Annotated in this window: 92 protein-coding genes and 1 pseudogene; 41 read left to right on the top strand and 52 right to left on the bottom strand. The window is 68.1% G+C overall.

Annotated elements, in window-relative coordinates; genetic code table 11:
• Window positions 1–165: 165 nt before the first annotated feature.
• Window positions 166–1449 carry a GNAT family N-acetyltransferase gene (locus E3O42_RS13275; protein ID WP_134454474.1) on the top strand — a complete coding sequence of 428 codons (1284 nt, stop codon included), beginning with the start codon at window positions 166–168 and terminating at the stop codon, window positions 1447–1449.
• A gap of 55 nt (window positions 1450–1504) precedes the next feature.
• Here E3O42_RS13275 and E3O42_RS13280 read toward each other — a convergent pair whose 3' ends face one another.
• The 6 genes from E3O42_RS13280 to E3O42_RS13305 form a co-directional block, all read right to left on the bottom strand.
• Window positions 1505–2038: an NUDIX domain-containing protein gene (locus tag E3O42_RS13280; RefSeq protein WP_134454399.1), complete on the bottom strand. Its 534-nt coding sequence runs from the start codon at window positions 2036–2038 to the stop codon at window positions 1505–1507.
• Window positions 2039–2210: 172 nt separating this feature from the next.
• A complete protein-coding gene (locus E3O42_RS13285; protein ID WP_134454400.1) occupies window positions 2211–3173 on the bottom strand; it encodes an aldose epimerase family protein in 963 nt (320 codons plus the stop codon).
• Entirely contained in the window at window positions 3173–4210 is a 1038-nt protein-coding gene (locus E3O42_RS13290; RefSeq protein ID WP_198414140.1) for an ABC transporter permease, read from the bottom strand. Before E3O42_RS13290 ends, E3O42_RS13285 begins: the two co-directional genes overlap by 1 nt.
• Before the next feature lie 26 nt (window positions 4211–4236).
• Window positions 4237–5808 carry a sugar ABC transporter ATP-binding protein gene (locus tag E3O42_RS13295; RefSeq protein ID WP_198414142.1) on the bottom strand — a complete coding sequence of 524 codons (1572 nt, stop codon included), beginning with the start codon at window positions 5806–5808 and terminating at the stop codon, window positions 4237–4239.
• Window positions 5809–5948: 140 nt separating this feature from the next.
• The gene (locus E3O42_RS13300) at window positions 5949–6992 is read right to left on the bottom strand and encodes a substrate-binding domain-containing protein (RefSeq protein ID WP_198414143.1); all 1044 of its coding nucleotides are present in this window, start codon (window positions 6990–6992) and stop codon (window positions 5949–5951) included.
• 35 nt (window positions 6993–7027) lie between these two features.
• The gene (locus E3O42_RS13305; protein WP_134454402.1) at window positions 7028–10459 is read right to left on the bottom strand and encodes a DUF5107 domain-containing protein; all 3432 of its coding nucleotides are present in this window, start codon (window positions 10457–10459) and stop codon (window positions 7028–7030) included.
• Window positions 10460–10549: 90 nt separating this feature from the next.
• Between E3O42_RS13305 and E3O42_RS13310 the strand changes: the two genes are divergently transcribed.
• The 4 genes from E3O42_RS13310 (at window position 10550) to E3O42_RS13325 (ending at window position 13658) form a co-directional block, all read left to right on the top strand.
• A complete protein-coding gene (locus E3O42_RS13310; RefSeq protein ID WP_134454403.1) occupies window positions 10550–11416 on the top strand; it encodes an AraC family transcriptional regulator in 867 nt (288 codons plus the stop codon).
• Between the two features lie 44 nt (window positions 11417–11460).
• A complete protein-coding gene (locus E3O42_RS13315; protein ID WP_134454404.1) occupies window positions 11461–11799 on the top strand; it encodes a PfkB family carbohydrate kinase in 339 nt (112 codons plus the stop codon).
• A gap of 198 nt (window positions 11800–11997) precedes the next feature.
• On the top strand, window positions 11998–12807 hold the full coding sequence (locus E3O42_RS13320; protein WP_166787997.1) for a carbonic anhydrase: 810 nt from the start codon (window positions 11998–12000) through the stop codon (window positions 12805–12807).
• Window positions 12804–13658, top strand: coding sequence for an endonuclease/exonuclease/phosphatase family protein (locus E3O42_RS13325; RefSeq protein WP_134454406.1), 855 nt, complete (start codon window positions 12804–12806; stop codon window positions 13656–13658). Before E3O42_RS13320 ends, E3O42_RS13325 begins: the two co-directional genes overlap by 4 nt.
• Before the next feature lie 40 nt (window positions 13659–13698).
• Here the strand turns inward: E3O42_RS13325 and E3O42_RS13330 are convergent, their stop codons facing one another.
• Window positions 13699–14514, bottom strand: a complete 816-nt coding sequence (locus tag E3O42_RS13330) for a bacteriorhodopsin-like (protein WP_134454407.1) — start codon at window positions 14512–14514, stop codon at window positions 13699–13701.
• Between the two features lie 157 nt (window positions 14515–14671).
• On the opposite strand from E3O42_RS13330, the gene E3O42_RS13335 reads away from it, so the two are divergent.
• The 3 genes from E3O42_RS13335 (at window position 14672) to E3O42_RS13345 (ending at window position 16463) form a co-directional block, all read left to right on the top strand.
• A complete protein-coding gene (locus tag E3O42_RS13335; protein ID WP_166787998.1) occupies window positions 14672–15130 on the top strand; it encodes a MarR family winged helix-turn-helix transcriptional regulator in 459 nt (152 codons plus the stop codon).
• A 110-nt stretch (window positions 15131–15240) separates the two neighbouring features.
• On the top strand, window positions 15241–15999 hold the full coding sequence (locus tag E3O42_RS13340; protein ID WP_134454409.1) for a hypothetical protein: 759 nt from the start codon (window positions 15241–15243) through the stop codon (window positions 15997–15999).
• 41 nt (window positions 16000–16040) lie between these two features.
• Entirely contained in the window at window positions 16041–16463 is a 423-nt protein-coding gene (locus E3O42_RS13345) for a DoxX family protein (protein WP_134454410.1), read from the top strand.
• Between the two features lie 36 nt (window positions 16464–16499).
• Here E3O42_RS13345 and E3O42_RS13350 read toward each other — a convergent pair whose 3' ends face one another.
• The gene (locus E3O42_RS13350; RefSeq protein ID WP_134454411.1) at window positions 16500–16847 is read right to left on the bottom strand and encodes a winged helix-turn-helix transcriptional regulator; all 348 of its coding nucleotides are present in this window, start codon (window positions 16845–16847) and stop codon (window positions 16500–16502) included.
• Between the two features lie 124 nt (window positions 16848–16971).
• Here E3O42_RS13350 and E3O42_RS13355 point away from each other — a divergent pair, with 124 nt between their 5' ends.
• The 4 genes from E3O42_RS13355 (at window position 16972) to E3O42_RS13375 (ending at window position 19628) form a co-directional block, all read left to right on the top strand.
• Window positions 16972–17640, top strand: a complete 669-nt coding sequence (locus E3O42_RS13355; RefSeq protein WP_134454412.1) for an NADPH-dependent F420 reductase — start codon at window positions 16972–16974, stop codon at window positions 17638–17640.
• A gap of 102 nt (window positions 17641–17742) precedes the next feature.
• A complete protein-coding gene (locus E3O42_RS13360; RefSeq protein WP_134454413.1) occupies window positions 17743–18786 on the top strand; it encodes an LLM class flavin-dependent oxidoreductase in 1044 nt (347 codons plus the stop codon).
• Window positions 18787–19161: 375 nt separating this feature from the next.
• Entirely contained in the window at window positions 19162–19374 is a 213-nt protein-coding gene (locus E3O42_RS13370) for a hypothetical protein (RefSeq protein WP_134454414.1), read from the top strand.
• A gap of 68 nt (window positions 19375–19442) precedes the next feature.
• Complete coding sequence (locus tag E3O42_RS13375; protein ID WP_134454415.1) at window positions 19443–19628, top strand: hypothetical protein; 186 nt, start codon at window positions 19443–19445, stop codon at window positions 19626–19628.
• Here the strand turns inward: E3O42_RS13375 and E3O42_RS13380 are convergent.
• Together E3O42_RS13380 and E3O42_RS13385 are read right to left on the bottom strand one after the other, a co-directional pair.
• A complete protein-coding gene (locus E3O42_RS13380) occupies window positions 19606–20385 on the bottom strand; it encodes a DUF6544 family protein (protein ID WP_134454416.1) in 780 nt (259 codons plus the stop codon). The genes E3O42_RS13375 and E3O42_RS13380 overlap by 23 nt on opposite strands.
• Before the next feature lie 26 nt (window positions 20386–20411).
• The gene (locus E3O42_RS13385) at window positions 20412–21086 is read right to left on the bottom strand and encodes a TetR/AcrR family transcriptional regulator (RefSeq protein WP_134454417.1); all 675 of its coding nucleotides are present in this window, start codon (window positions 21084–21086) and stop codon (window positions 20412–20414) included.
• Window positions 21087–21208: 122 nt separating this feature from the next.
• On the opposite strand from E3O42_RS13385, the gene E3O42_RS13390 reads away from it, so the two are divergent.
• From E3O42_RS13390 to E3O42_RS13400, 3 genes are read left to right on the top strand one after another with little or no spacing between them, the layout of a single operon-like run.
• Entirely contained in the window at window positions 21209–21790 is a 582-nt protein-coding gene (locus E3O42_RS13390) for a PadR family transcriptional regulator (protein ID WP_134454418.1), read from the top strand.
• Entirely contained in the window at window positions 21787–22281 is a 495-nt protein-coding gene (locus tag E3O42_RS13395) for a hypothetical protein (RefSeq protein ID WP_134454419.1), read from the top strand. Before E3O42_RS13390 ends, E3O42_RS13395 begins: the two co-directional genes overlap by 4 nt.
• The gene (locus E3O42_RS13400) at window positions 22278–22655 is read left to right on the top strand and encodes a hypothetical protein (protein WP_241984828.1); all 378 of its coding nucleotides are present in this window, start codon (window positions 22278–22280) and stop codon (window positions 22653–22655) included. Before E3O42_RS13395 ends, E3O42_RS13400 begins: the two co-directional genes overlap by 4 nt.
• A 73-nt stretch (window positions 22656–22728) precedes the next feature.
• Here the strand turns inward: E3O42_RS13400 and E3O42_RS13405 are convergent, their stop codons facing one another.
• From E3O42_RS13405 to E3O42_RS13420, 4 genes are read right to left on the bottom strand one after another with little or no spacing between them, the layout of a single operon-like run.
• Window positions 22729–24093, bottom strand: coding sequence for an ABC transporter substrate-binding protein (locus tag E3O42_RS13405; protein ID WP_134454421.1), 1365 nt, complete (start codon window positions 24091–24093; stop codon window positions 22729–22731).
• A gap of 44 nt (window positions 24094–24137) precedes the next feature.
• A complete protein-coding gene (locus E3O42_RS13410; protein ID WP_134454422.1) occupies window positions 24138–25094 on the bottom strand; it encodes a carbohydrate ABC transporter permease in 957 nt (318 codons plus the stop codon).
• A 7-nt stretch (window positions 25095–25101) separates the two neighbouring features.
• A complete protein-coding gene (locus E3O42_RS13415; RefSeq protein ID WP_134454423.1) occupies window positions 25102–26046 on the bottom strand; it encodes a carbohydrate ABC transporter permease in 945 nt (314 codons plus the stop codon).
• A gap of 5 nt (window positions 26047–26051) precedes the next feature.
• Complete coding sequence (locus E3O42_RS13420) at window positions 26052–28226, bottom strand: alpha-galactosidase (protein WP_134454424.1); 2175 nt, start codon at window positions 28224–28226, stop codon at window positions 26052–26054.
• A 211-nt stretch (window positions 28227–28437) separates the two neighbouring features.
• Here E3O42_RS13420 and E3O42_RS13425 point away from each other — a divergent pair, with 211 nt between their 5' ends.
• The gene (locus tag E3O42_RS13425) at window positions 28438–29619 is read left to right on the top strand and encodes an ROK family transcriptional regulator (protein ID WP_134454425.1); all 1182 of its coding nucleotides are present in this window, start codon (window positions 28438–28440) and stop codon (window positions 29617–29619) included.
• Here the strand turns inward: E3O42_RS13425 and E3O42_RS13430 are convergent.
• Together E3O42_RS13430 and E3O42_RS13435 are read right to left on the bottom strand one after the other, a co-directional pair.
• Window positions 29562–31025, bottom strand: a complete 1464-nt coding sequence (locus E3O42_RS13430; protein WP_241984836.1) for a four-carbon acid sugar kinase family protein — start codon at window positions 31023–31025, stop codon at window positions 29562–29564. The two genes, E3O42_RS13425 and E3O42_RS13430, sit on opposite strands and share 58 nt — an antisense overlap.
• Entirely contained in the window at window positions 31025–32041 is a 1017-nt protein-coding gene (locus tag E3O42_RS13435; RefSeq protein WP_134454427.1) for a 4-hydroxythreonine-4-phosphate dehydrogenase PdxA, read from the bottom strand. Before E3O42_RS13435 ends, E3O42_RS13430 begins: the two co-directional genes overlap by 1 nt.
• Before the next feature lie 318 nt (window positions 32042–32359).
• On the opposite strand from E3O42_RS13435, the gene E3O42_RS18070 reads away from it, so the two are divergent.
• Together E3O42_RS18070 and E3O42_RS13445 are read left to right on the top strand one after the other, a co-directional pair.
• Window positions 32360–33442, top strand: coding sequence for an acyltransferase family protein (locus E3O42_RS18070; RefSeq protein WP_338144953.1), 1083 nt, complete (start codon window positions 32360–32362; stop codon window positions 33440–33442).
• A gap of 276 nt (window positions 33443–33718) precedes the next feature.
• Window positions 33719–34534, top strand: coding sequence for an MBL fold metallo-hydrolase (locus tag E3O42_RS13445; RefSeq protein ID WP_134454428.1), 816 nt, complete (start codon window positions 33719–33721; stop codon window positions 34532–34534).
• An 87-nt stretch (window positions 34535–34621) separates the two neighbouring features.
• On the opposite strand, the gene E3O42_RS13450 is transcribed toward E3O42_RS13445, so the two are convergent.
• From E3O42_RS13450 to E3O42_RS13460, 3 genes are all read right to left on the bottom strand, one after another.
• Window positions 34622–34942, bottom strand: a complete 321-nt coding sequence (locus E3O42_RS13450; RefSeq protein WP_134454429.1) for a DUF7882 family protein — start codon at window positions 34940–34942, stop codon at window positions 34622–34624.
• A 120-nt stretch (window positions 34943–35062) separates the two neighbouring features.
• Entirely contained in the window at window positions 35063–35443 is a 381-nt protein-coding gene (locus E3O42_RS13455; RefSeq protein ID WP_134454430.1) for a hypothetical protein, read from the bottom strand.
• A 55-nt stretch (window positions 35444–35498) separates the two neighbouring features.
• On the bottom strand, window positions 35499–36368 hold the full coding sequence (locus E3O42_RS13460; protein WP_134454431.1) for a hypothetical protein: 870 nt from the start codon (window positions 36366–36368) through the stop codon (window positions 35499–35501).
• 465 nt (window positions 36369–36833) lie between these two features.
• On the opposite strand from E3O42_RS13460, the gene E3O42_RS13465 reads away from it, so the two are divergent.
• Window positions 36834–37316 carry an SRPBCC domain-containing protein gene (locus E3O42_RS13465; RefSeq protein WP_134454432.1) on the top strand — a complete coding sequence of 161 codons (483 nt, stop codon included), beginning with the start codon at window positions 36834–36836 and terminating at the stop codon, window positions 37314–37316.
• A gap of 35 nt (window positions 37317–37351) precedes the next feature.
• On the top strand, window positions 37352–37834 hold the full coding sequence (locus E3O42_RS13470; protein WP_134454433.1) for an SRPBCC family protein: 483 nt from the start codon (window positions 37352–37354) through the stop codon (window positions 37832–37834).
• Here E3O42_RS13470 and E3O42_RS13475 read toward each other — a convergent pair.
• The gene (locus tag E3O42_RS13475) at window positions 37831–38073 is read right to left on the bottom strand and encodes a three-helix bundle dimerization domain-containing protein (RefSeq protein WP_134454434.1); all 243 of its coding nucleotides are present in this window, start codon (window positions 38071–38073) and stop codon (window positions 37831–37833) included. The genes E3O42_RS13470 and E3O42_RS13475 overlap by 4 nt on opposite strands.
• Window positions 38070–38486: a DUF4406 domain-containing protein gene (locus tag E3O42_RS13480; RefSeq protein WP_241984829.1), complete on the bottom strand. Its 417-nt coding sequence runs from the start codon at window positions 38484–38486 to the stop codon at window positions 38070–38072. Before E3O42_RS13480 ends, E3O42_RS13475 begins: the two co-directional genes overlap by 4 nt.
• A 56-nt stretch (window positions 38487–38542) precedes the next feature.
• On the opposite strand from E3O42_RS13480, the gene E3O42_RS13485 reads away from it, so the two are divergent.
• On the top strand, window positions 38543–39304 hold the full coding sequence (locus E3O42_RS13485; protein WP_134454435.1) for a DeoR/GlpR family DNA-binding transcription regulator: 762 nt from the start codon (window positions 38543–38545) through the stop codon (window positions 39302–39304).
• A gap of 136 nt (window positions 39305–39440) precedes the next feature.
• On the opposite strand, the gene E3O42_RS13490 is transcribed toward E3O42_RS13485, so the two are convergent.
• Entirely contained in the window at window positions 39441–41741 is a 2301-nt protein-coding gene (locus E3O42_RS13490) for an MMPL family transporter (protein WP_134454436.1), read from the bottom strand.
• Between the two features lie 183 nt (window positions 41742–41924).
• Between E3O42_RS13490 and E3O42_RS13495 the strand changes: the two genes are divergently transcribed.
• The gene (locus E3O42_RS13495; RefSeq protein WP_134454437.1) at window positions 41925–42305 is read left to right on the top strand and encodes a DUF5655 domain-containing protein; all 381 of its coding nucleotides are present in this window, start codon (window positions 41925–41927) and stop codon (window positions 42303–42305) included.
• A gap of 110 nt (window positions 42306–42415) precedes the next feature.
• Here E3O42_RS13495 and E3O42_RS13500 read toward each other — a convergent pair whose 3' ends face one another.
• The 3 genes from E3O42_RS13500 to E3O42_RS13510 all read right to left on the bottom strand — a co-directional run bounded on the left by E3O42_RS13500 (window position 42416) and on the right by E3O42_RS13510 (window position 44891).
• The gene (locus E3O42_RS13500) at window positions 42416–43654 is read right to left on the bottom strand and encodes an LCP family protein (protein ID WP_241984830.1); all 1239 of its coding nucleotides are present in this window, start codon (window positions 43652–43654) and stop codon (window positions 42416–42418) included.
• Window positions 43655–43780: 126 nt separating this feature from the next.
• Complete coding sequence (locus E3O42_RS13505) at window positions 43781–44236, bottom strand: SRPBCC family protein (protein ID WP_134454439.1); 456 nt, start codon at window positions 44234–44236, stop codon at window positions 43781–43783.
• 160 nt (window positions 44237–44396) lie between these two features.
• A complete protein-coding gene (locus E3O42_RS13510) occupies window positions 44397–44891 on the bottom strand; it encodes a Dps family protein (RefSeq protein WP_134454440.1) in 495 nt (164 codons plus the stop codon).
• 363 nt (window positions 44892–45254) lie between these two features.
• Between E3O42_RS13510 and E3O42_RS13515 the strand changes: the two genes are divergently transcribed.
• Window positions 45255–45764, top strand: a complete 510-nt coding sequence (locus E3O42_RS13515) for a septum formation family protein (RefSeq protein WP_134454441.1) — start codon at window positions 45255–45257, stop codon at window positions 45762–45764.
• 281 nt (window positions 45765–46045) lie between these two features.
• Here the strand turns inward: E3O42_RS13515 and E3O42_RS13520 are convergent, their stop codons facing one another.
• Together E3O42_RS13520 and E3O42_RS13525 are read right to left on the bottom strand one after the other, a co-directional pair.
• Window positions 46046–54394 (bottom strand): DUF11 domain-containing protein, encoded by an 8349-nt coding sequence (locus E3O42_RS13520; protein WP_134454442.1) that lies wholly within the window; start codon window positions 54392–54394, stop codon window positions 46046–46048.
• A gap of 211 nt (window positions 54395–54605) precedes the next feature.
• Window positions 54606–54983, bottom strand: a pseudogene (locus E3O42_RS13525) (GNAT family N-acetyltransferase); the annotation flags it as partial.
• A gap of 181 nt (window positions 54984–55164) precedes the next feature.
• Between E3O42_RS13525 and E3O42_RS13530 the strand changes: the two are divergent.
• Genes E3O42_RS13530 through E3O42_RS13540 form a run of 3 tightly spaced genes read left to right on the top strand, consistent with a single transcriptional unit; the run spans window position 55165 to window position 58852 of the window.
• Window positions 55165–55617 carry a potassium-transporting ATPase subunit C gene (locus E3O42_RS13530; RefSeq protein WP_134454479.1) on the top strand — a complete coding sequence of 151 codons (453 nt, stop codon included), beginning with the start codon at window positions 55165–55167 and terminating at the stop codon, window positions 55615–55617.
• A gap of 8 nt (window positions 55618–55625) precedes the next feature.
• Window positions 55626–58154, top strand: a complete 2529-nt coding sequence (locus E3O42_RS13535) for a DUF4118 domain-containing protein (protein WP_134454443.1) — start codon at window positions 55626–55628, stop codon at window positions 58152–58154.
• Window positions 58151–58852, top strand: a complete 702-nt coding sequence (locus E3O42_RS13540) for a response regulator (protein ID WP_134454444.1) — start codon at window positions 58151–58153, stop codon at window positions 58850–58852. The genes E3O42_RS13535 and E3O42_RS13540 overlap by 4 nt, the downstream gene beginning before the upstream one ends.
• A 98-nt stretch (window positions 58853–58950) precedes the next feature.
• On the opposite strand, the gene pepE is transcribed toward E3O42_RS13540, so the two are convergent.
• A complete protein-coding gene (gene pepE, locus E3O42_RS13545) occupies window positions 58951–59718 on the bottom strand; it encodes a dipeptidase PepE (protein ID WP_134454445.1) in 768 nt (255 codons plus the stop codon).
• A gap of 201 nt (window positions 59719–59919) precedes the next feature.
• Here pepE and E3O42_RS13550 point away from each other — a divergent pair, with 201 nt between their 5' ends.
• Window positions 59920–60810: a D-hexose-6-phosphate mutarotase gene (locus E3O42_RS13550; protein ID WP_166788000.1), complete on the top strand. Its 891-nt coding sequence runs from the start codon at window positions 59920–59922 to the stop codon at window positions 60808–60810.
• A 26-nt stretch (window positions 60811–60836) separates the two neighbouring features.
• Here E3O42_RS13550 and E3O42_RS13555 read toward each other — a convergent pair whose 3' ends face one another.
• Complete coding sequence (locus tag E3O42_RS13555; protein ID WP_198414145.1) at window positions 60837–61154, bottom strand: hypothetical protein; 318 nt, start codon at window positions 61152–61154, stop codon at window positions 60837–60839.
• 174 nt (window positions 61155–61328) lie between these two features.
• Between E3O42_RS13555 and E3O42_RS13560 the strand changes: the two genes are divergently transcribed.
• Window positions 61329–62462: an SDR family oxidoreductase gene (locus E3O42_RS13560; protein ID WP_134454447.1), complete on the top strand. Its 1134-nt coding sequence runs from the start codon at window positions 61329–61331 to the stop codon at window positions 62460–62462.
• Between the two features lie 28 nt (window positions 62463–62490).
• Here E3O42_RS13560 and E3O42_RS13565 read toward each other — a convergent pair whose 3' ends face one another.
• Entirely contained in the window at window positions 62491–62793 is a 303-nt protein-coding gene (locus tag E3O42_RS13565) for a helix-turn-helix domain-containing protein (RefSeq protein WP_134454448.1), read from the bottom strand.
• Window positions 62794–62856: 63 nt separating this feature from the next.
• On the opposite strand from E3O42_RS13565, the gene map reads away from it, so the two are divergent.
• Window positions 62857–63639, top strand: a complete 783-nt coding sequence (gene map, locus E3O42_RS13570; RefSeq protein ID WP_134454449.1) for a type I methionyl aminopeptidase — start codon at window positions 62857–62859, stop codon at window positions 63637–63639.
• A gap of 388 nt (window positions 63640–64027) precedes the next feature.
• Here map and E3O42_RS13575 read toward each other — a convergent pair whose 3' ends face one another.
• Together E3O42_RS13575 and E3O42_RS13580 are read right to left on the bottom strand one after the other, a co-directional pair.
• Window positions 64028–65326: an ABC transporter permease gene (locus E3O42_RS13575; protein WP_134454450.1), complete on the bottom strand. Its 1299-nt coding sequence runs from the start codon at window positions 65324–65326 to the stop codon at window positions 64028–64030.
• Entirely contained in the window at window positions 65323–66060 is a 738-nt protein-coding gene (locus E3O42_RS13580) for an ABC transporter ATP-binding protein (protein ID WP_134454451.1), read from the bottom strand. Before E3O42_RS13580 ends, E3O42_RS13575 begins: the two co-directional genes overlap by 4 nt.
• A gap of 305 nt (window positions 66061–66365) precedes the next feature.
• On the opposite strand from E3O42_RS13580, the gene E3O42_RS13585 reads away from it, so the two are divergent.
• Window positions 66366–67715 (top strand): sensor histidine kinase, encoded by a 1350-nt coding sequence (locus E3O42_RS13585; protein WP_134454452.1) that lies wholly within the window; start codon window positions 66366–66368, stop codon window positions 67713–67715.
• Window positions 67712–68383 (top strand): response regulator transcription factor, encoded by a 672-nt coding sequence (locus E3O42_RS13590; protein WP_134454453.1) that lies wholly within the window; start codon window positions 67712–67714, stop codon window positions 68381–68383. Before E3O42_RS13585 ends, E3O42_RS13590 begins: the two co-directional genes overlap by 4 nt.
• Window positions 68384–68430: 47 nt before the next feature.
• On the opposite strand, the gene E3O42_RS13595 is transcribed toward E3O42_RS13590, so the two are convergent.
• Window positions 68431–69003, bottom strand: coding sequence for a YdeI/OmpD-associated family protein (locus E3O42_RS13595; protein ID WP_134454454.1), 573 nt, complete (start codon window positions 69001–69003; stop codon window positions 68431–68433).
• 175 nt (window positions 69004–69178) lie between these two features.
• Here E3O42_RS13595 and E3O42_RS13600 point away from each other — a divergent pair, with 175 nt between their 5' ends.
• Window positions 69179–69601 carry a four-helix bundle copper-binding protein gene (locus tag E3O42_RS13600; RefSeq protein ID WP_134454455.1) on the top strand — a complete coding sequence of 141 codons (423 nt, stop codon included), beginning with the start codon at window positions 69179–69181 and terminating at the stop codon, window positions 69599–69601.
• A 60-nt stretch (window positions 69602–69661) separates the two neighbouring features.
• Here E3O42_RS13600 and E3O42_RS18075 read toward each other — a convergent pair whose 3' ends face one another.
• Together E3O42_RS18075 and E3O42_RS13610 are read right to left on the bottom strand one after the other, a co-directional pair.
• Window positions 69662–70075, bottom strand: coding sequence for a hypothetical protein (locus E3O42_RS18075; RefSeq protein ID WP_166788001.1), 414 nt, complete (start codon window positions 70073–70075; stop codon window positions 69662–69664).
• Window positions 70076–70164: 89 nt separating this feature from the next.
• Window positions 70165–71031: an arsenic resistance protein gene (locus E3O42_RS13610; protein WP_134454456.1), complete on the bottom strand. Its 867-nt coding sequence runs from the start codon at window positions 71029–71031 to the stop codon at window positions 70165–70167.
• Window positions 71032–71115: 84 nt separating this feature from the next.
• On the opposite strand from E3O42_RS13610, the gene E3O42_RS18080 reads away from it, so the two are divergent.
• Together E3O42_RS18080 and E3O42_RS13615 are read left to right on the top strand one after the other, a co-directional pair.
• Window positions 71116–71274: a hypothetical protein gene (locus E3O42_RS18080; protein ID WP_166788002.1), complete on the top strand. Its 159-nt coding sequence runs from the start codon at window positions 71116–71118 to the stop codon at window positions 71272–71274.
• Between the two features lie 75 nt (window positions 71275–71349).
• A complete protein-coding gene (locus E3O42_RS13615) occupies window positions 71350–72771 on the top strand; it encodes a GH1 family beta-glucosidase (protein ID WP_134454457.1) in 1422 nt (473 codons plus the stop codon).
• Between the two features lie 41 nt (window positions 72772–72812).
• Here E3O42_RS13615 and E3O42_RS13620 read toward each other — a convergent pair whose 3' ends face one another.
• Both E3O42_RS13620 and E3O42_RS13625 read right to left on the bottom strand, forming a co-directional pair.
• Window positions 72813–73418, bottom strand: coding sequence for an Asp23/Gls24 family envelope stress response protein (locus E3O42_RS13620; protein ID WP_166788003.1), 606 nt, complete (start codon window positions 73416–73418; stop codon window positions 72813–72815).
• Window positions 73415–73987 carry an RNA polymerase sigma factor gene (locus E3O42_RS13625; RefSeq protein WP_241984831.1) on the bottom strand — a complete coding sequence of 191 codons (573 nt, stop codon included), beginning with the start codon at window positions 73985–73987 and terminating at the stop codon, window positions 73415–73417. Before E3O42_RS13625 ends, E3O42_RS13620 begins: the two co-directional genes overlap by 4 nt.
• 206 nt (window positions 73988–74193) lie before the next feature.
• On the opposite strand from E3O42_RS13625, the gene E3O42_RS13630 reads away from it, so the two are divergent.
• From E3O42_RS13630 to E3O42_RS13645, 4 genes are all read left to right on the top strand, one after another.
• On the top strand, window positions 74194–74616 hold the full coding sequence (locus E3O42_RS13630) for an Asp23/Gls24 family envelope stress response protein (RefSeq protein WP_174844270.1): 423 nt from the start codon (window positions 74194–74196) through the stop codon (window positions 74614–74616).
• Window positions 74613–74969, top strand: a complete 357-nt coding sequence (locus E3O42_RS13635) for a hypothetical protein (RefSeq protein WP_134454460.1) — start codon at window positions 74613–74615, stop codon at window positions 74967–74969. The genes E3O42_RS13630 and E3O42_RS13635 overlap by 4 nt, the downstream gene beginning before the upstream one ends.
• Before the next feature lie 61 nt (window positions 74970–75030).
• Window positions 75031–75492 carry a hypothetical protein gene (locus tag E3O42_RS13640; protein WP_134454461.1) on the top strand — a complete coding sequence of 154 codons (462 nt, stop codon included), beginning with the start codon at window positions 75031–75033 and terminating at the stop codon, window positions 75490–75492.
• A gap of 58 nt (window positions 75493–75550) precedes the next feature.
• Window positions 75551–75724, top strand: a complete 174-nt coding sequence (locus tag E3O42_RS13645) for a CsbD family protein (protein WP_134454462.1) — start codon at window positions 75551–75553, stop codon at window positions 75722–75724.
• Between the two features lie 11 nt (window positions 75725–75735).
• On the opposite strand, the gene E3O42_RS13650 is transcribed toward E3O42_RS13645, so the two are convergent.
• The 3 genes from E3O42_RS13650 to E3O42_RS18770 all read right to left on the bottom strand — a co-directional run bounded on the left by E3O42_RS13650 (window position 75736) and on the right by E3O42_RS18770 (window position 79065).
• On the bottom strand, window positions 75736–76968 hold the full coding sequence (locus tag E3O42_RS13650) for a serine hydrolase domain-containing protein (RefSeq protein WP_166788004.1): 1233 nt from the start codon (window positions 76966–76968) through the stop codon (window positions 75736–75738).
• Window positions 76969–77321: 353 nt separating this feature from the next.
• Window positions 77322–78635 (bottom strand): ATP-dependent DNA helicase, encoded by a 1314-nt coding sequence (locus tag E3O42_RS13655; RefSeq protein WP_241984832.1) that lies wholly within the window; start codon window positions 78633–78635, stop codon window positions 77322–77324.
• Between the two features lie 151 nt (window positions 78636–78786).
• Window positions 78787–79065, bottom strand: a complete 279-nt coding sequence (locus E3O42_RS18770; RefSeq protein ID WP_255455111.1) for a Gmad2 immunoglobulin-like domain-containing protein — start codon at window positions 79063–79065, stop codon at window positions 78787–78789.
• A gap of 145 nt (window positions 79066–79210) precedes the next feature.
• Between E3O42_RS18770 and E3O42_RS13665 the strand changes: the two genes are divergently transcribed.
• Entirely contained in the window at window positions 79211–80281 is a 1071-nt protein-coding gene (locus E3O42_RS13665) for a hypothetical protein (protein ID WP_134454465.1), read from the top strand.
• Between the two features lie 31 nt (window positions 80282–80312).
• On the opposite strand, the gene E3O42_RS13670 is transcribed toward E3O42_RS13665, so the two are convergent.
• From E3O42_RS13670 to E3O42_RS13720, 11 genes are all read right to left on the bottom strand, one after another.
• Window positions 80313–82289, bottom strand: a complete 1977-nt coding sequence (locus tag E3O42_RS13670; RefSeq protein WP_174844271.1) for a bifunctional copper resistance protein CopD/cytochrome c oxidase assembly protein — start codon at window positions 82287–82289, stop codon at window positions 80313–80315.
• A gap of 157 nt (window positions 82290–82446) precedes the next feature.
• Complete coding sequence (locus tag E3O42_RS13675; RefSeq protein WP_066598601.1) at window positions 82447–82734, bottom strand: HU family DNA-binding protein; 288 nt, start codon at window positions 82732–82734, stop codon at window positions 82447–82449.
• Between the two features lie 327 nt (window positions 82735–83061).
• Window positions 83062–83367 carry a 30S ribosomal protein S14 gene (gene rpsN / locus E3O42_RS13680; protein ID WP_104164519.1) on the bottom strand — a complete coding sequence of 102 codons (306 nt, stop codon included), beginning with the start codon at window positions 83365–83367 and terminating at the stop codon, window positions 83062–83064.
• 2 nt (window positions 83368–83369) lie between these two features.
• Window positions 83370–83537: a 50S ribosomal protein L33 gene (gene rpmG, locus E3O42_RS13685; RefSeq protein ID WP_066598602.1), complete on the bottom strand. Its 168-nt coding sequence runs from the start codon at window positions 83535–83537 to the stop codon at window positions 83370–83372.
• A complete protein-coding gene (rpmB, locus tag E3O42_RS13690; RefSeq protein ID WP_066598603.1) occupies window positions 83537–83773 on the bottom strand; it encodes a 50S ribosomal protein L28 in 237 nt (78 codons plus the stop codon). Before rpmB ends, rpmG begins: the two co-directional genes overlap by 1 nt.
• A gap of 176 nt (window positions 83774–83949) precedes the next feature.
• Window positions 83950–84357, bottom strand: coding sequence for a Fur family transcriptional regulator (locus tag E3O42_RS13695; protein ID WP_134454466.1), 408 nt, complete (start codon window positions 84355–84357; stop codon window positions 83950–83952).
• Window positions 84354–85190, bottom strand: a complete 837-nt coding sequence (locus E3O42_RS13700) for a metal ABC transporter permease (protein WP_134454467.1) — start codon at window positions 85188–85190, stop codon at window positions 84354–84356. Before E3O42_RS13700 ends, E3O42_RS13695 begins: the two co-directional genes overlap by 4 nt.
• On the bottom strand, window positions 85190–86056 hold the full coding sequence (locus E3O42_RS13705) for a metal ABC transporter permease (protein ID WP_241984833.1): 867 nt from the start codon (window positions 86054–86056) through the stop codon (window positions 85190–85192). The genes E3O42_RS13700 and E3O42_RS13705 overlap by 1 nt, the downstream gene beginning before the upstream one ends.
• Before the next feature lie 48 nt (window positions 86057–86104).
• Window positions 86105–86896: a metal ABC transporter ATP-binding protein gene (locus E3O42_RS13710; protein WP_241984834.1), complete on the bottom strand. Its 792-nt coding sequence runs from the start codon at window positions 86894–86896 to the stop codon at window positions 86105–86107.
• Window positions 86897–86903: 7 nt separating this feature from the next.
• Window positions 86904–87935, bottom strand: a complete 1032-nt coding sequence (locus tag E3O42_RS13715) for a metal ABC transporter substrate-binding protein (protein ID WP_134454469.1) — start codon at window positions 87933–87935, stop codon at window positions 86904–86906.
• 51 nt (window positions 87936–87986) lie between these two features.
• Entirely contained in the window at window positions 87987–88706 is a 720-nt protein-coding gene (locus E3O42_RS13720; RefSeq protein ID WP_134454470.1) for an AAA family ATPase, read from the bottom strand.
• 131 nt (window positions 88707–88837) lie between these two features.
• On the opposite strand from E3O42_RS13720, the gene E3O42_RS13725 reads away from it, so the two are divergent.
• Together E3O42_RS13725 and E3O42_RS13730 are read left to right on the top strand one after the other, a co-directional pair.
• The gene (locus tag E3O42_RS13725) at window positions 88838–89491 is read left to right on the top strand and encodes a GNAT family N-acetyltransferase (RefSeq protein ID WP_134454471.1); all 654 of its coding nucleotides are present in this window, start codon (window positions 88838–88840) and stop codon (window positions 89489–89491) included.
• A gap of 7 nt (window positions 89492–89498) precedes the next feature.
• On the top strand, window positions 89499–90284 hold the full coding sequence (locus E3O42_RS13730; RefSeq protein WP_134454472.1) for a putative protein N(5)-glutamine methyltransferase: 786 nt from the start codon (window positions 89499–89501) through the stop codon (window positions 90282–90284).
• A 55-nt stretch (window positions 90285–90339) separates the two neighbouring features.
• Here E3O42_RS13730 and E3O42_RS13735 read toward each other — a convergent pair.
• Window positions 90340–91307: dihydrolipoamide acetyltransferase family protein (locus E3O42_RS13735; protein WP_134454473.1), on the bottom strand; the 968-nt coding region annotated here is incomplete at its 5' end.

Below are 91307 nucleotides of genomic sequence, written 5' to 3' on the forward strand. Positions count from 1 at the left end.
ACCGTGGGACCGAAAACCCGGAAGCGGTTAGCCGCCGACACCCACCTGATGCCTCGGCATCGGCCGACCCGGCATCCGACACCACCGGTACCCGACAACCCGCCGTTCTAAGCGCTTACCCAGTGGTCCGAGAAGGCAATCCGTAAACTCGGATTCATGTCCCCGATGAGCGCAGAATACGAGATCCGTCGGTTTGAACCGGCAGCCCCCGGCGAGTCCGGATACCCGGAAGCGACGGCCTGGGACAACGCGGTGACGTTCGGGTTCCATGAGGAGCGCCGCACCGATGAGCGGGTGCGCGAGTCCATCGCCATGAGCCGCGAAGACGGCGCCGTGTTCACCGGGGCGTACCAAACCGGCCAGCCGGCGCCGCATTCCCTGGCCAGCGAAATTCCAGTGGCCACCTTCGGCTCACGGCCGAGCACGCTCAACATCGGCTTCGGCAGGTTGTTGGATGCGCATCTGATCACCGGCGTGACAGTGCGCACCTCGCACCGGCGTCGCGGGCTGTTGCGCCGGATGATGACCGAAGACCTCGCCCTGGCACAGGGCAAGGGCATCGCGATCGCCGCCCTCACGGCGTCGGAGGCGTCGATCTATGGTCGATTCGGTTTCGGGGTGGCCACCTCGGAGCAGAGCATCACCGTGGATACCAGTGCCAAGTTCCAGCTGGACCACCTGCCGGTGGGAACCGTGGAGGTCGCCGACCCCAAGGTGCTCCTCGAGCTGGCGCCGCAGGTCTTTGCTCGGCTGCACGGCGAACAACCGGGGTCCATCGGCCGGCAGGAGTTCTACCGCCAGCTGGCCGCCGGGGCGACGAGTCGCGAGGGCGGCCCAGACTCCAAGGTGAAGGTGGCTCTGCACTATGCACCGGACGGCACGGTCGACGGATACGTCTCGTACAGATTCGGCGGCTGGGACAAGACGCCCGCGACGATGGAGATCGTGGACCTCGTGGCCGCCACCCCGGCGGCGTACCTGGAGCTCTGGCAGTACCTGGCGGCCATCGACCTCGTCGAGCGCATCACCTGGAACGAGTCACCGGTGGACAACCCGCTCACCTGGGCCCTGACCGATCCGCGTTGCGTGGCGGCGTCGAACCCGCGGGACATGCTCTGGTTGCGCATCCTCGATGTGCGCCAGGCACTCGAAACGCGCCATTTCGCCGCCGACGGCACCGTCGTCCTGAGGGTCACCGACGGTCTGGGTCTCACCGCGGGAACCTTCTCGCTCGAGGTGCGCGACGGCGCGGCGCGGGTCACCGCATCCGCAGCGGCGCCCGACCTGGAACTAGACATCGCCGCGCTCTCCTCCATCTACCTGGGCGCGGTGAACCCCGTGTCGCTGGCGGCGGCGAACAGGGTGCACGAACACACCCCGGGTGCAGCGTTCTTGGCCGCCAGGCTCTTCGCCGTCGAGCGGCCCGCCCACTGCCTGACGCACTTCTAGCCGGATGCCGCAGCGGGCGCCCGGAGATCGGGCGTTCGCTCGGATGCGGGGCGGGTCAGGCCTGCCGGTCGAGCAGCACGTAGGCGTAGGCCGCGATGGTCGCCGCATCCACAATTTCGCCCTCCCGGATCATGCGCCGGAAGTCGTCTTCGCTGAACCACCGGTGCACCATGTCCTGCTCGGTGATCTCGCGCTCCGGTGGCCCGGGCGTGAGATCGGTAGCCAGATACAGATCGCAGCCCTGACTGCTGTGACCGTAGGCGCTGTAGAAATTCGCCAGGTGCCGCACTTCGCCGGCGCGCATCCCGGTCTCTTCCTGCAGCTCGGCGCGGGCCAGGTCCTCCTGGCTGCCGTCGTTCTCACCGGGCCAGGAGCCTTGAGGGAACTCCCAGGCCCGGCGCCCCACGGCGTACCGGAACTGCTCGACCAGCCAGAACCCGGCGTCGACATACGGCACCACGATGGCGAAGTCAGGCTTGTCGATGACGCCGTAGATGCCCGTCGAGCCGTCCGGACGGCGTACGACGTCCTCGCGCACGGTCATCCAGGCATTGCGGTACACCTCGCGGGTTGAAATGGCTTCGATCATGGCGTGTATTCTCCTTGCTCCTTCACCGACGCTAACAGTCCCGCCATTCGAAGCGAACCGGTAAAGGTCCTGCGGGATAACTAAACCTGCCGGTCAAGTAGCACATAGGTGTCCGCGGCGAGCGTCGCTGCATCCACGATTGCGCCCTCCCGGATCATGCGCCGGGAGTCCTCTACGCTGAACCACCGGTGCACCATGTCTTGCTCGGTGACTTCTCGCTCCGGCGGACCGGGCGTGAGATCGGTGGCCAGATACAGATCGCAGCCCTGGCTGTTGTGGCCGTATGCGGTGTAGAAGTCATGGTGCCCATTCTCCCGCAGAGGCTGGCACGGTCTCGATCGACCCATGCCGTCAGCTTCACCCACCACCGAAAAGGGCGGCCGGGCTCCAGCATGCGGATGCGCCCCTCGGCCACGGCTCGGGCGGCCGAGTCCCCGAACGCCGTCGACGGTTCGATCGCCACAACGGGCGTTTCAGTGAATTCTCCGCCGTCCCAGTAGAGGCCGAGATAGGGCAGCAGTGCGGGGTCCCATTCCAGGGTGAGGGTGTCGCCGTTGGCGTGCACGACGGCGGCGCTCGACCGGGCGCCGTCGGTAAATGCCTTGATCGCGGCGTCGCCCACGGCGCCCGGCCAGTCGCGGGGTCTGCCCCGGTGGGGGTATTCCTCGATGAGCCGTGGCTCCGGCGCGGCCGCCACGAGGCGGGTGTCGGCGTCGGCAACGAAGAGCGGATGCGCGCACCAGGCCAGCGGCACCGGCCCCGCGGCATCCGTGCTCGCCGTGTAGGTCAGCCGGATGCCGGTGTCGGTGGCCTCGATCCGCCGGGTGAGGCTGATCTGCAGGCTGGGGAGCCCCACGCTGGTCTGCACGTGCTGAGCGTCAGCCGAGTCGAGGGTCCAGGCGGCCTGCCAGCCGTCGCCGTGATCGGCCAGCGCCGTGCCGTCGGCCAGGGTGCAGGCGGCGACGGTAGGAACGACCTCGTCCCATCCGCCACTGCCGGGCTGCACGAACACCCCCGGCGACCGGGGGCCGCTGGGGGCGAGCCACTCCCGGCCGCCGGCGGTGAGGCTGGTAATGCGGGCCCCGTCGGCGACGTCGAACTGAACGGTGATGCCGCCGCCGCTGACCGAAGACATCAGCCGGGTAGGCCGATGCGGCGCTCGCCCGAACGCAGCTGCTGGATGACCACGGCCACGATGAGCAGGGCGCCCTTGGCCACGTTCTGCCAGAACGAGTTGACACCGAGGAGCGTCATGCCGTTGGTGAGGATTCCGAGCAGGATCACGGCCAGGATGGTGCCGGCGATGGTGCCCTTGCCGCCCTTCAGGGCCGCTCCACCGAGCGCGGCTGCGGTGATGGCCTCGAGCTCGAGGCCCTCCGATCCCGAGACCGGCTGCCCCGACCCGGTGCGGGCGGTGATGAGCACCCCGGCGATGGCCGCAACGGCCCCCGTGGCTACGTAGACACCGATGATGTACCGGTTGATGTTGATGCCGGCCAGGCGGGAGGCGATGTCGTTGCCGCCGACGGCGTAGATGTTGCGGCCGACGCTCGTGTACCGCAGCAGAACGTGGGCGAGCACGGCGATGATGACGAGCACCCAAATCAGGGTGGGCACGCCGAGGAGGGTACCGCGGGCGAGGAAAACGAAGAAGCCGTCGGCGCCGGTGTAGCCCTGGGCCCGGCCGTCGGAGATGAGTTGCGCCACACCCTTGTAGGCGGCGAGGGTGGCCAGGGTCGCGATCACCGGGTTGACCCGGCCGAACACGATGATGCAGCCGTTGAGTAGTCCGCAGAGCATCCCGATGCCCACCGCCCCGACCACGCCGAGGAACGGCCCGGTGGCGGTGAAGATCATGGCCGACGACACCGACGTAAGGCCCGCGATCGAACCCACCGAGATGTCGAGGGCACCCATGATGATCACGATGGTCTGCACCACCGCAAGGAGGCCGGAGATCGCGATGGCGGTACCGATTACCCGCAGGTTGCCGACTGTGAAGAACAGCGGGTTCTGGCTGCCGATGACGGCCACGACGAGCGCGATGGCCATGAGCAGGGAGATGTTCTGCACTCCCACGACCTCCAGCACCCGCCGGAAAACGCCCGGTCGGGCGCCGGTCTCGATGGGAGGCTGCGACCGCAGTGTCGCGGTGGACTGTGTTGTGGGCACCGGAGTGCTCCTTTCCAGAGGGCGGCTCATGAGGGAGAGATGGTGAGATCGGGATCGGCGGCAGATTCGTCCATGGCGAGCGCCAGGATCTGCTCTTCGGTGACGTGGTCGCGTGCGAGTTCGCCGGTGATGCGGCCGCCGGCCATGACGTAGATGCGATCGGAGAGGCCGATCACCTCGGGCAGCTCGCTGGATACCACGAGCACGGCCACACCGGCCTGGGCGAGTTCGTCGATGATCGCGTAGATCTCCGACTTGGCGCCCACGTCCACCCCGCGGGTGGGTTCGTCGAGCACGAGCAGACGCGGATGCGTGGCGAGCCAACGCGCCAGCACCACCTTCTGTTGGTTGCCGCCCGAGAGGTTGCCCACCAGCTGTTCGCTGGAGGGAGTGCGGATGCCAAGCCGCGCGACGTACTCGGCGGCGAGCGCCTTCTCGTCTGCCGCGCGTACGAAGATCCAGCGGCTCAGGCTGCGCAACCTGGCGAGCGCCACGTTGTCGCGCACCGACCGCTTGAGCAGCAGGGCCTCGGCCTTGCGCTCCTCGGGGGCGAAGCCGATGCCGGCAGCGATCGCATCCGCCGGGGCCCGGAAGCTCACGGCGGTGCCACCCATCAGCAGCTCACCGCTGTCGATGCGGAGGTCGCCGACGATGGTCTTCATCAATTCGCTGCGGCCAGCGCCGACCAGTCCGGAGACGCCGACGACCTCGCCGGCTTTCACCTCAAGGTGGATATCGGTGACGTGCGCATTGCTGACACCGCGGAGTTCCAGCACGGTTGCGCCGGGAATCACTGGGTCGCGGTGGAAGAACTGGGACAGGTCGCGACCCACCATCATCCGCACCAGGTCGTCGTGGTTGGTGTCTGCGGTGGTCTTGGTGCCCACGAACTTGCCGTCGCGCAGCACGGTGATGTTGTCGGAGAGTTGGAAGATCTCGTGCATGCGGTGCGAGACGTAACCGATGGCCACGCCCTCATCGCGCAACTGGCGGATGAGTTTGAACAGGATCACGACCTCTTCGTCGCCGAGTGAGGAGGTTGGTTCGTCGAAGCAGATCACCGAGGGGTTGTCCACCAGGGCGCGCATGATCTCCACGATCTGGCGTTGCGCGGGCGAGAGGGCGCTGCCCAGGGTCTCCGGTCGGATCACCTTCTCGAAGCCGTAGCGACGCAGGTCGGTGTCGGCGCGGGCGAGCAGGGCCGCCCGGTTGAACATCAGGCCCTGCCGGCCGATCGCACCCACGTAGATGTTCTCGGCCACCGAGACGTGCAGCAGCACCTCGGGCTCCTGGGCGATCACACGGAGGCCCGCCAGCCGGGACTGCCGGGGATCGGTGAAGCGCACCTCGGTTCCGGCCGAGGTGAGCGTGCCGGCATCCGGCTGCAGGTCGCCGGTGAGGATCTTGAGCAGCGTGGACTTGCCGGCGCCGTTCTCGCCCATCAGCGCGGTGACCTCGCCGGCGCGCAGCTCGAGTTGCACGCCCTGCAACGCGCGCACCGGGCCGAAGCTCTTCTCGATGCCCGCGGCGCTGAGCATCACGGTGCCGGGCGGCGCCGGGTCGGTGCCGGATGCCGTCGGTGCAGGTGTCTTAACCATGGCTGGATGTGCCTTTCGGGTAGCCGGGTGGCTGAGGTGCGGGGACAGCAGGGGTGAAACGAGGGTGAAGCGGGGAGCACCGGGGCGGGGGCGACAAATCGTCCCCGCCCCGGTTACTCGATCGAGCGGAGCAGGTCGGCCTAGGTGCAGACCACGCCCTTCTCTTCCCAGTTGTCGGCGTTCACGATCTCGGTGTTGGCAATAGACACGGGCGGTAGTGCGGTGCCGTCGCGCAGCAGGCCCACCATCGAGTTGATGGCGGCCTTGCCCACCTCAGCGCCGGAGATGAACAGCGACGCCTTGTTGCCGGTGTCCTGGCCAGCGGCCCAGTCCTTGCAGGTGAGGTACGCGCCCAGGCCCACGCCGATGATGTCGGCCGGGGCCACACCGGAGTTCTGCAGCGCGGTCACGACGCCGGTCTCGCTCTCGTCGTTGCAGCCCCAGACGACCCAGTGCTTGACGCCGGCGTTGGCGGTGATGATGGCGCCGGCCTTATTCTGCGCATCCGTGGCGGAGTTGTCGGTGCCGATGTCAACGATGGCGGGCACCTCGGGCACGGCTTCACCGAATGCTGCGGTGGCACCTTCGACGCGCTGGGTGCACGCCGTGAGGTCCTGCTTGTAGGCGGAGATGATGCGGGTGTCGGCGGCATTCCAGCCGGCCTCCGTGTAGAGGCGGGCGGCCTCGCCACCGACGAGTTCACCCATCGAGGTGCCATCGAAGCCGGAGAACGGGGCCTCGGCGCCGCTGGCATCGGCGATGATGTCGTCCGACGCCATCAGCGGGATGCCGGCGGCCTTGGCGGCCTCGATCACCTGCGGGCCGATCTGCTGGTCGGGCACCACGATGACGATTCCGTCCACCTTCTGAGCGATCACGGAGTCGAGCTCGCTGATGGCCTTGTTCGAGTCGGTGCCGAGGTTCACCACCTTGATGTCCACCTCTCCAAGCTCGGCTGCGGCGGCCTTGGCGCCGTCGGCCTGGTCCACGAAGTACTGCTGGTCGCCCTGCTTCTGCAGGTACGCGATGGTGAGCTTGCCGCTCTTGGGACCGGCCGCGGCTGGTCCCTCGGTGGTCTCCATGCCCGACGAACAGGCGCTGAGCCCCACGATTGCTATCACCAGGACGGCGAGAGCGCCCATGCGGCGGCGCTGCCGGGTTGAGCTCCTACTGATTACGTTCATGCTGTGTTCCTTCTTCCCTAGGTTGCTCATCAGCGTCACTGCCGGTGAGGGGCGGCCGCCGAAGCGGCCGAAGCGGTTGAACTCGCGGTGAGTTCGCCCAATTTGCTGCGCAGGGTGTGCACGTAGGTGTCGTGCACGCTCTGGGGGTCGTCGTGGAAGAGCAGCATCGCTGGCAGCGATGTCGCGAAGTAGTCGACGCGGGCGGGCGTCGCCGCGAGTTCGACGAGGTAGTCGTCGAATTCGTCAATGAGCGTAGCGGCCGCAACATGGTCGCCGAGCCGGCGCAGAGCACGAATTGAGAACAGTGTCTTTTTGCTGAACCGGCGGTTGCTCATGTCGATGAAGTCACCGGTGGCGTGCGCGGCGGCGGTCCAGGCCGCGCTGGCGCCTTCGTCGTCGCCGGCCGCGAGCAGTGCTTCGCCGAGCAGCCAATACAAATCGGCCGAGTTGGCCAGCGGATGCCGCGCCTCGCCGAGCGATTCCGGCGGTGTGATCGCCGCGTGCATGTGCTCCAGCGCGGCGGCCGGATTACCGGAGTCGAGAGCGTGCTCAGCCAGGGCGGTGCAGGCGTTCTGCCAGGCGAGGAGCACCTGGCCTTCGCCGCCCTCCCAGGGCTGGAACACCCGGCCGAGCATGAGCGCGCGGGCCTCGTTGGAGCGGTCGACCGCGGTGAGCAGGCCGGCGTGCACCACGGTGAGGTCGTCGCGGCGGCCGGCGAGCTGCCGGTGCGCCTCGAGCCGGTCGAGCCGCTCGGTAGGGGTCGCGCCGGTGCGGGCGAGCAGCTGGTCGTATTCGTAGAGCAGCTTGGCGTCCTGCGGGGCGTGTCCCACGGCGGCTGCAAAGTGCTCGAGGGCAGCGGCCGGGTCGCGCTGCACGTTGTAGGCGGCGATTCCGAGGTTGCGGTGCACGAGCGCGGCGGTCGCAGCGTCCGGGGCGTGCGCGGCGGCGGCTTGCCACACGGTGATGGCGTCTGTGTAGCGCTTCTTGTCGTAGTACCAGGAGCCTAGGAGTGCGGCGGCGCGGGCGTCGGTGCCGTCGGCGCGCAGAGCGGCCTCGAGCGCGGCAACGTCGGCGAGCCGGGAGGGCAGGCAGTGCCGGGCGTCGGAGGTTCGGGCGTCCGTCCGGGCGGATGTGGCCTCGGTGGGCCGGCCGGCCGCGTCGAGCAGCTGGGCGCGGTGGTAGTGCGCGAGCGGGGCTACTTGCACCTGGCCGAGGGCGGTGTTGGTGGAGGCGGCGGCCGCGGCGGCCAGCAGTTCTAGGGCCGTGTGGGTGTGCCCGGTTTCGGCGTATTCGAGGGCCACGTCGAGCACAGTGGGGGCGTCGGTGCTCAGCTCGAGTCCGGCGAGGTGCCGGGTCCACTGGTCGAGCGGGTCGCGGGCCCGCTGCTCGGCGAGCACGGTGTCGGCAAGCGCAGTATCGGCCTCGGCGACGGCACCGCTGCCACGCAGGGTGAGGGCGAGCAGCGCGTTGGCCTGCAGGTGTTCGGGGTTGTGGCGCAGCAGTTCGAGCAGAGCGTCGCGGCTGGCGGCGAGGTCGCCCGCGCGAGCGTGCAGCCGGGCCAGGGCGTGGCCGGCGGGCACCCGCCAGGCGTCGTTCCAGGTGGCCTTGGCCAGGAAGCCCAGCGCCTCGGCGTCGCGGCCCTGGTGCACGAGGGAGATACCCAGCCGGTAGTGCGCCTCGCCGTCGGCGGGGTTGGGCACCCGGGCGAGCAGCCGGTCGATGGCGGTGCGCAGGTGCGTCTCGGCGTCGGTGTGCCGGCCGGCGCGCTCCCGCCGGGCGGCCAGGGCCACGTTGCAACGCACGTCGCGGGGGTCGCGGCGCAGGGCCTCCTCCCAGTACGGCTCGGGCGCGCGGGTGGCGTGCCGGTACTGGTCGAGGTACTGCCCGGTGTAGAAGAGTTCGTCGATCGACGCGATGGTGACGGGGTCGGCCGGTTCGGTGGCCGGGGCGGGGACCTCGGCGTCCTCGGTGGGGTCTCTTGGGGTCCAGGTGACGAGCACGGTGTCGCCGTCGCGCACGGTGAGGGTGAGTTCGCTGGCACGGTAGCCGCCGTCGAGGCTCAGCCCGTGCCGGTAGGCCTGGCTGGGGGCGAGATCGGCGGCGGCGGTGAACACGACGCGGCCGGCGGCATCCGTCAGCTCGATGGTGGCGTCGGCGATCACCCGGGTGGCGGCCACGCCGATCACCACGGTGGTGGCCGCGTCTGCCTCGTCACTGTCGTCGGCGGTGACGTCGAGGCGCACGGCGGCGTCGCGGGAGGCCTGGTGGGCGGCGCCGATGCGGGTGATCGGGTACCAGAACTGGCTGAAGGTCTTGGTCTCGCCGGGGGCGATGAAGCTGAAGTCGGGCTGGTTGTCGGTGAAGGCGCCGGCCATCAGCTCCACGTAGGGGCCGTCGCCATCGGTGAGGTTGCGGTCCCAGGCCCAGCCGAATTCGGCGTTTCCCCAGGTCCACTGCTTCTTGCCCGGCGCCACGGTGTGGTCGGCCCAGTAGACGAAGCCGGCCTCGAGGCCGTGGTCGTAGCCGCCGAAGAAGTCGTCCTGGGTGGCTACGACCATATAAGAGGTGGGCACCGGAATGTTGCGGTACCAGTCGAGCCGGTCGCCGTCGGGGCGGTCGGCGGTGACCTGGGCGGGGTAGTCGACGCCGTAGTAGTGGCCGTCGACGGCGGGGAAGGTGGCCACGGCACGCTTGGCATGGTCGGCGACGAACTCCACGTCGGTGGGGAAGAAGGACTGGTAGTCGTCGTTCACGGCAGCGGCCACGTTGGCCCACCAGAGGAAGGTCTGGGTGGCGTCGGTGCGGTTGTAAAGGCGCACCCGGGCTTCGACCACCGAACTGTCGGGGCGCAGGCGGATGCCGTGCATGCCCTTCATGCGATTCATCGGGTCGTGGTCGCTGCACCACACCGTGATGGCGCCGTCGGCTTCGCGTTCGATCTCCCAGTCGGTGGGTAGGAACGTGCCGGGCCGGTGGTGTTGCGGCCAGTTGAATTCGACGCCGCCCGAGATCCACGGGCCGGCCAGGCCCACCAGGGCGGGCTTGATCACGTTATTGCGGTAGAAGAAGTCGTAGTCGGCCACTTTGTCGTAGCCGATGTGGATGCGGCCGCCGAGTTGCGGCAGGATCACCAGGCGCACCCATTCGTTCTCGAGGTGGATAGCGTCCCAGGCGAAGGGCCGCTTCTCCTGCTCGATGCGTTCGTGGAACGGCAGCGGGTAGACCTTGCCCGAGGAGCCCTGGTAGACCCGGTTCTCCAGGAAGGCCGGGTAGTCCTCCGGTTCCACCGGGAGGTAGGTATCGATGATCAGGGACTCGGACCAGGCCGCGACCTTGTCACCGGCGAACTCGGCCGGAACGGGCGGCAGCTCAATCGTCGACTCCCCATCGGTGACCGTGGTCTCGCCATTGATAGGCGGAATCACGCGGTCAGGCGTAGAGGGGAAGTCGTTCTCGGCGTTGAGCATGCTGCAACATTATGAGGTGCTTTCGCGGATGCGTAGGAGATTTCTCCGAGCTTTCTGGACGAAACGCTGATTTGCCGCCACACTGGGCGGATGACAATCGCCGACGGTTTCCCGGGCCAGCGCATGCTCGTGCTCCCCCGCCCGCGGGTGCGGGAGGCGCTGCAGCAGCCCGGCACGTCCCACCTGGTGGTGACCGACTGCGGCTACTTTCCCGAGGCGCACTCGCACGGCCGGGTGCGCACCACCCCGATCTCGCAGGCGGTGATCATCGTCTGCGCCAAGGGAGGCGGATGGTGCGAAACCCCGGCCGGCCAGTTCCCGGTCACCGCCGGCCAAGTGATCATCCTGCCGCCGGGGCATCCGCACTCGTACGGCTCGAACGAAGACACCCCGTGGACGCTGTGGTGGCTGCACGTAACCGGCCGCGACCTGCCCGAGTTCCTCACCGCCGCCGGCATGACCCCTGACGCTCCGATTCGCACCCCGTCAGACGTCTACCGCGTGGTGGCGCTGATCGCCGAGGTACTGCAGTCGATGGAGCGCGACACCACCACCGCCAGCCTGCTCGCCGCCGCCGGCGCCGCCTGGCACCTGATGGCCCTGCTCGCCTCCGACCGCTCCACCGGCGACGGCCGCTACGCCGCCATCGACCGGGCCGCCGAATACCTGCGCACCCACATCGACGACCACGTGAGCGTCGCCGAGCTCGCCGCCATGTCGCGCCTGAGCGGCTCCCACTTCGCCGCCCTCTTCAAGAGCCGCATCGGCTACCCCGCACTGCAATACCAAACCCAACTACGGATGGCGCGGGCCCGCGAACTCCTGGACACCACCGACCAGTCCATAGCCGCGGTCGCCGCCGCCACCGGCTACCCCGACAGCTTCTACTTCGCCCGCCAGTTCAAGAAGGTGCACGGGGTGACGCCGTTCGGGTACCGGGGGCAGCGGAAGGGCTAGTGGATACGGCTCTCCGGCCCGTGGCACACCGATGGGCTGCGGAAATGACAGACATCGGGTCGATCGCGACGGTGCTCGAGCCGGGCGCGTCCGACGTGGCGCGCCTGGTCGAGGCCCGCCGCGCGACGGCCACCATCACCTTCGATCCGAACACCCGGCCGACAGTGGTCGACACCGTCGGCGCCGGCGACACCGTCATGGGCGCTCTCCTCGACGTGCTGATCGACGCGGACCTGATCGGGGCCGACCGCCGCCAGGCACTGCGCGACGTGCCGCTTGGCGTACTGGAGAGCATCATGCGGCGGAGCGCCGACGCGGCCGCCGTCACGGCCGCCCGCTCCGGGGCCGACCCGCCCACCCGTGCGGAGCTCGCCGCGGTGTAATTCGCGTCGCGCCCGCTATAGCGGGAAGGCTGGGCCATATCCGGTGCGACGACTCAATACTGTAGGTCGTAAGGCCCTACGCCAGCGGCAATGGGCGTTGCGCGTCGAGAGGATGATTCGTAGCTGGCGGCTCTTTGACGAGAGCGGTCACGCCACATGTTCGGTGTGGCGGATTTCTCTACAGTTCCAGGAGTTCCCATGTCCGCACGATCCTTGCTCATCGCCTCGGCCCTCACGGCGGCCGCCGTCACGCTGGCCGGCTGCGCACAACCCGCGCCGGCGCCCACCGAGCCGCCGGTGGCGGAGCCGGCGCACTGGTCGTACGACGGGGAGAGCGGCCCGGAGTCATGGGCCGGATTGGACTCTGACTTCCAGGCCTGCGAGGCCGGAACGAAGCAGTCCCCGATCGACCTGCCGGCGACCGTTCCCGCGCCGAGCACGAGCATCCAGTTGAGCGCCGACGAAGCGGACGGCGACGTCTTCGACACCGGGCATGCCGTGGAGTTCGAGTCCGACGGAGAGGGCGAGACCCTGACGTTCAACGGCGATGAGTACAGCCTGCAGCAGCTGCACGCCCACGTGCCGTCCGAGCACACCGTCGCGGGCCAGCCCGCCGCGGCCGAGCTGCATCTCGTGCATGCGGATGCGAACGGCAACCTGCTGGTGCTCGGCATCCTCGTGACCGAGGGGGCGGCATCCGACGCGTTGACGCCGTTCATCGAAGCAGCCACCCACCTGGCCGACGAGGAGGATGTCAAGCTGGACGTCGCCGCCATACTGCCGGCGTCGCTGGAGAACTACGAGTACTCGGGCAGCCTGACCACCCCGCCGTGCACCGAGGACGTGCAGTGGGTGGTGATGGGCACGCCGGTTTCGATGTCGGCTGAGCAGATCGGCACGCTGGACGCCGCGCACAGCCACAACGCCCGGCCCACGCAGCCGCTCGGCGCCCGCGCTGTGGTTGGAGGGGCCGGGGAGGTCGAGGCACGACGTACGCTTGACCGATGACGGATGTTGCACTGATCGGCCCGGTGACCGCACCCGAGTTGCACGTCATGACCTTCAACATCCGCCGACGCTTCGCCCAGCTGTTGCCCGGCAACCCGGACCGCTGGGAGACCCGCAAGCCGCTCCTGCGGCGCATCCTGTCCACCGAACAGCCGACGCTGCTTGGCGTGCAGGAGGCGCTCGCCGACCAGGCGGAGTGGGTGGGCCAGGCCCTCGGGCCGCACTACCGCGGGGTCGGCCGCGGCCGCAACGCCGACGGGGACGACGAACGCTGCGCCATCTTCTACGACTCCCGGCGCCTCGAGCTCACCGGCTGGACCCAACGGGCGCTCTCCGACACACCTGACGTGCCCGGCTCCCGGGCCTGGGGCAATCGGGTGCGCCGGGTGCTGGTGTCGGCCGAGTTCACCGATCTCGCCACCGGCGGCCGGGTACTCGCGTTCAACACCCACCTGGACCACCATTCCTGGCGGTCCCGGCTGCGCTCGGCCGAGTACCTGTTGGAGCTGGTGCGCACGGCGCACACCGCCGAGCCGACGGCGGCGATCGTGGTGACCGGCGACTTCAACGCCGCCGCCGACTCGGCGGTGCACCGGCGGCTGACCGCCGACGGCACTCTGCGGGATGCCTGGCTCGCGGCGGCCGAGCGGCTCAGCCCGCAGTGGGGCACCTTCGGCCACTACAAGCGGCCCAAGCCCGGCGGAAAACGCATCGACTTCATCCTGGCGGGGCCCGGCGTGACCGTGCTGCGTACCGGCATTAACGCGGTGCGATTCAACGGCCTGGCCGCCTCCGACCACGAGCCGGTGCAGGCGGTGTTGCGCGCCGACGCCGGGCCCCCGGAGAGCTGAGCCCGGCTGTCGACGATGACCCTCAGCCTGCACGAGGAGTTCAGATGCGCGCCGGTTCTTCGTCGAGGGAACGCTCGGTACCGGCGAACGCTGGGTCGTCATCGAACGACTTGATGCGGGCCACCTGGAAGATGATCAGCGCGTAGACGGCCTTGGCCAGGATGTCGGCGACAGAGTAGCCGATCTGCTTGTAAACCCAGGCGTCGGAGCCTTCGATGTTGAGCAGCGGCAGCAGGTACGCGATCGGGTAGACCCCCCAGCTCAGCAGCAGCAGGAAACGCAGCTGGCTGAGAATCTTGCGCACACCCACTGGCTGCTTGTTCAGCGATTTGCTCAGCTGCACGAACAGCACATAGAGAATGTAGAGAAACGGCAGAGTGGAGAGCAGCCCGAACAGGCCGCGGATGCCGTTGTCGTCGCTGATCTCACCGGGGTAGCCGAGGATGATCATGAGCGCAGCGGCCGGAACGAGCCGCACGAGGAGACCGCGCTGCACGCTGCGTGCCAGGGCAAGTACGGCGATCAGTTCGACCAGCAACAGCGGAACCGTGAGCAGCCAGTCCACGTAGCGGTAGCCCTCGTTGAACCCCGCCCCCGCGGCCTGGGCATAGTCGCCCTGGCCACCGACGGCGTCGGTCACGAAGGCATCCTTGAACGAGTCGAAGATGCGGAAGTAGTGATACGCCGCAATACCGCACACCACGATGGCCACGGTGATCGCCTGCCGGTATCGCGGCAGGATGCGCGGCAACGCGATGAGCAGGAACACGGCAGTGAACAGCTGCGCGGCGATCACCAGCGAGAGGAAGTTGTAGACGGTGTCGTACTGGCCTGGCGAGAGGGTGTCGGGAATCATGAGCTACTCCATCGGGGTTGACGGTGCCTGATTTGCCTTATTGGCTAAGTTACTTATTCAGTAAACAACATTTTCAGCTTGTTTGGGGTGAATTGGCTACGATTGAATGCATGATGTCGAGTGGACGGGACGTGCTCCCGCGCCGGCCGGAGGAGACATGACCCAACCCGAACCACTCGCGCACGTGCTCACCGGCTTTCCGGCGGCGGCCACAGCGTTCGTGAGCGCCCTCGACGGCAACCGGCAGCGCATAGCCAAGGATGCCGGGGTGAGTCCCACCGAATTGCGTGCACTCTTCCGAGTGGGTCGATCGGTGAGCATCACCCCCAAGGAGCTGGCCGATCACCTGGGAATGACCACGGGAGCGATAACGGCGATCGCCCGCCGGCTCGTCGAGGCGGACCTGGTCTGCCGGGTGGACCATCCCGGCGACCGCCGCAGTCTCTACCTGGAGCTGACGCCGCGCGGGCACGAGGCGATGGGCGGCATCCACCGGGACTTCTCTGAGATGCTCGCCGCCTCCACCTCCAGCCTGACCGCCGAGCAGCTGACCGCCTTCACCGCGGCGCTCACATCGGTCGCGGCCGAGGTGCGCACCCGATCGACGAAGCCCTAACTCGCAGGCCGCCGCGTCGCCGCGCCCGCCGGCATCCGACGGGGTCTCCCGCCTGCTCCATACTTGGATGGATGGGCATTCGCCCACCACGATCCACGGAGATGAGACCGGTGTCAGACCCCAGCCTTCGCCTGCCCAACACGCAGTTCTGCGCGGTGCTCAACCTCGGCGTGCTGCCCCTGGTGGCGCCCCCGCTGCCTCCTCGCTTCGCCCAGCCGGTTCTGGATGCCCAGTGGCTGGAAGACGGCGCCGCGATCTACATTGGCTTCGAAGACGGGGAACTCCACTTCGACGTGCTGGAGACCGCCGTCGAACACCATTTTCATGACGCCGACGGCAGCGATACCGACATCAGCCCGTGGCCGGCCGTCGACACCGCGGGGCTGGTGGCCTGGGCCGTGCCCTTCGTCACGCACGTGAGCAATGTGCTGGAAGAACTCACCATGGACGCCGCGGAAGCGGCCGAATGGAGCGCGCTGGGCCTGACCGTCTACGCCACCAGCCCGCCCGAACCGACGCAGCTCGAGGTTGTGGACCTCGAACTCGAAGGCGAACAGCTGATGCTGCCCTGGCTGGGCGCCGGCCACGTGGGCCACGACCACATCGACGGCCCCAACCACCCGATTGCGCTGCTTTGGAACGCCCAGCACGAGGAGCCCGACGTGCCCCTGGCATCGGCCTGGACCGACCCCACCACCGGCCAGCCGGCCGTGCTCGCCCGCCCCCAGGTGGACTGGGATGCCGTAGGCCTGCCCGAGGCCGAGGTGCTGGAGTGGCTGGAGGGCCTCTACCTCAACCACCACCTGCTCGCCGACCCCGAAGAGCTCATCCTGCGTGCCGGGCTGGAGCGGATCGCCGGAATCCGCTAGCCGAGAGACCGAATTTCGCCGAACAAGAACAAGGAGAACCCATGACACAGCACCGCAGCTCGCCCGCATCCACGGCACGCACCGTGGGCCGTATTGCGCTCGGCGCGATCCTCGTCTTGGCAGGCACGAGCCACCTCACCTTTGGCCGGGACGACTTTCGCGCGCAGGTACCGGAGTTCGTGCCGCTCAAGGAGGACACCACGGTGCTGCTCTCCGGAGTGGCCGAAATCTCGCTCGGCTCCGCACTGCTGTTCGCGCCGACCAGCCTGCGCGGCAAGGTGGGGCTGCTCGCGGCCGCGTTCTTCACCGCGATCTTCCCCGGCAACATCGCCCAAGCCGTTCACCACAAGGATGCGTTCGGGCTGGATTCCGACGCCAAGCGGATCGGGCGCTTGTTCGGTCAGCCGCTGCTGATCGCCTGGGCGCTGTGGTCGACGGCGGCGCTGGTGCGGCGCACGAAGTAGCTGTTCGCACGAATCGCAGGCCCGTCTCGGGGGCAGCTAGCTTGGTGTTTTGGTTCGCTGGTGGGCGTGGCTCCAGGTGACCAGTGGGTGCAGCAGGGAAATCAGCTGGCGGCCGGACGGCGTGAGCTGGTAGCTGATCGAGACCGGGGTGGTGGGCTGCACATCGCGTTCGATCAGGCCCTCCTCCTCGAGCTCCTTGAGCCGGGCGGCGAGCACCCGGTCGGAAATGCCTTCCACCAGGGTGCGGTACTCGCTGAACCGGCGAGCGCCGCGCGCGCCGGCCATCAGGATCGCGGCGCTCCACTTGCGGCCGGCAAGTTCCACCGAGAGCTGGAACCGGCGGCACTCTTTTTCGTCGATGTGGGCGAATTCGAGATCGCTCATGACACCTCACTAACTATTTATTAGTAGCTTACCTCCTGGTGGCGGCTGCCGCGTTAAGTGTGCATAGTTGTGACTCAGCGGGCCGCACTCGGGCGCCGCAGGCACACCTGCAGAAAGGACCTCCATGGTCACTACGATCGGCATCCTCGGAGCGGGCCGCGTGGGCTCTGCCATCGCCCGCACCGCCCTCAAGGCCGGTTACGCCGTGCACATCGCCGGCTCCGGCCCGGCCGCCGACATCGAGCTGATCGTCGACATCGTCACCCGCGGCGCCGTGGCCATGACGGCAGCGGATGCGGTCGCGTCCGCCGACCTCGTGGTGCTCGCCGTGCCGCTGCACAAGTACCGCTCCGTGTCCCCGGCCACCCTTGCCGGCAAGATCGCGCTCGACACCATGAACTATTGGCAGCCGATCGACGGCGACCTGCACGAGTTCACCGCGGATACCCGCAGCAGCAGCGAGGTGGTCGGTGACTACTTCGCCGGCGCCCGCCTGGTGAAGACGCTCAACCACATCGGCTACCACGACCTGGAAACCGACGCCCGGCCCGCCGAAGCCCCCGACCGGCACGCCCTGGCGATCGCCGGCGACGCGGATGCCGCATCCGTCGTGGCCGAGGTCATCAACCGGTTCGGGTTCGACCCGGTCTACGCCGGTCCGCTGGCCAGCGGCGCCGCGTTCGAGCCAGGCTCGTCGATCTTCGGCGGCCGGCGCACCGCGGAAGAACTCACGGCCGAGCTGGGCCTGGCCGCACCGGAGACGGCCGCGCTGGAAACGGCCGAGGCCGCCTAACTGTTCCCCGTGCGGACAATTGCGTCCGGCACACCGGGTGCAATTTTCCGCTTCGGGCACAGTTGCGCAGAAACCTAGACCCACAAGACATTGGACTGAACCATGGAAATCGGCGCCTACAGCTTCGGCGACACCCCGTTGAACCCCGACGGGAGCCCGCGCGGCACCGCGGAGGGCATCCGTAACCTCTTCGACGCCATCGTCCTAGCCGACCGGGCCGGGCTGGACTACTTCGGCGTCGGCGAACACCACACCGTCAGCATGCCCGCGTCCTCCCCCGGCGCGCTGATCGCCGCGGCGGCCGCGGCAACCGACCGGATCATCCTGGGCAGCGCGGCGAGCATCATCAGCACCGACGACCCGGTGCGGGTGTTCCAGCAATTCGCCACGGCCGACGCCATCTCCGGCGGCGGCCGGATAGAGATCACCGCTGGCCGCGGATCCTCCGTCGAGACCTTCCCCCTGTTCGGCTACGACCTGCGCGACTACGACACCCTCTACGCCGAGAAGCTCGAGCTGCTGTTGAGAATCAACGACAGCCCCTCGGCGGATGTCACGTGGTCGGGCACCGTGCGGCCGGCCATCGACAACCTGGCCGTAGTGCCCCGGCCGGTCAACGGCCGGCTGCCGATCTGGCTGGCCACCGGCGGGAACGCGGCCTCGTCCGCGCGGGCCGGGCGGCTGGGCCTGCCGGTGTCGTACGGCATCATCGGGGGCGAGCCGCACCGATTCGCGCCTCTGGCCGAGCTCTACCGGCGTTCGGCCGGGCAGGCCGGCCACACCGGCGAGAACATCAAGGTGTCAGTGGCCACCCTCGGCCTGGTCGCGCCGACCAAGGCAGAAGCGCTGGAGCGCTTCCACCCGGCCTGGCACAACCTCACCGTGGAGATGGGCCGGCTGCGCGGGTGGCCGGCACCGGACCGCCGCCAGTTCGAGGCACAGTCACAGGCGCCGGGCGCCTATTACGTCGGCGACCCCGACGACGTCGCCAAACGCATCGCGCACCTGCACGGCTACCTGGGTCACATGCGTCACTTCCTACAGTCCGATGTGGGCGGGCTGCCGCACGAGCACCTGCTCGAGTCGATCGAGCTGCTGGCCACCGAGGTGAAGCCGCGGGTGGCGCGACTGCTCGCCGCCAAATAGTGTGACCGCGCGTGATGCGAACCGCTGGTGGGCACGATCAGATCGATGCCCGCGAGACGACCGGGCAGGAGATGAGCAACGGGGATTCCTGGGGGACTTCCTGGATCCCGAGCAGAACACACACTCCGGCGGCGCCCAGTTCGTAGTGCGGCAGGGCAACCGTGGAAAGCGGGGGCGAAGGTGGGCCGCGATGACCTCCTGGTTGTCGAACCCGGCGATCGCGATGTCCCGGGGGATCCTCAGGCCGCGCTCCCGCACGCCGTCCTAGAGGCACATCGCGACCCGGTCGTTGTGGCAGAGCAAGGCCGTGACCTTCAGCTCGAGCAATCGGAAATGGGGCGGCGGGCGCACAGGCGCGAGGGTACGGTGGGCCGCATGACGGATACGTCGCTAATCGGCAGGGTGAGCGCGCCCGACCTGCACGTGATGACCTACAACATCCGCCGCAGGGTGCCGACCCTGCGGCGGGGCAGCGCCGACCGGTGGGATACCCGCAAGCTGCTGCTTCAACGCCTCCTCGCGGCACCCGATCTTCTGCAACAGCCGGCGCCTGAAGATCACCGCTGCGCCGCCCGTCCGGGCCGCTAGCCGGGCGCTTCGAATGCTTCATTTCGCGCAGACGGGCCGGCTGCCCGTCTTCGCCGGCGGCAACGCGGATGTCGACATCGAGATTCGTGAAATTCGCGCTGATCGTCAGGCACGACGACAACCAACGCGAATTCGCGTACACCTCCGGGGCCGAAAAGGCCTTCGGCCGGGCCGCGGTGCTCGGTTGGACCGTGGTGAGCATCACAGAGGACTGGTCCACCGTCTTCGGTGTCAGCTCAGCGCCACCGCGGTGATGCGGGCGCGGAAGAACTCACCCTCTGGCTGCCGTGCGGTACCCCACCACCAGCCGGCGGTCAGCGTGGCCGGCAGCGTCAGACCCCCATACTGCTGCTCGGTGTGCGCGGTGCATCCGAAGGGATATCGCCCGAATGGCGCCCCGTCTGGGTTCCCCCAGCGGGACAAGAACGCGGATTGCACCTCTCCCAGCGGCCCGATGCGCAGCTCGACGGATTCCTCTTCGCCGCCGATCTGAAAGGTGCCGATGACGTGATCCGCCGAACGGCCGGCCGTCCAGATCGCCGAGCGAAAACCGGTGGGGGCGAGCACGATTTCGCTGGCCAGGCGCCCGGCGGCGCTGCGGGCCACGTCGGCGCCGACGGCGGTCACCACGGGAAAGAGCCCGAGCATCCGCCAGCGCATCTCGCCGGTGCCGGCACTGAACCGGTCGAAGCCGCGCACGGGCAGGCCGGCCACCCAGGCCGTTGCGGCCCAGATGTAGCCGGCGCCGGGAACGATGACCTGACGCGCGGAAAACCGCCGCCAGGCGCCGAGCCTGATCTCGCCGCGCATGGTCACCTGCACCGAGCCCGAGAGCGGTGTTCCCGTGGGGATGGCGTGAATCAGCCAGCGCCGCGCGGGTTCGGGCAGCTGTGCCACGAGCTCAGGAGCGAAGACGTCGGTCGAAGCGACGTCGGCCAGTTGCTTCCACGCCTCACTCGCCTGCCGGGCTTCCGCCGGTACTCGATCGGCTCGCACGGCATCGGCTCTCACGGCATCGGTTCCCACGGCATCGGCTCTCACGGCGTGGCCCCCGCGTTCGCGGTGCGATACGGGTGCCGCGGCACGCCGCTAGCCGGCGCCATCCCGTAGCGGGCGAGCACGAGTTGCACCGCGAGCCGCGGCGCGTCCGGATCGGCCGGCGCCCCGGTGATGAGCACCCGAACGTAGAGCGGGCCGGCAAGCGCGTCGAGCACGAACTCCACATCGGTGTCCGGCAGCAGTTCACCGGCGGCCATGCCGCGCTCCACGGCATCCCGCCACAGCCGTCGAGTGGGCTCGATGATCAGGGTGCGATAGCTCGTGGCGAGCTGTGGGTCGGTCTCCATCGCGGCGACGAGCCCGGGCAGCACCCGACCAAGCGGCGTGTGCGTGAGCGTCACCGACAACCGGGTGGCGTAGTCGAGAAGCTGTTCGGCGACGCTGCCGATACGCACGCCGGTCTCCCTCGGCATCTGCGTCGCCATCGCCTCGACGACGAGCTGGGACTTCTGCGCCCACCGGCGGTACACGGTGGGCTTGCTCACACCGGCCCGCCGGGCGACTCCGGCGATGGTGAAGCCGGCGTAGCCGACCTCGGCGAGCAATTCGAGGGCCGCGGCGACGATGGCTGCGTCGATGTCGGGATGCCGCGGTCGCCCGCGCTCCCGCGCGTGCCCGCGTTGCGGCCGTGCCGCCATGTCGTCCGGTGTCATAGTCAACTCCCCCCAATAACGTTACGGCCCGTAACGTTATGGCAAGTGTATCAATGTGCGGCGGACGCTCGCTTTCGGCTCGCGTATCTGATAGATATATCTATTAGATATAAGGAGTCTTTGTGGCAACGACAGACCAGACCCAAATGGCCGTCCTCGGCGGCCTCAGCATCGCGCCGATGACGGGCTACGCTCTGCGGGAACAGATCCGGGACGCCCTCGGGCATTTCTGGGCGGAGAGCTTCGGCCAGATCTACCCCGCGCTCACGGCACTCGAACGCGACGGGCTGATCCAGCGCCAGGCGGCCCTCCGTGCCGGCTCCTCCACATTCGCCATCACGCCCCGGGGCACCGAGCGGCTGCGGGAGTTGCTCGCCGAGGCGCCGGTGATGCCGAAGCCGCGAAACGGTGTGCTGCTGCGGCTGTTCTTCGGGCGCCAGGTCGGCGAGGAGGCCTGCCGGCAACTGGTGCAGGACACGCGGGCCAGGGCCGAGACCGAACTCGCCGAGATGCGCCACATCCGCGATGAGCTGCAGGCCGACACCGGCCCGGATGCGCCATACATCCTGCTCACCGTACTTGCCGGCGAGCACGCCGCGCGCGCCTCGCTCACCTGGGCGGATGAGGCGCTGGGAGTTCTCGACAGCCTTACGCCCCAGCACTCGCCCGCACCGGCTCCAGCCATCGTGAAAGATCACCCATGAACCGCACCTCGACCACACCAGCACCCCCGCACCGCCCCGCCGCCTGGCATCGGTGGCAGTGGACCTCGATCGCCGTGACGGTCGGTTTCCTGATCGTCGTGGGTTTCCAGCTCAGCCTTCTGCTCGGAGCCCCGTGGGGCGCCGCCGCCCTCGGCGGTGCGAACGCGGGCACACTGCCGGCCGAGCTGCGGGTCGTCAGCGCCGTGAGCGCGGTGATCTGGGGTGTCGCCGCCGTCATCGTGCTCGCCCGGGGTGGGTTCTCGATCCTGCGCGTGCCACCGGCGCTGAGCCGCTGGGGCACCTGGGTGCTGGTGGGGTATCTCGCGCTGGGCGTGCTCCTGAACCTGGCCTCGTCCAGCCCCTGGGAACGATTCGGCTGGGCGCCGTTCACGGCAGTGCTGTTCGGGCTGACGCTGCTCCTGGCTCTCAGCGGCCGCGAGGGTCAGCCGGCCGGGCCGACGGGGGCGCGGCCGCGAGCGAAGCGGTGGTGACCGGCGCGGCCGCCGTGTTCTGCGTGCTCATGGCGGGCCTGATCGTCTTCCAGGCCGCCCTCATCGCCGGGGCTCCGCTGGGGCACTTCGCCTGGGGCGGTCAGGACCGGGTGCTCCCGATCCGCAAACGCCTGGGCAGCGCCACCTCGATCGGCCTCTACCTGATCTTCGCGGTGCTGGTCCTGCACCGGGCGGGGCTGGCCGACGTCATCCCCTGGCCCGGGTTCGTCGCCATAACGACGTGGGTCCTGGCCGGCTACTTCCTGCTCGGGATCGTCCTGAACGCGGCCTCACGTTCGCGGCCGGAGCGGTGGACCATGGCGCCGCTCTGCGCGGTGTTGGCCGGCCTCACGGTGCTTATCGCCTTGAGCTGACTGCGCGTGGCTCGGAAATCACGAAGGCGGCGGCTGCCTGGCAAGGCAGCCGCCGCGAACTCGAGGAGTGGGTTCAGTCGTTGGCGAAGAGCTTGTTGACGTCGGTCGCGGCCTCCTTGAGCGACTCGGGCTCGGCCTCGAAGATCAGTACAGACTCCACGGCGGGTTCCATGATCGCGAGCACGTCGACCCAGTGATTGGCGATCGGCGCGAGTTCGACGGAACCGGCGGCGACGGCGTCGAAGTAGACCGAAACATCGATGCCAGCAGCGGTGAAGGCCTCACGGGCCCTTTCGCTCGAGCTGTTTAGGGCTGGGAAGACCACCGCGGCGTCGGCGACGACGTTCTGGCAAGCTTCGGTGGACATGTAACCGACCCACTTCTTCGACAGTTCAGGATTCTCGGAGGACGCCAGCACCGAGTCGGCGAGGCCGTTCAGCACGCCAACACGTTCACCGGTGGGGCCCGTGGGCAACGGAGCGATTCCGGCGTCGATGCCCTCGAAGCCGTAATAGCTGCGGGCGTTCCAGCTCCCGTCCGTGACGAGCGCGTAGCTGCCGGCCCCGAAGGCGTCCTTGATGCCAACGCCGGACGACGCGGCCTGGTAGCTGGGCATGTAGCCCTTCTCGATCAGCGAACGCCACCAGGCGATGGTGTCGATGTACTCATCGTCGGCATAGTTGAACTCGGTGCCGAACGGGTTCTTGTCGGAGTACTCCCAGCCGGCGCTGAGCGCGTACATGCTCCACTGCGTTTGACCGAACGCGCCAATTCCCGACTTCGACTTGAGGCCGAGGCCATAGACCTCCACGTTTTGAGGGTCGTAGCCGGCCTCGTCACCGCGCACGCCGTTCTTGTCGATCGACAGGTGCGCGATGGTGTCTTCCCATGTGCCTCCGTCTTCGGGGTTCCAGTCCAGATTGACCAGGCTTTCCGGGGTGAGGCCTCCCTCGGTAAGGTAGGCCGCGTTATAGATGGTGGCGACGGTGTCCCAGTCCTTGGGCATGCCGTATCGGTCACCGTCCTCGCCGACCCAGAGTTCGGGGATGCCCGCCTGGTAGTCATCGAAGTTAATGCCTTCGCTCTCCACGACGTCGTCAAGGGCAAGCAGTTGGCCAGTGCTGGCCAGCTGGGGGAAAAACGACGGGTGGTTGGTGATCACGTCAGGGGCGTTGCCTCCGACAAGACTGGTGGTGAGGGTCTGGAAGTAATCGTCGTAGCCGTACTGTTCGATCTTGATGCTGGCGCCCGGGTTGGCGGCCTCGAAGTCGGTTGCGCACTGCTGGTAGGCGGGCTGCTGGTTGGAATCCCAGAGCCAGTAGGTGATCGAGCCCGCGGCTGCCGCGTCGGCATCGCCGCCGCCGCCGCCAGAACAGGCGGTCAGAGCGAGCAGCGGCATTGCTGCGAGAAGCGCGAGTGCTCTCGTGGTCTTCTTCATTTCTTTCCCTTTCGTGGTGCAGGTGGTTGGTGTGCTGTGGAGAACTATTTGACGCCTGAATAACCGATCGAATTGATCACCCGGCGGCCGAGGAAGATGAACATGACGAGGATGGGCAGGGCCGCGATCAGGGTCGCCGCCATCAGGCCGGCCCAGTCCGGTCCGCCCTGCGGTGTCTGGGACCTGAAGACACCCAGCGCGACCGTGAGCACTCGTACCTCTTCTTCGCGGCCCACAAGCTGCGGCCAGAAGTACTCATTCCACGAGGTGATGTAAGTGAGGATGGCAAGGGTGACGATGGGCGCGGAGCCAAGCGGCAGGATTACCTGGAAGAACCGGCGCAGGGTGCCGGCGCCGTCGATGATGGCCGCCTCCTCCACCTCCCGGCTGATGCCGAGGAAGAACTGGCGCAGGAAGAAGATCGCGAACGGTGTCATCAGCAGGGTCGGCAGGATGATGCCCGCGTAGGTGTTGAGCAGGCCCAGCTCGCGAATGGTGACGAAGTTAGGGATGGTGGTAAAGATCGGCGGCACCATCAGAGCGGCGATGAAGGCGGAAAAAACGAGGTCACGGCCTCGCCACTGGAGCCGAGCGAAGGCGTATGCGGCCATTGAGCAGAACAGCACCTGGCCGATGGTGGTGACAGTCGCCACGATCAGCGAGTTTCGCAGGTAGACCCAGAAGTTGATGGATGCGCCCGAGCCGCCTTCCGCCAGAGCCTCGGCAGGGGTGGCCAAGCCGAGCACTCGCTCGTAAGCCCCGAAAGTGAAGTCCACCGGCAGCAGCGAACCGGGGTCGCTTCCTAGCGAGGTGGAGGTGGAGAAGGAGGTGCGCAGCATCCAATAGAACGGGATGAGGGTGATAAGCATGACAGCGCCGAGGGCGACCCAGGCCATCGCGCGGCCCAAAGTGAACTTCGGTGTGGTTCGACGGCGCGGGCGGGGGGCCCTGTCCAGCTCCTGTGGGGCGGTGACTGCGGGGGCGTTGATAATCGTTGTCATGGTCGGCTCATCCCAGATCGGATTTGTTGGCGCGGGTGAGGCGCAGTTGCACGAAGGTGAAAACGGCCAGCAGCACGAAGAGCGCGAGTGCCATCGCCGAGCCGTAACCGAAGTCGAACCGGTTGAAGGCCATATCGAAGATGTAGTAGTTGATCACTCGCGTGGCGTTGACCGGGCCGCCCTGGGTAGTGACCGCGATGGTGTCGAAAATTTGAAACGACCCGGTGACGGTGACGACGAGCACCATGGCCAGCACCGGCCGCAGCAGGGGCAGGGTGATGCTGCGGAACATGCGGAGCTCGGAGCCGCCGTCAATGGCGCCGGCCTCGTAGACGTCCTTGGGGATCGCCTGCAGCCCCGCGAAAATCAGCAACGCCGTGTAGCCCATGTGGCGCCAGACGTTGATGAAAGCGACCGTGGGGATGGCCCACTCGCTTTCCCCGAAGAAGGCGACCCGGTCAAGTCCGATGCCGGCGATGATTTCGTTGATGATGCCGAACTGGAAGTCGAACATGTAGAACCAGACCAGCGCGGCGATCACGTTGGCGATCAGGTATGGAAGCATAACCACTCCCCGGACCACCATCGACTGGGTGAGCCGTTGCATAAGCACCGCGATTCCCAGGGCGAGCACGGTCTGCAGACCGATGTTGATCAACACGTACCAGCTGGTCGTGCCGAGTGCGTTCCAGAACAGGGGGTCGCTCAGCAGGCGCGTATAGTTCGCCACGCCTATGAACTCGGGCGCTGTGAGCAAGTCGAAGTCGGTGAAGCTGTAATACAGTCCACTTATCGCGGGCCAGAGGTAGAACGCGATGAAGCCGACCAGCGCCGGGGCGACGAACAGCCAGGCGGCAATTGCCTCCCGGCGTTTCAGGCCGAACAGGTTCTTCTTTGTGGGGGTGCGAGCCGAGCTACGCGCGGGTCGTCGGTCGATGGCAGGTGCGGTCATCGGACTCAGCCTTCCGTGGCGGTGATTGAGGTGACGTGCACCAGGGCGAGGTGCTCGGGGGCAAGCGCCGGGGCCTGCAGGCCGACGCGGGCCAGAGCGTGCCCACTGAGCTCAATGCCGTCTACCCACCAGGCCGGGCCAGCATGGTGGTTGAAGGTGAGGATGCCGCTGCCCGGAACCAGTGGTGCTACCCGGTAGCTGCGCCTGGGGTCGAGCCCAGGCAGACGCACCATGCCGGGCGGGTTCTGAACCGAGGTAGCCATAGCCACGAAAGAGTAGAGCGCCTCGTCGCGATCGGCGGAAACCACACCGCGCAGCCAATAGGCCGGATCCGGGTGGTCGCCGCGAACCACGGTTCCGCGGTGCATCCAGGCACGCACCTTCTTATAGAGCTCAATCCACTGCGTGAGCTGCTCAACTTCGTCGGCGCTTGCCAGGGAGAGATTCTGTTCGATACCGAAGCTGCCGAAGATGGCAGTGCCCGCGCGAAAAGAAATGTCCTGCACCCGCTTGGTGGAGTGCGCGATGGCCGCGCCTACGTGGGATCCGATGAGTTCCGGTGGAACAGTGAGGCCCGTCCAGCGTTCGATCCGCTGGCGTTCAAGGGCGTCGATACAGTCGCTGGCCCAGATGCGGTCACTGCGTTCGAGCACTTCGAGGTCGGCGCGGGCGCCTCCCGAGGAGCAGGCCTCAATCTCCAACTTGGGGAAACGGGCGCGCAGGTCGTCGATCAGACGGTAGAAGGCGAGGGTTTGGTCGTGCACCCCCGCGACGCCTGAACCAGGGTGGCCGGCGTCGACCAGGTCGCGGTTGTGATCCCACTTGATGAAGTCGATGTCGTACCGAGCGATCAAGCCGCTCATGCTCTCGAGCACGTGCGCGAACGCGGCCGGGTTAGCGAGGTCGAGCACCTGCTGGAACCGCGCGGTCGGCGGCAGCCGGTGCCCGGGCGACATGATCCACTCGGGGTGCTCGCGGGCCGCGTCGGAGTCAGGGTTAATCATTTCGGGCTCGAACCACAGACCGAACTGCATGCCCAGTGACCGCACCCGCTGCACGAGCGGATCGAGGCCCTCCGGCCAGACAGTGTCATCGATGCGCCAGTCGCCGAGACCGGCCGACTTGTCGCGGCGCCCGTGGAACCAGCCGTCGTCCAGCACGAACCGTTCCACGCCGACTTCGGCGGCCCGGTCGGCGAGAGCCAGCAAGGTGTCGAGGTCCTGATCGAAGTAGACGGCCTCCCAGGTGTTCAGCACAACCGGGCGCGGTGTCGTAGGGTAAGCAACCCGGCTGCGCACGAAGGCGTGAAACCGGGTGCTGAGGTCGTCAAGCCCGCTGCCGTAGGAAGCGTATAGCCACGGGCTGGTGTAGGAGTCGCCGTCATTCAGCCGAATCTCGCCGGGCAGCAGCAGTTCGCCGCCGCCGATTACGCCGCGGCCATTCGGCATCCGCTCCGCGTAGGTACGGTGGTTCCCACTCCACGCCACCTGCACGCCCCAGACCTCGCCCGATTGGAAGCCAAACCCGTGCGAACCAACCGCGTACAACAGCGACGCATCGTGTCCGGTGCGGCCGCGGCGGCCCTCGTTCACGTGCGTGCCGAAGGTGAAGTCGTGCCGTTGCGGACTGCTTTCCCGCATGTGCCGGCCCGTGAAGTCGAGGATTTCCTGAGCGTGCATCGGAACCGGCAGCGCTAGCTGCAGGCCGTCTAGTGTGTAAACCCCTGCGCTGGTACCGGTGACGGTAGCGCGAGAGCGCAACACACCAGAATCGGAAAGCTCAATCACCAGCTCGACAACGAGGCCGGCATCGACGTCGGCCAGGGTGGCGACGAAGCGGCGGTCGGAGAAGCGGATGTCCGGTGAAGTGCCGACGGAGGCGTCGGTGAGCGCTAGCAGCGGAGTGAAGTGGGTGCCGTCACGGTGGCCGGCGATTCCCGGTGTACCGGCCCAGCCGGCGGCCTGCTCGGGAAGCACACCGAGCGGCACCGGGTTGTCGATACTGTTGGACACGATCTGCGGCTGCGACGCGCTGACGAGCTGCTCGAGGCCGGCCGTCGTTGCTCTCTCCAGAGGCGCGCCCCAGTGCACGATTCGGGGAACCCCGGAGCCTCGCGCATCGATGACGACGCTGACACCGCCCGCCAACAAATGGAACAGTCGGGTGGTCTCTGACAACATTTTGGCTTCCTTGCCTAGGGCCCAACGGGCTTCGTGCGACAACTAATATTATTACGATAGAAAACACTTGACGTCAAGTTGTTCCCGAATAAAGCTCAGTCGCCTGTATTTGAGTCGGCGCCACGGAGATGCGCTCGGCGGATTATTATTGAAGGCAAAAGCAATTTCGTAAGGCCTGGGTCTCGGCCTAAGCACAAATGGGGTGTGAATCATGAGTCTCAGAGAAGTCGCTCCAGGAACCATGGCCATCGAGTCGGCCAGGGCCGCCGCCAGAGAAGTGGTAAAGAACGGCCCGCTCTCGCGCAGCGAGGTAGCGCGTCGGCTCAACCTCTCGCCCGCCAGCCTTACCCGCCTCGCTAAACCCCTGGTCGACTCCGGCCTGTTGGTGGAAGGAGAACCGCAGGCCGACCCCGTACACGGCCGCATCGCCCGACCCCTGGATACGTCCGATAGCTTGCGGTTCCTCGGCGTGAAGGTGAACGTCGACGCCCTCTATGCGGTGGTCACCAACGCCCGCGCGGAGATCGTGGCACGTTCCAGCCGGTCCTTGGCGTCGACTCAACCGGATCATGTCATGGCGGGCATCGTGGCGATCGCCCAGTCCTTACTCGGTGACGTCGGTCACGCAGAGAGCATCGGCGTCGCGCTCGGCGGACACTCCGTCGACGGCCAAATCGTGAATGTATCGCGATCCCTCGATTGGCACGATATCGCCCTTGCCGCCACGGTGGCGGCCGAGTGCGGCATCCGCGCCGTGGTGGAGAACGACGTATTGGCCCTCACCCAGGCGCAGCACTGGTTCGGCATGGGGCGCGGGCGCAGCGACTTCGCCCTCATCACCGTGGGCGTGGGCGTGGGCTGCTCGTTGGTAATCCATGACAGCGTGGTGCGCCGCGAGCACCCAAACACCCCCACAGTCGGGCACTTTGTGATCGACCGTACGGGGCCCATCTGCGCCGACGGTCACCGGGGTTGCGCGATGGCGTACCTCTCCTCCGGCAGCATCTGCCAGACCGTTTCAATCGGCCTCGGCCGGGTCGTGGCATATGACGACGTGCTCGATCTCGCAACCGCGGGCGATCCGGTGGCCGCCCGGGTGGTTCAGGAATCAGCGACCGCCCTCGGCCGACTGATCTCGTCCGTGTCGATGCTCACCGGCATCCAAGACGTATTGCTTTCGGGCGAGGGCATCGGGCTGGCAACGTCGGCGCCGGACGCCGTCGCCGCCGGTATTGACAGCGACCGCCCTGCCTGGGCACTTCCGATCGCTACGCGCGTCGAGCCGATGGACTTCTACGAGTGGGCCAGGGGCGGTGCTGTCGTCGCGATACAGGATTACCTTGACACATATCCGATCGAATTCGCCCCGGCCCGGAACGCCGCCACCGCCTGAGTGAGCGCTTCGTCGCCGCCCACATTGCCGGGGAAGACCGCGTACGGTGTGGCCGCGACCCCGTCAAGGCTTGGGTCACCGGATTGCCAGATGGAGACCATGCCGGGCAGCAACGAGCCAAGGATGGTGGCCCTGCGCAGCCCTACGGCGGCGGTGGCGAGGTCGCTCGAGGTGATACCGCCCTTACCGATGAGGAACGCCGGCTGCGCCCGTCGGAGCACCTCACGGGTTACGGTCACCAGCGCCCCCGAAACGACGCGAGCGATGCGTAGGCTGTCGTCGCCGTCGACGCCGTCAATGCGTTCCCGGGAGGTGGACAACACGACATCCTCGTCGGCGAGGACCGTCACGGCGTAGTGCACGATGCGGGCAAGGATGGCGGCCGGGTTTGGGCTGCGCATCAGGGTCGGCACATCGATCATGATCTCGCGCACGCTGGAGTCGTGTGCCAGCAGGTCACCTAGCTGGCGGCTGCTGAGGGGAACGTGGGAGCCGACGACGACGAGGCCGTGCTTTGTCGCAGGGTGTGCCCGGGCGACCGCGGCGCCTACCTCCGTTGTGGAGAGCGGGGGCTGCGGCAGCTGGGCCAGCCTGGGGCGGAGCAGGCCGGGGCTAGTGCGGTAGAGCAGCCTCCGCCCGCGGGACTCGGCGCGCATGGCGGCCAGGGCGATGCTACGCAAATCGTTCTCATCGGCCGCGTCGATGACCAGGTGACGGCCGCCACTCACACTGGCGATCGCATCGACGAGTTCGAACGGGTCGCCGCGCACCTCATCCAGGGTGATGCGGTCGACCTCGTCTGCCCGAAGGGTGCCGTACGAGCGTTCCGCGATGAACTCGCGAAGGTCACTCGAGGAGTACCCAAAAGTCGCGTCCCCAGCGAAGCTGGAGTCGCCCGCTGGTAGCCAGGCGCCGTTTTCGAAGATCCAGTGTATGGAATCGATCGTGACACGCTGGGCGTCCGGAAAGGCCGGCACGACAAGGACGGCGTCAACACTGCCCCAGCCCACCCGCGCCAAGGTGCGGCAGGCCTCGTCGATCTCATCGACGTGGTGGCCGCGCAGTGTCGAGTCCCCGCGGCTGATAATGACGTAGAGACGGCCCGCAGCCGCCGCGTGTACCGCTTCGAGCACGCTTGCATTGCGAGCGCGGGCGTCGACCACCGAAAGACTGCGCGTGTTGGTGAGAATGCAGAAGCCAGTGCCGCCCTGCTCGAACGCCCAGCGAAGGTCGTCAGCCTCCCAGCGCGTGAGGATCGGCAGCGCGGTGACGGTTTGCGTACCTGTGGGATCGTCATCGAGCACCACTACAGTAGGCCCGGCCTCCGCTGCCTGGAGCAGTACCGTCTGGTCGACGAGCTGGGACGGTGGCGCGGTGCCGAGCGCAAATTCCAGGCCGGGCTTCATCACGCTGTCAGCGCGGTCGACGTAGCGGCGAGCGAGCGAGCGAGCAGATAGGCATTGCGGGTGGATGTCACCGTCGCGGTGCCCATTCCAACCCGGTCAAAGGCCGTTCCATGAGCGGGGGTGCAGACTGCGATGCCGATGCCGCCCTCCACTGTCACTCCACCGTCGAAGCCGATCATCTTCATCGCAATCTGGCCCTGGTCATGGTACATCGTCACAACGCCGTCGAAATCACCGTCTCGAGCGCGTAGAAAGAGGGTGTCAGCCGGGAACGGTCCGACGGCGTCGATGCCGGACGCGCGGGCCAGCGCTATGCCAGGCGCGATCTCATCGATCTCCTCGGAGCCGAACTTCCCGCCCTCGCCGCCGTGCGGATTGAGCGCGCATACGGCGATGCGCGGCTTGGGAACTCCGGATCCCACGAGGTAGGCGTTGAGCAAGCCAGTCGCGCCACGCACACGATCCGCCGTAATTTGGGCCGGGGCATCCCGGTGCGACACATGAGAGGTCACTCTGGAAGTCCACAGTCCGCTGATTGCGTTCAGCTCTGAGACCACGCCGGTGACACCGAGACGCTTTTCGAACCAGCGCAGCTCGTCGTTCTCGTGCATTCCAGCCTGGTGCAACGAGGACTTGTTCAGCGGAGCGAACACGATTGCATCCACTTCATCCCGCTCATGTGCGGCGAGCGCGAGTTCGAGATTGTTGAGCGCCCAGCGCCCGCCTCGTTCGGAGGCCACCCCAACGGGCATATCCGCGAAGTCGGCGCCGGTCTCGACGATGGTTATGTGTTCAGCCCCGTCGACCACGGCGCGGTCAGCGCCAGAGCCGGCCTGGTCGAAGGCCCTGTCGAGCTCAGCAGCGGTGGTGTAGACGACGACGGGCTGACTTGAATCGGACGCGATTTCGGTGAGCAGTCGGGCTACGAGCTCGGGGCCGATGCCCGCGGGGTCGCCGGTCGTGATAGCGACGCGCACCGAGGTCGAGCGGTCGGTGAGAAAGGAGCTGGGCGTCATTACCACGTCTTCCGTCGGGGCCGACGTTGGTCGTCGGCGATGGGTTCACTCACGGTATCATTTCCATCACGGAAAACATACCGCGTGGATGCGCCGAATTTCCCCGCGACTCGGGATTTCGCGGGGTCGGACATTTTCTTGCCGAAATAATCTCGCCAAGGTCCAGACAACTCGATGTCCGGTCGAACGACAGAGAGAATTCTCGAGGCCGATTCAAATCGACGATCTGCAGTACGGTGAACGCAAATGCAATCAGGAGCGCATCGGCGGGATTCTCAAGACCGCAGTCGAGAGGTGAAAATGACAGGTGTGGCTGTCATGACCCCGGTGGCACCCCGCCTGCAGCAGGATCGGTATCTCCTGCCCGATGTGGCGCGCGGACTGGCCATTCTGGCCATGCTCATCGCCCACGCCGGCCCCATCATGGTCGACCAGCCCGCCGCCACGGCCTTCCTGCAGGGACAGTTGAACGACATGGCCTCCCCCCTGTTCGCCACCACCATGGGCGCCGCCGCGGCGATCGTTCTCGCCAAGGCCGGCCGCAGCCCGGCCAACGTGCGAATGGTGATCGTGCAGAACGTCATCCGGGGCGCCATCCTGGTGCTGCTCGGGCTGTTCCTGGCCACCTGGGGCAGTTGGATCGCGATCGTGCTCTCGTTCCTGGGCATCGTGCTCGCGATCGGCACGCCACTGGTGCTGCTGGGCACCCGCGCGCTGATCGCCGTGCTTGCGGCGGTCCTGATTTTCGGCGCCCCGCTCAATGAGCTCATCCTGGCCGCCACCGGCCCGCTGATCACCGGGGGCGAGCGCACCCCGGCGAGCTTTCTCCTCGAGTGGCTCTTCCTCAGCCCGCACTACCGGGTGACCAACCTGCTGCCGTGGTTCCTGTTCGGAGCGCTGCTGTTCCGCATCCGTTTCGGAGGCCGCCGAGCGGGCTGGATTCTGCTGGCGATCGCCGTGCCCGCCTGGTGGCTCGGCCCGCTCTGGCGGGGCACCACCGGCGAAGAGTTCAGCCCGTCGGGCAGCTACCTCGACACCCTGCACGACGCCGGGCTGGTACTCGGGGTGCTGGGCGTGATCATCCTGCTCGCGTCACTGCGTGGGCAGCGAATCGCCTCCGTGGTGCACGCGGTGTTCCTGCCTTTCGAGGCGATCGGGTCGATCTCGCTGTCGCTGTATGTGTTCCAGGTGGCGGTGGTCGCGTGGATGGCCGACAACGGGATCAGTTTCGGCACCACCGATCCCGTCGCCTGGATCGTGCTCGTGATCGGCGTGCCGATCGTGGGGATCCTCTGGTGGCGCTTCGTGGGCAAGGGGCCGATCGAGTGGCTGATCGGCGTGCTCTCTGGCCGGTACCGGCCCCGGCGGGCCTCCCCCGTGAAAGCCAGCTCCGCGCCGTAGCCACGCACCCGCTACGGCATCACGCGGAGGCGGGTGGTCGCCCGATGGAAGGTACGAGCGCCGAGTCGAGGGACGCGTTGGGTGCCGCGGCACGCGTTAGGCATCGCGGCACGTGATGGCCACCGGGGTGTTCCTACTCCTCTGACGCCCGCGACCTGCCCCGCTGCGGACGAAGTGCCCCGGCGGAGCGGGGCAGCTCGTCCGCGGGTGGGAAACTCGGCGTCTCGGCGGCATACTGACGGCAACATCCGTCAGCCGCACCGCGGAAGGAACCTCGTGAGCTTCTGGATCTGTGCCACCTGTGGCGTCGAACACGCCGGGAACACCGGCCTCTGCGCCATCTGCGCCGATGAACGGCAGTGGGTCCCTGCCGCCGGGCAGCAGTGGGTCACGCTCCCCGGCCTGCACGCGGCAGGGTACCGGGCCGACCTCCTCGAGCTCGAACCCGACCTGTTCGGCATCGAAAGCACCCCGACGGTGGGCATCGGGCAGCAGGCCAAGCTGCTCTGCACCCCCACGGGCAGCGTGCTCTGGGACCCGATCGGCTTCGTGGACGACGACATTGCCAGCCGGGTGCTCGAACGCGGCCCGGTGCGCGCGATCGTGGCCAGCCATCCGCACATGTTCGGCGTGCAGGTGGAGTGGAGCCGGGCGCTCGGCGGCGTGCCGGTGCTGGTTGCCGAGGCCGACCTCGCCTGGGTGGCCAGGCCTGATCCTGTGATCCGCCCGTGGTCGACCGAGGTGCGCCTGCTGCCCGGCGTCACCCTGGCGCAGGTGGGCGGGCACTTTCCCGGCAGCGGCGTGCTGCACTGGGCGGCCGGAGCGGCGGGGCGCGGCGTGCTTCTCAGCGGCGACACCGTGTTCGCCAACCCCGACCGCACCTCGGTGAGCTTCATGCGCAGCTATCCCAACCGGCTGCCGCTGTCGGGCCCGGTGGTGGAGCGGATCGCCCGCTCCCTCGAGCGATTCGACTTTGATCGGCTGTACGGCAACTTCGACAACGTGATCACGGCTGCTGCCCGCGCCGTTGTGCGCCGGTCGGCCGACCGGCACTGGGGCTGGGTGCGCGGCGACTTCGACGACCTCACCTGAGGCACGCCGCGGGCGAGTCAGTAGGGGCGAGTCAGTCGGGGCGAGTCAGTCGGGGTGAGTCAGTCGGGGCGAGTCAGTCGGGGTGAGTCAGTCGGGGTGCTGCGTCCGCTCGGGCGGTTCAGGGAGAATCCGCAGGCCCGCCGGGGTGTTCGCCACCTGCACGAGCTCGTCGATCCAGGCCCGGTTGAGGGTGGGCTCACGCTTGCCGGAGAACTCGAAGTCAAGCGGCACCGCAGGGTTCAACCAGATAGAACTGTGGCCGCTGCCCGATTCCTTCGACCGCTCCCAGGAGAACGCAAAACTCTCGCCGCGGCGCAACTTGGCCACGATCACGACTTTGAGGTGCGCAAGTGTGCGGTCGTCGATCTCTACCGAGATCGCCGGCGTCCCATAGATGAACTTGCCCATCGGATTCCTCGTTTGGCTGGAGGGCCCGCACGGTCCGAGTACCGGCGCGGCCCGGTGTCTCACGACGGAGTGTAGGCCGGCGCGGCTCCGCTGGCTACGACGCGCGGCGCGAGATCGTCGTCAACGGTCGAAGTCGAGGCCGGTGCCCTGGTCGATTTCTTCGACCGCCTTGTTGAAGTCTGCGGCGCGGGCCTTGGCCTCGGCTTCGGTCTCGGCCGAGGGCTCCTCCACAGCGAGCACATTGGTGGGCGGGAAGACCGGCAGGGGAAAGAGCCCGACCTCGCCCGCGAGGGACACCTCCGCGACATCCGCCACGTTGAGTTCGGTGGCCGGGCCGAGCACGAGAGTGTGGGTGCGGGTGCTGCCGTCGGGTTCGAGCACCTTGATGTCAACCGCAACGCTCTCCTCACCCTGGGAGTGCGCGGTGACGTAGTCGAGCAAGGCCTCCGCGACGTCGTCGCCGGTGAGGATGGTGCCGCCGGCGTAGGTGATGAGCTTCATGCCACCGACGATAACCGCGCGGCGGGGTCTTGGGAATGACCCGACCCTGCGGCCGCTACCCGACGAGCGCCTGCACAGCGGCCGATCCTTCAGGCAGCACCATGTTGATTCGGGCAGCGCCCAGGCGGAGGGTGACGACGGAGGCGCCCAGGTAGGTGGGGAGCGGCTGCAGCACGATCTCATCGATCGCGGTGAACGGAACAACCGTGTGCGCGCTGGACAGATCGGGGGTGTTGCCGCGCACCAGCCATTCCTTGCGGCCGACGATGTGCAGCTCGCGCTCGGTGCGGCAGAGCACCGCTCCGTGCAGGGTCATCGGGTACATGGCGTGCACGGCCCGGGTGACCATACCGCCGCTGGGCGGAAGAACGGTTCGGCCGTGAGCGGCGAGCAGGGTTGCCCCGAGCTCGTGGCGCATCACGTCGAAATACGAGGTGACGAGGCCCACATCCTCCTTACCCAGGTCGAGCAGATCGAGGTCGGCGGGCGGGGCATCCGACTCGGGGAGCGTCACGGCGGGCGTGGGAGGCAGCGCCGCCAGCGAGAGTTCGCTCAGCACGTCGATGAGGCGGGTGATCACGTGTTCGGACGACCCGTTGTAGGGCACGGTGAGGGTTTGGCCCGTGCGCGCCAGGATGTCGATGCGGCCGTCGACAAGATCGACGGTGTCGGTGACCGCGGCGACGTCGCCGTAGCCGAGGGTGCTCTCCGTGTATCCGAGGGTACTGCCGGTGGCCCCGGCATCCGTCCGGGTCAGCACGACGAGCGCCTCCGGGGCCACGATGATCAGGTAATCGTAGAGGTCCATCGTGGGTAGCGCGTCGCGGCGGCCGATGTTGCGAGGCACCTTGAGCACGAGCCGGCTGGTGGCAAAATCCACCGGATAGTGCCGGTACAGGCCGGGGAGTTCTGTTGCGTCGTGCACCCGGTCCACCCAGGGTCCGAAGGCGTCGAATTCCGCCGATCGTGTTACATCCGTTGAGCTCACTGGCCGCTTTCCGGGACGCCGCGCCGGTGCGAGCCCCCCGCGGCCACAGGTGCCGCTGAGGATCAGGCTAGACCTTTCGCAGCCCCATCCGTAACCACGGCTTTCCGAACAGCTCGCCATCCTCACGCAGGCGAATCCGCCTTCGAGAGTGCTAGCACGACGAGGGGAACCATAGACATCGCCGCGCCGGACCATGCCGGAGAAGTGCACAGCTCTCTCCCCAGCTTTTCCACCGCGCAATCCACAGCCTTAGCGCGGTGATCCCGGGGTTTTCCACACCCTGTCCACAGGGTTATCCACAGGTTCGGGCGGGAAATTGTGTTCGAATAACTGAGAACCCAGGTGGTCGGGAGCACGTGGCGAGCCCTAGGAGGGTGACGCGGCCGGAGCTACACTCACCGCATGGAGACGCAGCATTTCTCAATTCTGGTGAATGCGCCGGCCGCCGTCGTCTGGCAGACGATGTTCGACGCTTCCACCTATCGACAGTGGACGAGCGTGTTCAATCCGGATTCGTATTTCGAGGGCGATTGGTTGCCCGGCAGCGAGATCCGATTTCTCGGCAGTAATTCCGACGGTGGAATGAACGGCCTCAACGGCATGTATGGGGTGATCACCGAGCACCGTCCGTACGAGTTCGTTCTGATCGAGTACCAGGGTCAGATCGTGAACGACCTGGATGACACCACCAGCCGCGAGGCCCGGCAGTTGATCGGCGCCCGCGAGGCTTACTCCTTCAGCGAGGCGGACGGGACGACGACGGTGACGATCGACGTGGACACTGCGGACACCTACGCCGAGCTGTTCGGTGAGCTGTGGCCGAAGGGCCTGGCCAAGCTCAAAGTTCTCGCGGAGTCCGCCGAGCACCGCGCGCAGACAGACTGACTGCGCAACGGCGGGACCGGAGCTACACTCCCCCCATGGAAACCTTGCATTTTTCAACACAGATCAATGCCGCGGCCGAGAACGTCTGGGAGACGATGCTCGACGATGCCACCTACCGGGAGTGGACCAGCGTGTTCAATCCGGGGTCGTACTTCCTCGGCAGTTGGTTGCCCGGTAGCGAAATCCGTTTTGTCGGCAACGACGAGAACGGCGAGTTGGGTGGCATGGTCGGGGTGATCGCCGAGCACCGGCCGCATGAGTTCGTGTCAATCGAGTACCGCGGGCAGATCGTGAACGGCATCGAAGACACCACCAGTGACGAGGCCAAGCGGCTGATCGGCACCCACGAGAACTACACCTTCACCGAGAACGACGGGGTGACAACCCTTACGGTGGATGTGGACGTGGACGATGAGTGGGTGGGCATGTTCGCCGAACAGTGGCCCCTGGGCCTGGCGAAGCTCACCAAGCTTGCGGAGATCGAGGTGGCCACGCGCGGCCAGCATCCCGCCGACTAGTCAGACTGCTCCGGCGGGGCGTAAGTGGCCGGATCGCGGTCGCCGATTTTTTTAAGCCGTTTCTTCGCCGCTCTCTCCGTGAGGATCGTGAGGAAATCCCGCACCGGACGGTCGGCGAGACCCGTGAACTCGGCTCGGGCAACGTTTTCTATCTGGGCCCGGGGAATGTCCGGGAATTTCTTTTCAAGTCGCTCTACGACCTGTCGAATGGTTTCCTCATCATCAATGTCAGTGGTCACATTCCGAGTCTCCTCACAATGCCAGGCGTCGTCAACATGGCGGCCGCGGAGACGCCGGGGATGTCGGCGAGGCTCGTGTAAACCGGGATGCCCCGGCTCCGCGCGATGGCGACATCCTGGTCGGCACCGCGCGACTCGCCGGGCAGCCGCAGGACACCGTCGCACCTCTCGAGCAGCCGCTCAGCCGTGGGATACATCACCTCGGCGGCCAGCGGATGGGCCACATCCGTCACCCCCGCACTGGCGAGCACCGGCAACGCCACCCACTCGCCAATCATCGGCAGGTGCCCGGCCTCGAAGATCGGCCAGGCCGCCTCCTGGAGGCGGTCGAGGTTCTGGCGCAGGAGAACAGGGTCGTCGCCAGTGCCCGAACGGTAGGGGCCGGCGATCAGAATCATCAGGGAGCTGGTCATGTCCGCTACAGTAGTACAACGTGCACAAACATGCACAAGTCGGAAGGAATGTGGAAATGCTCGCTGCGGAACGTCAGGCTCTCCTGCTCGAACGCCTCGCCAGGGACGGCAAGGTCGTGGCCAAGGAAATCGCCGCGGAACTGGGGCTCTCCGACGACAGTGTGCGCCGCGACCTGCGCGAGCTCGCGGCTGCGGGCCGGTGCCAGCGGGTCTACGGCGGCGCCCTGCCGGTGTCGCCCGCGCTGGCGCAGTATGCGGAACGCACGCTCGTGGAGCCCGACAGCAAGGACCGGGTCGCCGCCCGCGCCGCCCGGCTGATCGTGCCGGGCAGCACCGTCATCCTCGACGGCGGCACGACCACCCTCGCGGTGGTGCACGCGCTGCCGCCGACCCTGACCTGCACGATCATCACCCACAGCCCCACAATCGCCGCCGCGCTGGTGCCGCATGAGGGAGTCGAGGTCTTCCTGCTGGGCGGCCGACTGTTCAAACACTCCGCCGTGACCTGCGGCGCCGCCGCGGTCGAGGCCGCCCAGGCGATCACGGCCGACCTCTTCCTGCTCGGCGTCACTGGCGTGCATCCCACCGCCGGGCTCACCACGGGCGACGTGGAGGAGGCCGCGATGAAGCGAGCGCTGGCGGGCCGGGCGGCCGACACCTTCGTTCTGGCGAGCGCCGAGAAGATCGGGGTGGCCTCGCCATACAGGGTGCTGCCGTACGCAGAGATCGCCGGTATCATCACCGACACCACCGCCGACGATCCGACTCTTGCCGAACTGCGCGACGCCGGCGTCAGCATCCTGGCCGCCGGCGCCTGACCGCGGGCAAGCGAACGCAGGCGGCTGACCGCAGGCGGCAGTCCCGGGGCAAGTGTTACCCGTGCGGACATTTGCGTCCGGCGTACCGGGCGCAAATGTCCGATTCTGCATCAGCTGCGGCTCAGAGGACAGGCGGCTATTCGCTCAGGCCGAAGCGGGTGTGGATGGGGGCGCTCCAGCGTGGGGCCCACCAGAGGACGCGCTCGAGGGAGGTCATCACCGCGGGCACGAGCACGATCCGCACCAGCGTCGCATCCAGCAGCACGGCCACGGCCAAAGCGGTGCCGATCTGTTTCATCTGCATCAGCTCACCGGTGGCGAAGCCCGCGAACACCAGCACGATGATCAGCGCGGCCGAGGTGATGATGCGGCCCGAGCTCTGCAGGCCGGTCTCGATGGCCTTGCGGGTGCTCTCGCCGCGATCGTGGTGCTCCTTGATCCGGGCGAGCAGGAACATCTCGTAGTCCATTGCCAGGCCGAAGCCGAAGGTGAGCACCAGGGTGAGTACGAGGGCGTCGACGCCGGAAATGGTGTCGGGATCGAAGTTCAGCGGGCCAGACAGGTTGCCCTCCTGGAACCCCCAGACCAGGACGCCGGCGGCCGCGCCCAGGGAGATCGCGCTGATCACTAGGGCGGTGAGCGGGATGATCACCGATCCGGTCATCAGGAACAGCAGCACGAACGTGGCGATGGCAATGATCAGCACCGCCCAGGGGGCTCCCCTGGCCAGCGAGTCGAGGTAGTCGACGGCCTGCGCGTCGGCGCCGGCGACCCAGCTGTGGAAGGCCGGCGGGTCGGCGCGGATCTCCCGCACGACGTCGGCGCCCTGGTGGGTGTCGACGGTGACCCTGGACACCCAGTAGCCGTTCTGCTCGACCGGCGGCGCCACATCCGTCACCCCGGGCAGGTCGGCGACGTCGTTCGCCCAATCGGTCGAGCCGGACAGGTCGGTGTTCGACACCAGCAGCACCCGGGGCGCGGTGGCCAGCGGGAACTCCTCGTTCAGGGCGGTGATGAAGTCGTACTGGCTGGAGGATCGGGGAATGGCGTCGTCGGCGCTGTTGGCCACCGTCATCGACAGCACCGGGCTGCTCAGCAACAGCAGCACCGCGGTGCCACCGAGCGCGACGAGCGCCGGCGCGCGCTGTACGAGCCGGGCCAGCTTGGAGAAGACGCCTTCCTCTGGCGCAATGTCGCCAAAGCGGGTGAGCCACCGGCCGACTCCCGGGATGCGGGTGAGAACGCCGGGCCGTACCAGCCGTTCGCCGAGGTAGCCGAGCAGCGCCGGCACCAGGACCAGCGCGGTGAGGATGGCGATGAGCACCACGCAGATCGCGCCGATGGCGATGGCCCGGATGATCGACGGTTCGAACACAAGCAGCCCAGCGGTGGCGATCGCGAACGTCAGCCCGGAGAACAGCACGGTGCGCCCGGCCTTGTTGACGGTGCTACCCACGGCCTGGAGCATCAGTTCGCGACGGCTGTGCCGGTGGTGCGGCAGGGTGGCCAGCTCTCCCGTTTCGAGCGGCGGCAGGTCTGCGAACGGCTCCCCGTGCGGGCCCGGCGGGGCGTCGGGCCCGCCGCCCACCCGCGCCCGGAACTCCTCCCGGAACCGGCTGACCATCAGCAGGCCGTAGTCGATGGACAGGCCGAGCCCGATCACGGTGATCACGTTCATCACGGTGATGCCGATGTCCATCACGAAGGTGAAGACGTAGAGCATCCCAAGCGCCCCAATGATCGACGCGATAGCGCCGACCAGCGGAATGCCGGCCGCGAGGAAGCCGCCGAAGATGATCAGCATCACCAGCAGCGCGATCGGCAAAGCAATCAGTTCGCCCTTCTGCAGGTCGGACTCGGCAACAGCGACGAGAGACTCCACGATCACGGGCGCTCCGCCCACCTCCACCTGCGCGTTCGGGTCGAGTTGGCCGATCTCCTCTGCGGCCGTCTGGAGGCGGCGTTCCACATAGGTGAGCAGCGAGTCGCTGACGGTTCCGTCGGTAGTCTCCATGGCCACGGTGAAGAGCATCCCCTCGCCATCGGCGGAGAGCAGCGGCGCCGCCACCGGGCTGGGGCTTTCGGCGGGCGACGGCGGGATGACGAGCGGGTTGACCACGCGGCTGACCCCGTCGACGTGTTCGAGCCGCAGGGCGGCGGTGTCGAGGATCGCGGCGAGGTCGGGCGAGCCGAGGTCGGTGGGGTGCACGAGCAGCGAGAGAAATTCGGTCTGCTGGTCGGCGGGTCCCTCGATCAGGTCGGTGGCGGTTTGCGCCTCGCCCTTTACCGACGGGCCCGCGCTGGACAGCCGCTGGAAGAGACTCTCCCCGGTGCCCCCGAGGAGGGCCGTGGCCACACACGCGGCGAGCGCCACAGCCCAGCACACCAGAGCGATCAGGCGGTGGCGGGCGACGCTCACGCCCAGTTTTCGCAACATGGCGGGTCATTCCTCAGCTAGTGGATGCGCACCCGCTGCGCCCGGATGCGCCGGGCCCCGTGCCTTACCGCGGCCAAACTACTCCCCTCTGGGCTGTCCTGCGGGTGGGCCGAGCCACTCAGCAGGTTTCGCTCAACCAACGGGTTCGGGCGCGACCGGGCAGACGGGGCTACCCTGCAGCACATGACCGCATTGGCGAAGACCATTCCACTCGAGCAATACTTCGCGGGACGCGATCCGCTCGCGCGGACGCTCTTCGACGCCGTCTCTGCGGCAGTAATGTCCATCGGGTATGCCGATGTGCGTGTGACGACGAGCCAGATCGCGTTCCGCCGGCAGCGTTCCTTCGCCTGGACCTGGCTGCCGGGCCAGTACCTCTCCGGAAGCGTGTCCCCGCTCGTACTCACGGTCGACCTGGACAGATTCGACACCTCCTCGAGGTGGAAGGAGGTGGTGGAGCCCACCCTCAACCACTTTATGCACCACCTCGAGTTGCACTCCGGAGACGACCTCGACGCCGGCGTGCTCGCCTGCCTGCGCGAGGCCTGGGCGAAGGCCGAGTAGCCGAGCGACGGCGCCTCCTCCGCATCCGGCGACTTGCTCCGCTGCGGACGAGTTGCCCCGGCGCAGCGGGGCACCTCGTCCGCAGGTGGGCAACTCGGCGGCGCCACAGCTCAGTCGTTGGCCACCTGGGCGCAGGTCTCGTCGTCGGCCGTGCGCCCGGTGAGGCCATCCAACGCCTCCGGGGTCGGTGTTGGTGTCGCGGGCGGCGCCGCGGCATCCGTTTTGACGGGCCCCTCGGGGCTCTCGGCCGGCGGTCCGGCGACGAGCGGTTCGTCGGTGGGCGGGGCGGCAGTGAGGGAAAACGGCTCGTCGGCGGCGATCTTGGCAAACATCGTGTCGGCGAGGCCCTGCAGCGGAACGACCTTGCCCGGGAAGTCCGGATCCTCAGTGGTGCCCGGATACTGCACGAAGACCAGCCTGTCCAGGTCGATGTCCGCCAGCGCCAGCGCCATCGACACCATGGTGTCGGTGTGGGCGAGGCTCGTGGAAAGGCTGATGCTGCTGGCCGCGGCGTTGGCCAGGGCGTACAGCCTGGGCAGGTCGGTGAAGGTGCCATCGCCCCGTACCGTGCGCATGAGCGAAGCCAGGTAAAGCTGCTGCGACGAGATGCGCGCTAGGTCGCTGCCGTCACCGACGCCGTGACGGCTGCGCAGGAAAGCCAGGGCGGTAGCGCCGGACACGATGCTGGTGCCGGCGGGCAGGGAGAGGCCGGCCTTCGGGTCGTCGACGGGTTCGGACAGGCAGACCGGCACGCCGCCGACCGCATCGCTGAGCCGAACGACACCGGCGAATGAGGCCAGCCCCGCGTAAGGGATGTCCAGACCGGTGAGTTCTTCAACGGTGGTGACCACGCAGGGCAGGCCGCCGCGGCCCATCGCCTCATTCACCGGGGCGGCACCCAGTTCCCTGTACACCTCGCCGGTGGTGGCGTCGGTGCACTCGGGGTGCGCCACGACGAGGTCCCGGGGGATGCTCACGACCACCGCGTTGGCGTGGTCGGCCGACACGTGGACGAGGATGTTCACATCATTGAGGGTGGTCTCCCGCACGCCATACGCCGCGCCCTGGGCCGAGTCGTTGTCGACGCCGACGATGAGAATGTTGAAGCCGCTCTCGTAGCTGCCTATCCCCGGGGGCGGGGCGACATCAGCGTCGTCGATGTCGATGTCGATCGAGTTGGCGGCCACGGTGCGGCTGAACTGCCAGAGGGCGAAGGCAGCAATGGCCGCGCCGCCCACGAGGATCACGGCCAGGCCCAGAGCCACTACTCGCAGCAACCCCGTCGCGGCGTGGGACCTCTTCAGTCGTCCATGCCGGGCAATGCCCGTCGTGTGCTGCAGTTCGGTCACCGGTCGGCCCATCCGTTGCACTGCTCGAGACGGAATCTAGCGCGCTGCTACGCCCCTTGGACGGAGCATAGTCTGGCGACGGAATCGCGGCCAGAGGGTCGACGACGGCGCAGCTCGCCGGGCAGATTAGATGGTGACGTCTCCGCGCCAGCCGCCGGACTGGTTGGCCGGGTTCTCCACGAAGGTCTTGAACTGCTTGAGGTCCTTGCGAATCACGTGGTCGTCGATGCCGAACATGGCACCGACCTTCTCGAGGAAGCCTTCGGCCTCCCAGTCCAGCTGCACGGTGACACGGGACGACGTGTCGCTCAGCCGGTGAAACGTGACCACGCCGGCGTGCTTCTCGTCTCCGGAAATGCTCTTCCAGGCGACGCGCTCATCGGGGTGCTGCTCGGTGATTTCAGCATCGAACTCACGTTCGGCTCCGCCGATCTTCACCTTCCAATGGGTGTGGGTGTCGTCCTGCTGCGTGATGCTCTCGACGAAGTCGAGAAAGTGCGGGAAGGATTCGAACTGGGTCCACTGGTTATACGCCGTCCGCACGGGAACGTCTACGTCGATTGTCTCGATTACCTGGGTCACGGAATCCATCCTCTGGTTCTTTAGAGCGTGTCCTGTCGTGCCGTTCGTGTCTGGCGGGGACTCGATATACGAAGTGCTCCTTTGTTCTTAGACGCATCCCGGCGACCATTCGTCACGGCGGAGGCCGGATTCTCAGCAGAATCCGGCCGCCGGAAGCGAGCTACGCCTTGCCGACCGGACGGGTCGAGTCCTTCGTCGTGGGCTTCCTGGGCTTCCGGCCCTCCGCGCTGACCATCCAGATGTACTGCTCGAGCTTCACAATAAAGCCGTTCAAGATATCGGCGCTGGCCGGGTCTTCTTCATCGACAGCCTCGTGAATTTCGCGGATGTTGTCGACGGTTGCGGTCAGCAAGGCCGTGACCAGGCCCACGGTTTCGGTGGTGTCCACCTCGCCCGCGGGGAACCTGGGCAGGTGCGTGGTCTTGGTAACCGTCTCCGTGCGACCGTCGGGCAGGGCGTCGAGCGCGCGCATCCGCTCGGCCAGCTCATCGGTGAAGATTCGGGCGTCATCGATGATCTCGTCGAGCTGCAGGTGAAGATCGCGGAAGTTCTTTCCCACGACGCTCCAGTGCGCTTGCTTGCCCTGGACGTGCAGTTCGATCAGGTCGACCAGGACCGACTGCAGATTGCTACCGAGTTCTGCGGATGCCTTCATTGGGATTCCCTTCGTCACCGGCGGGGATGGAGATTGGCCGAATGGTCAGCCGCCGCCCCGCCTGTTCTGAGAGCACACACTAGCAGCGGTCGGCGACAGAATTGCCACTCTCGATGCGCCCGGGTCCGGCCGGGATTTACGGGCCATGCTGGGCAGACTGTCGGCGTTTCGTGCGAGAACGCAGGGTCAGCGCAGCGTCCGCGCGGGAACAGCTTGCGCTTGTGTTTCAGCGTCGGCCAAGATGGAGTTGCCACCAGTGCCAATTTTGGGGTTCGAGCACCTGGTGTCCATCCTCTGACTCGTTGTTTGGGGCGCACACCGTCTTGCGCTCTGGACCCCAGCATCCGTCGAAAGGCACCACCAATGTCCCGCACCACCGCAGGCCTGCGCACCGGTTTGATCGTCGCCGCGTTCTCGGTTGGAGCGCTGACCCTCTCCGGCTGCGGCGCTATAAGCGACCTGTTCCCCAAGGAGGCCGCACGCGATGCCGAAACTCAGGAGATCAGCGAGGCCGGGGAGGCCGACGTCTTCTCGCTGGCCGTCGGCGACTGCTTCAACGACCAGGATGCCGACGAGGTAGACAGCGTCCAGGCCACTCCGTGTGCGGATGCGCATGACTACGAGGCCTACTTCGCCTTCAATGTGAGCGAGGACGGAGCCTTCCCCGGCGACGAGGCCCTCGCCCAGATCGCTGAGGAACGCTGTGTCATCGAGTTCACCACCTTTATCGGCAAGTCCTACGAGGAATCCACCCTGGATTTCAACTACCTCTCCCCCAGCGAGGGCAGCTGGGACAGTGGCGACCGCGAGATCCTCTGCCTCGCCATGGGCCCCAACAAGGTCACCGGCTCGCTCGCCGGCACGGGCCTCTAGGGCCACCCGACCGAGAACACCGCCGGAGCGCGCGGCGTCCACGGCCGGCACATAGAAAACTCCGAGGTGGCGTGCAGCCCACATGCAGCCCAAGAGGCGTACGGTTACACGTGGAGTTCCCCCACTCCAACGATTGGCCCCGGTGCCAGCTCCCTTTCCCCCAAAGCGTGAGCGGCACCGGGGCTTTTTCACGCCCGGGAGCATCCGCGCAGACTGCAACGGAATACACGAAAGCGGCACCGGCGTGAACCGGTGCCGCTTTCGCTCGACATGCGCTGGTACTAGCGAACGTTCCGCAGGACGCGCCTGTGGCGGTCACGCCACAGCAGTCCTGCTCCCAGGATCAGCGCCAGTATGGCTATCGTGACCCCGATGAACAACATGAGGGCGTCGACGCCCGTTTGCGCCAACCCGAAGATCGTCTGCGCGGCCCGCACTTTGGCTGTGTCCGAAGCGGTGATCGGCGTCTGAGCCGTATCCACGGAGGGACTCTCAGCAGTAACCGTGCCCGCTACCTGCGGGGGTGCGCTCTGGTGCAGTTTCACCGTGAGCGTCACTGTGCGGCTTTCACCGACCGCGAGGGGCCCGGCGAACACGCAGGTCACGGTCTGCCTGGCCAGGAGGCAATTCACGTTCTTCCCGGTGCTGCCCACGTAGGTGACCGAGTCAGGAAGCACGTCGACGATGGTGAAGGTGCCGGGGTTCTCCGTGGGCCCGGAGTTCGTGACCGTGATCAGGTAGTCCAATTGCTGGCCCGCCCGGGCGTCACCGACGTGAGTCTTCGTGAGCCCGAGGCTCACGAGCGGGTCGACCACGAGCGCGTCTGACGCCGTGTTGTTGTCGGCTTCGGGATCGGGTGTCACGGCGGAAACCGCCGCGACATTCTCGACCGACGGGTAGGCGAGCGCCCCCACCGATGCGTTCACGACGAGTTCGGGTGCGATCTGTCGCGGGCCGAGGTCCGTGGCCAGGGAGCAGGTCACCGGCGTCGTGCCGGCGGCCGGGTCGGTCGCCGCCGCGACACAGCTCCACAGCGGGTCGCTGCCGGCGGCATCCACGAAGCCGAGGCCGCGGGGAAGCGTATCCAGCACGGTGATTCCGGACGCCGTGGAGGGTCCGTCGTTGGTGACAACCAGTCGAAAGGCGGTGTTCGTGCCGATGCGGCCGGCGCCGGCGTGCGACTTGAGAATGCCCAGTTCGGCGCTCTGGCCAAGCGTGACCGTGGCCTCGCCGGTGTTGTTGGCCAGCGTTGTCTCGGTACTCGGAGTGGAGACGGTCGCGGTGTTGGTGAGGGTGACCACGCCCAACGCGGGGTCGGAACTCGTGGTGATCGTGAGTGCCGTGGCGGTTCCGCCCGCCCCGAGCCCGACGGAACCGTCACCCAGGGTGCAGGTCACGGGCTGGGGATCGGTGTCTGGCACCGCGTCGGCGAGGCAGGACCAGTCGGGGGTATTCGCCTGCCAACGGATGCCCGCGGGCAGGGTGTCCACGAGTGTGATGGCGCCGACGGCGTCAGATGGCCCGTCGTTGACCAGCACCAGGTCGAAGACGATGTCACTGCCGGCCATCACGTTGGCGCTCGGTGTGGACTTGGTCAGTTCCAGGTCAACGAGGGCCACGACGGTGACCGGAACGGTGTCCGAGTCGGAGTGCGGGGTGGGGCGGCTGTCGGTCCATCCGACGGTGGCCGTGTTGGTGGCCACCGTTGTGTCGAGGATGGCCGAGGACACGGCGGCAGTGACCGTGATCACGGATGCTGTGTCCCCGAGCGTCGCTCGCGCGCAGCTCACCGTGGCCATTGTGCAGGTCCAGCCGTCACCGGAGATCGCGACCGCGGTGAAGCCGGCGGGCAGCAGGTCGGCGACGGTGAGCCCCTCGGCGTTCGACGGGCCGGTTTTCGTCACGGTGAGCGTGTAGCTGATGCTCGTACCGGCCACGACCTCCGTGGCGATGGGGGCGATCGCCTTTACGATGGTGACCTCGGCGAGGGTGGTGACCACGGTCGGGTCTTCGGCCCGGTTGGGGTTGCGGTTGTCGGCGGGCTCGGGGAGCACACCGACGACCGTGGCGACGTTCGTGAATGTCGCCGCGCCGACACCCGCCGGGATCGACACGAGCACGGTGATGGGGTCTGCGGTCGCTCCGGCGTCAAGGATGCCGGCGCTCGTGCAGGTGACGTCCTGGCCCACGGGGGCGGCGCAGTTCCAGCCGCTTCCCGTTGCCGAGACCGGTACGAGGCCCACGGGCACGTGGTCGACGACGACACTGCCGAAGGGGGCGTCGGAGGGGCCGAAGTTGGTCACGGTGAGCGCGTAGTCGACGTTCGTTCCGGCCAGGACCTCGCCGGTGGGGTGCGACTTCGTGATGCCGAGGTCGGACTCGCCGGTGAGGGCGGTGTCGGTCGTGCCGGTGGCGGGCACGGTGTTCGCCGAGGAGACGGTGGCGCTGTTGCGCACGTTACCGGTGAGCGAACTCGGTACGTTCACCAGGACGTCGACCGTTTCGGTGCCGCCGGCGACCAGTGTTCCCGTCAGGGCGCAGCCGATCGTGGCGGGTGCCGGGCTCGTCTCCGAGCAAGCCCAGGTGCCGGGGCCCGCTGCGCCGGGGCCGGCGTAGGTGAGGTCGTTCGGCAGGACGTCTTCGATGGCGACGGTGCGGGCATCCGCGAAGCCGGTATTGGTCACCACGAATCGGTAGGTTGCTGTGGTTCCGGGAACCAGCGTCGGCTCCACGAGCGACTTGTTGATGCCGAGGCTCGTGGTCGTGTCGACCGGCGTGGCGGTTTCGGAGTCGTTGTTTACCGGCACCGGGTCGGTGGTGGTGCCCGACACCGTGGCCGTGTTGGTGAGGCTGCCGGTGAAACCGGAGTCGACCAGGGCGGTGACCACGATGCGGGTGGTGGCGTTGAGGGCCAGGGCACCGTTGAGCGTGCAGGTGACCGTGCCTCCCGTCACGGCACAGGTGGCGTCGGCGCCGGTGACGACCACGTTGGAGATGTTGCCGGGCAGCGTGTCGGTGACGGTGATCGGGCCCGCGGAGTTCGACGGGCCGAGGTTGACGACATCGAGGTGCCAGCTGGCCTGCTGGCCAGCTGCGAACGTGCCCTGTGCCGTCTTGGTGACGGCCAGGTCGGCGCTCGTGGTGACGGCGATCGTCGCCTCGCTGGTGTTGTTGGCGGGTGTGGGGTCGTAGGTTCGGGCGGCGACGCCGGCCGAGTTGGTGACGGTGGTTGCGTCGGCGACGGTGGAGGCCACGGCGACGGCCACGACGATGGCCGGCCAGGCCACGCCGTTCGCGAGCGTCTCGTTGGCGTTGCTGCGTTCACAGTCGAACGCACCGGTGGTCACGTTCGGAGCGGTGCAGGTCCACCCGGTTCCAGATGCCGCGGTGACCGTGATGCCGGCGGGCAGTGGCTGGGCGGGCAGGTCTGTCACAACGAAGTTGCGCCCGCCCAGGCTACCCACCGCGGTGTCCGGTCCGGCGTTGCGCACGGTGAGCGTCCAGGCCCTCGGCGTTGTCGTGCCGGCCAGGAGCGGGTCGCCGGCAGCCTTGGCGATGCGTACGTCGGCGGACTGAATGAAGGCGTCAGCGGTCGCGGTGCCGGGTGCGTAGGACGTGGGGCCGGAACGGCCTGACGCGTCCGTCGCATCCGTTGCCGTGGCGGTGAGCGTGTTGCGGTGCTGCACGCCCGCCCCGCTGCCGGGAGTGGTCGCCGCGGCCGTGGTGGGCTGCGCCGAGAACCGGATGACGATGACCGTCCCCGGGGCGACGGCGGTCAACGGCGCCCAGACCAGGGTCTGCACGCCTCCTGCCGTGCTCAGCACCGGGTCGGCGAGGGTGACGGCGGCCGCGGCCCCGATCTTCACGGTGCCGGTTCCGGCGGTGTAGACCCAGTTGCGCGGGAGTACGTCGGTCGGGGTCACCGTCTTGGCGGTACCGGTACCCGTGTTTCGCAGGGTGAGCATCCAGCCGAAGTCGGTGTTGAGGTACCCCGTCGAGCCGTTGGCAGCGGCCTTGGCCACGGTGACGTTCGGGAAGGCGGGGGTAACGGGTGCGGTGGCGGTCGGCGGATTCGCCGTGTATTCGCGTTCGTCGGTCGCGGCCGTGGGCAGCGAGCGATAGGTGGGAACGCTAACCCGGTTCACGATGGCACCGGTGCCGAGCGTCGACGAGGCGGCGAGCCTGGCCTGGAAGGTCTGCACGTCGCTGCCGCCCTTGGCAATGGTCGCAACCGTCCAGGTGATGGTGTTGCCAGAGAGCACGCCACCTCCGCTGATGTTCGCGATGCTGGCAAGGTCGATACCGCTGGGGATGGTGTCGACGACACTCACATCGAAGGCGTCGCTCGTGGTGGCGGTGCTGCCATTGCGGGTGGTGACGGTGTAGGTGATCACCTGGCCGGGTTCCGGCGTGGTGTCGGACGCGGCCTTACCGATGGTCAGCCTGGGTTCGAGAACGGTCACGTCGGCGGTCGGTGAGGCTGCTGTCTCGTCGAACGTGGCGTCGGCGGCTGTCGGGTTGGCTCCGTTGGCGCGGTTCCAGCCGAGGAACGCGCTGTTTTTGAGGATGTCACCCGCCGTGCCGGCGAGCACGGTAGCGGAGAACGTCACCGTGATGGTGCGGTTCTCGGAGGAGGCGAGCACGTCGCCGAGCACCCAACCGATCTTTTGGCCTGAAGCGGTGAGCTGTGCTCCGTTACCGGGCAGGTCGCCGGCGCAGGAGACGCCCTGGGCGGTGAGGCAGGTGACGGTGGCGCTGCCCGGGCGGATACCCGCCGGCAGGGTGTCGATGATGGCGGCGTCGTAGAACTGCACGTTCAGCGGCAAAGCCACGGAGACCGTGTAGTCGACCGTGCCGCCGATGGTGGCGGAGGCCGGCTGCACCGTCTTCACGGTGACGGCCCCTTCGACAGTGACGGTGGCGGAGGACGTTGCCGCCACGACGAGTTCGGTCGCCGAATCGTTGACCGGCGTCACGTTCTGGCCGGGGTCGTTGTCGAGGGTTGACCCGGTCACGAACGCGGTGTTGATGTACTTCACCAATCCAGCAGAATCCGGGTCGACGACGGCCCCGAAGGTGACGGTCGTGACAGCCGGGTTCAGCAGCGCCCCGCTGGCCGGCAGGGTCCAGGTGAGTTTCGTGGTGCCGCTGGCGCAGCCGTTCGCGCCGGTTCCGGCCGCGGACGCGGTCACCGTTCCGGCGGGCGAGGTGAGAAACCCGGTGCCCGGCGTGAAGAGCAGGCCGCCGGGCAGGCAGTCGGTGATGACGGAGTCGAAGGCCGCCGGTCGGCCCGCGGCGTTGCCCGCGGTCAGGGTGAACGTGACGAGCTCGCCACCTCGCGCGGTGGGCTTGTCGACCGATTTGGCCAGCGTGGGCGCCGGGGCGACGACGGTGACGGTCTTCGTCGCGGTGCGCGGGGCAACCGCGGTGCCCGCCGGGGTCGCGTTGCTGGCGAACCTGGCGGTGTTGGTGAGAGTCCCGGAGGAAAGCCCGACGCCCACGAGCACGCCCGGCACGGTCACGGTGAAGGTCTGGTCGAGTGCGGAGACATTGTCGTAGGTGCTCGGGAACGTCAGGGCGCCTGTGGCGCTGTCGAGGCTGAAGCCAGCGGTCACCGGCGAATATGTCGCTCCCGTGGCCGGCTTGGTGAGGCCGGCGACCATCGGGTCGGACAGCACTCCGTCGAAGACCGTTGAGCCGGCGGGTACGGTGACGCTGAAGGTGTAGTCGACCGTTTCACCGGCGACGACCTGGGAGTTCAGGTCGTTGTTGCTCGCGACGATGTTGGTGACGCCGGTTTTGGCGACGAGGGTGTCGGGCAGGTGCACCTCGGCGGTGTCGTTGGCCGGCGGGGCCGTGCCATCGACATTGTGGCTCGGGTCGAGGGAGCCCTTCGGGAAGAACGTGGTGTCGCCCCCGCTGGTGTTCGGCGAGGTGAACGCCACAACGGATGCCGTGTTGGTGAATTTCGAGGTGACGCTCACGTTCTGCGGCACTGTGATGCTGTAACTCACGCCGGTCGAGGCGCCGGCCGCGAGGGGGCCGGGCACGGTCCACACGATGACGCTGCGCGGATCCGATCCGAGGGTGGCCGGGTATCCGGGGTCTCCCGGGTTCACGCAGGTGCCGGAGTTGCTGATCGACGCGACCGTCCAGCCGGTGCACGTGTAGTCGGCGGGCAGGGCATCCCATACCGCGATATCCGCTACCGGCACGTTGTTGTTGTTCGTCGCGGCGAAGGGCTTGTTGGCGATGTCGACCGAGAAGGTGACCAGGTTGCCTTCCCGCACCAGGACGCTGTCGTTCGGTGCGGCCGGGGCCACCCCGTTGACGAGGGCAACGGCCTTGTCGAGGGTGAGCACCGGTGCCGGCGCGATGCCGAAGTCCACCTGGTCGCGCAGGGCGAGCACGGTTCCGTCGGTGGAATTCTGGCGATACTTCATGAGGTTGGCGGTGATGTCCACCTCGGTGCCCGTGGACTGGCCCGTGACCGTGGCGCTGACATAGAGGGTGAGCACAGCGCCCTGGGGAACGAAACGATCGCCGCCGGACCCGACATCGCCGAGCGCCCACGCGGCCGGGAACGCGTTCGCGTCGGTGGGGGTCGCGGCCTGGGTGCCCGCAACCGGCGTGACGGTGACGCCGCCGTCGTCGTCGAAGCCGGCGAACGTGGTGCCAACGGGAACGAAGTCGGTGATCTGCGCGTTGCGGGTCTTGCTCGACGTGGAGAATGCAACGGTCAGCTCGAAGCACACGGTGTCGCCGAGTTGATAGGTGGGCGTGTCGGAGTCGGTGTAGTTTCCTGCACTGGCCTCGCAGTCCACGGCGGTCCCGCCGGTCGGGCGCGGGAGGACCTTCTTGTTGATGACCGGGCCGCTCGAGTCGAGGCCGGCCTCTGAGTCATCCGTGACGGCCTTGGCGCCCTCGCCGGGCGTGCGCCCCGCGGTGGTGCCGGTGATGCTGACTACGTTCAGGAAGCCGTCGCCGGCCGCGGTGGGCACACCGGTTCCGGTTCCGGTTGAGGTCGTGCCCTCGTAGTTGGCGCCCATGTAGGCGTCGTAGCTGATGGTCAGGCTCGTGTCGTGGGCGAGAGCCGTCGGAGCCGGCGTCATCGTCACGGTGAAGGTGCCGTCGGCGTTGGCGACAGCGCTGTCGACGGTGGCGCCGGTGACGACACCGTCGGCGCAGCCTGCGCTCCGGGTGAAGACAACGCTCGCCGGCAGCATCGGGCAGAGGCCGTTGGGGATCACGTCGACGATGGTCATGGCGCTGTCATCGGTGTACTCACCAGCGCGGAGCAGCAGGCTGAATGTCGCCACTTTGCCGGCCCCGAAGCCCGAGGTGCCGGTCTTGACTATGGAGAGGTCCATGGCCCGCACCGTGACGCTGTCGCTCGAGGTCGTTGCGCGGTCGGCCTCCGTTGCGACGAGGCCGGAGTAGCGTCCGGAGGCCGTCGCGGTGTTCGTGAGCGCCTGGCCCGCGTTCGCGGCGTCTTCCTGACGGGTTGACGCTCCGGTGTTGTTGTCCAGGTTTGCACCCTGCAGGCCAGAGCTGGAATCCGGCGCCGTGCCGGCCGCCCACCTCTCGTTGGCGAGCAGCGGGATTCCCGCGGCATAGTTGACGGTGACGGTGGCGCCCGCAGCGAGGGTGCCGAGGTTCCAGGTGACCTTGGTGAAGACCTGCCCGATAAAGTCCGGGCGGTCAGTGACGGTCTCCACTGACTCCGCTACGACGCAGTCAGCGGGTACGGCAGCGGTCTGGTCGAGGCGCCCGGAAGAAGGGTACTCCTCGGTGGCCTGGGCGCTGTTGTCGGTGGCGCCGCAGCCGAGGAATTCGAGCCCCGCGGGCAGGTAGTCCACGAGAACGACGTTGTCGGTGGGCGCGATGGTCGTGTTGCGGGTGGCGATCGTGTACACGGTGGCTTGGTGCTGCACACCGCGCATGAGCTCGTGCTCGGGACTCGGCTCGGTCTTCGTGACCTCGATTGCCGCCACCTTCGTCGCGGTGGGGGTCGCCGTGGCCGAGGCGGTGAAGTTGCTCGCCGCGCCGGTGGTGGCGGTGAACTTCACGAGCAAGCGCGGGTTGGACTGGGCGTACACCGCTGCCGCGCCCGGGATGGTCGAGCCCACCGGGTAGCGAACCGGGTCGGGAACGACGGCGAACGACAGGGGTGCGGCCACTCCGGCGGGGAGGTCGGCGACGTTCGACCACACGAGCACCTGGTGCGTCACGGCGGGCACACCCGGGCCGGCCGGTGTGTCGGTGATCGTGATGACGGTGGGGTCGACGGTTGACCCGTTCGTGGCGGAGCTGCCGGGGGCGTAGCTCACGCCAGCGGGAAGCTCGTAGCGGAAGGCCAGGTTGAAGTGGTCGGTGGCGCTGGAGGCCTGCGCCTCCAGCGAGATGGTGACCTGCTCCCCGTGCAGAACCGTGGTGGCCTCGGTCGCGGTCAGGGTGATGAACTCGTCGGCAACGGCCGGGCTCAGGAACACTCCGACCGTGAGCCCGACGGCTACGAGCAGGCTGGCCACCGCACCGGCGAGAACACGCATGTGACGCCGGGTCGGGGCGAGAAACCCGCGGGTGAACAGTGGACGACGGTGGCGCATGCGGGCAGAGGGCAGGGGCATCGTGAGCTCCAGGACGGGTGCGGCGCAACGGATCAGCGCTATTGCCTGCCCCGGGACGTGATTTCATCAAGGTTTGCACACGCGTCGATCTGGCCGGATCAGAAATCCTCCTGTTCGGGGGACGAGATCGGACAAACGTTACACAATCGCGACCTATGAACCATGCGATGCCGGCCCGGCGTTCCATCCAATGCCCGGGGGCGGCCACGACGTCGAAGCCGAACTTGGCATACAGGCCGTGAGCGGTCGAGGTTGCCAGCGCCACCCGTCGCAGGTTCAGGGCGTCGAGCGTCGCTCCGACGTTGTGGATCAGCGCCACGCCCACGCCGTTGCCACGCACGCCGGGGTCAACGAACACATCGCAAAGCCAGGCGAACGTGACCGAGTCGGTCACCAGACGCGCGTAAGCCACCTGCCGGCCCGTAACCACATCGAACATGCCGAAGTTGAGGGAGGAGTCGATCGCGGCATCCTGCACCGACCGTGCACGACCGAGGGCCCAGTACGCCTCCGTGCTCAGCCAGAGATGGATTCGCTCGCGGTCCATCTCGTCCCGGTCGGCAGAGAAGCTGTACCAGTGATCTGTCATGGGGTCCCTCAACCGGAACCGGCCGGGTCACGCAAACCCGACGCCGGCCCGACTTTCCGGCCTGCTTTTTGCATAACTCCTGCAATTTCTGCCGCCCGGGGGCGAAACGGCCAGTTTGAGCCCGAATCTCGAAAAATGCAGGAGTTGTGCAACCCGCACTGGGCGGTGGGGTCGGGCAGGGCTGCGAGGCGGGCGTATCCTGTCGGCGATCATCTTCAATGCCATCATTATCGTCGCGCTGATTCCGCTGGCCCTGCGGGGCGTGCGCTACCGCCCGGCGAGCGCGTCGAGCATCCTCGGCCGCAACCTGCTGATCACCCTGGTCGGCCAGTTCTTCACGGATGCGGACGGCGTGGCCCTGCCCGAATGGTTCCGGTTCTGCCCCTCCGCGGCCGGCGAGATCCCCGCGGGCGCCGTCACCGCGTCCGCCTCCGGCCTCGACCCGCACATCAGCCCGGCATACGCCCTGCAGCAGGTGCCGCGCGTGGCGGCGGCCCGCGACCTGTCTGGGGCAACCGTGCGCGCGCTCGTCGAGTCGGTCGAACAGGGGCGTGACCTCAGGTTTCTCGGCGAACCGACCGTGAATGTGCTCAACTTGAACCTCGAGCTCGCGAAGCTCGACTCCAGCAGATGAGGTAACCCATGAAACGCGGCCGATTGCGCGTGCTGCTCGGCGCCGCCCCCGGCGTCGGCAAGACCTACAGCATGCTCGAAGAAGGTCGCCGGCTGCGGGACGAGGGCAAAGATGTGGTCGTCGCGGTCGTGGAAACCCACGGCCGCGCAGCCACCGCGCTCATGGCGGAGGGCCTCGAGGCGGTACCGCGAATACTCGTTCAGCACCGCGGCATCGAGCTGAGCGAACTCGACCTGGCCACCGTGCTCGACCGCCGGCCCGAGATCGCCCTGGTCGATGAGCTCGCCCACACCAACGCCCCCGGCTCGGCGCACTCCAAGCGCTACCAGGACGTGGAGGCGCTGTTGGCGGCCGGAATCGACGTGATCTCGACCGTCAACATCCAGCACATCGAATCCCTCAACGATGTCGTGCAGCAGATCACCGGGGTGCCGCAGCGCGAGACGCTGCCGGATGTGGTGCTGCGCACCGCCGATCAGGTGGAGGTCGTCGACCTGGCACCGCAGGCCCTGCGCGACAGGCTCGCCGAGGGCAATGTGTACCCGGCGGCCCGCATCGACGCGGCACTGTCAAACTATTTCCGGCTCGGCAACCTCACCGCCCTGCGCGAGCTGGCGCTGCTCTGGCTGGCCGACGAGGTCGACACGGCGCTGCAGAGCTACCGAGCCGAGCACGGCATCTCGAACAAGTGGGAGGCCCGCGAACGCGTGGTCGTGGCGCTCACCGGAGGCCCAGAGGGCGACACCCTGATCCGCCGCGGCGCTCGCATCGCCGCGCGCTCGGCCGGCGGCGAGCTCATGGCCGCGCACGTGATCAGCCAGGACGGCCTGGCCGCACCGCATCCGGGCGCGCTGGCGGCGCAACGGGCGTTGGTGGAGGAACTCGGCGGCAGCTACCACCAGGTAGTCGGTGACGACATCCCCCGGGCGCTGGTGGAGTTCGCCCGCGCCGCCAACGCCACCCAGCTGGTGATCGGAGTCAGCCGCCGCAACCGGCTGACCGCGGCGCTGTCCGGGCCGGGCATCGGCAGCACCATCACGCGCGAGTCCGGCGACATCGACGTGCACATCGTCACCCACTCCGCGGCCGGCGGAAAGTTCGCCCTGCCCAGGCTCGGCGGCTCGCTCACCGTGCGGCGGCGCCTGGCCGGATTCGCCCTGGCCCTGGTCGGCGGGCCGCTGCTGACCTGGCTGCTCGTCAGCTTCCGCAGCGAGGAGTCGATCACCAGCGACGTGCTCAGCTACCAGCTGCTCGTGGTGGTCGTCGCGCTGGTCGGCGGGCTCTGGCCGGCGCTGTTCGCGGCTCTGTTGAGCGGGCTCACGCTGGACTACTTCCTGGTGCAGCCGCTGTACACGGTCACGGTGGCCGAGCCGCTGCACCTCTTCGCTCTCTCCCTCTACCTCGTCAACGCGCTCCTGGTGAGCATCGTCGTCGACCAGGCGGCCCGGCGCAGCCGGACGGCCCGGCGGGCGGCGGCCGAATCCGAGCTGCTGGCCACCGTGGCCGGCAGCGTGCTGCGCGGGGAGGACGCCCTGCAGGCGCTGGTCACCCGCACCCGCGAGGCGTTCGGACTCGACCGGGTGCGACTGCTCGCCAATGGCGCGGTGCTGGCCGAGGCGAGTGCGGCGGATGCGGCGGCGCCGGGCGCGGCGGCACCCGCGGGCACGATCATGCCCATCGGCAGCCGGGCCACCCTGGAGCTGTCCGGCCCCGACCTCGCCGCGTCCGAGCGCCGGCTGCTCAGCGTAATCGCGAGCCAGATCGATGCCGCCCTCGAGCATCGCGACCTCGCCCAGACGGCCAGCGAGATCGGCCCGCTGGAGGAGGCGGACCGCATGCGCAGCGCCCTGCTCGCCGCCGTCGGCCACGACCTGCGCCGGCCCCTCGCCGCCGCGACCACGGCCATCAGCGGGCTCAGGGCCACCGACATCACCCTCCCCGAGACCGACCGCACCGAACTGCTGGCCACGGCCGGCGAAAGCCTGGACACCCTCGCCTCGCTGGTGACCAACCTGCTCGACGTGAGCCGGTTGCAGGCCGGGGCGCTGGCCGTGGCGCTGGAGCCCGTCGACCTCGCCGACGTGGTTATGCCGGCGCTCGACGAGCTCGGCCTCGGGCCGGACACCGTGCAGCTCGATCTGCCGGGCGAGACCGCGCCGGTGCTCGCCGACCCCGGCCTGCTGCAGCGCGCGGTGGTGAACCTGCTCACCAACGCCATCCGTTTCTCGCCGCCCGGCACACCCGCCCGGGTGTCGGCCAGCCGGTTCGCCAACACCGTGCAGCTGCGCATCATGGACCAGGGACCCGGCATCCCGGCCGACCGGCGGGGAGATGTGTTCGTGCCGTTCCAGCGGCTGGGCGACATCGACAATGCCACCGGCCTAGGTCTCGGCCTGGCCCTGTCGAAAGGGTTCGTCGAGGGCATGGGCGGCACCCTCGAGGCCGACGACACCCCCGGCGGCGGGCTCACCATGGTGATCACCCTGCCGGCCGTCGAGTACACCGCAGAGCCTGACAGCGACGAGGTCAGGCCATGAGAATCCTGATCGCCGACGATGACCCGCAGATCCTCCGGGCCCTGCGCATCACCCTCGGCGCCCGCGGCTACGAGATCGTCACCGCCCACGACGGCGTGACCGCTCTGGCGGCAATCGTGGAGTACCACCCCGATCTGTTGATGCTGGACCTCGGCATGCCCGCCCTCGACGGTCTCGCCGTGATCGACTCGGTGCGTGCGTGGAACAGCGTGCCGATCCTGGTGGTGAGCGGCCGCAGCGGCGCCTCCGACAAGGTGGAGGCCCTGGACCGGGGCGCCGACGACTATGTCACCAAGCCGTTCTCGATCGACGAACTGCTGGCCCGCATCCGCGCCCTCACCCGCCGGATGCCCACCAGCGGCGACGAACCCGTGGTCACCTTCGGCAACATCACGGTGGACCTGCCGGCCAAGACCATCGTGCGAGCCGCCGCCGGCGGAGCCGAGCACGTGCGGCTGACCCCGACCGAGTGGCAGATCCTGGAGCTGCTGCTGCGCACCCCGGGCAAACTGGTGACCCGCCAGGCCCTCTACGCCGAGGTCTGGGGCCAGCACAAGATGACCGACACCGGCTACCTGCGGCTCTACCTCGCCCAGCTGCGCAAGAAGCTCGAGACGGACCCGTCCCGGCCCCGCTACCTGATCACCGAGGCCGGTATGGGCTACCGTTTCGCGCCAGACCCGCCCGCCGGCGCCTGAGCCGAGCGGATGCCCTGCGCCTGCGGATGCCTGCGGTTGCGCGCTCTGCGGGTCAGGCGATCCCCGCAATCACGCCGAGCTCACCCTGATCAACCGCCTCAGCTCACCGCTTTCGCCAGGGGGCGGTCATACCGGGGACGCCGCACCAACAGGGAGCTGACGTCTCCGGCGACGTTTCGCGGCGCGCGCCCTCGTTCGAACAGGATACCCGGTTCGGCCGGCAGCGGATCCGCCGAGCCGCCGCCGACCACGGCGAGCGCGCAGGCCAGCGTCGAGGTGACACTGAGGTGGGTACCCTCGCGCAGGCCCAGGACCGGCACGTCGTTCTCATCGAGGAACTCCGTCAGCCGGGACTCGCGGGAGTCACCGGTGTGCACGCCTGCCGGGTCGGTGTCGAGGTAATGCGGGTTGATCTGGAACGGAACCAGGCCGAGCGCATCGAACGACTCGGGCTGCACGATGGGCATGTCGTTGGTGGTGCGGATGCTGGGCGCGGTGATGGTGGCTCCGGCGCTGGAGCCCAGGTAGGGCAGGCCGTTCTGCACCCGGGCGCGGATGACCGGTATCAGGCCGAGACGCTGCAGGGCGGCGAGGAGGCGGAACGTGTTGCCCCCGCCGACGAAGAGCGCCTGGGCGGACGCGACAGCGGCGACCGGGTCGGCCGCCTCGTGCAGTCCGCGCGCCGCGATGCCGTGCGGCTCGAGGGCTGCCCGCACCGACGCCGTATAGGCGTCGAGGTCGCCGCCCGCGAAAGGCACGAAAGTGACCACGGTCACGCCGTGCAGAAAAGCGAGCACCTCGGGCAGTGCGTGCTCGAGGTAGCCCTGGCCGGGGCTGGTGCAGTTGGCGAGGAGGAGCAGCTGCATGGGGTCCTTCCGATCGGGATGGTTCACTGGGGCGCTCGACGTGAGACCCGAGGAGGCCCATTCCGTCGCTCGAGAGGTGATACTACCTCTCTCCAGACGGAGCCGCCGGGGAGGTTTTCCCTTCCGGTCGTGAACCCGACAGCCGCCAGGGGGCCCGGGTTCTTAGGATGGGAGCACGCCCCATCGACCACGGAGGTCATCATGTCTGCCATCAACCCGCAAATGCCCGAACTACCGTCGTCCGTCGAACTGGGGATGGGCCAGGGCGGCCTCGCCGTGGCCCGCGTATTCGCCCCCACCGGCACCGCCGAGATCTATCTCCGCGGCGCTCACGTCAGCGCCTGGGCACCCACCGGCGGCAGATCGGTGATCTGGATGAGCGCAAAGAGCGAGTACGTGTCGGGCGTGCCTCTGCGCGGAGGCGTGCCGATCTGCTTCCCCTGGTTCGCCGCGCATCCCACGGATGCCACCGCCCCGTCACACGGATTCGCACGACTGGCCGACTGGCGCCTCACCGAAGCGCGCGAGGCCGGCGATGACGTGGTGCTGGTCTTCGTGCTCACCGACACCGAGGCCACCCGGGCGTCCGCCTGGCCGCACCGGTTCGAGGCGCGTTACACAGTCACCGTCGGCGCCCAGTTGTCGCTCTCGCTGCAGGTCACCAACCGCGACAACGTGCAGCTGAGCTTCGAGCAGGCCCTGCACACCTACCTCGACGTCGCCGACATCCGCCAGACCGAGGTGTCGGGACTGGAAGGTGCCCCGTTCACCGACCGCCTGACCGGCGCGCGCCCCGCCGAGAGCGAGCCCGTGCGCTTCGGCGCCGAAACCGACCGGATCTACCTGAACTCCACGGCCGCCACGACGGTGACGGATGCCGCGACCGGCCGGGAGATCACCGTCACGAAGCAGGGCTCGGCGAGCACCGTTGTGTGGAACCCGTGGATCGACAAGGCCGCCGCGATGGCCGACTTCGGCGACGCTGAGTACACCGGCATGGTGTGCGTGGAGACCTGCAACATCCGCGACAACGCGATCACCCTGACCCCGGGCGCCAGCCACGAGATGAGCGTGCGCTACTCCGTGGCGTGAGCCCGGTGTGCGGGGCAGGCGGCGCGTCAGCCCTTGCGGCCCGGCGTGGCGTACCCGCCGGCGCTCGCGGGGCCGCCGAAGGCGATGGCCACCCCGATCATGAAGCCGAAGTTGTACCAGTTGCCGTCGTTCCGCACCTCGTAGATGTTCACCTCGGCGTTGAACAGCGAGACGATGAAGGTGATCGGGCTGATGAAGCCCTGCCACAGGCCCAACCAGAAACCCGCCAGCTCGTCGGGCGGCACCGTGGCCGGCACCTCGTTGGCGCCCGGCGCGCACCCGGTCAGCACCAGCGCCGCCAGCATGACCACCACGGCGAGCGCCGCGACCCTCGACCTGCCCATGATTCCTCCAGGGAGCGACCGCTCGGCCCGCGGCCGGCGCCGCGCGCCGGCCTGCCGACGTCGCACACGGTAGGCGCGCTCCCTCACCCCAGCAAGGTGCCCGGCCCGAACCCGAACCGCCGGCCGGCCGGCCGGAGCGGAATTCCCTGGCCGGTCACTCTGTTGTCCTCCGTGATGCCTACTCCAGACGACGCCCTGCCCATTCCAGCACCCCACACCGTCGGTCCCGCCGGCACCCCGAGCCGGCCAGGGCGCACCGCCCTCGTCGCCGGTGCCAGCGGCATCGCCGGATCGGCACTGGTGGACCTGCTCACCGAGCAGGGCTGGAGCGTCATCGCCCTCTCCCGCACACCCGTCACCCCGCGCCCCGGCGTGATCCCGGTGAGCGCCGACCTCCGGTCCGTCGACTCTCTGCGCACCGCCCTGGCCGGCCACGCACCCACCCACGTGTTCTTCACCGCGTGGCTGCGCCAGAACACCGAGGCCGAGAATATCGTCGTCAACTCCGCCATGGTGCGCGACCTGCTCACCGCGCTGGCTGACGCCCCGGTTCGGCACGTGGCCCTGATGACCGGGCTCAAGCAGTACCTCGGCCCGTTCGAGGCCTACGGCCAGGGCGAGGTGCCCGACACCCCGTTCCACGAAGACGAGCCGCGCCTCTCGGTGGAGAACTTCTACTACGCGCAGGAGGACGAACTCTGGGCCGCCGCCCGGGCACGGGGCTTCACCTGGTCGGTGCACCGCGCCCACACCGTGATCGGCCACGCCGTCGGCAACGCCATGAACATGGGCTCCACCCTCGCCGTATACGCGGCCGTCTGCAAGGAACTCAATCGCCCGTTCATCTTCCCCGGCTCCGAGACCCAGTGGAACGGCGTCACCGACATGACCGACTCCGGCCTGCTCGCCGACCAGATGGTCTGGGCCGCCACCACCCCGGCCGCCGCAGACACCGCCTTCAACATCGTCAACGGCGACACCTTCCGGTGGCGCTGGCTCTGGCCGCGCCTGGCCGCCTATTTCGGCGTCGCGCCGGAGGGTTTCAAGGGCGCCCCGCGGCCGCTCGAGACGCAAATGGCGGATGCCCAGCACGTCTGGGACCGCATCGTGGCCCAGCACGGCCTCGTGGAGGCCGACCTCGCCCGCCTGGCGTCCTGGTGGCACACCGACGCCGACCTCGGCCGCACCATGGAGGTGTTCGCTGACATGGGCCGCAGCCGGACCGCGTGCTTCACCGACTACCGCAACACCGAGCAGGCGTTCCTGGATCTGTTCGACCGGTACCGCGCCGAGCGTCTCATTCCCTAGACGGTCCTGATGCCCAGGGAGTCGAGGCCTAGGAGGCCATCCGCTCTGAGGCGCCGGCACCGGAGCCGGCCGGTTCGACACCGCGTTCGGGCCGGTTGATCTCGGCCCACACCGTATCGAGGGAGAGTCCGAGAACCTCGGCGATCGCCGCGATGGTCGGGAAGGCCGGGGTCGCGATGCGTCCCGACTCGATCTTCCGGAGGGTCTCCGGTGAGACGCGGGCATCCAGCGCGGTGTGGAGCATCGAGCGCTCCCCCCGGGCGGAACGCAGGAGGGCACCGAGGCGTGCTCCGCGCTCGAGCTGGGCGGGTGTGAGCGGCAACCTGACCATGACGCCAATTCTACCGGGATAATATGGCCGGTATAGTTATTGGTTCACCGAGAAGGGCGCCGCATGATCGAAATCCTGCACCCCACCGAACTGGTCCGAGCGCGGGAGTCAGGCGCGCTGGTCGCTCACATCCTGCAGACGCTGAAGAGCCGCAGCACGGTCGGCACCAACCTGCTGGACATCGACCGGTGGGCCCAGGCCATGATCATCGAGGCCGGCGCGCAGTCCTGCTACGTCGACTACGCGCCGTCCTTCGGGCGCGGGCCGTTCGGCCACTACATCTGCACGGCCGTCAACGACGCGGTGCTGCACGGACTGCCCCGCGACTACGCGCTGGCCGACGGCGACCTGCTCACCCTCGACCTCGCCCTCTCCACCAACGGGATCGCCGCAGACTCGGCCATCAGCTTTCTGGTGGGTGACTCCAAGCCCTCGGAGAGCGTCGCGATGATCGACGCGACCGAACGGGCGCTACACGCGGGGATCGCCGCTGCCGGGCCGGGAGCTCGGATCGGCGACATCTCCTTTGCCATCGGCTCGGTGCTCAGCGAGGCGGGCTACCCGATCAACGTCGAGTTCGGCGGCCACGGCATCGGGTCGACGATGCACCAGGACCCGCACGTGTCGAACAGCGGGCGGCCCGGCCGCGGCTACCGGCTGCGGCCCGGGTTGCTGCTGGCGCTGGAACCGTGGGTCATGGTCGACACCGCCGAACTGATCACCGATGCCGACGGCTGGACGCTCCGTAGCGCGACGGGCTGCCGCACAGCACACAGTGAACACACGATCGCCATCACCGACGACGGAGCCGAGGTCCTCACCCTGCCGTCGCCGGCGCATCCGTGACCGGGCCGGTCCCGGTCGGCTGCCTCGCCGGCGCCGGCTGGGTCAAAGGTTGAGGGAATACAGGCTGAGCGCGTTCCCGTCCGGATCGGTGAAGTCGAAGTAGTCCACGACCGCCGGCACGTGCTCGAGCGGGCCGAGCGCCAGGCCCGCTGAGTTGCAGGTCGATGGGCCCGACCGCGAGTTCGATCACCCCTGGAGCCGGTTCCACCGAGGGCGACGACACCTCGAACACCCGCCGATACCAACTCTCGGCGGCCGGCAGATCGCGAACGGGCAGGCCTACTGTTGCGCTCGTCACTTTCATGCACACCATCTCACCGCGTGGCAGGCACGCGGAAGGGCCCGCACCCGCGTGAGCGGATGCGGGCCTTGCGTCCAGCGGCGCCGACTACTCGTAACGGAGCGACTCGATCGGGTCCTGTCGTGCGGCACGCAACGCCGGGATGGTGCCGGCCAGGAAGGCCAGGCCCATGACCACCAGGATGATCGTGGCGAGCGCCGTCGGGTCGAAGGCCACCAGGGTGAGTCCGGGCAGGTCGGCGAGCAGGGTGTCGGCCAGCAGGGAGTTGGCAGCAAATCCGGCCAGCATGCCCACTCCGACGCCGAGCGCGCTGCCCATCAGACCGATGAACACGGCCTCCAGGCTGAACAGGCCGAAAATCTTGCCGCCGCCCAGGCCCATGGCCTTCATCAGCCCGATTTCCCGAGTGCGTTCCTGCACGCTCATCAGCAGCGTGTTGACGATGCCGAAACCGGCGGCCAGCAGGGCGATCACGGCAAACGCGTTGAGCACCAGCACGATGCCGTCGATGACGGCCTTGAACGAGCCGATCTGGTCTTCCACCGTGGTGCCGGTGTAGCCCAGGTCGGCCAGATCGGCCTTGAGCGCGGTCAGGTCGGCCTCGGTGCCGGTCGGATCGAACCGGACCACGGCCTGCGCGTAGCTGTCCTTGCTTGTCTCGGACAGGCCCACGCTCTGGGCGTTGTAGAGCGCCTCGGTGAGCACCTCGTTGGCGGTGAACGCCGTGGATCCGACCAGGCCCTCCTCTGACACCCCGACGATGGTGGCGGTGAGCTCGGACTGCGTGCCCGTGACGTCGGTGATACCGAAGGTGAGGGTGGAGCCCAGGGCGTCGGCGTTGTCCGCGAAGCCCAGGGGCGTAACGAACGAGACCGGGACGGCGACCTGGTATTCGCTGCTGTCCGCGGCGGGCTCAGCGCCCGCGGCGAGGTCCAGGGCCATTCCGGGGATGAAGCTTCCCACGTTCGCCTCGTACGGGGTGCCGTCATCGACCTGGACGAAGTCGGGACTCACGCTCAGCTGCGGTTGCACCGAGAGCACGCCGTCGACGTCAGCAATCGAGTCGAGGTCGGCGGAGGTGAGGGCCACAAGGCTGGCGCCCGGGGCACCGGGAGGAGCGTTCGGGGAATCGATCGCCACGGCGTCCGGGTCGTACTCGACCGGGCCATCCGCCGTATCTTCGGCCGCCTTGGTGACCGTGATGACGTCGTCGGCGCCGATCGAGGCCACCGTCGTGTCGATGTACTGGTTGATGCCGGTGCCGACCCCGCTGGTGAGGGTGAGGGTGAAGGCGCCGATGAAGATCGAGAGCACCGTGAGGGTGGTGCGGGTCTTGCTGCGGAGGCTGTTCTTGATCGCCGAGCGGATCAGATCGAAGGCGTTCATGCGCGCACCTCCTCCACGGTCGAGGCGGCTGCCGGGGTGGCGGGCACCGCGTGCAGGCTGTCGGTGATGAGACCGTCGCGGATGTATACGCGGCGGTCGCAGCGCGCCGCGAGATCCTCGTCGTGGGTCACGATGATGAGGGTGATGCCCTTCTCCTTCTGCAGCGAGAACAGGATGTCCTCCACGACCTTGCCGGTGGCGGAGTCGAGGTTGCCGGTGGGTTCGTCGGCGAAGATGACGCTGGGGTTGTTCACGAGCGCCCGGGCGATCACCACGCGCTGCTTCTGGCCGCCGGAGAGGTCGGTGGCCTTGTTGCGGGCCTTGTCGTCCAGTTCCAGCTGCTCCAGGGCCGCCATGCCGCGGCGTTTGCGTTCGGCGCCGCCGATGCCGGCGATCTGCAGCGGCAGCGTTACGTTGTCGAGCACGCTCGTGTTGGGGGTGAGGAAGAACTGCTGGAAAACAAACCCGAAGGTCTCATTGCGGGTCTGGTTGACAACGCGGCCGCTCAGGGCACTGGCATCGCGGCCGCTGAGCTCCACCGCGCCGGAGCTGGGGTTGTCGAGCAGCGCCAGCAGGTGCATCAGGGTGGACTTGCCCGACCCGCTCTTGCCGACGATGGCGATGGATTCGCCCTGGTGAATGTCGAGGGAGACGCCTTTGAGGGCGTCGAACCGGGTGGCGCCGCGGCCGTACGACTTATGTATGTCGCGGGCGGCGAGAATGGGCACGGTCATGGGTGGGCTCTCCTGGTTGGGCCGCAGATGCGGGGTGCGCGGATGCGGGGCGCGGGTTGGCGTGCCGGCCGGACCGGCTCACGTTGAACCGGTCCAACGGCACGAGTCCAGCCTCGCGGGGTGATCCGGGATGGGCATCCTCCGACCGTGGCAACCTGGGAATACCGCGTCTGGGACCGTTTCGGGGCCTACCGGCCCCGGGGTACCACGAACGCAGTACACCCGGCACCCACGGGCGCAGGCAGACGCCGGCCGGCTCGGTTGACACAATGGGTTCAAGCCCGAATCCCGGGCGGGAGGACAGCATGCCCAGCCAGCACGACAACGCCCCGGAAACCCACGAACCGGAAACCCGCACCCTGCGCGATCCGGGAACGCCGAACGGGGGGCGGCGCTACGCGCCCGATCCGGCCGAACGCAGCTTCTCGCCGCTGTCCTGGCTGCCGTTCTGGCTGCGCGACGTCATCCTCGTGCTCCTCGTGGCCCTTCCGAGCTTTGCTCCTACCGGGTTCGGCGGCAATTTCACGTCCAGCCCGGCCGCGGCTCTCCTGGTTGTGGTCTCCGCAGCTTCGGTGCTGCTGCGTTGGCGGGCACCACTGGCCGGCGCGTCCGTGGCCGTGGTCGCCTGCGTGCTCGGCCTGGTCGTCGACGGGCCGATCGTGACCTGTTTGATTGCGGTGTTGATCGGGGTCTTCGCTGTGGCCCGGCGGCTGCCTCGACGAACCTCGCTACTCTTCTCCGCCGGCACCGTCGTGCTGCTGGCAGGGGCCACCCTGGCCTTCCTGGCCTCGCCCTGGAACGATGCCCGCGCGATGTTGCAGCTGGCGGCGTTCGTGGGCTTCGCCACCGCGGCCGGAGACGCCAACCGGTCGCATGCGGCGTACATTCGCGGCATCACCGAGCGGGCCCGCCGCGCCGAGGAGACCAAGGAGGCTGAGGCGTTGCGCCGGGTGGCCGAAGAGCGCCTGCGCATCGCCCGCGACCTGCACGACCTGCTCGCACACCAGATCGCGGTGATAAATCTGCACTCCAGCGTGGCCTCCCAGGCGCTGCCCGACCGCCCGGACGACGCCGAGAAGTCGCTGGCCACCATCCGCGAGGCCGCCCGCACCGTGCTGGGCGAGATCGGCAGCTTGCTCAACGTGCTGCGGGCCACGGACGCCGGCGGCACCGGCCTGTCGACGGTGCCCGTCGCCGGGCTCGCCGACCTCGAGGCGCTGCTGACCGACTTCGAGCGCAGCGGGCTACGCGTGGACCACCGGGTGGCCGGCACGCCGAGACCACTCCCCGGCGCCGTCGACATGGTGGCGTATCGCGCGGTACAGGAGGCGCTGACCAACGCGCACAAGCATGGCGCGGACCACTCCGCGCTGCTGCACCTGGACTATCAGCCGGCGGGAGTGGAGATCACGGTGACCAATACCGTGGATGCGACGCCCCGCCCCGGGTCAGCGGCGGATACCGCGGCAGCGGCCGGTGCCGGACACGGCCTGCTCGGCGCCCGCGAACGGGTGGGCTCCGTGGGCGGCCGGCTCACCGCGGCGAGGGGCCCCGGCCCGGTCTTCAGGTTCACCGCCTGGCTACCCACCGACACCGCAATCGGCACCGGCCCGGCCGCCGCCTTCTCAGATTCCCAACCGAATGGTGCGTCATGATTTCCGTGGTTCTCGCCGACGACCAGTCCCTGATCCGCACGGCGGTGGCCGAGCTCGTCTCGCACGAGGAGGGCTTCACCGTGGCCGGGCAGGCCGGCAATGGGCGCGAGGCCGTTGACCTGGTACGGGCGCTGCGACCGGACATCGTGCTCATGGACATCCGGATGCCCGTCATGGACGGCATCCAGGCGACCGCGGCGATCTGCGCCGAACCTGACCTTGCCGGCACCCGCATCATCGTGCTCACCACCTTCGAGGAAGACGAATACGTGCTGCAGGCCCTGCGCGCGGGAGCCAGCGGGTTCGTCGGCAAGGGTACCGAAGCGCGCGACCTGATGAACGCCATCCGCACCGTGCACGACGGTGATGCCCTGCTCTCGCCGCGGGCGACGAAGGCCCTCATCGACCGCTACACCGCTCCCGTCGAGCCGGCCGCCCTCGTGGCGCCGGCCGCGCTGGCGTTGCTCACCGAGCGAGAGCGGGAAATCCTGCTGCTTGTGGGCCGCGGCCATGCCAATGGGGCCATCGCCGACGAACTGGTGATCTCCCCGCACACCGCCAAGACCCACGTGAACCGCATGATGACCAAGCTCGGCGCGCACGACCGTGCCCAGCTGGTGATCGTCGCCTACGAGTCGGGCCTGCTCGTGCCCGGCGCGCACCCCTGAGCACCCCGCGAGTTGCCCACATGCGGCAGCTCGGCGATGGAGACAACTCAGCGGTAGTGCTGCTCGCCGCGGGCGGCCTTCTCGATCACGTCGCGGATGCGCGCGGCGCGAACCGCGGGCGTCTTGATGTTGCTGAGCCTGAAATAGATCCGGAACCTCTCCACCTTGCTCAGCCCCGCGACGAAGGCGGCAGCCGCCGGGTCGGCGTACAGTGCCGCCTGAAGGTCGGCCGGCGGCACGGCATCCTTTTGCCGGTACGCGGCATCCCACCGGCCATCCGCCTGGGCCCGCTCGATTTCCGCGAGCCCGGCAGGACGCATCCGCCCCTCGTCGATGAGGCGCGCCACGTGCTCCCGGTTGATCTGCGACCACGGGCTGTTCTTGCGGCGCGGTGAGAAGCCGGTGAGGGTGTAGTCCTCGTCGAGGCGGTTGGTCTGGCCATCGATCCAGCCGTAGCAGAGCGCCACGTCCAGGGCCTCTGACCACGTCATGCCCGAAGCCTTCGAGTTCTTCTTGCGCAGCTTCAGGCGCACCCCGCCGTCATCCGGCTCACCGGCCAGGTAGGCCTCCCACTCCTGAATGGTCACGTCGAGGATGACCCGGTCCTGCATACCCACCATGCGCCTATTTTACGGATGCCGGCCCGCCTGGCCGGGAGGCCGACGCAGGATCCGTGCGCACCGTCGGCCACCCGCAGACAGTGCGGCGGCCGCGGCGTAGCATCGGCCGTGGCGGGCGCCGTTGACGGCATCGGGATGGGCCTGGGCCCGGTCTCCCGCAGAAGGATGGTTTCAGATGATGAACATGACCATGCAGATGATGGAAATGCACATGAAGGACATGCCCATGCAGGGGAAGGACATGATGCTGATGCAGGAGTGTATCGAGGCCTGCTCAGCCTGCGAGCAGGCGTGCACCATGTGTGCGGACTCGATGATGGGCGAGGGCATGGCGATGGGGCGGAGCATGTGCGCGACCATGGCCGACATGGCCGGCACCATGATGCGTGCGATGCTGCGCCCGAACCTGATGCACATGGAGTCCATGATGGCGATGCACACGGCCACCATGACGATGGCGAACTTCTGCGCCGAGGAGTGCATGAAGCACGCCGGCATGAGCGAGGACGCCCGCATGTGCGCCGAGGCGTGCCGTCAGTGCGCGATGGCCTGCCAGAAGATGATGGACGCCATGACGGGGATGATGCCGACGAGTTGACCCGTCACCGGGCTGTTTGGGGAGGGCTGACCCTTGGAGGGCTGACTCTTGGAGGGCTGACTATAGACGCACGACACTGATGCGGCTGCGGCCGCTTGCGAGCACGTTGTAGACGGAGTGCAACGCCACCGGCGCTCCGGCGCCGAGGTGCGCCGTCAGGTCGGAGTGGTTCCACACCCACACCGTCGCGGTGTCGCTGTCGGCGGTGTCGTCGTCGGCGGTGTCGTCGTCGGCGGCGTCGTCGGCGTCGTCGTCGTCGGCGGTGTCGTCGTCGGCGGCGTCGTCCCCGAACAGGGCGATTCCGATCCATCCGTCGGAGGTCGCGCGCACCACGATGCCGTCGGCCCACTTACTCGGGGTGGCGTCGGCCACGCGCACGTGGATGGGCCGGGTTGCGTGGCCGGCTCCGTGGTTGACGCAGCCGTCCCCACCGGTGTGGTTGCACTGCAGGACGTGCAGCGGTTGCGTGATCATTGAGCCTCCTTGACTATCGGCGTTCGTTGCCTCGAGTGTAGGTTCGCGATTTTCGGCTGTCACGGGGTGCTGTCACAGAACGAAACACACTACGAGCGATCGGCACCCGACGGGGAGCCGGGAACCAGGCGCGGCACCAGCCGCACCAGGATCGCCAAGCCCACCAGCTCGACCAGGGTCTGCGTCACAACCGCCAGCGGTGCCAGCGCCAGCGCGGGGGGCAGGGCGAGGGGCAGGGCGAGGGCCAGCGGCAGCACCACCAGCGAGTTGCGGGTGGCGCCGCTGAAGATCAGGGCGCGCGCCGCGGGCACGGGTAGCCCGGCCAGCCCCGCGGCGAGCACCCCGATGCCGACCATCACGATCAGGAAGGCGATGTAGAGCGGGATGAGGGTGGGCAGCGCCGCGGCCTGGGCACCTACGGCTGAGACCTGCGAGCCGACGACAACCGCGAGGGTCGTCATCATCAGAGGCACCATGAGCGCCTGCATGAGAGTCTCGATGGCGCGGGCCGCCCGGCGTCGGCGGGTGCCGAACTGCACCGCTGCCGCGGCCGCCAGCGGCAGCACGATGAGCACCAGGAACGCCTCGACCAACGGGCGCACCTCGATCAGCGCCACGGCGCCCGTCCCGGCGATGAGCCACAGGTAGACCGGCAGCAGCACGATCTGCAGCAGCATCAGCAGCGGCGTGGCGGCCAACAGCTTGTCCGGCACGATCACGAAGTTGACCGTGAGCACCGTGCCGAGAAAGCGCAGGTCCCAGAACGACCGCCCCAGGCTCACCAGCGGCACGGCCAGGAAGGTTGCGAACAGCAGCAGCCCGAGCACCGGGGTGATGGCGGCCGAGAGGGTGGGGGCGGTGCCGGGGGCCAGCCAGCCGACCAGGGCGCCGAGCGCTATCGCCGTGAGGAACAGCGCCACCTGGCGGTGTTCCAGCCGCTGCACGATCCCCGCCATGCTCTCACCTTAGGGCCGGGGGGATGCGGCTTCGCGGGGTCATCTTCTTGGTCGGGAGTCACCGCCGCTGCTTATAGTGGTGGGATGAATACCGATGACACGAAAGACCCGAAGGCACCCGACGGCTCCACCGAGGTCAGCAGCGAAGAGACCGAACGCACCGAGAAGCTCGCGGACGGGTCGCAGAGCGACGGCAGTTCCCCGACCGAGGACGACACCGCGTCCGGGGGCTCGGCGGACTGATCCGCCGCGCCGTTTCCCGGCGCACGAGCAGGGACAACAGAAGACCCGACAACAGAATTGGTTGACACACGCACCATGAGCGCCGGCACCCCCGACTTCCGCGACAGCGGCCTGCAGTTTCCCGATTCCTTCGTTTTCGGCTCGGCGACCGCCGCATACCAGATCGAGGGTGCCGTCAACGAGGACGGCCGCGGCCCCTCGATCTGGGACACCTTCTCGCACACGCCGGGCGCGGTGCAAGACGGCGACACGGGCGATGTGGCCGACGACCACTACCACCGGCTCGAGGCCGATCTGGACCTCATCGCCGGACTCGGCCTGGACGCGTACAGGTTCTCGATCGCCTGGCCGCGCATCCAGCCGACCGGTCGCGGACCGGTGAACGCCGCCGGCCTGGACTTCTACGAGCGGCTCGTCGACGGGCTCATCGAGCGGGGTGTGACGCCGGTGGTCACCCTGTACCACTGGGACCTGCCGCAGGCTCTGGAAGACGAGGGCGGTTGGACCAACCGCGACACCGCGTACGCGTTCGCGGACTACGCGCGGCTCGTCGGCGCGGCCCTCGGCAATCGCGTACCGGTCTGGACCACCCTCAACGAGCCGTGGTGTTCGGCTTTTCTCGGCCACGGTTCCGGCGAGCACGCCCCGGGCCGTCAGGACAACGCCGCCGCGCTGACGGCAGCCCACCACCTCAACCTGGCCCACGGGCTCGGTGTGAGCGCACTACGGGAGGTCCTGCCGGAGACCGCGCAGCTGTCGGTCACGCACAATCTGCACGTGATCCGTGGGGACGCCGATTCCGTGCGTCGCATCGAGGCCGTCGGCAACCGGATCTTCACAGGTCCGATGCTGCACGGCGCCTATCCCGCCGACCTGATCGAAGACACCAAGGCCATCACCGACTGGGCATTTGTGCTGCCCGGTGACGTTGAGCTCATCCACCAGCCCCTCGATGTGCTGGGCATCAATTACTACAACACCACCCTGGTGGGGCCGGCGATGGGAGGTGCCCACCCCGCGGAGTCGGCCGCCGGAGCGGCGCCCCGAGCGTCGGCCTTCCCCGGAACCGACGACATTCCCCGGCTCGACCAGCCCGGTCCATTCACCGAGATGGACTGGAACATCGAACCGTCAGGGCTTCTGCAGCTCCTCGAGGCGACCCGGGACGAGTTCCCCGGCCTGGCGCTGATGGTCACCGAGAACGGAGCGGCGTTCGAGGATGTTGTCACCGTCGACGACCGGGGCGCGGCCGCGGTGCACGATGCGAGCCGGGTGGATTACCTGCGTCGGCACTTCACCGCGGCGCATCGCGCCATCCAGAACGGCGTTGACCTGCGTGGCTACTTCGTCTGGTCACTGATGGATAACTTCGAGTGGGCCTATGGGTTCTCGAAGCGATTCGGGATCGTGCGGGTGGACTACGAGACCCAGGAGCGCACCCTCAAGGACAGCGCGCTCTGGTACCGGAAGCTGATCGAAACCCGCCGGCTCCCCTAGTCGGTCCAGGCCTAGTCGGTCCAGGCCAAGTCGGTCCAGGCCTAGCCGTCCTGGGCCGGGCTGCCCTCGTCCTTCGGGTTCCGTCGCAGGTGCACGTCGGTGATGGTGACGTTAACCGCCACGATGTTCAGCTCGGTGTGGTGCAGCAGCGACGTCGTGATGGCGTCCCGCAGCTGCTGAGCGGTCTGCGGCATCCGCTCGCCCCAGAACACGCTCGCCTCGACGTTCACCGTGACCGGGCTGCCGAGGGTCGTCACGTCGCCCTCCAGCCGGCAGCGGCCGATAAAGGTTCCGGCGACGGCGTCCCCGGCCGAACGGATCAGGCCCCTGACGGCGCCTTCGGTCAGGCTCAGGTCGGCCTTGGGCGAGGAGTGCGAGACCGGGATCGAGCGTCCCGCCCTGGCCTCCCTGTGGATGTTAGTGAGGATCCCGGCGACCCAGCTGTCGTCACGATCGGGTTCGGCCGAGACGTCGTCGTCGAGGATGTTCTGGGCCATCGACCGGAACCGGGTGAGCGCGTTGAAGGCGATCCGGTTCTCCGGCGCCTTGTTGAGGAAATCATCCGACGGGGACTCGCCGCGGTCGATGAGGTCGCTGAGCTGCTCGATGAGGTCTTGGTTGGCGTCGTCCTCGTGAGGTGATGTCATCGCCATTCCTCCATCTCCTGCATCAGCCTCTGCCTGGCCCGGGCCAGAAGGCCGCGAACCGTCGAGGGAGGCACATCAAGCTCCTCGGCGATTTCGGCGTAACTGTGCCCGCCGATCTCCCGCAGTGTCCAACACTGCCGCTGTGCTTCGCTCAGAGTAGCGAGTGCACGTGTGAGTCGCTCGCGTTGTGACGCAGCTTCGGCCCGCTGGTGCGGAGATTCCGACTCCGGCGCCGGCGCATCCCACTCGCCCAGGGGCTGATCCTGCTTGCGCGCGCGGATGCGGTCGATCGCCTTACGGCTGGTGATCCTCATGAGCCAGGCCTTCATGGCGGCGGGGTCCTGCAACTCGGGCAGCTGTTCCCAGGCGGTGATGAAGGTCTCCTGCACCACGTCGTCGGAATCGCTGTTGGAGCCCAGAATGCGAGTGGCATAGGCGCGCATCAACGGCCCGTGGCGTCGGACGAGCACCTCGAAAGCGCGCAGGTCGCCATCCGCGGCGCGGGCGGCGAGTATCGAGTCTGCCGCGTCGTCGAGCGGCGCACGCTCAATCGACCCCGTAACTGCCACCGGAGACCTCTCTCTACTCAAAGCCAATCTCAACCGGATTTCGTGACGAACCGGCCGTGAGATGCGTCTGAACAGTATCAATGAGATTCGGCAAGAGAAAAATCGCTCACCGCACCTTCGTGCAGCATAGTGACTATCTCACCATCCAGCTTTATTGTCAGAGCAGATCCGCGCCAGCGCGGCCGACGAGCACAGGAGCCCACCTCATGACCAGCACCACCCTCGACATCGGTTCGGACGGCGCCGATCTGCCCGCCGCCACATCACGCGGCACCACCGTCATCAACGACGCCGTCGTCGCCAAGATCGCCGGGCTCGCTCTACGTGACGTGACCGGAGTGCACGCCGTCGGCGGTGGCGCCGCTCGTGCCCTCGGCGCAATCCGCGAGGCGATCAGCAGCGCCGACCACAGCCAGGGCGTGAGCATCAAGGTCAGCGGGTCCAGGGTCGCCGTCGACCTGAGCATCGTCGCAGAGTACCCGCAGCCGCTGCAGCAGGTCGCCGCCGACGCCCGAACCGCGATCATCGACGCCATCGAGAATCTCGTGGGCCTTGAGGTCACCGAGGTAAACGTGACCATCAACGACGTGCACCTGCCCGACGAGGCCGACGAGGCTCCACTCTCGTGAGCGGTTCGACGGTGACCCTCGCGCCGCTCGGAGCGACCCACATCACCGCCCGCGCGATGACCGGGCTGGTCTCGGCCGTGGCCGCCGGCGCTCTCGGCGTGCGGCCCAGCCAGGTCCGGGTCGACCTGGGGGACACAGCCGGCCGCCTCAACCTCACCGTGCGCGCACCCCTCCGCCTGCTGCCCCTCGACCAGGCCGAGACGGGCGCGCCCGCGGACAACACCGCCCAGGACCGAACCGAACGCGCGCAGCACGACATCCGCGGCACCGTGGCCACCCTCTCCGGGGCGGACATCGCCGGGGTGACGGTGCGGCTGACCGGCGCCCGCAGCCGGCCGCCCAAACGGGACTGACCTCCCTCCTCTACCCCCCTCCTCTCCCCCTCCGCACGACACCGCAAAGGAACGACAATCCATGACCCGCACCACCACCCCCTCGGCACCCGGCACGCTCCCCGCGCGCCAGGCCGTGGCGGCCCTGCAGCTGCCTCACCCGGTGGGCCGGGCCACCCGGTCCACCTACACGCAGCAGCCGCGCCGGGAGATACCCTCGTCGTGGTCGGTCGTGGCCATCGCCCTGGCCTCGGTCATCATCGCCGGATGCCTGTACAGCGGCGCCGAACTCCTCCTCGCCCTGCTCGACCGGCCCCCGCTGATCGCTGCCCCCGGTGATGTCCTGCGCTACCTGGGCCAGGTCAACCTGAGTACACCGGCCATGGTGATCCTGGTGGTGGGCGTGGGCACGGTTCTCGTACTGGCGGCGCTGCAGCCCGACCGCCGGGTGCGACATGATGTCGAGGCCATCACGCACGACCCGTTGCGACCGTCACTTCGTCCCACGGTCCTGATCCACCCGACGGGCCGAACCGGCCCCTAAACGCCACCCACAACCAATCCGACCATCCAGACCACCCCCAAGAGAAAGAGAGAACACGATGAGTGCATCAGACAAGGCCGAGAACACCGCCCAGGACCTCAAGGGCAAGGCAAAGGAAGCCCTCGGAAAAGTGACCAACGACGACTCCAAGGTCGCGGAGGGCCGCTCCGACCAGGCTGGCGCCAACGTCAAGCAGGCCGGCGAGAACATCAAGGACGCCTTCAAGAAGTAGGCTCCCGGCGCTCACCCGACCGACGCCGCCTGATTCACGGCGGCGCCGGTCGGGCAGACCGCGTTCACGCGCATCTGGACCGTCGCCTCCTCCGCCGTCCAGGGCAGCTCGATCCCCGCATCCGACCGTCCATCCGATGCGGGTGCCCCGGCAGCGATCGCCGCCAGGCGTTGCGCCAGGGCCAGGGCGAACTCTGCGCCCGCACTGGAATCGTTCACCATCACCACTACTGTCAGGCCGCTTTCCGGGTCGGAGAGCGTCGCCGACAGGAAGCCGGGGATCGCGCCGGCACCGCCGCGCATCGGACCCAGTTGCTCGGCCCCCAGCCCATACCGCCGCCATTCCGGTGCGCCCTCTTCACGCACGGTCCGCCACTGCTGAGCCACCGCGCCGGGAGTGAGCAAGCCCCCGGTGGCCAGCGCCTGCGACCAGGTCTTGAGATCGCCCAGGGTGGACACGGCTCCGCCGGCCACCCCGCTCATGGAGTTGGACAGTTGCGTCACGTCGACCGGACGCGTGCAGTCCGGGGTGCCGCCGCTCTCGAGGGTGGCGGCCCAGCCGTGCGGGTGGGCGCCAGGGAGGTCGGTGTCCTGAGAATCGGGATACGACGTGTCGCGCAGCCCCAACGGCTCGAACACGTACCTCCGGTAGAGCTCCGGCCAGCTGTCTCCCGTTGCTTCCTCCAACGCCATCCCGAGAAGCTGCACGCCGGCGTTGGACAAGGTCCAGACCCGACCGGGCTGCCCGATCCTGGTGGACCCGAGCCCGCCGGAAACGAGTTCGAGTGGTGGCCACTGCCGGGTGGGATTGTTGACGAACTGGGGCTCGAGGTCCGGATGGCCGAGGCCCGCGGTGCTCTGGCACAGCTGACGCAGGGTGATGCCCTGCACTCCGGGCAGCCGGGGCAGGTACTGCGACACCGGGTCGTCCAGGCCCACGCTCTGCTCGTCCACGAGCCGGAGCAGCACCGTGCAGGTCATCGCGCCCGTCAGGGTGCCGATGCGAAATCGCATGCCGGTATCAAGCGCTCCGCCGCCGGCCGGGCGGCCGGTCGCGGGGTCGATTCCGGCCCCCACGGTGCCCGGGCTGGCCAGCCACTGGCCCGTCCACGGCGCCCAGACGCCCGCGATTGCGCCGGTTGCACCGGCAAGATCCATCCCCTCGGCCAGCGCCGCGTCAAGCGCCGCGACGGTCTCGGAGGCCAGCGCGCCCGACGCGGTGTCCGGGCCGACGGGGAACAGCACCGGGGCATCCACACATCCCGCCAGGGGAAGCACCAGACTCACAGACAGCAGGGCCAGCCCGGCCGCCGACGGCCGTCGACGCCGCCGGCACGGCCTGCCCCCTCGCCCGGTTCGGCTCCGCTGAAGTCCGGCGCGCTGTCGTGCGTGTTGACCTGTCATGACGACCCGATGCCCATCCCGTGCCCCCTGCATTCCACCCCCGCGGGGAATGCCGGAAGAGCCCTTTGCGGGGAGTGTACCCAGAGCCGGCGCTCGTCGCGCCCGAGGCGCCGCGAAGCCGGGTCGGTGCAATACTGAGCGAATGGTGCGCGCGGGGACGTGTCGCTCGCGCCGCCTCAGTTGTCCGGGAAGGGTCAGGCACCCTCGACGGCCGGGGTGACGCGCAGACCCTCCATGAAGCGGAGCACGTTCTCGTCTACGATGATGTCGCTCGGGCGCAGCGGCCGGGTGAGGTATAGGCCGTTCAGGCTGGTCAGCCGGCTCAGCGCCACATACGTCTGGCCGGGGCTGAACACCCGCGTGCCGAGGTCCACGATGGCCCGCTCGTAGGTGGCGCCCTGCGACTTGTGGATCGTGACAGCCCAGGCCAGCCGGAGCGGGAACTGGGTGAATTCGGCCACGACGTCCTTGCTGAGCTTTTTCGTCGCCGCGTTGTAGGTGTATTTGAACTTCTCCCACACCGTGGGCTCCACCTCGTGGGTGATGCCGTCGATGTCGACGTACACGGTGGAATCGACCCGCGTCACGGTGCCGATGGTGCCGTTCACCCAGCGGGGACCGCCGTCGAGCGGGTTGTCGTTGCGCAGGAACATCACCTGGGCGCCGACCTTGAGCTCGAGGACCTCGTCGGCCGGGTAGGTGCGTCCGCCGAAGTCTCCGGTGACCTCGGCCTTGGCCGACAGGGACTTGCCGGACAACCGTTTGAGCGCGGCAGCATTGATGCGGTTGACCGCGTCATTGCGGGTGGCCAGCGTGATGACGCCCTCGGTCGGCGGGGTGCGGGCGCCCGCACCGTTCAGCGCCCCACCGATCTCGGGGGTCACCTGGCCATAGCGCACCGCATTGAGCATCGTCTTGAAGCCGGCGTCGTGCTGGCGGTGGATCTCGGTGAGTTCGAAGATCTTCAGCTCGGCGCTCTGCCACACCTTCGCGTCGAAGAACCACATCGAGCGGTAAGTGTCGGCGAAGTAGGCACGCTCCTCGGGGTCCCCCGGCACTGGAGCGAGCTGGTACGGGTCGCCGAAGAGCACGATCTGCACGCCTCCGAACGTGTCGTGCGGGCGTTGCCTGGCCTGACGGAGGCTGCGGTCGATGGCGTCCATCAGGTCGGCGTTGACCATGGAGACCTCATCGATGACCACGGTGTCGATCGTGTTGAGCAGTTTGCGCAGCTGGTCGTTCTGGTCGATGGCATGATCGGCGATGACGCCGATCGGCAGCCGGAATAACGAGTGCAGGGTCTGGCCGCCCACATTCAGGGCGGCGACACCGGTCGGCGCCGCGATGACGATCTGCTTGCTGGTGTTCCAGGAGAGGTGATTAAGCAGCGTGGACTTACCGGTACCGGCCCGGCCGGTGACAAAGACGTTCTGCTTGGTGCCCTCGATGGCTGCGAACACCTCGGCCTGCTCGCGCGAAAGCGGAATCTCGGGGGGAAGCGCAGTCACGGGAATCTTTCACTGGTAGGAAGCGGGGGCGTATGAGCGTAGCGGCTCGAAGCCGGCCCTGAACACCTTCCACTGTATCCGCCCGGCACCCAGCGACCCACCCGGCGGCCGGCCGGTGGATAACTCGCCTGCCGCCGAGCGTGCGGCGGAGCTACCTCACCTCGATCTGCACCGGGAACTCGTTCTGGATGCTGCCGTCCTGTGCGCTGTTGTCGTAGGCGACAAGGTCGTAGAACCCGCCGGGCAGGTCGGCGGGAATCGTGATCGTTGCATCGAAGTTCGATTCCTCCGATCCGCTCTCCGCTGTAGCCTGCTGCGTGAGCATCACCTCGCCGGAGGCGTTGCGCAGGTCGAGTGGCTGGTGACGTCGGTGACGGCGACGAACCGGGGCTGCAGGCTGCGAGGGAGCCCAGTAGAAGCAGCGCCACAAGGGGCGCCCGATGCTGCGATCGTGGAGTGTTCACGATGATCATGTCCTTGGTGATGCAGGGATTCTAGCTCCGGAGAGCGTCAACGGCAGCCCTGTGGTGCACCGTCCAGCGCGAACGCCGAAGCCGGCCCCGTAGTATGTGGAGGTGAGCTACGGGGTCGGAAACGGGGTGCGGCGAGCGCGCTATCTGCGTGCCGCGATCGCAGTGTTCGTTGTCTGCGCCTTGCTCGGCGCCGCCCTGGTCGCCAGTATCGGCGCTCTCAACCGCGATCTGTACAGCGCCGGCGGTTTCGTGCGGCAATACCTTGACGCTCTGGCCACTCACAACACCGACACCGCACTGGCACTCCCCGGCGCCGAGCCGACGGATGCCGATCTCGAAGCGGCCGGCCTCCCCCAGGACCTGCCGCGCACGCTGCTGCGCCCTTCGGTGCTCGGCTCGATCACCGATGTCGAATTCGTCAGCGATACGGCCAGTTCCGCGAACACCGAGGAGGCCCAGAAAAGCCTGCACACCGTGGTGTTCGACTTCCGCCTGGACGGCACGAAAACCTCGATGGAGTTCACCGTGGAACGCCTCGGAACCGTGGCCGGCCTGTTCAGCACCTGGGGTTTCGCCTCAAGTCCCCTGGCGGTGCTGCAGGTGACGGTGTTGCACGAGGCCGACTTCTCCGTCAACGGCCTCACCCTCGACACCCGGGCGCATGCCGCGGCCGACGCTCCGATCACGTTCTCGAACCAGGGTGCCTACCTGGCCTTCGCCCCGGCGGTCTACGACGTCTCCCACGATTCCGCGTTGCTCACCGCGCCCGAGCAGAGTGTGCCCGTCGTCGCCTCCGGCGCCGTTGACGTCACGGTCGACGCGGTACCCAACAAGACCTTCACCGGCCAGGTTCAGGCCAAGCTCAATGAGTTTCTCGACGAGTGCGCCACCCAGCACGTGCTGCAACCGTCGAGCTGCCCCTTCGGCATCGAGATCGACAACCGGGTCAAGTCCGCCCCGGCCTGGTCGATCGCGCAGTACCCGGAGGTCGCCCTGACTGGCGGCGACACGGCTTTCGACATGCTTAGCACCGACGGCCAGGCTCACATCGTGGTCGACGAGCAGTCACTGTACGACGGCGATCTCAGCACCCGCGATGAGGATGTGCCGTTCTCGGTGGCCCTCACCGTCACGATCCAGCCCGACGGCGCCCTGGCCATCCAGCTGCGCTAGCGGCACCGGCCCTCAGGGACGGTCTCCGGCGCTAACGGTCGTGCGCGGCCAGGCGGGCGAGGCGGTCGTTGTAGTCGTTGAGCTCGGCCTCGCCGGTGCGGTCGGCATTGCGGTCCCGGCGCTTGGTTTCCTTCTCGTCGCTGCGCCCCCACTGAATGGCCACGATGATGGCCAGGGCGATGGTCGGGATCTCGCCGACGCTCCAGGCGATGCCACCGCCGGCCTGCTGGTCGGCCAGCGCGCTGAGCCCCCAGTCACGGCCCATGGCGCCGTACCAGTCCGCCAGGAGCAGACCGGTGCCGGTCATCAGGGCCAGGCCGAAGAAGGCGTGGAATGCCATGGTGCCCAGCAGCAACAGCAGCCTGAAGGTGTACGGGAGCCGGAAGGGCACCGGGTCGATGCCGATCAGCGACTGCACGAACAGGTACCCGGTGATCAGGAAATGCACGATCATCCACTGGTGGCCGATGTGGTCGGTCGTCGCCCAGCTGAACAGCAGTGTGTAGTAAAACACCCACAGCGACCCGGCGAAGAGCACCGCGGCCACGATCGGGTTCGAGATCACGCCGGCGAAGCGCGAGTGCACGGCCAGCAGGATCCACTCGCGCGGTCCCCGGCTGCCGTCGCGGCGCATCCGGATGGCGCGGGCCGCCAGGGTGACCGGGGCGCCGGGAACCAGCAGCACCGGCACCAGCATCGTGAGGGCCATGTGCGCGAGCATGTGCGTGGAGAAGAGGTACTTCTCGTAGACGTTCACGCCGCCGTTGGTGATGTAGAACAGGGTGACCATGCCGACCACCCAGAGGATGGTGCGGTGCAGCGGCCAGGTGTCGCCACGGCGGTGCAGCCGCCACACGCCGGCGAGGTAAAAGAAGATGCCGAACGCGCAGAACAGCACCCAGGCGAGATCGAAGTTCCACTCGGTGAAGTACTTGGCGAAGGTGAGCTCCGGCGGCAGCGGCTCGCCGGTGAGGATCTGGGCCGGGGTGGCGGTGGGGATCGCCGTGGTGACCACCTGGGCTACCGGGGTGGCCGTCCTGGCGAGGGCCGCGGCCACGCCGCTGGCCAGGCCCATGAACGCGATTTCGCCCACCACGAGCCACCAGAAGAATGTGTAGGTGCGACCGGCGCCGGTGCGCATCCTGCCGATCAGGTACCGGCGTTGCAGCACGCCGAAGCCGCCGAGCACCAGCAGCAGGGCCACCTTGACGAGCACCAGGACGCCGTAGCCGGTGAGCAGCCGATCCCAACCGCCCACGCGCAGCTCGGCGCTGACGTAGCCGGAGGCGGAGACGACCACGAAGCTGACCAGCGCGAGGCTGGAATACCGGCCGATGACCTCACGCAGGCGCGCAGACGAGAGCTGCGTGTGCAGCAGGATGATGGTGAGCAGTCCGCCCAGCCACACGGCGGCGAAGACCAGGTGCAGTCCCAACGCCGTGATCGCCGCGTCGTGGCCCTCTGCGCCGGCGGAGTGGCCCTGCTGGGCCATCGGCAGCAGCGCGAGCAGGGCGAGCACGGTGACGAAAACCAGCGCGGTCTGGTTGCGCACGGCGAAGCAGAGCACGGTGACGGCCGCGGCGATCAGGGTGGTGGTCAGCCACGCCTGGCCGATCTCGATCTGGCTGAAGAACTGACCGACGGTGGCGCTGAACCTGTCGTCGAAGCTGACCGTGGCATTGGTCACCTGCAGGAAGGTGAGGAAGCCCGTGATCGCTGACGCGATGGTGAGGACGGCGGCCGAGCCGGCGGCCAGGTCGATGGCGGTGCCATACTCGCGCTCCTTGGGGCTGAGGGCGAAGCAGGTGAACACCAGCGCACCGATGGTGCCGGCCGCGGCGAGGTTGACGAGCAGCTTGGCCACCGGAAGACCCCACCGCACCAGGGCGCCGGGATCGGCGAGCAGCTGGGCCTCGGCGCCTCCGCCGTAGGCCAGGCCCGCCAGCGTCGCCACAATCGCGGCCAGCAGCAGGGCTGCCGGCCCGACGATTCGAACATAACGGAGCACCCCTCCAGCTTAACCGGCGGGCGAAGGTGAACCGGTCGCGGCCGGCCGCCGCGCATTCGGACGGCACCGGTTAGACGGTGCTGGCTAAACGGCGCTGGTTAACGAGCGGTGGGCGCCGACCGAAGTCGACGCCCACCTCTACTACGAAAGCTGAAACCTACTTGGCGGCAGCCTTGAGCTTGCTACCAGCGGTCAGCTTGACACGGTGGCCGGCAGCAATGGCGATCTCTTCGCCGGTCTGGGGGTTGCGGCCGGTGCGAGCAGCGGTTGCGGTGCGCTCGACGCCGAGCCATCCCGGGATGGTGACCTTGCCGTCGTTCGCAACGGTGTCGGCGAGGGTTGCAAAGAAAGCGTTCAGAACGCCGTCGACAGCAGCCTGGCTCTGGCCAGAGTCTGCGGCAACCTTGGCAACGAGCTCGGTCTTGTTCAGCGACTTGTCAGCCATTGAGTGTCCTCCTCGGACCTTCGTCTGTAAAAAACAGGTGTTCACGTGAAGCGGGCGCGTTTGAGAAAACGCCTCCGTTGGTCGGTTCGACCGCGTTGAATCTAGCATTGATCCGCGGAAATCCGCGGATTTACGGCGTTTCGGGCCGCTTTGACCGGTGGATTGGGGTGTGTTTATGCTGTGCGCGAACTGTACGCCCCCGTACGGGGCCGCCGGGGGATGCCGACCCGTGGACGCAGAACAGGGGATGCCGACCGAAGTCGGACATCCCCTGTGGATACTGCATAGCTTTTCTATGCACAGACCGTTTACACGATCAGTAGCTGGTTACCAGCTGGACTTGGTGATGCCGGGCAGCTCGCCGCGGTGCGCCATGTCGCGGAAACGAACGCGCGAGATGCCGAACTTGGAGAGGTGGCCACGGGGACGACCGTCAACCGCGTCGCGGTTGCGCAGGCGCACCGGCGAGGCGTTGCGGGGCAGCTTCTGGAGGCCCTTGCGAGCCTCTTCGCGGGACTCGTCGGTGCCGGCCGGGTCGACAAGAGCCTTCTTCAGCTCAAGTCGCTTGACGGCGTAGCGCTCGACGATAACCTTGCGCTGGTTGTTCTTGGCAATCATGCTCTTCTTCGCCATTTTTAGCGCTCCTCACGGAAGTCAACGTGCTTGCGCACTACGGGGTCGTACTTCTTGAGTACGAGACGGTCGGGGTTGTTGCGACGGTTCTTCTTGGTCACGTAGGTGTAACCGGTTCCTGCCGTCGAACGCAGCTTGATGATCGGACGTACGTCCTGAGCCTTAGCCATTAGATTTTCTCCCCACGTGCGAGCAGGTCCTTGACGACCGACTCAATGCCGCGAGCATCAATAACCTTGATGCCCTTTGCCGAGAGGGTCAACGTGACGTTGCGGCGAAGCGACGGCACGAAGTACTTCTTGGTCTGCACGTTCGGGTCGAAACGACGCTTGGTGCGCCGGTGCGAGTGCGAAATGTTGTGCCCAAAGCCGGGAACGGCTCCGGTCACCTGGCAGGTTGCTGCCATGGTTTTCCTCCAATACCGAAGGGCGAATGCCCTTCCCAAGATCTCTTGTCGGCCGATTCGCGATGGATTCCGCCCGGAATCGGCCTGCCGAAAGGTGAGTTTCAGCGGCTGATTCGGTGGGAGGAAAAGTCACGAACAAGCAATGCACGCACAGATATGCGCAGCAGCTACCCAGCCTACGGGGTGGGACGGTCTGATGCAAGCGCGGTGCAGGCCGCGCAGAGGCCGAAGATGTCGATGACGTGGGCGGCTTCGGTGAAACCGTGCTTCGACGCCTCCTCGGTGGCCCAGTTCTCGATGGCGTCCACCTCGATCTCCACCGTGAGACCACAGTTGCGGCAAATCAGGTGGTGGTGGTGGTCTGTGGTGCTGCAGGCCCGGTACAGGCTCTCGCCGTCCGGCGACTGCAGCGAATCGGCGTCGCCTTCCAGGGCCAGGTCGGCCAGCGCACGGTAGACCGTGGCCAGGCCGATCGGGGAGCCGCTGGTGTGCAGGGCGGAGTGCAGGCCCTGGGCGCTGACGAACCCCTCGGCACGGCCGAGCTCGGTACGCACGGCCTCTCTCTGCCAGGTGTTTCGCTTCATGAGTCCAACCGTAATACCGCCCGGCCGGGTGCGTGTACCCCTCCGGCGCGGGCGCGTAGCGAACGCGCCCCCAGTGCGAGGAGGAAGCAGGCGGCGGCGGTGAGTGCGATGGCCGGCCCTGCCGCGACGTCGAGGGAGCGGGACAGCAGCACGCCGACGACCCCGGATCCGGCACCGATGAGGGGCGCGAGCACGACGATGCCCGCCGCGGTTCGCACCAGCAGCCGGGCCGCAGCGGCTGGGGCGGCGATCAGGGCGATAGCGAGGATGGCGCCCACTGCGGGCATCGCCGTGACGATGGTGGCGGTGATGAGAACAAGGGTGAGGAGTTCGATGGGCCACTCCCGGTAGCCGGCCGCCCGGAAGCCGGTGCGGTCGAAGGTGGAGAACAGGATCTCCTTGCCGAAGAGCACGGCCGCCGCCACCGCCACCGTGAGCACCGCGGCGGCCAGGATCACGTCGCCGTCGGTGACGGTGAGGATCGAGCCGACCAGGTAGGTCTCCACGTGCACGGGCAACGACGGATTGAGCGCCTGGAGCAGCACGCCGAGCGCGAACCCGGCGGTCAGCATGATTCCCGACGCCACCTGGCTGCCCTGCCGGTGCACCCGGCCGAGCAGGGCCATCACGGCCACGATCACGGCGCTGGCCACGGCGGCGCCCAGCGGGATGCTGACGCCCAGCAGCGCCGCGGCGACGGCGCCGGGGAAGGTGGCGTGGGTGAGCGCCTGGGCGAAGAAGGTGCGCCGCCGCAGCAGCACCAGGGTGCCGACCAGGCCGCTCAATGCGCCGATCACGGCCGCGGCGAGCAGGGCCTTCTCGAAGTAGACCATCAGGCGGTCACCGACTCGGCCCGCGGCTCGGGCTGCAGCTCGGTGACCGGCCGGGCAGGGCGGCGCATCCGGTCGACCGCAAGCCGGCCGAGGAGCACGAACAGGTAGCCGGCCACGAGCACCAGTACCACGGTGGCGCCGCTGGGAAGATCGATGCCGGCGGTGACGGAGGCCTCGAAGCCGAGCGTCAGCCCCACCCACGCGCACAGGGCGGCGAAGCCGGCCGCGAGCGGGAAGAGAGCCCAGAGCCGCACCGTGATCAGCCGGGCGACGGCGCCCGGCACGATGAGCACGGCCAGGACCAGCAGGTTGCCGACGGCGCTCGACGCGGCGACCACCACGAGGGCGATGGCCACGTTGAGCACCAGGTCGAGCAGCAGCGGCCGGTATCCGGCCGCGGCGAACGCGGCCCGGTCGAACGCGCGGAAGACCTGCTGCCTGAGGGTGAGAGCCACCAGGAGCAGGGCGATCGCGCAGATGACCAGGGTCTGGGTCACCTCGGCGGGCGTCACCGTGAGCAGCCGGCCGAAGAGCAGCTGTTCGAGCTGGCCGGCGTAGTTGGACTGGCGGGAAACGACCAGAATGCCGATGCTGAACATGGCCGTGAACACGATCGCGATCGCCGCATCCCCCGACACGGCTCGCCGGGTGATCAGGGTGAGCACGACCGCTGCCAGCACCGCGGCGATCATGGCGCCGACGAAGAGTCCCTCACGGCCGCCCCAGACGAAGCCGATGGCGATGCCGGGGAAGACCGAGTGGGTGAGGCCGTCACTGATGAATTCGAGGCTGCGCAGGTTGACGAGCACGCCCACGATGCCCGCGACCAGGCTGAGAGCGAGCAGCACCACCAACGCCCGCGCCATGAAGGGCAGTGTGAACGCGGTTAAGAGGGGCCCGAGCAGGTCGGCCATTCAGTGACCTTCGTGGCCGGGAACGACGAGCGTGTGCTGGTCCATCTCGACGCCGACCTCGTGGAAGGTGCGCTGCACGTTGTCGAGGGTGAGCACGCTCTCGCGCGGACCGAAGGCGACCTGGCTGCCGTTGAGTAACAGCACCCGCTCGCAGACCGCCTTGGCCAGTTCGAGGTCGTGGGTGGAGACGAGCACGGCGACGCCGTCGGCCTTGAGTCGTTCGACGGTGCCGACGAGGGCGTCCCGGTTGGCCTGGTCGAGCCCGTTGAAGGGTTCGTCGAGCAGCAGCAGCCGAGGGCCGGCAGCCACGGCGCGGGCGAGCAGGCCGCGCTGTTGCTGACCGCCGGAGAGTTCGCCGAACCTGACCTTGGACAGGCGTCCGAGGCCCACGGTCTCCAGGGCCGCCGCTACTGCCCGGCGGTCCTTCTTGCCGGGCAGGCGCAGCCAGCCGAGCTCGCGGTACCGGCCCATCATGACGACCTGTTCGAGGCTGACCGGGAACTCGGGGTCGAGTTCGTCGGTCTGCGGCACGTAGCCGACGCTTCCGGCCGGGGCCGAAGGCTGGCCGAGCACCTCCACGGTTCCCTCCGTGCGGTGGATCAGGCCCAGGATGCCCTTGAGCAGGGTTGACTTGCCCGACCCGTTGGGCCCGATCAGGGCGATGGCCTCACCGGCATGCAGGTCGAAGTCGATGCCGGTCAGGGCGTCGCGCTGGGCGTAGGCGAACGAGGCCCCGGAGACGCGGAGGGCGAGCGGTGCGGGCATCCGCTGCTGAGAAGGGTTCTCGTTCACTGTTCAACTATTGCAGGTCGGCGGGTACGGCGCTGGGCGTCACGCCCCAGGACTCGAGGATCAGGCTCACGTTGTGCAGCTGGGTGGCGATGTAGGTGGCGCCGGCGCTGTCAGCCGGGCCGAGCGAGTCGCCGTAGAGGGCGTCGTCGCCGGAGTAGACCGCGACCCCGGCCTCGGCGGCGATGGTGTCGGCCGCCTTCGGGTTGATGGAGGCCTCCGAGAAGACGGCCTTGACGCCGGTGGACTTTACAGCGGCCACCAGGGCATCGATTTCGGCGGCGCTCGGCTCGGCGTTGTCGTCGAAGCTCGGAATGACGCTGCCGACGTAGGTGATGCCGTAGGCGGCGGTGAAGTAGCCGAAGGCGTCGTGGTTGCTCACCAGGAGGCGCTCGGCGGCGGGGACGGGGTCGATGTTCTCGTGGATCCAGCCGTCGAGCTCGGCGAGCCGGGCGGCGTAGCCGGCCTCGTTGGCCTCGAAGTCGGCGGCGTGGCTGGCGCTGGCACCGGCCAGACCGTCGGCGATGGTAGCGACCATGGCCTCGGCGTTTTTCACATCGGTCCAGATGTGCGGGTTGCCGCCGGCGTGTTCGTGCTCGGCCTCCCCGGTCGTTTCGTCCGTGGCTTCGTCGGTGTGCTCTGCGTCGTCCTCGTGGCCGGCCTCGGCACCGAGGATGCTGATGCCCTCGTCGGAGTCGACGGTGACACCGTCGAAGCCGGAGGCCTCGATCGCGTCGTCGAGCCATTCCTCGAGTCCGACGCCGTTGATCACGAGCACATCCGCCGCGCCGAGGGCGGTGAGGTCGGCGACCGACGGGTCGTAGCTGTGCGCACTCTGATTGGGCTGGATGAGCTGGGTGATCGTGACGCCGTCGGTGTCGCCGACGACGTTGCGGGTGAGGTCGGCGATCTGGGTGGTCGTGGCGACAACCTTGAGGTCGCCGTCCGCTCCCGCGGCGTTGGTGGCGGTTGCGGAGCATCCGGCCAGCGCGAGGGCCACGGAGGCGGCCAGGGCGGGTAAGACGAGTCTGGGGGTCTTCACCTATGGAACGCTACGCCTATTGATAATGATTGTCAAAACCATTAACCGGGTTCAGAGATGCCGCAGGTAGCGCTCCGGAGCGTCGAGGAAGCTGGCCCAATTCGTCACCAGGTCAAGGTCACGCCAGGCCCTCTCCCGCAGGCCCCACTCGCCGACCTCGAGGATGCGGGCTCCCGGCAGGGCGGCGAGCAACGGCGAGTGCGTCGAGAGGATCACCTGGGAACCGCCGCCGGCCAGCAGCGCCTTGAGGTGGCCGAGTAGCGCCAGGCAGCCGGAGAAGGACAGGGCGGACTCGGGTTCGTCGAGCACCCACAGGCCCCGCCCCCTGAACCTGTCGACGGCCAGCTCGAGGAAGGACTCACCGTGCGAGATCTCGTGGAAGCGCGGTTCCGGCCGGCTACCCGGGTTCTCTTCGAGGTAGGTGAAAAAGCCGTGCATCGTCTCGGCGCGCAGGAAGTAGCCGCGGCGGGTGGTACCGGCGCTCCGCACCAATCGCAGGTGGTCGTGCAGGGAGGATTCGCTGACCCGGGTGGAGTTGCGCGCCCCCGTGGAGCCGCCCTCGGGCGAGAGCCCCCACGCCTGGGCGATCGCCTCGACGAGGGTGGACTTGCCCGCACCGTTCTCTCCGACGAAGACCGTCGCCGGCCCCAGGTCGAGCCCGTCGTCGAGCAGCTGGGCCACCGGGGGCAGGGTGGCGGGCCAGGTGTTCCTGGCACGCGGATGCTGCGGGTCTTCCTCGATCCGGCGCAGGGGCGTGCTCTCGAAGGCCATGCCCCATCCTCCCCCGCCACGCCGCGATTCGCGCATCCGGTTCGCCGAGACGCCGGGCGCCGCGACTGTGCCCACAAAGGGGGAGATTGCGGCAACTCGCGGTGGCGACGCCCGCCGTCTACTCTGTTGCCATGAGAGCACGAGCCGGAAAGGGCACCGCCCCGCCCGGGAGCCTGCCCACACACACACGCATCGGTCGGACCAGCCGGGCCACGAGCGGTGACCGGTCAGTGCCGCCCGCCCCGGTGGCGGCGTTGCGCCCCTGGCGGCTCGCCGACGCGGCCAGCCTGCAGACCGCCTTCACCGTGAGCGGCGACCTCGCCGCCCAGGTCGGTGCCATCGAGCTGTCCACGGTGACCCGCTGTGAGAGTTTCATCACCGACAACCTCGCACCCGCCACGGTGTCGCGACAAAACTTCGCGATCAGCGTCGACGGCGTAGCGGTGGGCAACGTGGGCGTCGGCAGCATGGAACATCGGCACGGCACCGGCTGGGTCTACTACTGGGTCTCGGCCGAGGCCAGGGGCCGCGGCCTGGCCACGCTCGCGCTCGCCTCGATCGCCGACTGGGCCTTCACCGAGCAGGGCCTCCACAGGCTGGAGCTCGGCCATCGCACCAACAATCCGGCGTCCTGCCGGGTCGCCACCACGGCGGGTTTCGCGGCGGAGGGCGTCGAGCGGCAGAAGCTGAAGTACGGCACCGAGCGCTTCGATGTGGAGACCCACGCCAGGCTGCGCACGGATGCGCCTCCCCCGGTCCGTCTCCTGCCCACCGTCACCTTCTAGCCTGGGCATGCCGCCGCGCCCCGCTGCCCCTCCCGAGGTGATCGAGCGCCTGCGCGCGGCCGGGTGCGTCTTCGCCGAAGACGAGGCCCGGTTGCTGGTGGCGGCCGCCGGCACACCGGCCGAACTGGAGCAGCTGCTCACCCAGCGCACATCCGGCCTGCCCCTCGAACAGGTGCTCGGCTGGGTGGAGTTCTGCGGGCTGCGCATCACCGTGCGGCCGGGCGTGTTCGTGCCTCGCCGCCGCACCGGCCTGCTGGTGCAACGCTCGGCCCGGCTCATCCGACCCGGCTCGGTGGCGGTCGACATGTGCTGCGGGACGGGCGCCGTGGGGGCCGCGCTGCTCGTCGGGCAGCCGGGGATGACGCTCTACGCCGTCGACATCGACCCCGCCGCAACGGCCTGTGCCCGGGACAACGTCGAGCCGCTGGGTGGGAGTGTCCTCACCGGCGACCTGTTCACCCCGCTGCCGCGCGCCGTGCTCGGGCGGATCGACGTCCTGGTGGCCAACGCCCCCTACGTGCCCACGGAGGCCATCCAGCGGATGCCGCCAGAGGCCCGGCTGCACGAGGCCAGGGTGGCTCTGGACGGCGGCCCCGACGGCCTCGAGGTGCAGCGCCGCCTCGTGGCGGCGGCCCCGGAGTGGCTGACCCCCGGCGGCCATCTGCTGGTGGAGACCAGCGCGGGCCAGGCCGCGCAGACCGCGGAGATCTTCGCCCGGCAGGGACTCATACCGCGCGTGGTCACATCGAAAGCGCTGGACGGGACGATCGTCATCGGACGATGGGTCGCGTAGGCGGCCACGGTGCGTACGTGCTGCACCGCCATCGCCGCAAGCGCCGGCGGGCCGGCTACTCCAGGAGCAGCGCCGGCTCCTCGATGATGCTGGCCACGTCGGCCAGGAACCGGCTGGCCACGTCGCCGTCGACCACGCGGTGGTCGAAGCTCGCGCCGATGGTGGTGACGAAACGCGGGCGCACGTCACCGTCGACGACCCAGGGCTTGAGCTTGATCGTGCCCAGCGCCACGATGCCGGCCTCGCCGGAGTTGAGGATCGGCGTGCCGGTGTCCATACCGAAGACGCCGATGTTGGTAATCGTGATGGTGCCGTTGGACATCTCGGCCGGGCTGGTCTTGCCGTCCCTCGCCGTGATGGTGAGCTTCTCGAGGGCGCCGGCCAGCTCGAGAAGGCTCATGTCCTGGGCTTCCTTGATGTTCGGCACGATCAGGCCGCGCGGAGTGGCCGCGGCGATGCCGAGGTTCACGTAGTGCTTGATCACTATCTCCTCGTCGGTGAAGACCGAGTTGACGGTGGGGTTGCGGCGCACGGCCCAGATCATGGCCTTGGCCATGATCAGCAGCGGCGATACCTTGACCCCGGCGAAGTCGGTGGAGACCTTGAGCCGCTTGACGAACTCCATGGTGCGGGTGGCGTCAACGTCCACGAACAGGCTCACGTGCGGCGCGGTGAAGGCGCTGCGCACCATCGTCTGCGCGATCACCTTGCGCACACCCTTCACGGGAATGTGCTCCTCGCGGTCCGTCGGCCACTCCGGCGTCTGGATGTTGCGGAACACGCTAGCCTGGGTGGCCTCGCGCAGCACGTCCTCACGTGTCACGTCGCCGAACCGGCCGGTGGGTTCCACCTGGCTGAGGTCGACGCCGAGGTCCTTGGCCAGCTTGCGGATCGGCGGCTTGGTGATCACCGGGCCGGCGGGGCGGGCGGGCGCAGCGGCGGCGGCGGGCTTGGCGGATGCGGTGGGCGCGACGGCCGGACGGGCCGGCGGCGTCGCACGGGCCGGACCAGTCGCGGCGGTGG

It is taken from the genome of Cryobacterium adonitolivorans (assembly GCF_004402695.1).
GTDB lineage: Bacteria > Actinomycetota > Actinomycetes > Actinomycetales > Microbacteriaceae > Cryobacterium > Cryobacterium adonitolivorans.

Excerpts from the sequence above, each read along its gene's own strand:
- E3O42_RS13275 (WP_134454474.1), top strand. The coding sequence starts at position 166 with ATGAGCGCAGAATACGAGATCCGTCGGTTTGAACCGGCAGCCCCCGGC.
- E3O42_RS13280 (WP_134454399.1), bottom strand. The coding sequence starts at position 2,038 with ATGATCGAAGCCATTTCAACCCGCGAGGTGTACCGCAATGCCTGGATG.
- E3O42_RS13285 (WP_134454400.1), bottom strand. The coding sequence starts at position 3,173 with ATGTCTTCGGTCAGCGGCGGCGGCATCACCGTTCAGTTCGACGTCGCC.
- E3O42_RS13295 (WP_198414142.1), bottom strand. The coding sequence starts at position 5,808 with ATGGTTAAGACACCTGCACCGACGGCATCCGGCACCGACCCGGCGCCG.
- E3O42_RS13300 (WP_198414143.1), bottom strand. The coding sequence starts at position 6,992 with ATGAACGTAATCAGTAGGAGCTCAACCCGGCAGCGCCGCCGCATGGGC.
- E3O42_RS13305 (WP_134454402.1), bottom strand. The coding sequence starts at position 10,459 with ATGCTCAACGCCGAGAACGACTTCCCCTCTACGCCTGACCGCGTGATT.
- E3O42_RS13310 (WP_134454403.1), top strand. The coding sequence starts at position 10,550 with ATGACAATCGCCGACGGTTTCCCGGGCCAGCGCATGCTCGTGCTCCCC.
- E3O42_RS13315 (WP_134454404.1), top strand. The coding sequence starts at position 11,461 with ATGACAGACATCGGGTCGATCGCGACGGTGCTCGAGCCGGGCGCGTCC.
- E3O42_RS13320 (WP_166787997.1), top strand. The coding sequence starts at position 11,998 with ATGTCCGCACGATCCTTGCTCATCGCCTCGGCCCTCACGGCGGCCGCC.
- E3O42_RS13325 (WP_134454406.1), top strand. The coding sequence starts at position 12,804 with ATGACGGATGTTGCACTGATCGGCCCGGTGACCGCACCCGAGTTGCAC.
- E3O42_RS13330 (WP_134454407.1), bottom strand. The coding sequence starts at position 14,514 with ATGATTCCCGACACCCTCTCGCCAGGCCAGTACGACACCGTCTACAAC.
- E3O42_RS13335 (WP_166787998.1), top strand. The coding sequence starts at position 14,672 with ATGACCCAACCCGAACCACTCGCGCACGTGCTCACCGGCTTTCCGGCG.
- E3O42_RS13345 (WP_134454410.1), top strand. The coding sequence starts at position 16,041 with ATGACACAGCACCGCAGCTCGCCCGCATCCACGGCACGCACCGTGGGC.
- E3O42_RS13350 (WP_134454411.1), bottom strand. The coding sequence starts at position 16,847 with ATGAGCGATCTCGAATTCGCCCACATCGACGAAAAAGAGTGCCGCCGG.
- E3O42_RS13355 (WP_134454412.1), top strand. The coding sequence starts at position 16,972 with ATGGTCACTACGATCGGCATCCTCGGAGCGGGCCGCGTGGGCTCTGCC.
- E3O42_RS13360 (WP_134454413.1), top strand. The coding sequence starts at position 17,743 with ATGGAAATCGGCGCCTACAGCTTCGGCGACACCCCGTTGAACCCCGAC.
- E3O42_RS13370 (WP_134454414.1), top strand. The coding sequence starts at position 19,162 with ATGACGGATACGTCGCTAATCGGCAGGGTGAGCGCGCCCGACCTGCAC.
- E3O42_RS13375 (WP_134454415.1), top strand. The coding sequence starts at position 19,443 with ATGTCGACATCGAGATTCGTGAAATTCGCGCTGATCGTCAGGCACGAC.
- E3O42_RS13385 (WP_134454417.1), bottom strand. The coding sequence starts at position 21,086 with ATGACACCGGACGACATGGCGGCACGGCCGCAACGCGGGCACGCGCGG.
- E3O42_RS13395 (WP_134454419.1), top strand. The coding sequence starts at position 21,787 with ATGAACCGCACCTCGACCACACCAGCACCCCCGCACCGCCCCGCCGCC.
- E3O42_RS13405 (WP_134454421.1), bottom strand. The coding sequence starts at position 24,093 with ATGAAGAAGACCACGAGAGCACTCGCGCTTCTCGCAGCAATGCCGCTG.
- E3O42_RS13410 (WP_134454422.1), bottom strand. The coding sequence starts at position 25,094 with ATGACAACGATTATCAACGCCCCCGCAGTCACCGCCCCACAGGAGCTG.
- E3O42_RS13415 (WP_134454423.1), bottom strand. The coding sequence starts at position 26,046 with ATGACCGCACCTGCCATCGACCGACGACCCGCGCGTAGCTCGGCTCGC.
- E3O42_RS13420 (WP_134454424.1), bottom strand. The coding sequence starts at position 28,226 with ATGTTGTCAGAGACCACCCGACTGTTCCATTTGTTGGCGGGCGGTGTC.
- E3O42_RS13425 (WP_134454425.1), top strand. The coding sequence starts at position 28,438 with ATGAGTCTCAGAGAAGTCGCTCCAGGAACCATGGCCATCGAGTCGGCC.
- E3O42_RS13430 (WP_241984836.1), bottom strand. The coding sequence starts at position 31,025 with ATGAAGCCCGGCCTGGAATTTGCGCTCGGCACCGCGCCACCGTCCCAG.
- E3O42_RS13435 (WP_134454427.1), bottom strand. The coding sequence starts at position 32,041 with ATGACGCCCAGCTCCTTTCTCACCGACCGCTCGACCTCGGTGCGCGTC.
- E3O42_RS18070 (WP_338144953.1), top strand. The coding sequence starts at position 32,360 with ATGACCCCGGTGGCACCCCGCCTGCAGCAGGATCGGTATCTCCTGCCC.
- E3O42_RS13450 (WP_134454429.1), bottom strand. The coding sequence starts at position 34,942 with ATGGGCAAGTTCATCTATGGGACGCCGGCGATCTCGGTAGAGATCGAC.
- E3O42_RS13455 (WP_134454430.1), bottom strand. The coding sequence starts at position 35,443 with ATGAAGCTCATCACCTACGCCGGCGGCACCATCCTCACCGGCGACGAC.
- E3O42_RS13465 (WP_134454432.1), top strand. The coding sequence starts at position 36,834 with ATGGAGACGCAGCATTTCTCAATTCTGGTGAATGCGCCGGCCGCCGTC.
- E3O42_RS13470 (WP_134454433.1), top strand. The coding sequence starts at position 37,352 with ATGGAAACCTTGCATTTTTCAACACAGATCAATGCCGCGGCCGAGAAC.
- E3O42_RS13480 (WP_241984829.1), bottom strand. The coding sequence starts at position 38,486 with ATGACCAGCTCCCTGATGATTCTGATCGCCGGCCCCTACCGTTCGGGC.
- E3O42_RS13485 (WP_134454435.1), top strand. The coding sequence starts at position 38,543 with ATGCTCGCTGCGGAACGTCAGGCTCTCCTGCTCGAACGCCTCGCCAGG.
- E3O42_RS13490 (WP_134454436.1), bottom strand. The coding sequence starts at position 41,741 with ATGTTGCGAAAACTGGGCGTGAGCGTCGCCCGCCACCGCCTGATCGCT.
- E3O42_RS13495 (WP_134454437.1), top strand. The coding sequence starts at position 41,925 with ATGACCGCATTGGCGAAGACCATTCCACTCGAGCAATACTTCGCGGGA.
- E3O42_RS13510 (WP_134454440.1), bottom strand. The coding sequence starts at position 44,891 with ATGAAGGCATCCGCAGAACTCGGTAGCAATCTGCAGTCGGTCCTGGTC.
- E3O42_RS13515 (WP_134454441.1), top strand. The coding sequence starts at position 45,255 with ATGTCCCGCACCACCGCAGGCCTGCGCACCGGTTTGATCGTCGCCGCG.
- E3O42_RS13520 (WP_134454442.1), bottom strand. The coding sequence starts at position 54,394 with ATGCCCCTGCCCTCTGCCCGCATGCGCCACCGTCGTCCACTGTTCACC.
- E3O42_RS13535 (WP_134454443.1), top strand. The coding sequence starts at position 55,626 with ATGAAACGCGGCCGATTGCGCGTGCTGCTCGGCGCCGCCCCCGGCGTC.
- E3O42_RS13540 (WP_134454444.1), top strand. The coding sequence starts at position 58,151 with ATGAGAATCCTGATCGCCGACGATGACCCGCAGATCCTCCGGGCCCTG.
- pepE (WP_134454445.1), bottom strand. The coding sequence starts at position 59,718 with ATGCAGCTGCTCCTCCTCGCCAACTGCACCAGCCCCGGCCAGGGCTAC.
- E3O42_RS13550 (WP_166788000.1), top strand. The coding sequence starts at position 59,920 with ATGTCTGCCATCAACCCGCAAATGCCCGAACTACCGTCGTCCGTCGAA.
- E3O42_RS13555 (WP_198414145.1), bottom strand. The coding sequence starts at position 61,154 with ATGGGCAGGTCGAGGGTCGCGGCGCTCGCCGTGGTGGTCATGCTGGCG.
- E3O42_RS13560 (WP_134454447.1), top strand. The coding sequence starts at position 61,329 with ATGCCTACTCCAGACGACGCCCTGCCCATTCCAGCACCCCACACCGTC.
- E3O42_RS13565 (WP_134454448.1), bottom strand. The coding sequence starts at position 62,793 with ATGGTCAGGTTGCCGCTCACACCCGCCCAGCTCGAGCGCGGAGCACGC.
- map (WP_134454449.1), top strand. The coding sequence starts at position 62,857 with ATGATCGAAATCCTGCACCCCACCGAACTGGTCCGAGCGCGGGAGTCA.
- E3O42_RS13575 (WP_134454450.1), bottom strand. The coding sequence starts at position 65,326 with ATGAACGCCTTCGATCTGATCCGCTCGGCGATCAAGAACAGCCTCCGC.
- E3O42_RS13580 (WP_134454451.1), bottom strand. The coding sequence starts at position 66,060 with ATGACCGTGCCCATTCTCGCCGCCCGCGACATACATAAGTCGTACGGC.
- E3O42_RS13585 (WP_134454452.1), top strand. The coding sequence starts at position 66,366 with ATGCCCAGCCAGCACGACAACGCCCCGGAAACCCACGAACCGGAAACC.
- E3O42_RS13590 (WP_134454453.1), top strand. The coding sequence starts at position 67,712 with ATGATTTCCGTGGTTCTCGCCGACGACCAGTCCCTGATCCGCACGGCG.
- E3O42_RS13595 (WP_134454454.1), bottom strand. The coding sequence starts at position 69,003 with ATGGTGGGTATGCAGGACCGGGTCATCCTCGACGTGACCATTCAGGAG.
- E3O42_RS13600 (WP_134454455.1), top strand. The coding sequence starts at position 69,179 with ATGATGAACATGACCATGCAGATGATGGAAATGCACATGAAGGACATG.
- E3O42_RS18075 (WP_166788001.1), bottom strand. The coding sequence starts at position 70,075 with ATGATCACGCAACCGCTGCACGTCCTGCAGTGCAACCACACCGGTGGG.
- E3O42_RS13610 (WP_134454456.1), bottom strand. The coding sequence starts at position 71,031 with ATGGCGGGGATCGTGCAGCGGCTGGAACACCGCCAGGTGGCGCTGTTC.
- E3O42_RS18080 (WP_166788002.1), top strand. The coding sequence starts at position 71,116 with ATGAATACCGATGACACGAAAGACCCGAAGGCACCCGACGGCTCCACC.
- E3O42_RS13615 (WP_134454457.1), top strand. The coding sequence starts at position 71,350 with ATGAGCGCCGGCACCCCCGACTTCCGCGACAGCGGCCTGCAGTTTCCC.
- E3O42_RS13620 (WP_166788003.1), bottom strand. The coding sequence starts at position 73,418 with ATGACATCACCTCACGAGGACGACGCCAACCAAGACCTCATCGAGCAG.
- E3O42_RS13630 (WP_174844270.1), top strand. The coding sequence starts at position 74,194 with ATGACCAGCACCACCCTCGACATCGGTTCGGACGGCGCCGATCTGCCC.
- E3O42_RS13640 (WP_134454461.1), top strand. The coding sequence starts at position 75,031 with ATGACCCGCACCACCACCCCCTCGGCACCCGGCACGCTCCCCGCGCGC.
- E3O42_RS13645 (WP_134454462.1), top strand. The coding sequence starts at position 75,551 with ATGAGTGCATCAGACAAGGCCGAGAACACCGCCCAGGACCTCAAGGGC.
- E3O42_RS13675 (WP_066598601.1), bottom strand. The coding sequence starts at position 82,734 with ATGGCTGACAAGTCGCTGAACAAGACCGAGCTCGTTGCCAAGGTTGCC.
- rpsN (WP_104164519.1), bottom strand. The coding sequence starts at position 83,367 with ATGGCGAAGAAGAGCATGATTGCCAAGAACAACCAGCGCAAGGTTATC.
- rpmG (WP_066598602.1), bottom strand. The coding sequence starts at position 83,537 with ATGGCTAAGGCTCAGGACGTACGTCCGATCATCAAGCTGCGTTCGACG.
- rpmB (WP_066598603.1), bottom strand. The coding sequence starts at position 83,773 with ATGGCAGCAACCTGCCAGGTGACCGGAGCCGTTCCCGGCTTTGGGCAC.
- E3O42_RS13695 (WP_134454466.1), bottom strand. The coding sequence starts at position 84,357 with ATGAAGCGAAACACCTGGCAGAGAGAGGCCGTGCGTACCGAGCTCGGC.
- E3O42_RS13700 (WP_134454467.1), bottom strand. The coding sequence starts at position 85,190 with ATGGTCTACTTCGAGAAGGCCCTGCTCGCCGCGGCCGTGATCGGCGCA.
- E3O42_RS13705 (WP_241984833.1), bottom strand. The coding sequence starts at position 86,056 with ATGGCGCGGGCGTTGGTGGTGCTGCTCGCTCTCAGCCTGGTCGCGGGC.
- E3O42_RS13720 (WP_134454470.1), bottom strand. The coding sequence starts at position 88,706 with ATGGCCTTCGAGAGCACGCCCCTGCGCCGGATCGAGGAAGACCCGCAG.
- E3O42_RS13725 (WP_134454471.1), top strand. The coding sequence starts at position 88,838 with ATGAGAGCACGAGCCGGAAAGGGCACCGCCCCGCCCGGGAGCCTGCCC.
- E3O42_RS13730 (WP_134454472.1), top strand. The coding sequence starts at position 89,499 with ATGCCGCCGCGCCCCGCTGCCCCTCCCGAGGTGATCGAGCGCCTGCGC.